This is a genomic window from Agrobacterium sp. lyk4-40-TYG-31 (assembly GCF_030209855.1).
Lineage (GTDB): Bacteria > Pseudomonadota > Alphaproteobacteria > Rhizobiales > Rhizobiaceae > Agrobacterium > Agrobacterium vaccinii.
Genome location: NZ_JARVRE010000019.1, coordinates 57,672 through 173,014, shown reverse-complemented (window position 1 = coordinate 173,014; position 115,343 = coordinate 57,672). Strand labels below are relative to the sequence as shown.

Sequence of the window (115,343 nt, the reverse complement as noted above, 5' to 3'; positions counted from 1 at the left end):
CGCGACCGTTGACGACGTTATCCTGAGCAAGCCGTGGGGCGTGCGCGAGGGCTGGGCCCGGTCCGGCCTGGTATCCACATTTCATAATGACGTCACCGGCGGTGACCGGTTCTTCGATATTCTTGACCATTTCCACCAATCTCCCGGCACCAACAAAGACCTGTTGCTGCTGATCTATCTTTGCCTGTCACTGGCTTTCGAAGGGCGAACACGGGTTTCCGCCAAGGGCGCTCTGGAGCTGTCGCGCATTCGCGACAGTCTCTATAAGACACTGATCGGCCAGTACGGCGTTTTCGAACGTGAATTGTCACCCCACTGGCAGGGCGTGGAGGCGCGTCACACTCCGCTTCGCACCATGGCAGCCTTGTGGACGCTGCTGTCTCTGATCGCGCTTGCCTTCGCCTTCGGCTATCTGTTTTTCACGCTGACATTGAACAGCGCGTCGGATGCAACATTCGAAAAGCTGGCCTCGCTGCCTCCTACGGACACACCCAGTGTCTTGATCGCAGCAGCACCGGAGCCACCCCAGGAAGTCGTGACGAAACCGGAAGAGCCCGTGATCCCCGAGCAGCCGCCAAAAATTGTCGAGATGAAACCGACAAGGCTGGATAACCTCATGGCGTTTCTGCAGCCAGAGGTGCAGCGCAATCTGGTCACGCTCGCCAACGTCAACGGGCGCCTGCGCGTGCGTATCAACAACTCCGGTCTCTTCAATGTCGGAAGCGCGGATGTCAGCCCGCAATTCCGCGATCTGATCCAGCGCATCGGCGGTGCGCTTGCGGCGGACAAGTTCCGTGCCGTGGTCATCGGCTATACCGATAATGTGCCGATCAAGACCGTCCAGTTTCCGTCCAACTGGCACCTGTCCGAGGCCCGCGCAAAAGCCGTTGGCGATCTCCTGTCCAACTATACCGGCCCGGATGCAATCCTAACCGAGGGACGTGCGGACAGCGACCCCATTGCCGACAACAATACGGCAGAGGGCCGCGAGAAGAACCGTAGAACCGAGATCATGGTGCTGACCAATCCTGGCGAAAAACTCAGCGAGGCGGGCATTCTCTCGCCAGCCGTCACAACGACAAACGGACAGCAACCAGGAGAGACCCAGCAATGAACCCGCTGAGTTATTTTTATACGATCCGGTCCTATGTCGATAGCTACGCGTCGATCATCGGCAGGCGCTTCATCTCGCTGTTGTGGGCCGTGGCACTGTGCGTCGTCATCTGGTTTTACGGCTATCTCGTCAGCTTCGGCGCGTTCAAACCCTTCGATACGACACAGGAACGTCTGATCGCGATTGGCATCATCCTGCTGATCTGGGTGATCTACATTGCCGTTACCCTATTTCGCGCCCGTAAGCAGGACAAGGAACTGGTCGATAGCATCGAACAGGAGGCGCTGGGCAACCGGCAGGCCGAAGTCGGGGAAATCCAGACCCGGCTTAAGGAAGCGCTGGCGCTGCTGCGGCGTATCACCAAGAAGCGGTTCGGTTATATTTACGACCTGCCCTGGTACGTCATCTTCGGCGCTCCCGGTTCGGGCAAAACCACGGCACTGACGAATTCCGGGCTGCAATTTCCGCTCGGCGATGCACTCGGTGAAACTGCCGTGAAAGGCATCGGCGGCACGCGCAACTGCAATTGGTGGTTCACGGATGAGGCGATCCTCATCGACACTGCTGGCCGATACACCACGCAGGACGATCTCGACGGCTCGTCAAAAGCTGGTTGGGAAGGCTTTCTCAATCTGCTGCGCCGTTATCGCCGGTCCCAACCCATCAACGGCGCGCTGGTCACGCTATCCATCCCCGATCTTCTCAGCCGCGACCCTGAAGAGCAGCGGCAGGAACTGCGCTCCGTGCGCCAGCGCATGGCGGAGCTGGACGAATATCTCCACGCTCGCGTTCCAGTCTACGTGGTGCTGACCAAGGCCGATCTTCTGGATGGATTCGTCGAATTCTTCGATGGCTTCAACAAGACCGATCGCCATCAGGTCTGGGGAACGACGTTCAAACTGGATGAGAGCTATGCGGCGAAGGACCTGCCGCAGCGCTTTCTCGAAGAGTTCGAGCTGTTGCAGCAGCGTGTCGATGCGATGCTGATCGAGCGGCTTCAACAGGAGCAGAATGCGGAAATCCGTGGCCGCATCTTCCGTTTCCCCGCGGAACTGGCAAAGCTGAAGAACCGGCTGCACGAGGCTTTAAGCGAACTGTGCGCCAGCTCGCCGCTCATCGAGGCACCACTTTTGCGCGGTGTCTACCTTGCATCGGGAACGCAACCGGAGGCCGGAACAGCCGCACCTCGCGCCCGCCGCAGCTATTTCCTCGCACGCCTGTTCAAGGAGGTCATCTTTCCAGAAGCGGCGCTGGTCATGCGTGACAAGCGCCTTTCCGGCAGGCAGCTTCTGGTCCGACGCATTGCATATGGTCTATCCGCAGCCGTCGTCACTATCGTCTTCACCGGCTGGATTCTGACCTATTTCGCCAACACCCAGGCACTGGCCGAAGCCGACCGCAAGCTGAACGCCTATCAACAACTGGTGCAAGGCATCAATGTACGCGACGTGTCTGACGCAGACTTCCTGCGCATTCTCCCCGCACTCGACAACCTGCGCGACGTCAATGCGGGCTTCGATACGGACCGCGTGTGGAAGGTCGGATTCGGGCTTGATCAGGAAGAGAAGATCGCGGGACGCCAGCGTGATGCCTATCAACGCGCACTCAACGCGCTGCTTTTACCCCGCATGATCGTGCAATTGCAAAAACAGTTGCAAGACCAAAACGATGTTACGCGCACGTTCAACTCCCTCAAGCTTTACGGAATGCTGGGTGGGCTGGGAACGCTTGATCGTGATTTCCTGAAAGTGCAATCGCAGGATATGTTCGCCTCACTTTATCCCGGTGATGGCAGAGCAGCGGCAAGAGACGCCCTGAACCGGCACGCACAGGCGCTGTCCGACGGCTTGCTGGCACCGATCGAGCTCGATGCACGTCTGATTTCCAAGGCCCGTGATACCATCAAACAGCAGGCAGTCGGGGCCCGCGCCTATGACATTCTGGCGGGCTTGCCGCAAGCACGTGCACTGCCTGAATGGAGCCCCTCGGGTGCCTTCGGCCCCCTGGGCGAGCGGGCGGTGGAGCGTGAAAGCAAGGCGCCGATGGTGGACGGTATAGAAGGTCTGTTCACGGCCAACGGTTACCGCGCAGTCGTCATTCCGCAGGTTGCTTATGCGTCCCGTGTCGCGCTTTCGGAGGCGTGGGTGCGCGGGTCAGATGATGCTATTCGTGGCGCAACGGTCGAAAATGTGGCCCAGGCCGCCCTGCAAATCTACTTTGACCGCTTTGAAAAACGGTGGAACGAGGTTTTGACGGACGTCCGCATCAAGCCATCCCAAAGCCTTGGGGATGCGGTGGAAACGACACGTATTCTGGCCAATGACCGGAATCTCGTCATCGAAGCTGCAAAATCCATTGCCGATGCCACCGATCTTCGCCCGAATGCGGGCGACAGCCTGACGACGCTTGCCTCCACGGCAGATGGCGATAGCACTGCCGCGATCCTCTCGGCCACGGTCGATGCCGCCGATCCCTATGCCCGCCTGCGGGAAATGCTGGCAGCCAAGGGCCCGGGCTCTGGGCAACCGACAGAGAGTGCTTCGGGCAATGGTAGCAAGCAGGCGGGTTCGCCATCAGAGCAGTTGCTGGCAAACATCAAGGCTCTGCATGAACAACTGGCGCGCTCATCCACCACTTCGGACGAGGTCGCGCGCGTCTTCGATGTCGATAGCCAACTGACCAAGGCCAACCAAGATCTGCTGCAACAGGCCCGTCAGCTTCCGGCACCGCTTGACGTCTGGGTGGCCGGGCTTGCTGCAGATGTCGGTTCGCTTGCGGTCAAATCGGCGCGCGGCCGCATTGCCGATCTCTGGGCCGCGGAAGGGGCATCACTCTGCTCATCCATCGTTGCGGGCCGTTATCCTTTCGACCGCACCTCGACGCGTGATGTCGCCATGGCGGATTTCACGCGCCTGTTCGGGCCAACCGGAACATTCCAGACGTTTTTCAAACAGCGCATGGAGCCATTCGTCGATAAGACGGCAACGCCATGGGGCTGGAAGGGAACATTTGGGGCGACGGGAATGCCAAGCGACGCAATCGCCCAGTTTGAGAATGCTGACAAGATTTTCAGGGCTTTCTTCCCGAATGGCAGCGAGGTCCCTGCGGTCTCCATCAACGTCAAACCGGTCTCGCTCACCAACGAGTCGAGCGCCGTCATGCTCGAAATCGAAGGCGAACGCGTGGTTTACTACCACGGTCCGGTACAGGCAAAATCGATTACCTGGCCTTCGGAAAGCAACTCGGCGAACCTGTCACGCATCGCGTTTCAGCCCGGTGGCTGGCAACAGGCAAAAACCGAAAACGGTGATTGGTCGCCATTCCGCCTGTTCGACGATGCGAAAATCGAAAATCAGGCAGGAGATTTGTTGAGGGCGAGGTTCGAAAATAGCGGTCAGGTCGCTGAGTTCGACATCCAGTTCGGGTCAGTTCTCAACCCGTTCAAACTGGACGCCATCGCAAACTTCGCATGCCCGGCGCAGTTCTGAATTATGCGCTGGTTCAAAAAGAATACAGGAGGAGATCATGACCAAGCTGCAACCTCTCTACAACGCCGCCGTATCTGACTGATGGCCACGCCGGTTACCAAGCCCGTAAAAGCCGCAGTCGAAACCGACAGGATCGGCTTTTACGGGAAAATTCCAAGCCACGGAGATTTCATTTCCGAGGGTATGGACCGCGAACTCATCGCCTCGCTCGATGCGTGGATCCGTTCCGGCATGCACGCCTGCGCAGATGTTTTCGCGGGCCGCTGGGATTCCATCTTCACGACGTGCCCGCCCATGCGTTTCATCATCGAACGCGGGATCTGGGGGCGCAGCGCCTATGTCGGTGTTCTCCTGCCCAGCAAGGACCGCGTCGGGCGCAAATATCCACTCGTCATTCTGGCGCAGATGGTCGATTTCAGACAGCACCCCAGAACACTCTATCTTGATGATACATGGTTCATGGCAGCGGAAGCATTGGCCGAGACATCGATGACCCTCGATTTCGACATGGCCCGCTTCACCACATCCATCAAGCGCCTGCGCATGCCAAAGCCACGCGACGATGACGAGGATACAGGCTTCTCTAAACCATCGGCGCAACCAACGAGCCTTTGGTGGTACATCGATGCCACCAGCCGTCGCCCTCGTGGTTTCAAGTTCGAAGGCAAACCGGCGGCGGCGGACTTCGTGCGGTTATTCAAGGAAAAGACCAACGGCGAAGACGAAGCATCCGCCTCCCCGCAGCCCAAACCTGTCCCGAAACCGGTTGCCGCCGAACCCAAACCCGTCATCGCACCCGTTCGCGATTTGGCGCCCGAGCCAATAGCGAGCGCCCCAGCGTCTGTCATCTACAGCTACGCCACTCACCCCGGCACGCGGTTGACCGTCAACGCGGATGCGTTGTTTGTGTCTAAGGAGCCCGCACTTTTTGCCATAGCCGACGGCTTGGGGGACGCCGGAGCCGCCGTCGAGGCAGCGCGATTGACGACCAATGCGTTGAAAGACATGGACAATAGCGACCACGTCGACTTCCTGACGCAGGACATCAAGGGCAAACTCGGCACCGTCAACAGTCTGCTGCTATCTCGGCAGATACAAGAGGGAGCCATGAGGCCGATGGCGAGTGTCGTGGTCGCCTCCATCATCGGCACGACGCTGACGGTTTTGTGGTCAGGCGACGCGCGCGCCTGTCTGCTTCGCGATGGCACGATGCATCTTTTGTCTCGCGATCATGTCATCGTTGGCATGAAGAAACAGCTTTCGCAATGTGTCGGCCATTCGCAGCAATTCCGCCCAAGCGTGACGACGCAGGAGTGGGGCAAAGACGATCGCCTGCTGCTGTGCAGTTACCCACTGATGCAGGCACTCAAGGAACGGGTGATATCGGAAATTGTGCATGACACGCCCATTCCCGACTGCGCCAATGCCCTGATGCAGGAAGCATTGATCGAAAATGTTCGCGAAAACATCAGCGCCGTCGTGATCGGAAACCGCCTTGAACGGTGACGATGTCGAAAGCGAGGTCGCCCAGCGTTTCAGCGATCTCTGGCTTGCGATCCATAATTCGGAACGTCCGCAGGACCTGATCGACCGCATCCGTGACGCGCTCGACCGGAAAGCCGACACGCTGGCACGGCAGCAGCCGACGTTCATCGAGGGCAGCTTTACCGTCGTGAGCGTCGCCCACCAGACTGAAACCACCTTGATCCTCAAGGTTCGCCACCGCGATCTTGGCACGAGCTTTGCGATCAAGACAATGCCCGAAGACCAGCGAGGCGACGCGTCGCTCGAGCAACGCCTGCGCAGAGAGGCGGAAATCGGCATGGAGCTTCGCCACCCTTGTCTTCAAGAAGTCTCTGCTCTTCTGCGGTTGACGGACGGACGGCCCGGCTTGCTCCAGCCGTGGGCACCCATATCACTGGCATCGCGCCTCTCGGCAGAACCTCCATCTGCGGCTGATATCAAGCATCTGCTCAGACGCATGGTGCATGCCATTGCCGCTGTCCATGCCGCTGGCTATGTCCACTGCGATATCAGCCCAGCGAATATTTTGTTGTCGGCAGATACAATGAACTCGGCTCGGTTGAGTGACTTCGGCATTGCGTTGAGGATCGGCGAGCGGCATCAAGACATAGGTATGGAGGTGGCCGGCTCGCCGGATTATGCGGCACCAGAGCAGCTTTCGGATATGCCCGCCCATCAGTGCCACGATATCTACGCCCTGGGCAGGCTGACGCAACGTCTGATGGACGCTGGCGGTATCGATGATGACGAGACATTGACGCGATTTTCCAAGACTTGCGCAGATGAAGACGCTGCAAAGCGCCCGCAATCCGCCGGTGAAGCACTGCGCATTCTGCTGTAGGTCGTGGCAGGCACTTAACACCTGCCACATGCTCACCTGATTAGTTGGCGCTGCCCGGCTGAGGTGCAGCCGCAGTCGGTACGCTCTTCTGGAACACGGTCAACAGCTTGGCAGAATCCACCAGCGGCGCGTTGCTGGCATAGAGCACGTCGCCCTTCTGCATCTGGAACAACTGCATCAATGCGATGCTCGACGCATCGCGCATGTTGACGTGATAGATAACCGGCCGCATAGTCGTCGTCACAGCAACCGGGTCCTTGGTGATGGCCGTGGACTTCGAGGTTACCTGTACGACTTCGTTGCGGAAGACGTAGACATTGCGCGCATCGGCACGGTCGTCAAGCAACCCGCCCGCGCGGCCAACCGCCTGTGCCAGCGTCATATTGCCGGTTTCGAATTGGAATTCGCCCGCACTCTTGAAAGCGCCAAGAGCCGTAAAGCTTGAGGCATCGCCATCGATCATGATCTGGTCGTCGGGCGAAAGGCGAATGTTCTGGCGATCTTCGCGCATGATCCGGTCGAGCGAGGCCGAAGCGCGCTGCTGACCGCGAACCACGGTCACGCTTGCAGCACCCGGCGCAACCGTTGGACCGCCAGCCTGATTGATGGCGTCTAGCACACGCTCCTGCCGCGCCGTCAGGGCAATCTTGCCCGGCGTCTTGACAGCACCGCTCATCATTACCGCACTCGTCGGCTTGTCGACAACGGTCACGACCGCCTGCGGATTGACCGCAGAGCCCTTGAGGCCGGTCACTACTTGCGACTGCAAACCCTCTGGCGTGGAGTCGATAACCCGCTTCTTGCCAATGAAAGGAAGATTGACGCTGCCGCCCTGATCAACCGTGAAGCGTCCGAGATTGAGTGTCTTGCTTTGTGTGGACGAAAACAGGCCATCCTCGCCCGTATCCAGCACGGTAATGTCGATGACGTCGCCACGCCGCAGACGCTGCGAGTTATAACCCGTGTTGCGAAGCGCCGTCAGGCCAGGCCCAGTGGCACTGTCCATGATGGATGGGGAGGCGGAAGTGGTCGGAGCATTGGCCAGTTCGACCACGCGAATTTTCTCGTTAGTATTGGGAAGAGTGGCAGACCTGATATTGCCCGCAGTCGGCCCATCCGAAGGCTTTGCGCATCCACTCAACAAAGCCAACAGGAGAACCGTAACAGCCTTTTTCATTCCCATTCCCCAAGCAAGAATCACCTACACGCAGGAATAGCACCAAGACGTTAAGCTGCAATAACTTTGAAGCTGAAAATTGAAAAAGATGGCGAAGTTATGCCAACCAATGTGGCCGTTTGGCAACCAGTCACGTTACGTTATGAGGCCTAGCTGGAGGGTTCGCTACCGCAACAGCCCGTCGCCAACGAAGTCGTCCCAGCCGCGCAGCTTCGTTGCGCCCTGATCAGCACCCGCATCGGATGAAGACTTTGTCTTATCTCGCTTTTTGAGAGAGCGCGTCAACTTCGCTTTCATGGCGGATTTCCGCCTGTTTTCCGCGGCCATGGCAACATCGTCTTCCCGCCATTCATCGACGAGGCCACGGTCCAGAATGTCAGCAACCTTCGCCGGATCGAAAACATGAAAGGTTATCGCCCGTGCTCGCCCTCTAAGCTTCACCGTGCGAGTTCCAGCAGACGGCAGACGACCGTCCTCCAGCCAGCGACGGCGTTCCGTCGTCGTAATTGTGAGTATGTCTTCGATCTCACGCGGTATAATGGGAAGCCTTACAATGTCGGCGAGAATATCCGTGACGGTAACAGATGCAGCGCGAAAGACCGCTCTGGATTTACCGGGCATCGCCAGGGTGAGGACATTCGCTTCCTGTTCGAGCGATTTTCGAACTGCTAACGGAAGACGAGCCCTCACCTCTTGCACTATGCCCTTTATGCGCACGACGGAACCAAAGGTTGCGGACGTGTCCAGCGACCACGTTTTGATCAGTTCTAGGCTATCGGCGTTAGTCTTGTTTGCCATGACGATATAAATGGATATCCCATCTCAAAGCGTCAACGGCTGAGATCACTTTGCAGCCTACACGTCATACAGCGCCCTTATTAACGGCACTTGTGCTCGATACGTCGAGACGACCATTGTCTTCGCCATCCCAATATTCAATCGTGCGTGCCGAGACTTTGATCAGGATGATGCCGGGGGTGTCTATACCATCCGGGAACCAGCGATCCAAATCCTTCACCCAGTGCTTTTCGAATTGCGCTTTGTCGCGAATAAGATGCGCTTCACCATCGACGGCGATGAAAATGCCTGGTTTACCGAGAAGGCTTGGCGGTGCGGTAAACGTCAGGGCTACCCCGCTGTCGCGCTCGATATCCTCGATTTTCTTTGTCGCTTCATAAGAAAAGAACCAGGAGTCGCCATCATATTCGACATCGCCATTGTTGCTCATCGGGCGGGTATTGATACGCCCCGAACCCAAAGTGTTGAGCATGCAAAAATCGATCTTGGCCAGCTTTCCTGAAAGCTCTTCCATTGTCATCGTCGTCATCGGGCTCTCCTCATTTGATATAGAAGAGAACCGTCCGCGACGGCCAATGTTCCGATGCGGATGTTAGGACATAAAACTCGTGATGACACGATCGGGCCCAACTGGTTTTGCTGGATTGATTCTTCCATTTGCTGGCTGATCAGGGTCACTTCGCGGTATTTGAATTGGGCACTTCGCTCTCGGTTCTGTCAGACCGGCAAAGGCAAATGGAATCCCGCTACGGCGATGCCGTAACCGCGAACGGTTTCGATGGATAGGTTTGTCCGTATGCTGCTTGATCGGGTCAAGCTGCAGCATCTGACCTAAGCATAGTTGCCTTGAGGTGCCTCTTGCGCGATCTGATTAGTGGTTCGTGAGCCTGATCATAGCGCGACAACCCCGGCATTCGCCAAACCTTCTCGATGCCTCCATTGCCGACGTCGCCGACAATCGCTTCCCGCCGACAATTTTTCACCGGACTGGATATCATCGCGAATTTCGATAGTGTCTTGCTATCAGAGTTTGTGATTCACGGCTGTGTTCGCGCAGTTTTCAGACGGGGGACTTGGTGGCGGATCAGGAAACGGCGCAAGTAAGGCAATTCCAGTTTATTCGCCATGGCGACCAGTCGAGCACGACGCTGGACTGGGAGAGTGGGCCCGGCATCGTCCAGAAGGCCCTCGGGCAAGCCCTTAACGCGCGCAACGTCGCATTTCTCCTCGGTGCGGGTTGCTCTTCGCTGGAAATTGACGGTGAGCAGCGCGGTATCCCGACAATGGCCCCGTTGGCTGCTGAGTTCTGCAAACACCCACTGCCCCCTGAGGTAGATGACGATTTGAGCTTCATCAACCCACCCAAATGGGGCCTCACCTCGGAAGAGGTCGAGTTTCTTAATGCCAACGGCGCATCCCTCAGCGAAACTGAGTACACGTGGAACCTTGAGAGGCTAATGGAACTGCTGTTCAGCTTGGCGTTCATTTTTAGACGCAGCGACAAAACAAGCCACAGCGTTTCGCTAAAAACCGTCGAGGGCATCATCAACAAGGTGAAGATGTTTCTCTGGGAGCGGTGTACTGAAGGGGTGTTCGCCTTCGGTGACAATTCACTATTGGGTGTCTATGAAAGCTTCTACCGTCGCCTAGTGTTGCGGGACCGGTCTCTGCCACGTCCGTGGATTTTCACTACCAATTATGACCTTTTCAATGAGCGCGCGATGGATCGCCTGGGATTACCGTATACCAACGGCTTTTCAGGAGTTGTCGAGCGTCGGTTCAATCCCGCCACGTTTCGCTACGCTCTCGCCGAACAGCTCGACGTTACGAGTCGGAAATGGTCCGCCGTCGACGGATTTGTGTATCTCTGCAAACTGCACGGCTCGTTAAGCTGGACAGAGGACGACCACGGACTGTTTCCAATCCGCGAGGTCTGGCCACAGGAGGCCGCTTCCAAGGTCATGATCTACCCCACACCAGCGAAACAGAATTCAAGTCTTGGTTCGCCCTACTCAGACCTTTTCCGCGAATTCCAGAGCCGCGTCGTACGAGAGCAGAGCGTCTTGATTACGGCCGGATTTGCCTTCGGAGACGAGCATCTTAACAACATCATCTATCAGGCGCTGACCATCCCGTCATTTAGGCTGATCGTATTCGCAAATCCTGAGTCTTCAGGAGAGATTGCCAAGCTACGCGCCCTAAGCGACGAACGCATTTGGATTATCGGCGGCGATGGTCCCGACGAGAAAAACCCCGCTCACTATTTCAATGTGATCGTCGAGCATTTCATGCCACAGCGTCAGAGCGATAGGATCGATGACGCAGTCAGGTTAGTCATTGAGACTATGGGAGCGACGAAGGATACCACAGATGGGCACTGATGACCGCAAGCGCGCCATCGGAAAGGTGATATCCGTCTCTGCCGATCGGTTTGTGGTCGAGGTTCACGCTGGCACTGACAATTTCACCGTGGTCGGATTTGACGACATTCACTACGTCGCGCGCCTTGGATCATTTCTTATGATCCCCACACCTCCCGAGTATGTCGTCGCGGAGGTCGTGGGCTTACGGGAAAGGGAGGGCCAATCCCGTGGAGGCGGCGAAATGGAAAATGCCGGTGGAGCCAAATTTCTTGATCTCGTCCCAGTCGGGATGCTCCCTATGGCGAGCGACGGCAAGTTTCGTTTCGGCGTCTCAGTTTTTCCATCGCTTTTCGCCGACGCCTTGTATTCCTTGGACATCGAACTAGATCGCATATTTGACACTGAAAAAGGGACGGAACCCTCGAGAAACAAGGACGGTCGAGCGCCCACGCCACCCGAAGCGACCCGTTACCGCAACCTCGCGATTGGCAAATCTGTCATTTTCGAAGATTACCACGTCAAAGTCAGGATCGACGATTTTTTCGGCGGTCACATCGCGGTTCTCGGCAATACTGGAAGCGGTAAATCGTGCACCGTCGCGTCGGTACTGCAGTCACTCTTTGAAAAGACGGATGAACATCGGGCCCGGGGCGCAACCTTCGTTGTCATGGACGTAAACGGCGAATACCATAAGCATTCAAGAGACTTGGAAGCGAGTCCCAGATCGGCATAAAACGACTTTTCATCGACGGCACCTCCGCCTCCCATGCCTTTCGGCTCCCACATTGGTTTCTCGATCTTTCCGAATGGGAGCTTCTGCTCCAGGCAAGCGAACGTACACAACTTCCTATCCTAAGAATGGCTTTAGGCTTGGTCACCTTGTTCGGTCAGGCCTCAAAAACACAACTCACCAAGATCAAAAACCACATCCTCGCGACTTGCATCACACAAATACTAGGTGATGAGACGCCTCCAGGAGCGAAAGAGACACGGATTCGCGGAATTCTTCAGCGGTTTCGCACGACCGAGATCAATGCAAACGTCCTTGGCTCCCATATCACTGTTGACTTCGGCAAGATGCCTGGCTTGGAAAGCGCATACAAGCTATTGGCCGGTTCCAATGGTGCCGGCGGATACATAGACCCCACCATTAAGTTCCCTGACTACGAGAATATCCCTTTCGATTTCACAGCGCTTGGAGACGCGATCGATCTAGCTTTGCTTTACGAGGAATCTCACGGCAACCGCCAAATTCGAGATTATTGCTCGCAAATGGTCACACGCTTCAAGGCGCTGGAAAAACGGGGCGACTACGAGTTTCTTCGGCATGTATCCACCAACCAGGTGTCGCAGTCCGAATTTCTTGCGGGATTGCTGGGGCTGACCGTCGGGCATGGGGGCGGACACTTTAAATACGCCCAGATCGTCATTCTCGACATGAACCTGGTAGAGGACGAGGTAGTGGAACTTGTCAGCGCTGTGCTCGCGCGAATGGTGTTCCGACTCCTTCGGCGCGCCGAACCACGCAATCGTTTCCCCGTGCATTTATTGCTTGAGGAGGCTCACCGTTACGTGGCCTCGACGCCATCACGATATGCTATGGATGCCGGAAGAGTTTTTGAGCGCATCGCCAAGGAAGGGCGGAAATATGGCTTATTCCTTCTTGTTGCCTCACAGCGCCCAAGCGAACTGTCCAAGACGGTCCTCTCCCAATGCTCCAATTTCGTCGTCCACCGGATTCAAAACCCTGACGACTTGTCCCAGATCAGGCAAATGACGCCCTTCATTTCCGACAGCGTGTTGAAACGGCTCCCGTCCCTTCCGAAGCAGCACGCGCTCGTCTTTGGCAATTCCGTCAATCTTCCCACGACGTTCAAAGTTCGTCGTGCTGACCCGTTGCCCGCGAGCACTGACACACAGATAGTCGAACTATGGTTTCAGGAAGAAGGACGGAAAGCCCTTTTGACGCTGGGTTCGAGTTCGGACGCCGAGCAATAAGCAAATCTGCACGGTCCGCTCGGATGGTGCGGACCGGCACGCAGCTCAATCTGAGGTCGTTACAATACGACTGCTCTACATCCTGCAGCTCAATTAGCAATTCGGCTGACCTTGATATCGGTCACGTCGCTTTCATCCACGGAGCCTCACCTCCTCAACCCTTGTTGTTCCCGAACCAAATATCTAAGAAGCCCTTTACCTTACGCTTGCCATAGAAAAGCTCTCCAAGTTGGCGGGCTCGATCTCTCATATCAACGGGTTCCGAGAAAGCAGTCATAGCCCCGTCAAGCTTTTCACGTGTACTTTCCTGGGAAGAGGCAATCATCTCTTTGACCTTCGTGGTCCCCAAGGCCTCAAAATCTTTCAAAACACGATCGATCGCCCCCTCAAGGGCAGAGCAAAGAAAAAATCGGACTAGGTTGTCTTTTTCGGGTTTACGCAACTGGTCCCATGATCGGATTACGTGGCTAACAGTGTCTGGGAAATGTCGCACAGCCACTAATAGAGTCATCGGTGTGACGTCCTTAGCAGCTTCGCGAATCCGACGGTACATGTCCCCGTGGAAGCTGGGGTCAATCGCGGATAATAGTGGATCGAGGTGAAGTGTGCTGAGTGGTGCGAAACCACCAGCTAAGGTATCAAGCACAATTTGAACGACAACGTCGCGGAAGGTAGGATCGCTTACTCTGAAGCCTGCTCTCTCTATCATTTCGATGAAGACCTCGGAGAGCTTATCACCTTCTGATAAAAGTACGGGCCAGTCAGTGACTGGAACAGCTTGCAACAGGTCTGCGACATGCTCGCGAAGCCTTATCCAGCCGGTGGCTTGGATATCCATGGTGTCGCGAATGAGCGCGAGCGAGCATTCAGAGAGCTCAAGATTTCCTACGTCGTCCTTGGTAATTCTTTCTGCAAAACGCACAAGAACTCCCGCCATCGCTGATCCGAGTGCGTGCACCAAAAATTCATAGTGACTGTTCAAGGTCTGCAAGCTGATCCTTGGTAGATCGCCATTCTCTAGACCGTGCGCTATAGCCTCATTGGTTAATCGGTTCTCGGTGTGACGAGCGCCCTCGTTTATGAGGGTTGTGAACACTCTGGCCGCTTTATGAAGATCGGCGATCCTTTCGACTTGTTCCGGAGAAACGCCTTCACCATTTACCAACGCGTTAGAGAAAAATGTATAATGCTCGGTTTCATCGGGCATCAACACGCCATGGCGGCCCGGCTTAGTGGGCACCGAGAGCAACATTTGTCCAGGAGCTTGCATAGCTAAGAAGAGTGCTGAACCCAGCACGGCATCACTTTCGGAATTCATTGATTTGGCCAGATGTTCGAAAAACTGTGATGGCGCAAATATCTTTTCTGCATTGAGGTCGTCCCGCATGGAGCTCGGGATCGCTGAATAAACCTCAGCAACAAGCTCTAATTGCTCTCTGAAATTGTCAATATCGCTGACCTCGGGTATCTCGAGTTGCTCCACGAGATATTCGAAGATCGACACCTTTAGGTCGTCATTGATCAAGTTAAGAGACAATAATTGGGGGAAAGCGGAACGCAACTCCGCAGGTCGCTCAGCGGCATATGTTGGATATAGAGAATTCTCGCCACCAAAATCTATTTCTGCTTGGCTCATCCAACTCAAACGAACACCTTCCTTCTCCGCGTGAGCTGCAACCCCAAACAAAAATCGGGGATCGCTCGATATACCAAACTTGCCCAGTGCAGTCGGCAAGAGGCTGTTCGAGCCTTCTGAGGTGAGCTTCCGATGCAAGTTACCAAGGAACGATACCCAACGATTTCCATCTTCAATCTGCAGATTTTTTTTGTCGGTCACAGCGCCGTGGCTCGTGACTATCAGCGATCCCACCAATTCGGATAGTTGATCGAGAGTTGCAATTTCAATTACTGACAGCAGATTGCGATAGTCCTGCGAATTGAAGCTGAAACGCCGCATTCGCAGTACAGATGAGACCAAACTCCTTTGAAAATGAGGTTTGGCATCTCCGTCGTATACCTGGGAGAGACTAGAAAAATTCGCAATGGCGTTCGGAAGATCGCCGCTCTCTTCCCACTCATTGGCGTTCTCTTGGACAACTTGGTCAACCCGAACGTCAAAACCTGCCGAATGCGAAATTTCAATAAGTTTTTCAGCGCTGTGAACCGCGGCGTCTTTTATCCGCTGATCAAGCAGCAACTGCAGCGCTAGTTCCGGGTCGACGTTAAATATTATCGCTGAAAGATTCTGCTCGAGTGCATCGTCGTTGGCTATTTGACGAACTCGCGGCTCTATTGAATCTGGATTGTTCAGAAGCGCTGGATTTTCTTCCAAGGCATCCTGATATGCGATGTAAACTGCAACGGTTGGAAGCTTGAATCTCCCGTCGTGCAATACGTACATTCCCGCGAGCTCGTTGATAAACCCGATGATCTGCCTCGGCGTCGCGCTACCACTCCGATGCCGGATAATTCGATCGAATATTAGATAAACACGAAACAGTTCGTCGCGATCCAAGGCATCGGGCAGAGCCTCCCTCATTTTTTCAATGAAAAACTCTCGAGAATTCGACATGACGGGAGGCGAAACCTGAAGAATTTCATCGAAGGTCTTCGTGAAAATTTCGCGCGTCCCTAGAGGGGAAAGGGTCAACCGTTCCTTTTTTTCGGAACCGGCGACCTCTTGTTCCTCGATCAGGTGACGGTGGTAGGGTACTATAACGGTCACGGACTGCGATGGGTTATTTTTCTGAACCGACGAACTGCCTGAAAAGACGGCGCGCACTTGCGCCCAGTAGTCGTTCAGTTCTTTTTTTGGCAGACGGTCTATATTATCCAGGACAACGACCACTCTGACTTTTTCGGATTGTACAATCGACAGGATTTCCCTGAGCGTCGTCTGAAATTCGAAATCGTTTGGGTCGATTTCCCGTATGTATTGGGTTACCCTTTGATCTTCAAACTGCTTCGAGCCGATCAGCAATGTTTGTGAGAGCGCAGTACGATATTTTTCCAACAGACCTTTAACGCTTCCGCCCGACTTTCTCCACTCGCAGAAGGTCTTTCGGAGCGCCCATAGGAAAGTTCCGGCGACGAACAACGCTAGCAGCTTGAAGGAACCAGACCAGAAGAAGTCAGCCTTCACCGCAGATTTATCGAACTGATGTTTTGCCCAGAAATAATACAGAGGAAGGAATGGGAGGGCTGCGATAACCAACACGCCCCACCAATCCAAAATCGACTGGTTCGTTGAACGAACCTCTCGGACTTTTCCTTTTACTTTTCGTTCGACCTCCTGCAGCTCTGATCGATGCTTTGGGAAGGTTGCAATCGTCCAGTCTAGGAAGTGTTCCAAGAGCGATCTCCGGAACGACGACCCCTGCGATTGCCAGATATCGAACGTGAAAAAGTGATATGCCCTGTTCTGCTTGGTATTGCGTTGGTCGAGGATTTTTCGAGCGATCTCCACGACTGTGGATTTACCACTGCCCCAAGGTCCGTCGAGCCCTATCGCTCGGTCATTTCCCGAGAAGTTCGCAATCGCCTTGGAGAGTGCAACCGCGGTTCGCTCGTGACCTTTTCCATTAAAATGGTCCTTGTTCGATGGCGCATCTATTAGAATCGACCTTCGTATAACACCCATAGCTACTTCGGACCCCCGCCCATAAACAACTGATAGGTGCATGAGTACCTCTCCGCAGGAGGGGCGACAACAGATGCAATGAGCAGAACTTGGATGATCAACAAGTTTAACCGCAGATGTCGCGTCCATCTAGGAGAAGAGCGGTGCATGCGGGAACGGAAATTCGAGGAACTTATCGTGGATGGTCGTAGCACCACCTTGTAGCCAAAATGAATGATTTGGATGAGGCGCGTCTGTGGCGGATGGCGGACGCCCACAAGATCGTCACGTGGGGTCAAGCGTCGAGATCATTTTAGGTTCTACGTTTAGTATCTCATCAAAGCTGGAAATCGTGAATTCAAGCTCGCCATCAGGCTGAATGTGGACCGCCGTCAAATGATCCGTTTCGTAGGCCCCTGAATCTATGGCAACCCTGTCTTCGAAGATTTCGGGCTTCCGAGATGCGGTAACGGTATGCCCATGGACAATCCTCTTCCGTTTTCGTCCAAGGCTGCCAGCAATCTCAGCCGATCGCCAAGCGCCAATGTCGAACCGCCGTATCGCAAGAGGTCCTTGGCATTCTGTAGACGCGCTCCGTCGTAGATTTCCTCGGGTGAAAGACGCCGATACCGGATGCCATGGGTCTCGGCGGTGGCTTCGATCTTCATCGAGTCCACAGACATAATCCTGTCGGATGCATCGACTAGGAGCCGTCCACCGTCCTCGTTGAGGACGCCGAAATCCGGGACATGGACACCTCCGCCGTAGTCAAGCGACATCGGCATGCAGTGCCATGACGAAATGGATGGGTTGACGTCAAACAGACATGCTACGTCGCGCGCCGTCTGTGATCGGAATACGGAAGGGCCATCACATTTCACGGTCGCAGTTGGATGAAATGTGCGGATGGATGCTGACTGACGGCTTGCGCGAAGCGACTTCGCTTGCTGTGCGATACCCATTAGGGAACCTCAATGGAAACATGCTTGATCGACGCCGCGGTCGTGGGCGGCAGTTGGGGGGATCAACCTATTCGTATGAAGCGGGGCTCGTAATGCATATTCGAACAATTAGTGAACAAACATGGGGTCGTCAATACCGAACCCTCAAATTAAGCGGTCCTATTGGAAAAGCTGCAACATCATTGAAGGGGTCGAGTTGGCGATCTGTAACGAATTGGTCGCTAACTGTCTCTGCGTTTCCAACGCCTTGAGCCGCGCGGACGTCTCCTCCATGTCCGCGTCCACCAATCGGCTGTCCATCGCCTTCATGTCCAGGGTCTGGACCTTTCCGTCCACGAAACCAGTCACGAAGTTGAATTCCTGTTCGCTGGCCTTCACCTCGCCGTTCTTGGGGTGGTAGAGCAGATTGACGCCCGCGAACGACGACGAAAGGATGGAGTTCCTCGCCTGGTCCAACAGCTCCTGAACACTCAGCTCCATCTCGTGGACATCCGACTTGACGAACTCCGGGTCCGGGTAGAATGCAGGTATGATCGCTTTCGACGTAGGCGCGGGCTGCATGCTGCTGGCGGTTATCGCTATATTGCGTATCTCGACGAAAGCATCCCTGACGTTTTGCAATCCCGCATAAGCGGTATCCACGACGCCCTTTGCTAGGCCGACGCTTTCGGTAGCAGCCTCCATGGCCTTCGTATCCGAGCGCATCTTCGTGGAAATAGACCAATAGGCAACGTCGTCCGACGCTTTTGCTACCCGTAGACCCGACGACATGTTCTCGGACGTGGCCCCCAATTGCTCACCGATCGAGCGTAGCGTCGTCAACGCCGCCATCGCCGAAGTGTTCGTCAAAATACTGGTCATCGGATACCCGGGTCTGCAATCGCTGGGCGCGAATTCTTGAATTCGCTTCAACGAAAGATTTCGGATATTCGCGTTAACAACCATCGCAAAATGGCAGGGTAGAAATACCCTCCGTATTCAATTCAAAACCTGTTTTTGTCCCAAGCAACTGCGGCGAACCATGATCTCGTAGCTCGTGTCCGGTTTTGTCCCAAGGCCGACGTCCGCAAGTGGCTCAAAGAAGCCAAAGAAAACGCTACACCCGTCTAAATACCCTTTTCTGAGGAGCTCAAATGTGGTGCTATCGCCCTCTTTTGGGAGGAAAAGTTGCCGAAGAATCAACCTTACGATCTACCGGAATCGTTCTACGACTTCGCAATGATGCCGAAGTTCAACGACGACATAGAGGCACTATCGAACCTCGCCGAAAATATAGACTGGGAGTACCGGTTCACCACCTCGCCTCACGCCAAGCCGATACTTCGCAACTACGTCTTCCATACCTACAAGCGGATTTCCGAAGAGAAGAAGGTGTCTATCAGTGCGGATGAAACTTTTTGCTGCTGGAACACCGGACTGATTACTCCGACGCAGGAGCCGATCTCCATGTTGCTTGCCAAAAACAAGCTCGACAACGTTGATACCTATTGGCACTTCTCAAAATGGGTCCGTCGTGGCGAGTGGGACCTTAATCGTTTCGCCTCCTTGCCCGACATGGCGCACTATTTTGAGGACCCCTCTGTTCTCGTGCTTGATACGCGGAAAGAGTTGCGTATGAATGTTGAGCATGTTGTCGCTGATAATGTTGAGCGCTTCCCGGAGGCCTTACAGACAATGAACCCATTTGGGTTGCAAAATTTAGTAAGCGGCGCGAGGGACGCCGCTTGGCAGCGCGTTCGAAGGAACTATAAAACTGCTATTCCTTAATATTATCAAGGACAGGTCCAATTATTAGTTCCTCTCGCACTAACCGACCCCGGTCGCGCGGATTTGGCGCTGGTCGTCGAGCGCTACTCTGACTTTTATCGCGCAGCCACCGGCCTTACGCTAGATATGGCCTACAATAACGCACGTCAGTTGGCACGACCTGACAGAGACTGTTTGGTGCCGTGAGGTGAGAAAATTTTGTCTCGACAATAATCTTCGTCGAGGGCCTCGCAACGGCATGAAGGTCAGAGCGACATTCATGCCGCAAGATGGAAACGGTGGAGTTTTTTTAATTAAAAGCGTATCAACGAACGGCACATGGCCATCATCAAAATCCATACAATTACTTCCCTCGAACAGGTTATGTCGTCTAGGCGGCAGACGGTAATTGTAGCTAAGACTAAGGAAGATTTTGCTATCGTTGAGGCAGCGGTTAAAGCGCTTTCGCGACCAATTTCGCCACGTGTTCTCACTCTCCCAGAGGAACGTCCGGCTGAGGCGCACCAAGCAAGGAAATGGTTCGACAATCTGCTGGCGGGTGCCGAGCAGGACAACGATAGGCGACTATTGATTTTTCCACCGCTCGAGGATGTAGCAAGTGCAACACTGCTCATGGCGGCATCGGAAGGAGGCATTCGTCTGGTTACTTCAATCGTTGCCGCAGATGTCGAAACCGCGCTGCGGTCTCTTCAAGCTTACGGATTTCGCCACGACGTGCTTTCCTCACTACAGCTTTACGACTTAACGACCAATCGGCATCGCAATTTTTGCCGGGTCGCGGCGGAGCCTCTGCGGGCCGCGCGTGCTCCGGTGGCACGGCTTGCTTCCCCGACAAAGCTTTCTCTTACTGATTACATTCAGAGGACAAGAGAAACCTTTACCAAGCGCTGGCAGACAATACTTGATTTGCCGTTCGCGGGGATTAAGGAGATCGGAGACATCAACCATCTCTTCCGCCATCGGAAAGCCGACTATAAAAGCATACCTGGTGTGAAGCCCGAAAAGGCGTTTGGAATAGTTACCGATCTTGGGTTGCTGGAGGTTTGGGTTCATGTTTCCTTGGGCTTCAAAGAGTATATCCCGATTTTCCAAGCAGCTGCGAGAGATGTGCATGGCTTTCACTACTACGGTGGCGGAAAATTCCACCTCGATCATGCATTCAGCCGGCACGCCGCGAAGGAAGACCGCGCTAGCTTCGTTCGGCTTTTTCCGATCGAAGCGCAGGTAAACACCTCTTGGAATCATGTGGAAAAGTTCCTCCCGCACGGCACAGCAGGACGTCGTTCGAAACACATATTGGACTGGTTCATTATGTCAAAGCTGCTTGGCATATGTGCTCCAACCCTGAGGCATGATGGTACGATTGACCGTGGACTCAACCGGATAGTGGAAGAATTGGTTCAGGCAAACGCAATCAGCGATCATGAACGAGAACAGGCGTACGAGGGGCTAAGTGACCTCTATCAAAGCGTATTGAGAGGGATTTCGATCCGCTCTAATCGGCGTCGTTAAAGGGCTAACGATCGTGATCGAAGCTGGCTTCAATAAATGCGCCGGCGTTTGCCGCGGGCGAGTTTTCATTCGCGAGCCGGACGAAGCGTTACTCGGGATTGACGGTAACCGGTCTTGCGCTCCCACATTGTCTTCGCCGCCCTGATCTGTGATCGGCTATCTATAGACGAGCAACGGAAGTTTCTTCATGGAGAGTACATTGGAGGTTCTCATGACTAGGAAGCCTGGGCGTAAGGTTCACCGAAGGCGTTGATTTCGACCGGTCAACACTCGCCGACTGGGTCGGTCGGGCTGCTTTCGAACTGCGCCCGGTCGTAGCCGACGTCTGCAATTGGCCCTAAGCAGACATACGGCTTAGCTAGTGAACTATCTGATCCAGAAAATGTTCAACTACTAGGCCCCATGTACTTGCACCATCGTCCCTCAGGAAGAGATCGTGATCATTATGATCAGTCGACGGCAGAATCTCCAAGCGTTGAAAGGCGTGCGCTCCTTTGCCGTACGCCTTAAAGAGCCGCTGTGCGATCTCGGGTGAGAAGTAGCCGTCATTCTCTGTATAAATCCATAATGCCGGAATGCTGTCGCCTGCGCCGAAATCTTCGAAGGCCTTTTCTAGGAGGTCTAGCCTGCAAATCAGACCAGGGCGAACTCTTCCTGCGCCGGGGGCAAAGGCTACGACACCGAGGACACCCTCCGGATGCCTACCGGCTGCAACGAGAGAGCCTGCACCGCCCAACGAATGCCCCACCAGAATAACCTGATCAGCGTCGATAAACGGCTGCTGTCGGAAATAGTCAACAACTGCGAGGATGTCCTGAGCGACCGTGTTCCCACCGATCAGGTAGTCAGGCGCGTCACAGTCCCCGAGAACCACTCGTTTTCCTTCTGACAGGCCATAGCCACGTCGAACAGGGACAGCTACTGCATAACCTCTTGATACGAACCAGCGGATCGCTGCATCCGGCCTGTAGTCCCAAGGACCATCGGTCGGAGCGTCGAGCGCTGCACCGTGGTTGATCACGACTAATGGGAATGGACCGGAGCCGGTGGGTCGGTAGGTATCGACATCGAGCAGTAATCGGTCGCCTTGTCGATCAGCCGGAACCCCGACACGCCAACTCTGTGCTCTCAAGTCGCCAACTTCTCCAGTCACTGGACCTTCTGGCTGCGTAGTCGACCGGCCGGATGCAGGTTCCGAGGAGAAAAGACACAATGCGAGAGCTATGGATGTTACGGCTCCAAGAGGACTCGCCAATTTGGTCTTGTGCGTCATCCTATCCCCCGTTTGAAATGACATGTTGGATAGCTTACCAAAAGGAGATGCCGACATGACATCTAATGGCCCTAAGCGATCAAATCGATCTTAACTGCTTCCCAAAACGGCCCCTATGTCGGCGGCGCAAGCAACCATAACGGCCGTCGATGCGATCACCCCACCAGGAAGTTCGGTCCGCTCTGTTTCGGCCTCAACGAAACCATGCTTCTTGTAGAAGGAGATTGCGGAAGTGCTGGTCAAAAGAACGCGAACCTCGATATCGGTTTCTTCTGGCAATCCATCGCTCGACGCTGCCAGCAATTTACTACCAAGGCCGCGTCGCTGATGCCTTGGTTCAATATACAGCCCCCATAGATAAGCTTTCGAGCCTCTTGCGGCTACGATTACACTGCCGACTATCTCGTCGCCATCGACCAAGCAAATGCCTCGTTCACCATTGCCGGGCAGCATTCCACTCGTTTTTTTAAGCGCGAGTTCTCCCAGCATATGAGCCAAAGAATCATTCCCAAGGGATGGGCCGTAGGTGGCAGTCCAGGTCGTATTCCATAAGGCGATGAGTTGGTCGGCGTCGCCCTCAACGATGGTTCGGATTTGGTGCTTGTTCATAGGTCGCGAGAATAACCAGAACTATAACGAGCGCAATGACCGCTTCTGGCGCATCTGCGGCGCGAAAAGACAATGTTCCAACCCCGTCGTCAGGCGTCACATGGACATGGCTGCCAGTCGATGTCGGATCGAGGCAGGTTCCGCTTCGATCCGAACGCATGACAACGCGAGCTTCAATGCAGGACTGAACGGCTGAAAGGCTTGCAACTCATCCAGCAGCCGGTCCGACATCATGTCTTCCAGTGGGCCAGCCCCCAATTGGCCGAGCGCCTTTTGATGAACCGCTACGTCTGCCCTGTCGATTATGGCCAGCGCTCTCGTCAGGACCATGTCTTCCGGTTCAGTCGAAAGGCTGGTCGTCCACCACCAGTTGCCTGGGTCATCCAGGTAGGCACATATATACTCATCGACCGTCACAACAGCCTCGCCAGACGCTGAAGTGTCTGGCAACCAGATTGGTTGGTTTTGTATCATACGGACCTACAAGTTGTTTGATCGCAGGCGGATAATAGGTCGATTGCGATCTGAATGCGAACGACTTTTGAAAATTGCCGGTAATCGTAGCCTTACATGTCGGTCTTTTGCCATGACCGCTTGTGGCGCATACGAGACAAAGTCTCTGCGGCATTGCCATTGGTTTTCAACTCAACCTGTCTAGCCCTCGTCGAACCGTTCGGGGATGGACATGGTAATTTCGGGCAACGTCGCTTATCGACGCACCAGAATTCAGCGTGAGCTGGATTTCCTTGCATTGTACGTCTGTCAGCGCGGGACGTCTCCCAAAAATACTGCCACGTTCTTTGGCCGCGGCAATGCCCGCAATGGTCCTCTCCCGTATGAGCGATTTCTCGAATTCGGCAAGTGCTGCCAGTATGTGGAATATTAATTGGCCACCCGCCGACGAAGTGTCGATATTCTCCGTTAGCGAGATGAAGCCAATTCCACGTCGTTTCAGAGTTTCGACCATGGAGATCAGATGGGCAATCGACCGGCCCAAGCGATCGAGCCGCCACACGATCAAGATATCCCCACGCCGAAGGGCTTTTAGCATCGAAGATAACCCGACACGATGTTCATGACTTCCAGACACGCCGTGGTCTTCGAATATGCGAGTGCAGCCCGCCAGACGCAGAGCGTTCTTCTGCAAATCGAGGTGCTGATCGATGGTCGAAACCCGTGCGTAGTGTCACTGACAAAATACTGATCAACGGGTTGAGGCCCACAATTCGGTAACATGGTGCCAGATGAATAAAGCCGGCCATCTTTGTGGATGGTCAGATAGAAATAGTAGTTGCCGTATGGATCATGTGCGACGGGGCCGCCCCAGTCTTTGTTGTAGACCGCATCAACCGACCACTTACATGCCTCGCCTTTCCCCTCGATGGAAAAGGTAATCTCTATGGCCTTTCGTGATTTCGTATCGTCGATCTCAAGGTGACACGTCTGACCATTGCCGCAGTAGCGGGACCAGCTGCCGCGGAACTCTTCACGACTTGCGATGCGGTCCGCCGTGGCCGTTGAGACGCTGGTCGACAGCAGAATGATGGATGTGATGATGGTTGATTTCATAATGCGGCCCCTTTGATACTTCCAACGATGGACGCCAGCACAACGGTGTCCATCGTTCTCAACCGTGCGTGTTTTTGGCACCTTGTTCACGCGCGCCCTCACACTTCTATGTGTTGCCCCGATCAAAGCTTGGGAGCAGGTGCGGCGCTGCTGAGGTTCTTCGCGCGCGCGGCGTCAATCCTCTGTCGTGCATCCTGGTTGTCGGTGTCGAAATCAGGGACAAGATCGAGGTGGTTCATCATGCCCATATCGAGCTCGTTCGCGAGACCGGTTTGGCTGCCTTGGACGGTGAACTCGATGTAGAGCCCACAGAAATCCGCAGTCGTTTTCGCTTTCGTCGCGGTATGGTCGTCGAGGGCGACAGGGAAATCCGACGTCCCGACACAGCCTAGCGGTGATTCCAGCTTCTCGGCCCGTGCGTCCTGTGCTTTGAATTTCCACGCCGCCGAAATGCTCGTCTCGCTTTTGTTGAGATAGGACGGTTCGCCGTATTTCTGCACGGCGGCCGCATAGACCGCTTCCGTCGATGGCCGCGCGGAAGGTCGAAACCTGAGTTCACGGCGTACTGCGAAGAGTTTGTTACCGCTCCCGAGCCCTGTGAACGCGAACTGCATACGCTCGTGTTCCATATCGTCTGGACGGCTTAGGTCGTTGTAGAGCGTTCGACCGTTGGCGACCCACTCAGAATTCTCGGTAAGTTTCCATTGCGAGAAGCTGGTCTGTCCATTGGGACGGAGTTCTTCATACCGCGCGATGACCTGTTCGGCATTCATGCCCAGCGCCATCCCGTTGATATCGAATTCCGCGGCGTGCGACGCCGCAGCCGCCGTGCTTGAAAGTACGATGGATAAAATGATGTTTTTCACTTGAAGCTCCGGAAATCAGATGGAAGGTTATCGGCGACCAGGGCGGACTTGCCATAGGCTGCCAAGTACCAGCAGCCCGAGAGCGATGCTGCCGCTTCCCAACGATACGGCACTGGACAACGAAAACTGACGCGTGGCGGCTGACCCTAGCATCTACGACATCTGTCTGTTCGCGGCGTTCATTTCGCTCAGGCCGTTCAGGAGCGTGACGACGACGTAAAGGGCCGTACCTGCGGCGACGGCGAGAGCCGCGATCTCGATCATCCGCCGATACGGGCGTGCCTGTGGCGCAAATCGGCTGCCGATGGAAATCAGGAATGCAAGAGGAAGAAGGTATGCCGTACCGCCCAGGAGATGCGGCGATGGAAGAGCAATGCCGCCGCTGAACCCCATGGTTTTCATGGTGATGATCGGAAGCGAAATCGCCGCTACGGAAAGTGCGGCAAGCAGCGCCGGCATTACGAGTTCTTTTCCGTTCGCGGACGAAAGCGTATGTTCATTTGTATGTGTCAAGGCCAGCCCCTGTTTAGCTAAAGTAGCAGAGAGGCAGACGTTGCCCCCCAAGTGGACAATCAGGCAGCTGTCTTACCTATGGGGAAATTTCCGAGGGGGAATATACCCTGGCTTGCAATCTGGAGACTTCGTTTCTCCATCCATTGTCAACAGCGTGCTGATAGCACAGGGTAAAAATACCCTGTGCTACGTCGGGGAATTCACTCGCTGGCGGACATCAATTTGTGGATTCAAAATTTTCAACGATGGCAAAAGACACACCGTTCAGCGCGGTTAGACGTGTTCTGTGGAAGATGCGAACGTGATAAGTCCTGATCCATTTCAATGTCGCGTCGATCACCACTTCGATGTCCGTTGCCTCCTCGATGGCGTCTAAGGCTTCTTCCTTGTACTTGAAGTCCTGTGTCCTTAGCTTGGCTTTGGTGCCCAATGACACCAAATCACCGTGCGCGACGTCGAGGTAGGACATCCAATAGTCATTGTCGAAATCAGTGATCAGCGGCATGCAGCCCCCTATTTGAGTAACTGGTTCGATAATTTAAAAGAGAAGATGTCAAACGGGAGAGAGACCCCAGCTACGTTCCCGCCCGACCCTTTTTACATCTCACGCCTGCATCTGGGCTAGAAATGGCTGGAGGCGGGATTGAATTTCGGAGAAGTACGATTCCTTTAGGACCGACAGCTTTTCGTCAAACTCGATAACCATTCCGTCCTCTATCTCGACCTCGTGGAGGGACACGGTCCCGAGAATTGTTTGGCCATCCTCAGGACGTTCCGAAAAGATCAGCTTGATCATCTTCGCGACGTTGACGTCATCTTGGTCCTGTTGATTTGGACTGTCGAATATGGCCGGAGCGGTAAAGGCTTTCGAGTACTTATGGACTGTTTGAAGAAAAGCTAGATCGTAGGCTAGGACTGCTCGAGGGAGGTCGCTCCCCGATTCCTTGGCACGCCCGTCGATTTTCGAAGCCACTGCGTGATCGATTTTCTTGACGTCGAGTTCCTCCAAGTATTTCAACATCAATTCAGCAAAAAAACCTTCAATGTCATCCTTCTGGGCAAGTTTCTTGAGTTCCTTCATCTCAATGTCGATAGCCGAGATTTCCGCTACAAGCCTTCCAACCTGCTCATCTAGTTCACGAATCTGCTCATCAAGCATGCTGCGGGCTGTTCGTTTTCCTTCTGATTGGATGATTTCGCCGATCGAAACGTCACTCTTGCGCTCCGCAAGCAGCGTCTGCAGTTGATCAAGAAAAGCGTCTACGTCGTGTACGCTGCGAGCGGCAACGGTCGCCACTTCAGCGAGCTTCAGGAGCTTTTCCCTACTCGATGTCAGAAACTCAAAACAAGCTTCCCGATCATCGAGAATGCCGAAGCGGTTTGCGAAACCGTTTTCATGCGAGGTCCCGCACGTCGGACAAAGAACTTCTTCGGCGTCGAGCGCCGCTGCATATGTCGCGTCTTTTTCGAGCTCAGAAATCGCCTGACGTGCGATTTTAACTTGGCTTTCCAGCGACTGTCGTTGGTCGAGGACATCAGCCAGTTCCGCTGCGCGCCTCTGGCGGACGGCCCTGATCTTCATCATGTGGGCAAGTATCTGCTCGACCGATTGCTCATGCTCAGGCGCATTCAACTCAAGCCCGGTGAATGTGACCTCGATCCCGAGTTTTTCGATCGCCTTTGCAACCGCCTTGCGGTCGCGGGAAATCTCGTCTTGGTCGAGCGCGAGCTTCCGTTTTTCCGCAGCCAGCTCGTAATAGTCGTTTCCGAGTATACCGGAGTGGTACTCGATTATCGATTGCCTGAAGTCCGGATATTGCCCGAGATAGTCGAACGAATTGAATGCACGCTCCCAACCACCCTCCTGGTTAACGTAGAATGGCAGGAAAGCGTACGCCGGAGGCGGCATCTCAGGCTGTCCGCTACGCCCATTGAGGACTAGCCGGAAGTCAATCAGGTCTGCGATAAACGGGGCCAAGTCCTTTGTCACGCTTGCCGTGGATAGAAGAAGCTTCCCGTCTCCGTCAAATATCCCGAACGTATCCCGACTGCGGAGGATCGAGTACGGGGTGCCATCGATATTGAATGACACCATGGCTTTGACATTGGCGTCTCGCCACGCTTTGTGGATCGATTTCGGCTCGGCACCGAAAGCCCAATACAGGGACTTGATGACCGAAGATTTGCCGACGTCATTTGCTCCCTTGATGACTGTTATTCTGGGGTGAAACTTGATCGCTCGGGCTTTGTTCTCGACGAGAGACAGTAATTCCAGCTTTTCGAAGCGCAAGCTTTTCATCGTTCTTTTTTCTCAGATTTCGGATTAGAAGTTGGAATTTTTCGGAGCTGATCATCGCATGAACTCGTATAGTATGATGGCGTGCACAAAGGCTGGCCGCGGCGGTCCGAATTGGATTTCAACCAACGGGCCGACAGCGGAAGCCGCCTGAATGACCCCCTCCATCAAAGTATTGGCCGCATTGACGATGGGTTCAACGATATTTTTCACTTCGTCGCCGAAACGAAGCATGGAGACGTGAATACGCTCGCGTCTCGCCATTTCGTAGTTTCTCCATTCCCGTTCAAGTTCCATCTCCTCCCGCCAGCCGAGGTGGAGGTGAGGCTGCGCCGCGCTGAAATTTGGACGCCGTTCTCGCCTGTGTCTGAAAGACTCGATCTTTGCCTCGAAGCCTGCTCTAGTCACGAATTTTGACGTGAGCAGTTCTTCTAGCCCGTCGAGATCGGACAGTCGGCGGGATTTGCGTCGGCACTCGTCTGACATCATCAGATAGAATGTGCGGGCATCTTCCCCGCTGCCAACTGCGCCTTCGAGAAAGTGCGTAAACTCCCCAACAAGGGTCGCGTCGAAATTCGAGATATTGAGCGTACTTTGCAGGAATCTGAATAGCGGAAGGTGATTCTGGGCGGTAAAATTCGCCTGCTCTTGTGCAAGCGCAGCTACGAATTTTTCGAGTTTTTGTGGTTTTGCTGAACCGAAGGATATTTCTTCATTGCCGTGATGGGCGTCAGTCAGAGCTTGGTTGGTGACGAAAACGACTTTTTCAACACCATCCCCGAACTTGACGACAGTGTCGAACATTCGGCCCGCATAGGACGATCTGCCCACCGCACCCCCGCGCAGCTGACTAATTTTCGCAAGTGACCACGTCGCTTTCTCGGAGGTCTTGACCTGGTAAAATCGAAGATTGGTGGGGGCAATCGCGCTATCGAGTTCAGCGATGTCATCATGAAACTCAAAAGCAAGGGCGTAGTCGTCGGCCGTGGCGTGCAACTTCAGAAGGCGGATAATATCCCCCACGCTGTCTGATAATCAAAGGCGTTGTAGGCTTTGCTGCCGGCATTCTCTCGTTCCGGCGTTTTCATCAAGTCTTCGATTATCGTCACGGCTACTCCCTCGAATCACCGTCTTAAAAGCGGTTGTACCGTATCGGCTATTTCGCGCGAAGGATAGCGCAGCGCTCGGACATCACAAGAAGCACGACGATGATGGAACTTTTACTGCTCACGCACCGCGGACCTGCTTCTTCAACAGGGCACCCGGATGGCGAAGGCCAGCTAGAGGTGATGTGAAATTAATCTGACAACAGAGTAATTTTCTTTGCCTCCACCATAATTCTTTGGTCTTTTCGTTCTTGTTTGCGGAACTAACTATTGGGCCATATACCACTAAGTCATATTCCAGGTCGTGCCGCGATACCCTCAACGGTATGTACATATGGGAAGAATATCTCGACTCGACCATTGCACTCGAAGATTGACACGATAGCATACGTCTCGCGAGGGATCAGGGGGCTGTGATCGTGTATAAACGTCTATTGTTTTTTGCGATTGCTGCATCGACTGCGCTTTGGTGTAGAGCCGCCTATGCGGATGTCACCATCGAGCGTGTGCCGATAGAGAGTTCGTCTCCGATTCTCCTGCTCAAAGGCGAATTCACCCCGACTGACAACCCTGACTTACTTGCCAACGAAGTTGCGACGAGTGGGGCCAAGTTAATCACCTTCAATAGCGACGGTGGCAACGTCGTTAAGGCGATGGCCTACGGGCGGATGATCAGATCGCTTGGACTGTCCACCTTACAGTTGAGATCGTCCCAATGCGCATCCGCCTGTGCATTGGCATTCGTGGGAGGTGCAATCCGACAGGCTGAGCCAGGAGCGATCGGCGTGCACCAGTCGTCGTTCTCCCCAGACACAGAGATTGAAGGCCGGACAGCGGTGGCGGCGGTTCAAGCGCTTACAGCCCAGATTATGACGTATCTGTTGGAAATGGATGTTGACCCTAAATTGCTCCAGTTGAGCCTATCCGTTCCTAGTGACGACATGCGTTATCTCACCGCCAGCGAAATGCAGAATTTCGGGGTAACCAAAGGTACTCTCACAGGGATGACCGAGCGGGTGCCGACTGTCGCTGAGCAATCAAATGTAGCGGTGACGACCCCTGAAAAAGACGACACACCTTCGCCGACCGTTGAACAGAGAGCCATTGCATTCGTAAACGACTATCACGACGCGTGGTCACGCGGAAACAGAGACGCACTTGCTTTCATGGAAAAGGCATATGCCGAGACCGTGGAATTTTATGGCAAGGCGACATCACGAGCCACCGTCATGGGTGAGAAACTTGACTTTGCCTCGCGGTGGCCGATCCGGGCCTACAGCGTGAAGTCGGGTTCAACAAAAGTGACTTGCCACGACACCTGTAAGGTCGAGGGGGTGGTTGACTGGTTTGCGAAACGCGACGTCGGAGACCGAGTGTCTTCAGGGACGGCGGAATTTACTGTTGTGTGGGACCAGGTCACTGGGACGATCCGTTCCGAGACCGGAAAGGTCATCCAGTCCGACAAGGGTGTTTCAGGACCGGTCCGTTTGATATCCCAATGGCAAGATGAAAACGGATCGTGCCGTGGTGGTAGCGGAGACTCGCCACAGACCATGGCGGCCTGCGAACGACGCGAAGCCATTGGAACCAAGTTACAGACCGTCGGCTGGTGTTATGGTCGCGACGGCGAATACGGGTATCAAATGCAATGGCATGCCTGCGGGATGACCTCGAACCGTCCAGAGGGAGCGGTGGCCGCTGCAAAATCGAGCATCTCCAGGCCAAACCCGGCGAGCTTTCCGGTTCCCGCTCGGTTTGCGGGAAAGACCGTGATGCCGGATTTCAGAGGCCGTGATCGCGAATTTAACAGCTTCAGAACACGTATTCGCGACGGAATGCGTGAAGGTCCGAATTTCGCAGGCCGTTATACCCTGATCCAGATCGGCTGCGGTGCCGGCTGCTCGTTTGTCATTCTCGCAGACAACCAGACAGGTCGTCCTGCTTCGTTTCCCCGTGGAGGGGAAGAGCATATGTATCTGAGCCTGGACTATCGTCGCGATAGCCGCCTGGTCGCTACCCAGTGGCTGAACAACGAGACCAGAACATGCGTCGTTGAATTCTTCGATTTCGATAAGGACGCCTTTAAGCCAATCAGCAAAACCGAGATTGGTAACGAGGAAGCCTGCAATAGAACGGCAGCTGAAAACCTGCGTTAAGACCAAGTCGCAGGAGGACGTCTCGCTGGCGACGGCGCAGGCATTCGGCCAGCCCTCGCAAATCAAAAGCTCCGCGGAGCATCCCTTGATTTTAGGCTGGCTTCGCACCTGTCCATCCCGCCAACGCACATCCGATCGCAGGCACCTACGACGACCCGGCGGACGCGAGATATCGGTGCCGATGCCTTGAAGCGCCGAACCGTCCTCTCTCGATCGAGTTCGGTATGCTGACCTGCATGTCGAAGGCGTTCGCCTTGATCAAAGAACACAAGAACGACACGATCGAACTCGCGAACATCAAGCAGGAAGACAACGCAACCTACGCCATGATCCGAAAGGCCGACACGCTGGGGACCTTCCAAGTGGAGTCGCGAGCCCAGATGTCCATGTTGCCGAGGCTCAAGCCCGGAACCTTTTATGACCTTGTCATCCAGGTTGCGATCGTGAGACCCGGCCCTATCCAGGGCGACATGGTCCATCCCTACTTGCGTCGCCGCGAAGGGAGGGAGGCCGTTGATTACCCGACCCCGGAGCTGGAGGCGGTTCTGGGGAAGACCCTTGGCGTTCCGCTTTTCCAGGAAAGCGCTATGAGGGTGGCAATGGTATGCGCCGGGTTTACCGCTGGCGAGGCCGACCAGCTTCGCAAATCCATGGCCACCTTTAAATTCACCGGCGGCGTGTCGCGCTTCAAGACAAAGCTTGTCGACGGCATGGTCCGCAACGGCTACACGGCCGACTTCGCCGAGAAAACGTTTTTCCAGTTGGAAGGATTTGGCTCCTATGGGTTTCCCGAATCCCACGCCGCCTCGTTCGCACTTATCTCCTACGCCTCATGCTATATCAAATGCCATTTCCCCGACGTGTTCTGCGCCGCGCTCTTAAACTCGCAACCGATGGGTTTCTACGCGCCTGCGCAGATCGTGGCGGATGCGCGCGCGCACGGTGTTGAAGTACGTCCTGTCTGTCTGAATGCAAGCCGTTGGGACTGTACGATGGAAGCCATCCCCGGCACCGAGCGCCACGCCGTTCGTCTCGGGATGCGAATGGTGAAGAGTCTGGCCATGCGCGACGCGGCCCGCATCGCTGTCGCCCGCGCCGACCAGCCATTCGTCTCCGCCGACGATGTCTGGCGGCGGCAGGGAGTGCCGACCGAAGCCTTGGTCCAGCTTGCAGAAGCGGATGCCTTCAGGCCGTCGATGAAGCTCGAGCGCCGTGATGCCCTGTGGGCGCTCAAGGCACTGCGCAACGATCCGCTACCTCTGTTCGCGGCAGCCGCCCAGCGCGAAGCCGAGACGATCCCGGAAATGGTCGAACCCGAAGTTTCGCTGGTCCCCATGGTTGAGGGCCGACAGGTCGTAGAGGATTACGGACACACGGGACTGACGCTGCGGGATCACCCCATGAGCTTCCTACGAGAGGACTTGAGGCGAAAGAACATCGTCACCTGCGCAGAGGCGGCAGTCCAGCACGACGGCAAATGGCTTTGGACTGCGGGCATCGTCCTAGTCCGTCAGAAACCGGGAAGCGCCAAGGGGGTGATGTTCGCGACGATCGAGGACGAGACGGGCGTCGTGAACGTCGTCATCTGGCCATCGCTATTTGAACGCCAAAGGCGGGTCGTCCTGTCGGCTTCGATGCTGGGCGTGAACGGGAAGATACAACGGGAGGGCGACGTGGTTCACCTGGTCGCCCAGCGTCTATTCGATTTCTCCAGTAACCTCAGCAGCCTCGGCGAACGCGACACGGCGTTCCCATTGCAACACGGGCGCGGCGACGAGTTCTCGCGAGGGGGTGGTGGTCCCGATCCCAGAGACAACCCGAAGCCTGCCGTTCCAGCAAGGGACATCTTCATACCGGACCTGCACATTGACACGCTGAAGGTGAAGGCGCGGAATTTTCAGTGAGGAAGGCCGGATATCGTCGACGCCAATTTCGGCATGGTGCTTCCTGACGAGCTCCGCACCGATGATTTCCTTGGGCGGTTATGCTGGGCTAATAGCGGCTGCTTCGGTGAGATCATCGCGGCGATTAAAGGGGCATGCTCCCTGGCTAAAAGCAGGAGCAAGGACACGGTCGATCTGCGCGCCTTTGCCTTCAACTACTCTCGGAACAGCGGGTGCCTGCCGAGCGACAACAGCCGACAACCGCAGCTCGACCGATATCTTCGTGACCGGCTGATCAGAAGTGGCGGAGACGGCTTTCTTGACCAACTCGACGTCCATGTTGCCGCCGAGTTATCCCGCTATATTGGAGAATTTGTAGCGCTTCACGGCGTGGCGGAGTGGATGCGCGAAGAGAGTGACCATGCGGAATGGGGCTATACCTTGTCCATGCGCGGAGAGGAGGAAATCCGCCGTGTCCTTGCAGAGGTGATTGACTGCAAGCGACCCATGGTGAAGCACGGCACAACGGTACTTGGACCCATGCACAGGTGGTTGGGCCGTAACAAGGAAAAGGACGCATACGAGAATGTCGTAAACCTGGTACAGGATGTCATCGAGCGCAATATGCCGTTTGGCGATGGGCAGACGATCTTTAGACCCGTTCGAAAGCGATACCTTCATTGTTTGATCTCCGCTCAGGACGAGTACGGTCTTACCCCCGATCGGATCAGGGCTCTGGTAAAGGCAAACGATCCCCAATTCCGTGATGGTCTCTCAGATTCCTGCAGCTACTTCGATGCAGCTGCGTTGCATCCCGTATTACAAGCCGCATGCGAAACACTGACGAGTAAGGAGGTATCTGAGGTGTTGGGAATCCGTGAGAACCGTGTGTCCGACCTTCTGGAAGCCGGAGTTCTAAAGCAAGTGGAGACACGTGCGGACGGCGAACGTAACTTCACGCGCATTCCAAAATCAGCGGTGGTCGAGTTGATCCATCACCTTGAGACAAAGCTTGCGGTGACCGATGGAAACGATGACGGTATTTCACTGTCTGAGGCTGCCAGATTATGGGGGCGTCCGTTTAGGATGATTGTCGGCATGCTAATCGAAGGGAAGCTAAAGGCCTGCGCCATCCCAGGGAGCGAGCCCATTCTTCAACGGGCGAGAGTAAAGGCCGATGCGCTCAGAGTTGAGGTCGGTCCAACAGCGGGAAGCGACGACGAACTGATGAGGCTCAAGGAAGTGATGTCTCAACTCGGTACGACGACCGGCACAGTCACGGAACTTATCAAGCGGTGCTATCTCCGACCACGGCTCCTGCGCCGTGACACAGTACGGAAAGTAACGTTCATCGAGAGGCGATCGGTGCTTGAATTTCAAGAGAGCTATGTTTCACTGACGCAGATCGCGAAATCTCGCCAAAGCTACAGGGCCGCGATCAAAGCAGAACTCGACCAAGCCGGAATCTCACCGATCTTCGAACCCGAATGGTCAATCGCCCGCTTCTACAAAAGATCAGACATTGTGCATTTCATGTAGAGCCGCACTCCACATCGGCTAGATAGCCATCTTCTGAAACCCGCTCCGGCGGGTTTCTTTTTGACTTGCTTCCAGACGTGCCCTATTCAAATGCAACCGAATGCCCGCTTTGGTTTGGAAGTCATAGAAAATATGCAATGAATTCAATGGTGAGATGCGCGAAAAAGGAAGAACCAAAGCAGCGTGATCACCAACCGCCTCCATCAGGAGCGCCGTCAGCATTAGGAATGGCGTCCACGAGAGGATTCGAACCTCCGACCCCAGGATTCATACCACTTCGACTTTCGCCGCCGCTTCCGCGTTCGTGGTCTGGACTGTCCCTTCACCGTGGGCCGAGGCCTTTAGGTGTTGCCCATCCAGTCTCTACACCTTCAACGGATTTCTCCGAAGCTTGGCTCGGGATTGGCATGCTGAGAGTTCAGCGAAGCGTTCCCCGACTTTGAGCAAATCGACTGCACCCTTTCGGTGCGCAGCCCCCAATTTACAACCAGGAATCCTGTGCTCTATCCTACTGAGCTACGTGGACATTTCAGTTGTTTCACGGCGCTTGGATACCCCATTGGAGCGAATTCGGCAACGCCCTTTTCGAATATTGCCCGTGCTTCATTCGCCACGGGGAAAACGCTGGTTTTCTTCGAGGACGTTGAGGTCCATGTGATTTCGCATGTAGCGTTCGGACGCTTTCTGCAATGGCTGGTAATCCCACGGATAATAGGCGCCGTTGCGCAGTGCCTTGTAGACGACCCAGCGGCGGGCCTGACTCTCGCGGACGGACCTGTCGAATGCGGGCAAGTCCCAGCGGTTGCGGACTTGCTCCAACAGAGAAGCAAGTGTGGCCTCGTAATCTGGTTGGACGGCCAGATTGTTCAGTTCGTGCGGATCGGCCTCGATGTCGAACAGCAGCGGTGGGTCCTGTTCGCAGATGGTGAGCTTGTAACGGCCATCGCGGATGGCAACGAGCGGCGCTCTTGAGCCTTCGGCGGCATATTCCATCGGCACCGGGCCACGGGTGGCAAAGGTGGAAAGGTCCTCGCCGTCGGTCCATTGTTTCAGGACGGACATATCCAGCCCTGCCAATGCGCACAGTGTCGGCGTGACATCGAGGGTGGACACAGGCGTGTCTATCCGTCCTGCGTCCATGGAGGGTGCCGCGATCATCAAGGGAACACGGGAAGAGCCTTCGAAGAAATTCATCTTGAACCACAGGCCACGCTCGCCCAGCATGTCGCCGTGATCGGACAGAAACAGGATGGTGGTGTTGTCCTCCATCCGCGTGCGTTTCAGCACATCAAGAAGCTCGCCGATTTTCTCGTCGATGTAGGAAATATTCGCAAAATACCCTTGCCGCGCTCGCCTCACCTGCTCGCGACTGATATCGAACGCACGGTGATCGCAGGCTTCCAGCAGCCGCTGCGAATGTTGATCCTGCTGCGCAAAGGGCAGCGCATCGACCTTCGGGTCCAGCGCCGGGCAATCGTCGTAAAGGTCCCAGAACCTCTTGCGTGCGACGTAGGGATCATGCGGATGCGTGAAGCTGACGGTCAGGCACCAGGGGCGTTCGTCCAGCCCGCGCGAGAGATCGTAGAGTTTGCGGGTCGCGTGGTAAGCGACCTCGTCATCATATTCCATCTGATTGGTGATCTCAGCGACACCGGCGCCGGTAACGGAGCCGAGATTGTGGTACCACCAGTCGATCCGCTCGCCCGGCTTGGTGTAGTCAGGCGTCCAGCCGAAATCCGCAGGATAGATGTCCGTCGTCAAACGCTCCTCGAAACCATGCATCTGGTCGGGACCGACGAAATGCATCTTTCCTGAGAGGCCGGTGTAGTACCCGGCGGAGCGCAGATGGTGAGCATAGGTCGGAATGTCGGAGGCGAATTCGGCGGCATTGTCATAGACGCGGGTTCGGCTGGGCAATTGCCCGGACATGAAAGACGCGCGCGCGGGTGCGCATAGAGGACTTGCCGTATAGGTGTTAGCGAAGCGCGTGGAGCGCTCCGCCAAGGCTTTGAGATGTGGCGCATGAAGAAAATCCGCCGGTCCATCAGGAAAGAACGTGCCGTTCAACTGATCGACCATGAGGATGAGGAAATTCTGACGCGCCATGCAATATTATCCTGAAATCAAAGACCGACAGCAGCCTTTACCGCGTCGCTGCCCGGTTTGCCATCGAGTGTCGTAACACCCGATAGCCACGTGTCGAGAACCTGCGGGTTGGCTTTCAACCAAGCGGATGCGGCATCGGGTGCCGTCTGGCCGTCCAGAATCTCACCCATCAGCTTGTTTTCCATGCCGACATCGAACTTCAGATTCTTGAACAGGGTGGCAGCGTTGGGGCACTGCGCGGTCCAGCCGGTGCGGGCAAGGGTGTAAACCTGGGCGCCGCCGTAGTTCGGGCCGAAATAATCGTCACCGCCGGAAAGATATTCGATTGAGAATTTCTCGTTCATCGGGTGCGGTGCCCAGGCAAGGAACACGACGCCCTTCTTGGATTTTCCAGCGCGCTCAACCTGCGAAAGCATGGCTTGCTCGCCGGATTCGACCAGCTCCCAGCCCTTCAGGCCGAATTTCTCGTCGGCGATAATCTTCTGGATATTCTGGTTTGCAGGCGCACCCGGCTCAATGCCGTAGATCTTGTGGTCGAATTCATCGCCATGTTTTGCTAGATCGGCGAACGTTTTGATGCCCTTTTCCGCCATGTAAGAGGGCACGGCGAGGGTGAATTTGGCACCTTCAAGGTTCTGGCCGATCACGTCCACAGCCTTTGCCGCCGTTAGATCATCGATGAAGGATTTCTGTGCTGGCATCCAGTTACCGAGGAACACATCGATTTCGCGGTTTTTCATCGCCTGATAGCCAATCGGCACCGAAAGCGTCTTCACATCGGGCGTATAGCCGAGTGCAGTCAGGACAACGGATGCCACACCATTGGTGGCGGTGATATCCGTCCAGCCGGGATCGCTGAGGCGGATCGTCTTGCAGCTCGCGTCGTCTGCGGCCTGCGCGTTGCCAGCAAAACAGGCAGCCATGAGAAGGAGGCCTGACGCTATCTGCCCAATACGAGAGTTCCTGATCATTGCTGTTCTCCGGTTATTCGAGAATTTTAGTGAACAACGGATTGATCTCTGTCGTGAAGCAGATCATTTTCGATATCTGATAAAAGGATTTTTTATGGCAGACAGGCCGGTCGATCTGGGATGGATGAGGGTGCTGATGGAAATCGGCAAGCGTGGCAGCCTGACTGCGGCTGCGCAGGAGCTGGGCCTGACCCAGCCAGCGGTCAGTTACCAGATGCGACGACTGGAAGAGCAATTGGCCACCCGCTTGCTCACGCGTCAGCATCGCGGCGTGGAACTGACCCCGGAGGGGCGTCGCCTGTGCGATCTCGTCAGCCAGCAGGTCAGCGAGATCGACCGTTTAACCGACGACTTCAAGGCCCATGAAAGGCCGACAGTTCGGCTACACACCGACTACGCATTTTCGTCGCTGTGGCTCATTCCGCGCATGCAGGATTTTCGCGCGCGCCATCCTGATATCAACATCCAGATTGCCGCGTCGCAAAACCCGCGCCGTCAGACTGCGGGTGACAATGATGTGCTGGTCATCTTCAGCACGCAGCTCGAAGCGGGAAGTGATGCGACGCTGATTCTGCCGGAAAAAGTCCGCCCCGTCTGCGCGCCGGGGTTTCTGGACAACCTGGCCGAAAAGGATGTGCCGCAGCAGCTTTCCGCCAGCAAGCTCATCCATCTGGAAAGCTCCTGGGCCTCCACATGGCATGATTGGCCGAGTTATTTCGCAGGCATCGGCGTCAAGAGACAATTCGGTGAAGAAAAAGGCGACATCAGTTTCAACACCTATTCCCTCGTGGTCCAGTCAGCCATCACCCATCAGGGCGTGGCGCTGGGCTGGGCCGGACTGGTGGATGACTTGGTGCAAAGCGGCGCCCTGGTCGGCGTCGGCCCTACGCTGGAAGCGCCCGATCGCGGCTATTGGCTGGTGGGCTCCAAGGGTAGGAAAGCCGCTGCGGGCAAGCTGATCGATTGGCTTTTGCAACAGGCCTGATAGGTCCCTCACATCGCCACACCGGGTCGCGAACGCTTCAAGCCCGATGATTTGAGATAAGCGCTGGGTGAACTGCCCAACATACGCCGGAACATGGTGGTGAAGGCGGAGACATTTTCGTAACCGGCATCCAGCGCCACATTCGTCACGGTTTCGCCGCTCGCCAGCCGCGGCAGGGAGGCGAAAATGCAGGCCTGCTGCCGCCACGTCACGAAACTGACACCGGTTTCCGCGCGAAACAGGCGCGTGAAGCTTCTACGGCTCATGCCCAATGTCTGCGCCCAGTCATCGATGCTGGCATTGGCGGCGGGCGCGTTCAAAAAGCGACGACACAGCCCGGCAATGCTGGCATGGGCGGGAAAAGGAAGTCCCAGCGGCTGTTCAGGAAGGACGCTGATTTCATCCACCAGAAGCTCCATCACCAGTTCGCGGCGTCTGGTATTTTGTCGTCTGGAATCATCGCGAACGAGTTCTTCGATGAGATTGCCCGCAAGAACGGTCACCTCCACCACGCGCGGTCGCTCCGTAGCGATGACGTCTGGGTGGACATATACGGAATGCATCTCCACCTGGCTGATCATTTCGCTGGAATGCTCCAGTCCGGCTGGAATGATCAGGCCATGGCCAGGCGGTATCATCCAACGTCCTTTCGCTGTGCCAACGATGACCACACCACTGCGGGCAAACCACAGCTGTGTCTTGCGGTGCGAGTGAACAGGGCTCTGAAAACCTTCGGGATAAAGACGACGAAGCGCCAGCACCGATTCATTGTTCCCATCGATGAAGCTCAGCATTTCCTCATGCTGGTCACCGCTCAGAAAGCCGAGTTCTTCGAAATCATAGCGCGGCATTTTGGCCCACTCGCGTAAAAACTAGACCACAGCACAAAAGCAGGCCGCAAACAATGCGCCTATAAGGCCCGCTTAGTATTCCATAACAAAATACCGTCTGACGACGACGATCTGGAGAGAAACCCATGGCGAGTGTGACCAGCACGAGCTTTTCCGCTGAAAAAACGACGTTTTCGATCATCGCTGCTGCAAGCTTCTGCCACATGCTCAACGATATCATGCAGTCGCTGCTGACATCGCTTTATCCGCTTCTCAAGGCAAATTACGCACTGGATTTCGTCCAGATCGGCTTTTTGACCTTTGCTTTTCAGGTCACGGCGTCGCTGTTGCAACCAGCCGTCGGCATTGCCACGGACAAATGGCCCATGCCGTTCTCGCTGCCGGTCGCCATGCTATCCACCTGCGCCGGTTTGATCACGCTTGCCTATGCACATAGCTTTCCGGTTCTGGTGATTGGCGCATGCCTGATCGGTATCGGCTCGGCCATCTTCCATCCGGAAGCGTCGCGTGTCGCCCGTGTTGCATCGGGCGGTCGCCATGGTCTGGCACAATCCTTCTTTCAGGTCGGCGGCAACACGGGAACGGCGATTGGGCCGCTTCTCGCTGCGTTCGTCGTTTTGCCGATGGGTCAGCAGAGTCTTAGCTGGTTTTCGCTGATCGCCCTTGCCGGATTTGCCGTGCTCTCCTGGGTCAGCGTCTGGTACAGCCGTCACCGCCGCAGCAATGCGGGTCGCCCACCCGTCAGCCGCGCGCTGCCGATGGCAAAAAACAAGGTGTTGATGACACTTGTCGTTCTGCTCATCCTGACCGCGACCAAGAACGCCTATCTGGCAAGTCTGTCCAGCTATTTCACCTTCTACACGATTGAGAAATTCGGTCTTGAGGTCCAAAGCGCACAATTGCTTCTCTTCCTGTTCCTCGGCGCGTCCGCTGCCGGTGTGTTCTTCGGTGGCCCCATCGGTGACAAATTCGGCTCGCGCGTCGTCATCTGGTTCTCGATTCTTGGCGTCATACCGTTCGCGCTGCTTCTGCCTTACGCAAACCTCACATGGACTGCCATTCTTGTAGTGCTGATCGGCTTCGTCTTCTCCTCGGCGTTTTCGGCCATCGTCGTCTTTGCGCAGGAGTTGGTGCCTGGACGCGTGGGCTTGATCGCAGGCATGTTCTTCGGCTTTGCCTTCGGCTTCGGCGGCATCGGCGCCGCTGTCCTCGGCGTGTTCGCAGACCGCGAAGGCATCGAGTTCGTCTACCGCATCTGCTCCTACATGCCGCTTCTGGGCCTGCTCACGGTGTTCCTGCCGCAACTGCCGAGCCGCAGAAAAGCAGCCTGACCGCAAACACAAAAAAGCCGCCCGGATAACAATCCGGGCGGTTTTTCATTTGAAGAGACGTGATCAGGCGGCGCGCAGGCTGGCAGCTAGGGGGATTTCGACGTCGATTTCCAGCAGCGAGACATGCTCGTCGCTGTCCATCTTGACGTGAACCTTGTCGCTATCGATCTGCACGTGCTTGGCGATCACGGCGAGAATTTCTTCCCGCAACAGAGCGACAAGCTCATTGCCCACGCCGTTGCGTTCATGCGCCAGCAGAACCTGCAACCGCTCACGCGCAAGAGGCGCCGATTTTTGTTTGCGGAAAAGGTTGAAGATACTCATGCGGCCCTCCCGAAGAACTTGGCGAAGATGCCACGCTTTTCGCCGGGGATCATCATCGGAACGTCTTCGCCACGCAGACGACGTGCCGCATCGAAATAAGCCATGGCAGGTGGGGACTTAGCGTCTGCCAATGTGACTGGTGCGCCAACGTTGGAGGCGCGCAGAACGTCCATGCTCTCAGGAATGATGCCGATCAGCGGGATCGACAGAATTTCCAGCACGTCTTCGACCTTCAGCATGTCGCCACGCTCTGCACGAACTGAGTCGTAGCGGGTCAGGAGCAGGTGCTTTTCCATCCGCTCGCCGCGTTCGGCCTTTAGCGTCTTGGAATCCAAGAGGCCGATGATGCGATCGGAGTCGCGGACCGACGATACTTCCGGGTTGGTCACCACAACAGCAACATCCGCATGGCGCATGGCCAGCGTCGCGCCACGTTCGATACCGGCAGGGCTATCGCAGATGACCCAGTCGAAATGCTTCTTCAGTTCGCCGATAACCCACTCGACACCCTCGGGCGTCAGATTGTCCTTATCGCGTGTTTGCGAGGCAGGCAGCAGAAACAGCGTGTCGAGACGCTTGTCGCGGATCAGCGCCTGCGGCAGCTTTGCATCGCCCTGGATAACGTTGACCAGATCGTAAACGACGCGGCGTTCCGCACCCATGACGAGATCGAGGTTACGGAGACCGACGTCGAAATCCACGACGACGACCTTTTCCTTGTTCTGTGCCAGCGCCGCACCGAGCGCGGCAGTCGACGTGGTTTTGCCTACGCCTCCCTTGCCGGAAGTAACGACAACTACCTTCCCCATCCTGCTCTCCTGTTTTCTGCCGCTTACGGCTTAATTGAGTTTTTCGGCTTTGATCGTATCGTTTTCCAGCCAGAGCTGAACGGCCTGGCCGCGCAGCTTCGGATCGATATCTTCAGCCACCTTGTAGACACCATCGATGGCCAGCAGCTCGGCTTCCAGCTTCTTGCAGAAAATCCGCGCCGAAGCATTTCCAAGCGAACCCGCCATGGCACGACCACGCAGCGCGCCATAAATGTGGATCGACCCGCCCGCGATGATCTCCGCACCGGACGCAACGGAACCGACAACGGTCACATCACCCTCGGGAAAGATCACCGACTGACCGGAGCGAACCGGCTCGCTGATCATCAGCGACTGCACCGTGCTGCGAATCTCCGTCACCGGAACCCGTACTGGCTCTTCCTCCACCTCGGCTGTGGCAAGAGAGACAGGCTCCACCTCGATATCAGAAGCAGCTTTTCCACCTTTCAGGGCCGGTGGCATGCCCGCCTCGATCATGGACGGGCGTGCGCCTTCGATACCCATGATGGCAACGTTGCGCGAAACGAGTTCGGCTATCAGCCCCTTGAGACCTGCCTTATCGAGTTTCATATCCGCAACATCGAGCACGACGGCACGCGACAGGAAGAAACCGGCAGACCGCGCTGCCAGATCATCGAGCCGCTCCAGCCACTGGTCCAGAGGCTGCTCAGGCGACAGCACGACCGCGAGAAACGATCGGCCTTTTATACGAATTGAGCGTGAGGTGTCTGTTAGCACTTTGGTCATCTTGGTAAACAAATCATTGATAATGAGGTACCGCAAATGTGGTTAATAAATGGTTAACGCGCCCCGTGTCGACCGCTAGAAATTAACCTCAAGGTCACCTTGACAGCGCAAATTCTCGAGAGGCCATATCGCTGATTTTTAAAGTGATTCTGAGCTGCGAGTGAGCACCTGACCCGTTTTTGGAGAGTGCTTATCGGACACTCAACCAAGCGATCCGGGCGAAGCGCTGAGGAAGAGAAAAATATTCTCCCAAGCTGCATCTTTTTGCGTCTTTTTGCCGTTTAAACGGGCAGGATTTATGGGATGAGACGTTATTAGAAATTCCTGAAAGGAACACCGATGAGCTGGCTCAAGACAATCGCAACCGCCGCCGCAGTCAACGCTGCCATTTTCGCACCTTCCTTCGCCGGCGAAAATCTTGACCAGATCAAATCTGCTGGTGTGATCAAGATCGGCACCGAAGGCACCTACGCACCATTTACGTTCCACGATGCCAGCAACAAGCTCGTTGGCTTCGACGTGGAAATTGGCGAAGCCGTCGCCAAGAAGCTGGGCGTGAAGGCCGAATTCGTTGAGGGCAAGTGGGATGGCCTGATTGCCGGTCTCGATTCAAAGCGTTATGACGCCGTCATCAACCAGGTAGGCATCACAGAAGCGCGCAAGCAGAAATATGCTTTCTCCGAGCCCTACATCGCATCGAAGGCCGTTCTGATCGTTAGTGACAAGAATGACGACATCAAGGGTTTCGAAGGCCTGAAGGGCAAGAAGTCCGCACAGTCTCTCACCAGCAACTTTGGCAAGCTGGCCACAGAAGCAGGCGCTGAACTGGTCGGTACGGATGGTTTCGACCAGTCGATCCAGCTTGTTTTGACGGGCCGCGCCGACGCGACGATCAACGACAGCCTTTCCTTCTATGATTTCAAAAAGAAGCAGCCTAACGCTCCGGTCAAGATCGTGGCTGAAAAGGCCGATGCCGACTACTCGGGCATCATCGTGCGCAAGGGCGACGACGATCTGGTGGCGTCCATCAACAAGGCGCTTGCCGACATCAAGACAGACGGCACCTACAAGACAATCTCTGACAAGTATTTCGGTCAGGACGTCTCCAAGTAAGGCGTCGTTACGGGCCTGTTCTCGCTTGCGGAAATAGGCCATGATCAGAACAAGACCAGACAGTCCGGCGTTCGCGCCGGACTTCGTTTTTTTATTGAGGGGCTCGCCGTGCCGCATTGGCTGCAATTGATGATGGACTCTTTGCCGACCCTGCTCTGGGCTGGTGTGAAGTTCACGATACCACTGACATTGCTTTCGTTTTTTTTCGGATTGATCCTCGGACTGGCGACCGCCGTCACGCGGCTGTTCGGACCAACGCCGTTGCGATTGCTGGCGCGTTTCTATGTCTGGGTCATCAGAGGCACGCCGCTGCTGGTCCAGCTTTTCGTGATCTTCTACGGCCTGCCAAGTATCGGCATTTTGCTGGATGCGTTTCCGGCAGCGCTCATCGGCTTTACGCTAAACGTCGGCGCCTACACATCCGAGATCATCCGCGCAGCCATTTCATCCGTTCCCAAGGGCCAATGGGAAGCCGCGTTTTCGACCGGCATGAGCTGGCGCCAAGCCATGCAGCGCACCATCCTGCCACAGGCGGGGCGCGTTGCCGTGCCGCCGCTATCCAACACCTTCATCTCGCTGGTCAAGGACACATCCCTTGCCGCTGCCATCACCGTGCCCGAGCTGTTTCAGTCCGCTCAGCGTATCGTCGCCACCACCTATGAGCCGCTCATCCTCTACATCGAGGCAGCGATCATCTATCTCGCGCTGAGTTCCGTGCTGTCCACCTTGCAGGCGCGACTGGAAGTGCGCTTCGCCCGTTACGGCGGCATGATGGAGAACAGCCGATGATCGAGCTTTCCAACATCGAGAAGCGTTTCGGGGATGCGGTTATCCTGAAAGACATTTCGCTGAGCTTTCCCGAAGGCAGCGTTACCGCACTCGTCGGCCCCTCCGGCGGTGGCAAGAGCACGCTGCTGCGCTGTATCAACCTGCTGGAACTGCCCACCGAGGGAACCGTGCGCATCGGCGACGCCACGACGTCCTTTACCGCGGGCCAGAAAACCCCATGGCAGTCCATCCAGAAAATTCGCCGCCAGACGGGCATGGTGTTTCAAAACTTCCAGCTGTTTCCGCATCGCACCGCCATCGAGAACGTCATGGAAGGCCTGTTGATCGTTCAGAAGTGGTCGCGCGAAAAAGCGAGAGATCGCGCAATGGAACTGCTGACGAAGGTCGGCATGGCGCACAAGGCGGATGCGTGGCCCGCCAACCTCTCCGGTGGCCAACAGCAACGCGTGGCCATTGCCCGTGCGCTCGGGCCTTCCCCGCAAGTGCTGTTGTGTGACGAACCCACCTCTGCCCTCGACCCGGAACTTTCGGAAGAGGTCGTTGACGTGCTGGGCAAGCTTGCGCGTGAAGGAACGACCATGGTCATGGCAACGCATGACCTGCGCCTGGCGTCTCGCATTGCCAATAACGTCGTGTTTCTGGAAGCGGGCAAGGTGGTGGAAACCGGCACGGCAGACGCCATATTCCGCGCACCGACGCAGGAGCGCACCCGGCGCTTCGTGTCGTCCATCAATGCGGCGCAATCTCTCTGAACAAGTCCGAAATCAGCACATATGGCCGTAATAGACTGTTTTCAATTCGAGAATTCACGTCTAAGCCTATGTGATGACATTCGTATCAGGGAGGAGCCATGCCGACGGTTCTCGAAGAATTGGAAGCACGCCGTGCCCAGGCAAGGCTCGGAGGCGGACAAAAGCGCATCGATGCCCAGCATGCCAAGGGCAAGCTGACGGCGCGCGAACGGCTGGACGTTCTGCTCGATGAGGGCTCCTTCGAAGAATACGACATGTATGTCACCCACCGCGCGGTGGATTTCGGCATGGCCGAACAGAAGGTCGCTGGCGATGGCGTCGTGACCGGTTGGGGAACCATCAACGGTAGACAGGTATACGTCTTCAGCCAGGACTTTACCGTGCTGGGCGGTTCGCTCTCCGAAACCCATGCGCAGAAGATTTGCAAAATCATGGACATGGCAGCCCGCGTCGGCGCCCCTGTCATCGGTCTCAACGATAGTGGCGGCGCGCGCATTCAGGAAGGCGTCGCTTCGCTTGCCGGTTACGCGGAAGTTTTCCGTCGCAACGCCGAAGTGTCCGGCGTCGTGCCACAAATCTCCGTCATCATGGGCCCTTGCGCGGGAGGTGCTGTCTATTCTCCTGCTATGACGGACTTCATCTTCATGGTGCGCGATACGTCCTACATGTTCGTCACAGGACCGGATGTCGTCAAGACCGTGACGAACGAGATCGTCACGGCGGAAGAACTGGGCGGTGCCTCCACCCACACCCGAAAATCATCGGTCGCCGATGGTGCCTGCGAAAACGACATCGAGGCACTGGAGGCCGTGCGGGCGCTGTTCGATTTTCTGCCCCTCAACAACCGCGAAAAAGCCCCTGCCCGCCCGTTTCATGATGACCCGGCCCGTCTGGAGCAGCGCCTCGATACGCTTATTCCCGACAGTTCCAACAAGCCCTATGACATGAAGGAACTGATCCACGCGCTGGCCGATGAGGGAGATTTCTTTGAGATACAGGAAGCATTCGCCAAGAACATCATTACCGGCTTCATTCGGCTCGAAGGCCAGACGGTCGGCGTGGTCGCCAACCAGCCCATGGTGCTGGCCGGTTGTCTGGATATCGATAGCTCACGCAAGGCCGCCCGCTTCGTCCGTTTCTGTGACGCCTTCAACATTCCCATCCTGACTCTGGTCGATGTACCCGGCTTTCTGCCCGGCGTTGCACAGGAATATGGCGGTGTCATCAAGCATGGCGCGAAATTGCTGTTTGCCTATTCGGAAGCGACAGTGCCGCTGGTGACGCTGATCACCCGCAAAGCCTATGGCGGCGCATACGATGTCATGGCCTCAAAACACATTGGTGCCGATGTCAATTACGCCTGGCCGACGGCGGAAATCGCCGTAATGGGCGCGAAGGGCGCTGCGGAAATCCTGTACCGCTCAGAGTTGTCAGATCCTGACAAGATCGCCGCACGGACCAAAGAATACGAAGAACGCTTCGCCAACCCCTTCGTGGCCGCAGAGCGCGGCTTTATCGACGAGGTCATCATGCCGCATTCTTCCCGCCGCCGCATCGCCCGTGCTTTCGCTTCACTGCGCAACAAACAGGTGACGACGCATTGGAAGAAACACGACACCATTCCGCTTTGAGGCTGCACCCATGATCTCCAAAATCCTCATCGCCAACCGTGGTGAAATCGCCTGCCGCGTCATTCGCACGGCCAAAGCCATGGGCATCAAGACCGTTGCGGTCTATTCCGATGCCGATGCCAATGCCCTGCATGTGCGCGAGGCCGACGAGGCGGTGCATATCGGCCCTGCCCCATCCAATCAGTCCTATATCGTTATCGAAAAGATACTCGACGCCATTAAGCAGACCGGGGCAGACGCCGTGCATCCCGGCTATGGTTTTCTGTCGGAGAACGCCACTTTTGCTGCGGCTCTGGAAACGGCAGGCGTCATTTTCATCGGCCCACCCGTCAAGGCCATCGAGGCGATGGGCGACAAGATCACATCCAAGAAGCTGGCCGCAGCGGCTGGCGTCTCCACCGTGCCGGGCCATATGGGTTTGATCGAGGATGCAGAGGAGGCGGTGAAGATCGCCGCAACGGTCGGCTATCCCGTCATGATCAAGGCGTCAGCGGGCGGCGGCGGCAAGGGCATGCGCATCGCATGGAACGATGCAGAGGCCCGCGAAGGCTTCCAGTCCTCCAGAAACGAAGCGAAATCGTCGTTCGGTGACGATCGCATCTTCATCGAAAAATTCGTCACGCAGCCACGCCATATCGAAATTCAGGTGCTGGGCGATCAGCATGGCAAGGTGCTTTATCTGGGTGAACGCGAATGCTCCATTCAACGCCGCAACCAGAAAGTCATCGAAGAGGCGCCTTCGCCATTTCTCGATGAAGCGACCCGCAAGGCCATGGGCGAGCAGGCGGTGGCTCTGGCGCAGGCGGTTGGCTACCACTCGGCGGGCACCGTCGAATTCATCGTGGATGGCGACCGAAACTTCTACTTTTTGGAAATGAACACCCGCCTTCAGGTGGAGCATCCAGTTACCGAACTCGTGACCGGCATCGATCTGGTCGAGCAGATGATCCGCGTTGCATCCGGTGAGCCCCTGGCGTTTTCACAGGAGGATGTGCGGCTCGATGGCTGGGCCATCGAAAGTCGGCTTTACGCGGAAGACCCCTACCGCAACTTCCTGCCCTCCATCGGTCGGTTGACCCGCTACCGTCCGCCGCAGGAAGGCAAGCAAACCGATGGAAGCATTTTGCGCAACGACACCGGCGTCTTCGAAGGCGGCGAAATTTCCATGTATTACGATCCGATGATCGCCAAGCTCTGCACATGGGCACCGGACCGGCACCGCGCCGTCGCGGCCATGGGAGAAACGCTAGACCGTTTCGAAGTCGAGGGTATCGGTCACAATCTGCCTTTCCTCTCGGCGGTCATGCAAAACCAGCGCTTCAAGGATGGCAGGCTGACAACCGGCTTCATCGCCGAGGAGTTTCCCGATGGCTTCACCGGTGTCGAGCCCGATGAGGATTCGGCAAGAAAACTTGCAGTCATAGCCGCCGTTATCCAGCATCGTATCCAGACCCGTGCCACGCAAATCTCCGGCACCATCGGCAACCACCGCCGTGTCGTCGGCGACGATTGGGTGGTCGCGTTCGGAAAGACCCACAACGCCGTTCATTTTCAGACCGCCGAGAGTCGGATATCAGCGGTTTTGGAAGGTGACATATCGCTATCTATTGAAACAGACTGGCTGCCTGGCAAGACACTGGGCATCTTCACCGTCGGCGGCACGAAGATGGCCGTCAAAGTCGATCTCACGCCCTCGACCATCCGTCTGCGCTGGCGCGGCGTCGATCTGGTCACGCGCGTGCGCAGTCCCCGGATTGCCGAACTGGCGCGGCTGATGCCTGAAAAACTGCCGCCCGACACATCCAAACTGCTGCTCTGCCCCATGCCGGGCGTCATTACCACCATAGCGGTGTCGGAGGGAGAAACCGTGGAAGCGGGACAGGCACTGGCAACGGTGGAAGCGATGAAGATGGAAAACATTCTTCGCGCCGAACGGCGGGCGAAGGTTGCCAGAATTGCAGTCGGCCCCGGCGATAGCCTTGCGGTCGATGAGATCATTATGGAATTCGAATAGCGGTTTGCGAGAAGAAGCGACATTGTTTTGCACTGCCGTTTTGCCACAAATCACGCTAATGCTTGGCCATATGTCAGACCATGAGTCTCGGCCAAACGCCGAGTGTAGAAGGACTTACCATGCCCAGCGCAACCGACCGCATCGTCTATCTCAACGGCGAGTTCCTCCCCGAATCAGAAGCCAAGCTTTCTATCTTTGATCGCGGCTTTCTCTTCGGCGACGGCATTTACGAGGTGACATCCATCATTGATGGCAAGCTGATCGATAGCGATCTGCACATGGCCCGGCTGCAACGCAGCGCCGGTGAAATCGACATCACGCTGCCGGTCACGACGCAGCAGATTGTGGAGGCTGAACGGCGCCTGATTAGGGATAACAATCTGACGGAAGGTCTGATCTATCTTCAACTGACGCGCGGTGCCGAAGACCGCAACTTCCTGTTCTCCGACGATCTCGCCCCGACCCTCGTGATGTTCCCGCAGGTAAAGAAGCTGGTCGGCACGCCGCAGGAAGCAACTGGACTGTCGGTGAAATCCGTGCCGGACCAGCGCTGGGCCCGCCGCGACATCAAGTCCGTCTGCCTGCTGCCGCAGGTCATGGCCAAGCGCATCGCCAAGGCCGAAGGCTGCGATGAGGCATGGATGATCGAAGACGGCTTCGTCACCGAAGGCGCGTCGTCGACCGCCTATATCATCACCGCTGACAAGAAACTCGTGACGCGCGGCAACAGCAACAAGACGCTGCCCGGCTGCACTCGTCAGGCGGTTCTGCAACTGATTGAAGAATCAGGGCTGACGCTGGAAGAGCGCGCGTTCACGCTTGAGGAAGCGCTGACTTCTCAGGAAGCGGCACTCACTAGCGCCGGTAACTTCGTGATGTCCGTCACCAAAATCGACGGCAAAGCCGTCGGCGATGGCAAGCCCGGCCCGCTCGTAACGCGTTTGCGTGAATTGTATCTCGAGCATGCGCTGAAGACGGCGATCTAACCCCTATCGACGCTCGGTCTTTTCAGGTCGAGCGTCGATATTCGATCATCCGCGCGCGGCTGGACACCAGTTCGATACGGTCTTTGTCCAGCACGTGCAGGCACACTCTCTTGGTCCAAGGACCGTCCACGAGGGTAAAAAGATAGCGTCCGTTGCCGAGTGCCTTCAGCGGCGTGGTAGTGCGCACCGGGCCAATTCCCATCGTGAAAGCGCCATCGGCAATCTCGAATTCCGACCCTTCCGGCGACCGCCAACGCCCTGAAAGAGCGGGATCGACCTCCTGTTTGCCGACCGGGAGAAATCGGCGAGGTGCGTGCCCGGCTTCACCGACCAATGCCTTGCCATCCAGCCGCAGCCGCATGGGAGACGAGGCGGACCGCGACGACGCCCAGCCGTCACCATCGTCATAGAGCGTATCGTCGGCATCGATGAAGGTGCAGGTGCTACCCTTGATCTCCAGCCACCATGGACCCGTTTCCGTGATATAGAGGCCTTCGGGCAACCCCGTCATCGGTCGCGGTAACGGCCGTTTGGTCAGTGCCGCCATAGTCTCCAGAGCGATCTTGAAACCGTTGGTGTCCTCACGGTTGGAGACGACAACGACGCCTGTCCTGTGGTCCGGGTCCAACAGGAAATATGTCTTGTAACCGGGGTGTGAGCCGCCATGGCCCACAAAACGCCGCTCGCCCAGATGCGACCAGCGCACGCCAAGCCCGTATTCGCTTAGTGCTCCGTTGGCGAGAGGACGCTCAGCCGAAAGCGCCTGCAACGTACCGGCAAAGCCCTGCTCACCGTTCAACAGTGCCTGGAGCCAGCGCGCCAATGCTTCCGCGCTGCCAGTCAGACTGCCGGATGCCGATAGATGCAGGCCCGCCGCCGAAAGCTGCCAACTATGATCATTTCGCCAGTAACCCGGCACAAGACCATCGACCGGATCGTTCCAGACATCCGGTGCCTTGAGAAAAATGCCGAGCGGGCCTGCGATGTTCTCCTGCACGAAATCATCGAACCGTCGCCCTTTGCGCTCCAGCGCAGCCTCGACCAGACGATATCCGGTGTTGGAATAGGACACCTCATGCCCGGCCTCGAAATTGAGGCGGGTGAGGCGTGAGAGATAGTCCAGCAGCGACCCTGCCTTCGTCTCCGTGTAGACCGAGAGTCCAAGAAGAGAGAGGCATTCGCGGACATCCGGCAAGCCACCGCTCATATCCAAAGCCTGCCCAACCGTCACATCGGCAAGCAGGGATTGCAGCTCTGAAAGATGTTTTCCAAGGGGATCGTCAAGCGCCATGAGATCGCTGTTTGCCAGCACCATGGCGGAAAACACATGCTTGGTAACTGAGGCGTAGCGCACGATGCTGCGGGCGGTGAAAGGAGCCATCGTCGCCATGCTCTCAACGCCACCAGCCTTTGAAAACCGGATGCCGCTGATGTCGAAACCAATAACCGCGCCGCCCGGCTCGTCGTTTTTCCACTGACCTGCAAATTGCTCCGCAACCGCCGATGCGGCGCTCCAGTCATTGTCATCCAGCATGTATTTTCCGTTCAAATGCTTCCCGCTTTGCGGGTTCAGGCCTGTTGCGGCATTGCATTTGCACCTATCTGACGCATACAGCAATGCCAGTGATACACTTTCCGAAAGCGAACGCCCATGACCAGCCCCACCGCCGTATCCGTCTTCGATGGCCATAATGATACCCTGCTGCGGCTCAAACTGTCCGATTATCCGGCACCGGAAGAACAGTTTCTGAATGGCGACGCGGCGGGGCACATCGATTTGCCGCGGGCGCGGAAGGGTGGTTTGGCCGGTGGTCTCTGCGCGATCTACGTCCCCTCCCCGCGCGGTTTCGATGCCAATGGCGATTTCATCGCGCCCGCGCAGCCGGATGCGCTTGCGACCACGCTCGGCATGGCCAGCCTGTTGTTTCGCATCGAAGCGGCCTCGCACGGCGCGGTCAAGGTCTGCCGCAGTGCTTCGGATATTCGCGGCGCGATGGACCGTGGCGCGTTCGCCTCGGTTCTGCACATCGAAGGTGTCGAAGCCTTCGATGCCGAACTGGATGCGCTTCACGTTTTGCATCAGGCAGGTTTGCGCACGCTGGGCCCGGTGTGGAGCCGTCCCAATATATTCGCCCACGGCGTTCCCTTCCGCTTCCCTTCCACGCCGGATATCGGCCCCGGCCTCACCGAAGCGGGCGCACGACTGGTGAAGACCTGCAACGCCTTGAAGGTCCTCGTCGATCTCTCCCACATGAACGAGCAGGGCTTCTGGGATATCGCCAAAATCTCCGATGCGCCTCTCGTCGCATCCCATTCCAACGCGCATGCGCTGTGCAATCACAGCCGCAACCTCACCGACCGGCAGTTGGATGCCATCAGGGACACGGGCGGGCTCGCCGGTGTTAATTTCGGCGTGCTGTTCATGCGCCAGGACGGTGTGAAAAATGCCGATACGGACCTTGGCGAACTGGTGCGGCACGTCGATTACATGGTGGAGCGCATGGGTATCGACCACGTCGCATTCGGTTCGGATTTCGATGGCACCACCATTCCCGCTGCAATGAGAGATGTCGCCGATCTCCAGCTTCTCGTGGATGCCCTGCGAGATGCCGGTTACGATCAGGCTTCGCTGGAAAAAATTTGCCACGGCAACTGGGTCCGGGTGCTCGAAGCGACCTGGGGGGCATGACCGGTTAAAAATATACCGTCGCACAGCCGCCGGTATATTGCTTTCATGTCCATGCAGGATCAAACCGACGCAACTTGACCGGTTGCTGCGTCGCCGCGCCGATCATTCAACGAATTTATGAAATAAAAATCAAATCTTCGTATTTGTGAAAACACAACGAACTAGCGTCAAAATGTTGTGGTTCGCAAAAAGCAATCTGATCCTGTGGAAAAGCCTATGACAGAGAAGACAGACGTAGCGCAGATCGAAGAGGCCGAAGCCGGTCTTGAAGGCTTTTTCGAGCGGTACAGGCCGCATATCACATCCATTGCGGTGACGATCGTCTTCGTGATGATGACCTTCACCATCTACAAGCTGACATCGGAAGTGCGCTATGACGACATCGTCGATGCACTGGCTGATACCAGCTGGCGCGCGGTTGCACTGGCCATCCTGTTTACGGGGCTCAGCTTCGCAGCACTGATCTGTTACGACGCCAACGCCATCGAATATATCGGCAAAAAGGTCCCGACACCGTCGGTCATTGCCACCGCCTTCATCGCCTATGCCGTGGGCAACACGGCGGGCTTCGGGCCGCTCAGCGGCGGTGCCATCCGCTTCCGTGCCTATTCGCGCATGGGGCTGACGCCTTCGGATATTGCGCGCATCATCGCTTTCGTCACCCTGTCCTTCGGTCTCGGCTTGCTGGCCGTCAGCGCCCTGTCAACCCTTATCGTTGCGCCGCGCGTAGCCGCCATCATCGGCGTGGATGCCATCTGGTTGCGGGGTGCCGCACTGGTCGTCATCTGCATCATGGCCGCACTGATGTTTCTGGGCCGCAATGGACGCGTGCTTCAAATCAAGCGCCTGAAGCTTCGCCTTCCCGATAGCAGAACGTCATCCCGCCAGTTTCTGGTGTCCGCTCTCGATATCGCGGCGTCGGCCTCGGTGCTCTACGTGCTGCTGCCAGAGACGAATGTCGGCTGGCCAAGCTTTTTCGCGATCTATGCAACGGCGGTGGGCCTTGGCGTTCTCAGCCACGTTCCGGCGGGTCTCGGCGTGTTCGAAACGGTCATGGTCGCAGGCCTTGGCAATGCCATCAGCCTCGATCAGCTTCTCGGCGGCCTCGTGCTGTATCGCATGATCTACCACGTCCTACCGCTTCTCGTCGCCATCATGCTGATGCTGGCAACGGAGATGAAGCAGTTTGCCTCCAAGCCTGTCATGGCCGATATCGGCAATCTGGCCGGACGCCTTGCGCCCTCTCTGCTATCGGCCTACGCCCTCATTCTCGGCACCATGCTGATTTTCTCGAGCGTGACGCCAACACCAGACAGCAACCTGGACTTCCTGTCCGGCTTCGTTCCGCTGCCGATCATCGAGGCCGCGCACTTTCTGTCGAGTATCCTCGGTCTCGTGCTTGTGGTTGCCTCACGCGGGCTGAGCCAGCGTCTCGATGGCGCATGGTGGGTAGCACTCGTGGCGGCTGCCGGTGGTTTGTTCCTGTCCCTGATCAAGGCCATCGCGGTTTTCGAGGCGATTTTCCTCGGCATTTTCATCGTTGCGCTGTTCTTCAATATCCGAAGCTTCACACGTCACGCCTCGCTGTTGCGCCAGGCGCTCGGGCCCACATGGCTTGCCGCCATGGCCGTCATCGTCGCTGGTGCCGCCACCATTCTGTTCTTCGTCTACCGCGATACGGATTACAGCCAGACGCTCTGGTGGCAGTTCGAGTTTTCCGAGGAAGCACCACGAAGCCTGCGCGCGCTTCTGGGGCTGGTTCTTGCGTCGTCCACGGTTGCGATTTTCAGCCTGCTGCGCCCGGTCATCTACAAACCGGACGAAATCCACCCTGATGATGTCGAAAAAGCCACTGCTATCGTCCAGAAGCAGGATGTTGCCGACGCCAATCTCGTCCGCATGGGTGACAAGCACGTCATGCTGTCGGAAAGCGGCAACGCCTTCATCATGTACGGCATTCGTGGCCGCTCCTGGATTGCCCTTGCCGATCCCGTCGGCGACGAAAAGGACTTCGCCGATCTCGTCTGGCAGTTCGTGGAAACGGCACGCTCTTCCGGTGGCCGCGCGGTATTCTACCAGATTTCGCCTGCCATTCTGACCTATTGCGCCGATGCCGGTCTGCGCGCCTTCAAGCTTGGCGAACTGGCCATGGTTGATCTCACCAAGTTCGAACTGAAGGGCGGCAAGCTGGCCAATCTGCGACAGTCGCTCAGCCGTGGCGCCCGCGATGGTCTGACCTTCTCGGTCATCGACACGCCGCAGGTTCCAGAGGTCTACGAGGACCTCAAACGCGTCTCGGAATCATGGCTTGCGCACCACAATACCCGTGAAAAGACGTTCTCCCTGGGGTCTTTCGAGAAGGACTACATCCTGTCTCAGCCGGTTGCCGTCCTTTACAAGGATGGTCAGATCACGGCTTTCGCCAACCTTTTGATGACGGAGACGAAGCAGGAGGTCACCGTCGATCTCATGCGCTTCTCACCCGATGCACCGCGTGGGGCGATGGACTTTCTGTTCGTCAGCATTATTGAATATATGCGCGAACAGGGTTACTCCTATTTCAACCTTGGGATGGCCCCGCTTTCCGGCATGTCGAAGCGTGAAGCTGCGCCGGTCTGGGACCGGATAGGCGGAACTTTGTTTGAACACGGCGAACGTTTTTATAATTTCAAGGGATTAAGAGCGTTCAAGTCTAAGTTTCACCCGAAATGGGAACCACGCTATGTCGCGGTTTCCAACGGTACCAGCGCCGCATTGGCGCTTATGGACGCAACCGTTCTCATCAGCGGCGGCGTCAGAGGAGTGATTGGTAAATGACAGGCCTGACATATCTGAAAGCAGCGTTGATAGCAGCGACACTTTCCATTCCATTTTCAGTGTCGGCACAGGACGCCAACGGTTTTCAGACAGGCATGATACCGCCCGATCACATCATGCTGCCGGATGGCGATGTGGCCGCCAATATTTTTCTCATCTCCGGCCAGAGCGGCTGGGGTGAGCAGGAACAGACCGAGGCCGAAGCGCTGGTGGAAAAGGGTGCGGCAGTCGTCGGCATCGATTTTCCGAAATATATGGCGGCCCTTGAAGCCGACGATGACGACTGCGTTTATATGATCTCCGACATCGAGGAACTGGCGCAGGAAATTCAGCGCAAGGCCAATGTCTCCAACTACCGACCGCCGATTATCGCAGGTATGGGTGATGGCGCGACGCTTGCGCTTGCCATGATTGCGCAAAGCCCTGCGGCCACCATCGGCGAGGCCGTGGCAGTCGATCCTGTTGCGGGTATTCCGCTTGAAAAGATCCTCTGCACCCCCGCCACCAAGCAGAAAGACGGCAACCGCACGATTTACGGCCTGACCGACGGTGCCCTGCCCGCGCCCGTTAGCGTTGTCTTCACGCCCAAGGCCGATGCCAAAGGTCGCGCGTATGTCGAAGAACTGCTCAAATCCCATTCCGACATCGACATCAAGGACGTTACCGACGAGCCGCAGGCAGCGCTTGCGGAAGCCTTGCAGGATCGCATAGATGCCGCCGGAAATACGGACAACCCCCTTGGTTTGCCACTGACCGTGCTGGAAGCAAAGCCAACCATGGATACGATGGCGATCATATATTCCGGCGATGGTGGCTGGCGCGATCTGGACAAGGACGTCGGCAGTTTCCTGCAGCAGGACGGCGTGCCGACAATCGGCGTGGACTCGCTGCGTTACTTCTGGTCCGAGAAAAAGCCTCAGGACATCGCCGATGATCTGTCCCGCATCATCGATACATACCGCAAGGAGTGGAAGGTCAAGAACGTTGTGCTGATCGGTTATTCCTTCGGTGCCGACGTTATTCCCGTGACCTACAACCTGTTGCCGGAAAAAGATAAAAGCCGCGTCGTCCAAATGAGCCTGCTGTCCCTGTCCCATGAGGTCTCCTACGAGATTTCGGTGGGTGGCTGGCTTGGCGTCTCCGGCTCCGGCACGCAGGACCCCGTCACCGATCTGGAGAAGGTCGATCCGAAAATCGTTCAGTGTGTCTACGGCACAGATGATGAAGATGCTGCCTGCCCGGCATTGAAGGACAAAGGCGCCGAGATCATCGGCATCGACGGCGGCCACCACTTCGATGAGGACTACGAAGCGCTGACGAAACGGATCGTGGCCTCCCTGAAGAAGCGTCTGCAACCCTAAAACTCTTCGCTCAATATTCTGTCGACATATTGAATACAAGGCAGCATTTCTGTATTCCATCCCCGTGCGATGACAGAGAAAGAACGACGATGCTCCTGGGAATGAAGCCGGACCTGATTGGCGATGCGGAACGCAAGCAGCGGCTGGATCGCCTGCGCCGCCTGATGGAGGAGCAAGGCGTCAGCGCTCTGCTTCTGGGTTCGTCTGAAAGCCTGCGCTATTTCACCGGTCTCGTCTGGCATCAGAGCGAACGTCTGCTGGGCGCCGTCGTTACGCAGGATGCGCTGCATTATGTCGTGCCCGGTTTTGAAAAAAGCCGTGTAGATACCCTGCCCCATCTCGATGGCGAGGTTCATGTCTGGCAGGAAGAGGAGCGCCCCGCCGCACTGGTCGCCTCCTTGGTCGGCGCCACTGGCCGTGTCGCACTCGACGACGCGCTGCCGCTCTTCATCTATCATAGCCTTGCCAGAGAACTGGGTCAGGACCGGCTTTGCGATGGCGGGCCGATGATTGGCAGCCTGCGCGCTTGCAAATCATCGACTGAAATCGCCATCATCCAGTATGCCATGAACCTGACGCTCGACGTGCAGAAGCGGGCGCATGGCATCATGAAGCATGGCATCCGCGCATCCGAGGTCGTGCGCTTCATCGATGAGCAGCATCTGGCACTCGGCGGCGAAGGCGGCTCGTCTTTCTGCATCGTGTCCTTCGGTACCGCCACGTCCCTGCCGCATGGTGCGGATGGCGACCAGATTTTGCAGCCCGGAGACGCGATCCTTGTCGACACCGGCACGCGCATCGATGGCTACCATTCCGATCTGACGCGGACATACATGATCGACGAACCATCGCCGGATTTCGCAAAGGCCTGGGCCATCGAGCGCGAGGCGCAGCAGGCGGTTTTCGACGCCGCCAAGCTCGGCACGCCATGCGGTGCACTTGATGACGCCGCCCGCCGTATCATGGCCGGGCACGGTCTGGGCCCGGATTATCAGCTTCCGGGCCTGCCCCATCGCGCCGGTCACGGGCTTGGGCTGGAAATTCACGAGGCTCCCTATATCGTGCGCGGAAACACCACCCCGCTTGCGCAGGGCATGTGTTTTTCCAACGAACCCATGCTCGTGCATCCCGATCGTTTTGGCATTCGCCTTGAAGACCATATTTATATGGACAGCGATGGCGCGCACTGGTTCACGCAGCCCGCGAACTCGCCTACGGACCCATTCGCGTAAAAAACGCAGTCAACAATGCCCTTGAGTGATGTATATAAAATATACTTTTCTAAAAGCGAATCATATTGCTGGAGCTGACGATGTCCGTGGCCGAAAAAAGAAAAACAAAAACACCGGTGTTGGTCGAGCGTATCGCGGATTTCATCGAGAAGGTGAGGCTCACGCGCAAGCCGGATGGCACGTTCGATCCCAAGAAGATCAGCGCCCTATGGAATGAAGAAGTACGCTTCCATTTCGACAATGGCCGCACGGAAAAGACGCTCGAACTTTACATCGTAAAATATAGATACGCGCTCAAGGATGCCTTCGGGCCAAAGACGACACCGCTTGCCATCTGTAACATGAAAAAACTGCGGGAGCGGCTGGACACCTATATCCGAACGGTCGAATACCCGTTGCGTGGGGTTGCCAATTCCATTCAGGAGAAGCTGGAGCGTGCCGAAAGCAACATGGCAGGCCGCAAACCCCGGTTTCTGCTGCGCGTGTCGGACTTCATCGCCGCCACCAACGGGTTGACGACGAAACAGGAGATGCAGGCTCTGTGGGATGCCGAGATGGCATCCATGGGCGACAAGGCGCAGGCGACCGTCATTTCCTATATCACCAAATACCGCAATGCCGTTCGCGAAGCCTTCGGCGATGACCACCCCATGCTGCGCATCGCCGCTGGTACGCCTCAGCTTTACGACGAAGCCCGCAAGATAAAAATGGCGAAGATCGCCACCAAGCACGGATCGCTCATCACTTTTGAAAACTATGCCGAAGTCATGAGACGCTGTCGGCGTTATCTGCACTCATCGGACCCGATGACGATCGCCATCGGCCTGATGGGAACCACTGGGCGTCGTCCCTATGAAATCTTCACCCAGGCTGAACTGACGCCCGCGCCCTATGGTAAAGGCGTCTCCAAATGGAGTGTGCTGTTCAATGGGCAGGCCAAGACCAAGCAGGGCGAAGGCACGAAATTTGGCGTTACCTATGAAATCCCGGTGCTGGAACAGTCGAAAATCGTTCTGGATGCCTATGAGCGCTTGCGTAACAGCAGCGATGGCAAGCTATGGCTCGGCCTCAATGTCGATGATTTCACAGCCGAAGTGCGCCTGCCCCTGCGCGACGCCGTCATGGCCAAATTCGAGGACATCTGGCCGAAGGAAGAGCCCCCGAAGCCCTACGGCCTGCGCCATCTCTATGCGGAAATCGCCTATCGCAATTTTGCGCAATCGAGCGTGACGAAAAACAGCTACTTTGCAGCCATCCTCGGTCACAACAACAACGACCTCGAAACATCCCTGTCCTACATGACCTATACGTTCCCCGAAGATGTGGAGCAGTCCAAGGCCCGTGCTGAACGCGTCGCGGACCGGACTATCCGGCAGATGATCGAGGTCAACCGCATTCCCGGCATGCCTGAAAACTGACTTTAAACGGCACTTGCCCACACCGCCTGAACCCTTGCATCCACGTAGATATATGCGGTCGGAAATTTCCGCCCTGTACGCCACTGCAGGACCGCTCGTCGGTGGCTTGACACAAATGAAATGGCGCACTAGCAAGATGGAACATATATTCCAAATGGGTCCGTGGTGCACGTTGCCGTTCCACGCGAGACGGCAGATGTAACCGGACCCTAGCATTCACATCGGGAGGAAAACGATGGTTACGAGATTGGCTTTGCTGGGTGCGGGTCGCATCGGAAAAGTGCACGCCAAGGCGATTGCCGCCGATAAACGCGCCAAACTGGTTGCCGTTGTCGATGACTTTCAGGACGCAGCGCAGGCGATTGCCGATGAGACCGGCTGCAAGATCAGCACCATCGATGCCGTGCTGGCGGATAAAGAGATCAATGCCGTCATCATCTGCACACCGACCAACACGCATGCCGATCTGATCGAACAGTTCGCGCGCGCTGGCAAGGCGATCTTCTGTGAGAAGCCTATCGATCTGGATGTCGCCCGCGCCGCTGCCTGCATCGAGGTAGTCAAGGAAACAGACGCGAAGATCATGCTCGGCTTCAACCGCCGTTTCGATCCGCATTTCCGCGCCGTTCGCAAGGCCATCGATGATGGCCAGATCGGCAAGGTCGAGATGGTGACGATCACCAGCCGCGATCCCGGCGCACCGCCACCCGAATACATCAAGGTATCAGGCGGCATTTTCCGCGACATGACCATCCATGATTTCGATATTGCCCGCTTCCTGCTGGGCGAAGACATCGTCAGTGTGTTCGCGACAGGGTCCGTGCTGGTCGATCCGAAGATCGGTGAACTCGGCGACTACGACAGCGCCAGCATCATTCTGACCACTGCCAGCGGACGCCAGGCGATCATTTCCAACTCGCGCCGCGCGACCTATGGTTACGATCAGCGTATCGAAGTACACGGTTCGCTGGGCTCCGTCGCCGCCGAAAACCAGCGCCCGGTTTCCATCGAAATCGCCACCAAGGACGGCTACACGCGCCCGCCACTGCACGATTTCTTCATGACACGCTACACGGAAGCCTATGCCGCAGAAATCAGGGCTTTCATCGATGCCATCGAAAACAACGTGGTGCCGTCACCATCGGCCCATGACGGCTTGATCGCGTTGAAACTAGCCGATGCGGCGCTGAAGTCTGCACGCGAAAAAGTCGTCGTCCAGATCGTCTGAACCCGATATCGACGGGCGGAAACAACGTTTTCGCCCCTGTTGCGCCCATTGACAGCGGGTGCAAAACACGACACCTTCCAGACATTCCGAGGGGAGCATCTGACGATGCTGAGATGGCGCTGAGCCGGACCCTTGAACCTGATCCGGGTCATGCCGGCGTAGGAACGGAACAGTCGCCCCCTTGGCCATGCTTTTCTTTTCTTCGTCACAACCGGGTCTCCGCGATGTCATATCTGGAGTGCGATACTCATGGCGAAATTTCCGACGGCGCAAGAGGTGGCGGGCGTTCTGTCGCGGGTGCGCGAACAAAGGCCACGGGTTCACTGCCTGATGAACACCGTCGTGCAGAAGTTTACCGCAGACGGCATCACCGCCGTGGGCGCGGTTCCCTCCATGACGTCATCGCAGGAAGAAATCGAGAGCTTCGTGGCCAAGGTTGGTGCTCTCACCATCAATCTGGGGACACTGGACGCTGCCCGCCGCGACGTTATTCGGATGGCGGTCAAGGTGGCGAATGCCGCGAGCAAGCCATGGATCATCGACCCCGTACACTGCGATTACTCGCCCTCCCGGCTGGATTTCGCGCGTGAACTCATAGCACTCAAGCCCACGATCGTGCGTGGAAACGCTGCGGAAATGGATGTCATCGGCGATGTCGGCAGTGCCCTTCGCATTCAGACAGGTCCGCAAGACCTGCTTGCCGAGACTACACGCGTGGTAACGATCAGGAACGGCCACCCGTGGATGGCAAAGGTTACGGGCACCGGATGCCTGTCTGGCGGGGTGATTGCCGCCTTCATGGCCGTTGAGCCCGATGCGATGCTGGCGGCAACGGCGGCGCTGACAGTCACCGGCGTATCGGCCCAACTGGCAGCCGAACACGCGCACGGACCCGGCACCTTCGAGGCCGCCTTTCTCGATGCACTCAACGCCATCGACACCGCAGACATTATTGCCCATGCAAGGATTGAACATGATGACCGTTGACTACCGGCTGAACGCCCTGGTGGATGCTTCGTTGACCGACATCGCGCCGCTGGCGGATCTCGCGGGTACAGCGGCCCGCAATGGGGCAACCATTATCCAGTACCGCGACAAACAGGCCACAACCCGTGCTATGATAGAGCAGGCCAAACGCATCCTAGATGCCTTGAAGCCGACAGGCGTTCCGCTCGTCATCAATGATCGCGTCGATGTGGCGCAGGCGTCGCGGGCGGATGGCGTTCATCTGGGTGCTGATGATATGGATGCCGAAACGGCAAGGCGCTTGCTCGGGCCGGATTCGATTATCGGACTGACGGTGAAGAGCCTCTCGGATGCCGAACGTGCGGCGCGGGCACCCGCCGATTACGCATGCGTAGGCGGTGTTTTCGAAACGATCTCCAAAGTGAACCCGGATGCACCCGTTGGGCTGGATGGTCTCAGGCAGTTGCGCAGCTATCTCAGAGAGGCACGTCCAGAAATGCCGGTCGGTGCCATCGCGGGTATCACGCTAGAACGGGTGCGGCCCGTCATCGCCGCTGGGGCAGATGGCGTCGCGGTAATTTCGGCGCTGTTCCGCACCCCCGATATTGCAATGACTACAAAGTCTTTTCGTGACGAAATCGATGCCGCACTGGAGTTGCGCCGATGACATCCATTGCTTTGACGATTGCCGGTTCGGATAGCGGCGGCGGTGCGGGCATTCAAGCCGACCTCAAGACATTTTCGGCCCTCGGGGTCTACGGCGCCAGCGTGCTGACCGCGATCACCGCGCAAAACACCAAAGGCGTGACCGCTGTCGAAGACATCTCGGCGGGTATGATCACCGCGCAGATGAAGGCCGTGTTTTCCGATCTCGATATCAATGCCGTCAAGATTGGCATGGTCTCGCGCATCGAAACCATCGAGACCATCGCCATCAATCTCGCAAACCAGCACATGCCCATCGTGCTGGACACGGTGATGGTCGCCACATCGGGCGACCGGCTGTTGCAAGAAGACGCGATTGAAACCCTGCGCTTGCGCCTGCTTCCTCTCGCGCTGCTGGCAACACCCAATCTGCCGGAAGCGGCACTACTGAGCGCAAGTCCGGTCGCAACGGACAGGCAGGAGATAATCCGTCAGGCGGAAGCCATTCTTCGCACCGGAGTGCGGGCGGTGCTGATCAAGGGCGGTCACGGCAGCGGGGCTGAAAGCACGGATATCCTGCTGGATGGCGAGACTGTCCACACATTCTCCATGCCGCGCATCGAGACGAGCAATGATCACGGCACCGGTTGCACGCTAGCCTCCGCCATCACAGCCCATCTGGCGCTCGGCGTCTCGCTGGCAGATTCTATCGGTTTGGCGAAGGAGTATTTGCAAGGTGCGCTGGCCGGTGGCCGGGATTTGCGCGTCGGCCACGGGCACGGGCCCGTCCATCATTTTTATCGGTGGTGGAGCGCTTGATCACTCACCCCCGTGGCTTGGGGCTTGCCAGCGCATTGCGGATGGCAAAGCTGGAATGGATGCGCGAAACACCGGGCAATTTTGATAATACGTCCTTATGGACACGCTCGAAATCGCCTGCGGTTTCCACCTCCACCCGCAGGAAATAATCCGAACCGCCAGTCATCAGATAGCACTCGCGAATTTCCGGGTAGCGACGCACGGCGCTCTCGAAGCGGTTGAGAAAATCCTCGGTCTGCCGGTCGAGCGTGATCTGCACGATGACGGAAATCATCTCACCGCCCGCCATGCTTCCGGTCAGCGCCGTATAGCCCCTGATAACGCCTTCCCGCTCCAGAATGTCGACCCGCCGCAGGCATGCGGAAGGCGACAGGCCCACCTCTGCCGCAAGCTTCGCATTGCTGATGCGGGCATTGAGGCGAAGCACACGAATGATGTGCCGATCGGTAGCATCTAATGCCGACATAAAATCATTCCGTTTTGTCGTAGAAAATTGCGTGAAATCGAAACTTCTGAAACATTCGATGGTCTAAACTGCGAAAATTCGATGATCGTTGCAATAGTCTTGTTGGAAAATAACAAGGGAACGACGATGGACATGACGATCAATCGCCAAAAGGCGAGCGGCGGTGCCAGCGGTTATCTGACCATTGACCTCGGTGCTCTGCGAGACAATTACCTCAGCCTCAAAGCTAGGGCGCCCGGAGCCGTGACCAGTGCGGTGGTCAAAGCCAACGCCTATGGCCTTGGCGCGGATGTCGTCGCCCCGGTGCTCTACGATGCAGGGTGCCGCCATTTCTTCGTCGCGCATATCGATGAAGCCCTTGCACTGCGGTTGCGGATTCCGGGCGATGCCGCCCTCTTCGTGCTGAACGGTTTGCAGCCGGGCAATGAAACGTCCTGCGCGGCCATGAACATCACACCGGTCATCAACTCGCTTGAGCAGCTCGCGCAGTGGGCGAGCCATGCGGCAGCCCTGGGCAAGCCCCTGCCCGCAGCCCTTCAGATCGACACCGGCATGTCGCGCCTTGGCATGGCGCCGCAAGAACTCGAAACGCTGAAAACATCGCCGCACCTGCTGGATGGCATCGACATCACCTTCGTCATGAGCCATCTGGCCTGTGCGGATGAGCCTGAACACGCAGCCAATGCGGACCAGTTGAGCGTGATGCGCAGGGCCATTCAGATGTTTCCCGATGCACCCGTTTGTTTCGCCAATTCAGGCGGTATCTTTCTGAGCGCGGATTACCACAACGCAGTCATGCGTCCGGGCATCGCGCTCTATGGCGGCGCGCCTTCCTCGGTACGACCAAACCCGATGAAGCCGGTGGTGCGGCTGGATGTTGCCGTTGTGCAGACGCGTACGGTACCTGCCGGGACACTGGTGGGGTACGGCGGCTCGCTGCGCACGACGGGTGAAACCCGGCTGGCGACATTGGCCGCCGGTTATGCCGATGGCCTGCCACGCTCGTTGAGCAACAGCGGTGCCGCCTATTTCAATGGGGTGCGCCTGCCGATTGCAGGTCGCGTGTCCATGGACAGTATGAGCATCGACATTTCCGCGCTGCCGGAGGGAACTTTAACCCATGGCAGCCTCGTTCAATTGATCGGCCCGGATCAGTCACTGGAAGACATTGCCGAAGATGCGGGTACAATCGCCTATGAAATCCTGACGGGCCTCGGCCACCGCTATCGACGTACCTACATTCAGCAAGATATGCCCGCCGCAACTGGCAACGCAACAAACGCAGACGAGTGAGACGCAGATGAATATCGTAATTCTCGGAGCCGGTGTCGTCGGCGTAACGTCCGCCTGGTATCTGGCAAAAGCCGGTCATTCCGTAACCGTGATCGATCGCCAGCCTGCGGCAGCGCTCGAAACGAGCTTTGCAAATGCCGGTGAAGTATCGCCCGGTTATTCCTCACCATGGGCGGCCCCCGGCATTCCGATGAAGGCCGTGAAATGGCTGTTCATGGAGCACTCACCGCTGATCATTCGCCCGACGCTGGACCCGGCTGCCTTGAAATGGATCGGCCAGATGCTGCGCAATTGCACCTCATCGCGCTACGCCATCAACAAGAGCCGCATGGTGCGGGTTGCCGAATACAGCCGTGACTGCCTGATGGCGCTGCGCGAGGAAACCGGCATCCAGTACGATCAGCGCACACAGGGAACACTGGAAGTCTTCCGCACCCAGAAACAGTTCGATGGGATCGGCAAGGATGTGGCCGTGCTGAAGGCTGGCGGCGTGCCCTACGAAATTCTGGACAGAGATGGCTGTGTGGCCATCGAGCCCGGCCTTTCGGGATCGCGAGACAAGATCGTCGGCGGCCTTCGCTTGCCCGGCGATGAAACCGGCGATTGCTTTATGTTCACCACCGAGCTTTCGAAGCTGGCTGAGCAGGCCGGCGTCACGTTCATGTACGATACTGCCATCACCCGCCCCATCACCGAAGGCAGTCGCGTCAAGGCCGTGGAAACGACGAAGGGCACCATCGAGGCGGATGTTTTCATCGGCGCGATGGGCAGCTATACGCCGCAATTCCTCAAGCGCCTCGGTATCGATCTGCCGGTCTACCCGGTCAAGGGCTATTCGATTACCGTTCCCATCATGGATGCCGCACGTGCGCCTGTTTCGACCGTCATGGACGAGGCGCACAAGATTGCCATGACGCGTCTGGGCGACCGTATTCGCGTTGGCGGCATGGCCGAAATCGCCGGTTTCAGTAAGGATTTGCCCGCAAAACGCCAAGCAACGCTGACGCACTCCATCGAGGACCTTTTCGGTGGTGCAGGTGACCAGTCTCAGGCGAAATTCTGGAGCGGTCTGCGCCCGATGACGCCGGATGGAACGCCTGTCATCGGCGCGACCCGCTACAGCAACCTGTATCTCAATACTGGTCACGGCACGCTTGGCTGGACCATGGCCTGCGGCTCGGCGAGGGTTCTGGCCGATCTCATCAGCGGCAACATGCCGGAAATCGAGACGGCAGATCTGGCAATCAGCCGGTACGCTGCATAAGGATGTAATCAGTCGCACATGCTGCGGCTGATGTTTCATCGAACCAAGATATATTAAAGAGAGAGGGCATCCTTGAGGGCAAGGCCCTCCTTGTTACGCAGATCGAGATCAGCTTCGATGTGGTCGATGTGGTGCAGCATCAACGTTCTCGCCTTCTCGACATCGCCCGCCTCCAAAGCGTCGAGTATGGAGGCGTGGTCACCATGTCCGCAGCTTGAAACACCCGAGCGACCATAGAGCGCGATGACGAGCGAAGAGCGGGCGACAAGTTCCGCCATGAATTTTTCCAGAATGGCGTTGCCTGCGACCGATGCCAACATCAGGTGAAAATCTCCCGACGCCTTGATTTCCGCCCGTCTGGCGCTAGGGCCGCGCGCGTGCTGGTGGCGGGTTTCCTCTTCCAGATGCGCGCGGATGTCAGCAATAATAGCAGGCGTCAGGCGCTCGATGGCGGCATTGACGATCCCCGGTTCTATCAGCCTGCGCGACGAAAAGACCTGCCGCGCCTCTTCCGGCGTCGGGTTGGACACGAAAGCGCCGCGGTTGCGCTCTGTCTTGACCAGTCCTTCGAAGGCCAACATCTGCAAGGCGGCGCGCACGACGGTACGGCTGACATCGAACAACGTGCCGACTTCCGCCTCCGACAGCTTCGTGCCGGGAACCAGCCGCCTGTCCACGATTGCGTCCCGCAACGTATCGCGAATAGCCTGGGCACGGTCTTCCTGCGAGGCATCCAGTTCGGGCGTGATATGGGCAATGGTCATGGCAGCATCCGTATTCCCCTCGTCTTTTACATCGAAGCAGCAAAACTGAAAACAAAAAACGTCTGCACGGCGGGTATCAGATTGAATACAATCCTTATGCAACATCGAAAACAATCGCATATTTTTTGGGCATAACAGACAGTCATCACCTTCTTCTTTTTTCCAGACAGACAAAATATCCTTTAATTTGATGATCTTATCGGGCGCTCATCGAACTGGCACGGCTTATGCAGAGGAATATGCGGACAGTCAGGGGAACCCGCATGAGCAAAGCCGCCGAAATCGACATCGCTTCCGTTTCGAAAGTCTACGGCACGACGACGGCTGTGCATGCGATCAGCCTGAAAATTCCTGCGGGTAGCTATTGCTGCCTGCTCGGCCCCTCCGGCTGCGGCAAGACCTCGACTTTGCGCATGATTGCTGGGCATGAGACCATCTCGAGCGGAGATGTCAGACTGGGCAATACGGTGGTCACGGATTTTCCACCCGCCAAACGCGGCACGGCGATGATGTTCCAGTCCTATGCGCTGTTCCCCCATCTCGACCTCATCGACAACGTCGCTTTCAGCCTCAAGATGAAGGGGGTCGACAAAGACGCACGGCGCGCAAAGGCGATGGAAATGCTGCAACTGATGCAGCTCGACCCCTATGCCAATCGCAAACCGGCCCAGCTTTCCGGTGGCCAGCAGCAGCGTGTGGCGTTGGCACGGGCGCTGATCACCGATCCTGAGGCGCTACTCCTCGATGAGCCGCTCTCGGCACTCGATCCATTTCTCAAAATTCGCATGCGGGCGGAGCTCAAGAAGCTGCAAACATCGCTCGGTATCACCTTCGTCCACGTCACGCACAGCCAGGAAGAGGCGATGGCGCTGGCCGATATCATCGTCATCATGAATGACGGTCGCATCGAGCAGGCAGCAACCCCGCGCGAGGTATTTGAGCGCCCAGCGACCGGCTTCGTTGCACGCTTCATGGGCAATCACAACGTCATCTCCGGGCGTGTCAGAGAGACTGTGGGCGATACCCTGACGATGGATGTCACAGGTGGCGGATCGTTCATAGCCACAGGCAATGCCCCGGATAGCGGCCCGGTCGATATCGCGATCAGAACGGACCGCGTCCGTGTTGGCGAAACGGATGTGTCTGGTCTTGGCTTCACCGGCATCGTCTCCAACGTCGAATACCACGGCGCCAGCGTGAAGATCGTCGTGGCGGGAGCCGGTTTCGAGGACTTCAACGTGATTTTGAGCGATGTCGCCTTCTTCGAGAACCCCGTCAAGGTCGGGGAGGCCATACCGCTTTCATGGAATGCGGCCGATGCCATCGTGCTCGGACGGATAGAAAAATAACCACAAAAACCAACCAGAGGAGAATTTTCATGACCACTCGATCCAGCATTAAAAAAGGTCTGTCCCGTCGTGGCCTTCTCAAGGCAGGCGCAGCAGCAACCGGCGCCGCCATCGGCTCCGGCCTCATCACCGGCTTCCCGACCATCTGGGCGCAGAACCCGATTACGCTTCGCCAGTTCGGCACCGGCGTATCGAACCTCAATGCCATCGCTGAAAAGTGCAAGGCGGACCTCGGCATCACGCTGGAAATGACGGCAACGGATTCGGATGCCGCCGCACAGCGCGCCGTAACCCAGCCGAACTCCTACGACATCGCCGACATCGAATACTGGATTCTCAAGAAGGTCTATCCGGCAGGCGTGATCCAGCCGATGGAAATCAAGAAGCTGAAATATTACGACAAGATCGTACCGCTGTTCAAAAACGGCAAGCTGACGCCTGACAGCGTCATTGCCCAGGGCACGGCGCCGCACACCGTTGGTTTCGTGGAAAAGCCGGGCGACAAGAAGTTCGCCAAGGGCGAAACGGACTATTTCACCATGGTCCCGACCATCTACAATGCCGATACGCTCGGCATTCGCCCTGACCTCGTCGGACGTGAGATCACCAGCTGGGCCGATATCATGGACCCCGCGTTCAAGGGTAAGGCATCGATCCTCAACATTCCGTCCATCGGCATCATGGATGCAGCGATGATCATGGAAGCCATGGGCAACGTCAAATATGCCGACAAGGGCAACATGACCAAGGAAGAGATCGACAAGACGATCGACTTCCTGATCAAGGCCAAGAAGGACGGCCAGTTCCGCGCCTTCTGGAAAAGCTTCGATGAAAGCGTCAACCTCATGGCATCCGGCGAAGTCGTCATCCAGTCCATGTGGTCGCCTGCCGTTGCCGCCGTGCGTTCCAAGGGCATCGCCTGCAAATACCAGCCGCTGAAGGAAGGTTACCGTTCTTGGGGCGGCGGCCTCGGTCTTGCCAAGCACCTGTCCGGCGCGAAGCTGGATGCTGCCTATGAATACATCAACTGGTACACCTCCGGCTGGGTCGGCGCGTACCTCAACCGTCAGGGTTACTACTCCGCCGCCATGGATACGGCCAAGGAACACATGACCGCAGACGAGTGGGGCTACTGGGTCGAGGGCAAGGCCGCGCAGGGCGACATCATCGCTCCCGATGGCAAGATCATGGAAAAAGCCGGTGCGGTACGCGATGGCGGCTCCTTCCAGGAGCGCATGGGCAAGGTCGCCTGCTGGAACTCCGTGATGGACGAAGACCGCTACATGGTCCGCCGCTGGAACGAGTTCATCGCAGCCTGATCACCTCAAGACGACAACGGGATGCGCGGATTTATCTCCGCGCATCCTTTCCCAGTAAAGCGAGGAGACGGGCCATGGTCACGGTGAGATTGATCGGCGTCAGTGACAAGACGGACAAGAAAAGCCGCAGCTTTGCGCTTGCCCCGAAACTCGTCGCCTATCTGCAGGCAGCGCCGCTCGCCCTGATCCTCGGTTTCTTTCTGGCCCTGCCGATCCTGATGATCGCCATCGTCAGTTTCTGGGATTACGACTTTGCCCAGATGTATCCTGGCTTCGTGACCTTCAACTACGGGGAAACGCTGGGATCATGGGTGACATGGCAGACCTATGCCAACACGCTGAAGTTCGCAGCCATCGTCTGGGCCATCACGCTGTTTTGCGGCTTCTGGGTTGCTTATTTCCTGGCGTTCCACATTCGCACCACCACCATGCAAATGGTGCTGTTCCTCATCTGCACCGTGCCGTTTCTGACCTCCAACATCATCCGCATGATTTCATGGATACCGGTGCTCGGTCGAAACGGGTTGGTGAACAGCGCGCTGGTCAATATGGGCATCGTACCGGCCCCGGTGGAGTGGCTGCTCTATTCCGATTTCGCCGTGGTGCTGGCCATGGTGCATCTCTATACGCTGTTCATGGTCACGCCGATTTTCAACACGCTGATGCGTATCGATAAATCGCTGGTAGAGGCCGCACGGGACGCAGGCGCAACGAGCTGGCAGATACTCTGGAACGTCATCATTCCGCTCGCCAAACCGGGAATTGCCATCGGCACCATCTTCGTCGTCACCCTTGTCATGGCGGACTTCTCGACGGTTCAGGTCATGTCCGGCGGGCAAAGCGCGTCGGTCGCGCTGATGATGAAGAACCAGATGTCGTTGCTGCAATATCCTGCTGCCGCTGCCAATGCCGTGATCCTGCTGGCACTCGTGCTGCTGATGGTCGCTGGCATATTACGCGTCGTCGATATCAGGAAGGAGCTTTGACATGCACTCTGAAAAACGCGGTCGCGAGTTCTATATTCTGGCGTTCTTCTTCGCGCTGTTCGTGCTGTTTCTTTACGGCCCGCTCTCGGCCATTCTCATCCTCGCCTTTCAGGGGCCGAATGGCGGCCTGACCTTTCCGCTGAACGGCGTGTCGCTGCACTGGTTCGGCAATTTGTTTGAGCAGCAGGCGGTCGGAGATTTCGGTGGCTCGTTCCGCCGCTCTTTTGCTCTGGGCATCATGGTTATGCTCTCGACCGTGCTGGTCTCTCTTCTGGCCGGCTTGGCGTTTCGCCGCAAATTCGTTGGCGCGACACCGCTGTTTTATCTCTCCGTCGCAAGCCTTGTGGTGCCATCGATCATCATCTCTCTGGGCATCGGCGTTTTGTTTCAGCAACTCGGTCTGGAGCCCTCGTGGTACTCCTCCGCCTTCGGGGCACATCTGACATGGACCCTGCCCTTCGGCGTGCTGATCATGCTTGCCGTCTTCAACCGCTTTTCGCCGTCCTATGAAGAGGCCGCGCGTGATCTGGGTGCCACGTCATGGCAGACATTTCGTGAGGTCGTCCTGCCGATGATAGCGCCCAGCCTGATCGGCATCGGCCTGTTCGGCTTTACGCTGTCCTATGACGAGTTTGCCCGCACGCTGATGACGGCTGGCACCTACAATACGCTGCCACTGGAAATCTACGGCATGACGACCAATGTCACCACGCCGGTTCTCTACGCGCTGGGTGCGGTCACCACATTCTTCTCGCTGCTGGTCATTGCGGCGACCCTCGGTCTCATCGTGTATCTGAACAGACGCCAGTTGAAAGCCTGAACAAGCCATCATGCGCATTCTCATCGTCAATCCCAATACCACCGCATCCATGACAGCAACCGTGGCCATGGCAGCAAGAAGCGTTGCGGCCCATGGCACTGACATCATCGCCACCACATCGCAAATGGGCCCGGTTTCCATCGAAGGCTATTACGATGAGGTCTTCGCCGTCCCCGGCCTGCTGGCCGAAATCGCCAAGGGCGAGCGGGAGGGTGCGCAGGCGGCCATCATCGCCTGTTTCGATGATACGGGGCTGGATGCCGCACGGGCGCTTGCGCATATCCCGGTGATCGGCATCTGCGAGGCGGCTGTGGCGACGGCGTCTTTCATCGCGCAGAAATTCACCGTCGTGACCACCATGGAACGGTCCCGTCTGCCACTGGAGCATCTCGTCCATCGCTACGGCATGGGCCACCGAGCCGAGGTCCGGGCTGCGGATATTCCGGTGCTTTCGCTGGAAGACCCCCATTCGGATGCGCTGGAACGGCTGCGCTTCGAAATAGACGCTGCCATCCGCGACGACAGAGCAGACGCAATCGTGCTGGGCTGTGCTGGTATGGCAGACCTTGCTGCCAAGCTCTCCGAAGAATTTGGCGTGCCCGTGGTAGACGGCGTTTCTGCGGCAGTAAAGCATGCTGAAGGGTTGGTGACACTGGGGCTCAAGACGGCAAAGCGCGGCGCCTATGCATCGCCGGTCCACAAACCCTATCTCGGCATGATGGCGCCCTTTGCACCTGAAACGATCACAGCTGGCTGACGGGCGCTCTGCCCTTTTCATGCCGTCACGGTGATGCCTTAATTCATTCAGCCCGCATTCAGCCAGCCAGAGCTAATTCTTAACCATCAGATAACAACTGGCAGCCCGCCGCCTTCTGGATGGAAAAAGAAAATGGCTTCCTTCGCAGCAAAAACACTTCTGGCTCTTGCAGTCTCCGCAACAGTCCTTGCCCCTCTCAATTCGGCATCTGCCGACGAGTGGCGCCGCCATGACCGCGACGCAGCGCTTCTGGGTGGCGTCCTTGGCCTTGCTGCCGGTGTGGCGGTTGGTTCGGCACTTTCACAGCCGCGCTATTCGGACGAGCGCGTGTATGACGAGCCGCCTGTGCGTCAGTACCAGACCTATCAGCCGAGCTACACATACAGCGAGCCCGACGACAACTATTACTACCGTCAGGCACCTCGCCCGGTCTATCGTGCGCAGCCTGTCTACCGCGCCCAGCCGGTTTACGACACCCGCCCGACCTACCAGCCACGCTCGACATATCGCACCATCGAGCCATGGACGAATGCCTGGTACGACTATTGCTCGCAGCGTTACGGCAGCTTCAATTCGCGCACCGGAACCTACATGGGTTACGATGGCCAGAACCACTTCTGCGTGGCAGGCTGATCGCGCAACGGCATCGCCTCCTCATCGCCTGACAGGCGTTGAGGAGGCATTATTCTACGCACCTTTCTGAACATAGTCTGTGCGGCTGATGTTGTGGCGTTGAAGCTTGTCGTAGAACGTCTTGCGGGCGATGCCCAACGCTGCAATCGTGCCGGAAACATCGCCTTCGAACTTTTCCAAGACCTCCCGAATGATGTTTTCTTCTTCGCGATCCATTCTCTCGGCCAGCGTGCCCGAGACATCGCGCGGCGCGACTGGCGCGACAGCCGGTTCTGAGGTCGCTTCCAGTCCAAGCACAACCCTTTCGGCAAAATGCCCAAGCTCTCGGACATTGCCCGGCCAGTCGTGATCATTCAGGTAGCGCGACACGGTGGAGGTAATCGACGGCACCGGCATGCCGAAGCGGGTGGAAGCCTTCTTGACGAAGTGGGAGAACAACAGCGGAATATCCGCCCGTCGCTCCCGCAACGGCGGAATGGATAAAGTCACGACGTTCAGCCGGTAATAGAGGTCATCGCGAAAATCACCGCGCTGCTGTGGATCACCGAGGTCCACCTTCGCGGCAGCCACCACGCGAATGTCGACGGGCCGCTCCTCATTCGAGCCGACAGGGGACACCTGCCGCATCTCAAGAACCCGCAGCATTCGCACCTGCACTGCGGGCGGCATGCTTTCAATTTCATCGAGAAACAGCGTTCCGCCGCTGGAATGTTCGATGCGACCAATGCGTTTCTTCTGCGCGCCGGTAAAAGCACCGGCTTCATGGCCAAAGAGCTCGCTTTCGATCACCGTCTCCGGCAGGGCGCCGCAATTCAGCGCGACGAAATTGCCCTTGGCGCGGCGTTTGCTCCAATTGTGAAGAGCCGTTGCCACCACTTCCTTGCCGCTGCCGGTCTCGCCAGCCACCAGCACATCGACATCCGTATCGGCAATATGGCGTAGCGTGTTGCGCAGGCGCTCCATCGCGGGTGTCTGGCCGATCAGCGGAAGGTCGTCCTCCGCTTGCACCGCCGCCAGTTTCAGGGCACGGTTTTCCATGACGAGGCGACGTTTTTCCAGCGCACGGCGCGCGCTTTCCACCATGCGTTCGGCAGGAAAGGGTTTGGAAATGAAATCATAGGCGCCGTCATGGAGCGCGGCCACCGCCATCGGCACATCGCCGTGGCCGGTGATGAGAATGACCGGCAGATCGGGATCGATCTGGCGCAGTCGTTCGAAAAACTGAAGTCCATCCATGCCGGGCATACGCACATCCGAGATCACGACTCCGTCGAAGTCTTTGGACAAAGCTTCCAGAGCCAGTTCCGCCTTCGGAAACGGCGTGACATGGATGCCATGCAGTTCCAGTGTCTGGCGCATGGCCTTGCGCAGTTGCGAGTCATCATCGACCAGATAGACCGTTCCGCTCATCGTCATCTCAAGCCCGTTTCAAATAAACAGAAAAACACGTGCCGCCGTCACCCGTCTCGACGCCGATACGGCCACCATAGTCCGAGGCGATATCGCGCGATATGACGAGACCCAGCCCCAGCCCGCCCTCCTTGGAGGTGTTGAAGGGGGAAAACAGCTGTTCATGGATATCCTGCGCAATGCCGGGCCCGTTGTCGGAAATGGTCAACACCACCTCATCGCCCACCACCTGCGTCTGTACCTCGACGCGCCCCTGCTCAACGTCCTCCACCGCCTCGAGCGCGTTTTGCAGAAGGTTGATGACGATCTGCTCCAGCCGAATGCGGCTGCCCGACACCAGAACAGCCTCTTCCGGCAGCCTGATATCCAGCGCATCCATTCGCCCTGCAAACCGGCTGCGCAACAGCACCACGGCACCCTCTATGACGAGGCGCATGCTGACGGGCTCGGCGGCAGTGCGGCCCTTGCGCGCCAGTATCTTCAAATCGCTGGTGATGACACCGATCCGCTCCGTCAGCGATGCAATGCTCTCGAGGTTCTCATCGGCATCCTGTTTGCGATCCCGCTTGAGAAACACACGGGCATTATCGGCAAAGGCGCGAATTGTGGCCACCGGCTGGTTGATCTCATGCGCCACGCCCGCCGCGACTTGCCCCAGAATTGACAGCCGGTTGGCCTTGACCAGCTCGTGCTGAACGCTTTGCAGTTCCTCGGCGGTCTGCTCATGCCGCACAATTTCCGCCTGAAGCCGGTCGCGAGCCATGGTCAGATCGATGGTTCTTTCCTGAACGCGACGTTCCAGCTCGGCTCTGTCCTGCTCGGCAGCGGCGCGTGCCTCCGCTGCCTTTTGCCTTCGCCGCAGCCAGATCGCAGAAATTGCCAGAAGCGGCATCAGGCTGGCGGCGGCAATGATGCGGCTTTCGCGGACCGCAGCATTGACCGTCGGGTCCACCGGCTGAAGATAATGCAGTTTCCATTCGGTTGTCGGCACCGGCAGTTCAAGCCGCAGATACTCACCCCGTAAAGACCGTGGCGCATCGACATTGACCATCGCCACCTGCGGTCCCGGCGACGACAACGTCGTGACCGGCATCAGCGACAACTGCTCGTCGCCGAATTGCAGGCTTTCCGCAATCGACTTGCGGCGCGCCTCTGCAATCGGCGCCACCGTCTTGAACCGCCATTCGGGTATGCTGGTCATCAGCACCACGCCGTTATTATCGACGATGTAGACGGGGCGACCACCAATGTTCCAGTCGGCTTCCAAGCGGCTGAACTCCACCTTGGCGATGACGACACCCAGCGCCTTGCCATCGGGTCCGTCCACACGGCGCGAAATGTAAAGCCCAGGCTTTCGGCTGACATTGCCCAACGCATAATGCTCCGCCCGGCCTGTATCCAGCGCGCGTTTGAAGTAATCACGAAAAGCATAGTTGGAGCCGACGAAGCTTTCCGGGGTTCGCCAGTTGCTGGAGGCGATGGTAACGCCATCGAGATTGGTGAGGTAGATGACCGACGCCTGCGTCCCCTCGATCAGATCTTCCAGCTTGCGGTCCAACTGCTCGATCGTCGCGCCACCATTCTCCAGCGCCTCGATCATATCCCTGTCGCGGGATAGCACCAGCGGCAGAACACGCGGACGCTCCAAGGCGACATTCAGAAGCGCCGTTTTCAGCTCCCCATCCGTGCTGGCGGTGGCAAGCAGCGTCTTCGTCGCCTGAATGCGCCCGAACTTATCCGCAGCCACGAACGCGCCGAAGGCGATGATGAGCCACATCGCGCCGAACGCAATCCAACGAAACCGCGAATTTTCAAAACCAGCATTCATATATGTTCTCTATATCTTGTCCTTACTGTGTGGATTTCCGCACAGAATGCAAGATATCACGCGCGGAAATCCGCACAGGTCTGAATTGTATTGTCGCCAGTGCATTTAAAATCATTTTTTTTCAACACTTTAGAATTTCAATCACGTTTTTGGCACGGTCTTTGCAAGATGTCTCAACGAACGGTCATTGGCCGTGAACCACGAACGGCAGACCCGGGAGGCCAGCAGGCAGGGTTATGACCGAGGAGGAACAAAAATGATTGATAGCACCGCCGTGGCATCAAGCCACGTCAAATTGCCATTTTACCGCCACCTGTATTTTCAGGTCATCGTTGCGATTATCGCCGGTATTGCGCTCGGCCATTTCAACCCGCAGCTCGGCGAACAGCTGAAGCCTCTAGGCGATGGCTTTATCCGCCTGGTGAAGATGATCATAGCACCCGTCATCTTCCTGACTGTCGCAACCGGCATCGCCGGCATGAACGACATGAAGAAGGTGGGTCGCGTTGCCGGTAAGGCAATGATCTACTTCCTGACATTCTCGACACTGGCCCTTATCATCGGCCTCATCGTTGCCAATGTCGTGCAGCCGGGCGCTGGTATGAACATCGATCCGGCCACGCTGGATGGTTCTGCCGTCGCGACCTACGCGGCAAAGGCCCATGAGCAGTCCATTACCGGCTTCCTGATGAACATCATCCCGACGACGATTGTCGGCGCATTTGCGGATGGTGACATTCTTCAGGTCCTGTTCTTCTCGGTCCTGTTCGGTATTTCGCTCGGCATCGTGGGTGATCGCGGCAAGCCTGTCGTCGATTTCATGCACGCGCTGATGTATCCGATCTTCAAGCTCGTCGCGATCCTGATGAAGGCTGCACCCATCGGCGCGTTTGGTGCCATGGCGTTCACCATCGGTAAATACGGCATCTCGTCCGTCACCAACCTTGCGATGCTGATCGGCACGTTCTACTTCACGTCGATCCTGTTCGTCGTCGTCGTGCTCGGTGCAGTCTGCCGCTACAACGGCTTCTCCATCTTCGCGCTGATTCGCTATATCAAGGAAGAGCTTCTTCTGGTTCTCGGCACATCGTCGTCCGAAGCAGCCCTTCCTGGCCTGATGAGCAAGATGGAAAAGGCGGGCTGCAAACGCTCCGTCGTCGGTCTCGTCATTCCGACCGGCTATTCCTTCAACCTCGATGGCACCAACATCTACATGACGCTGGCGGCTCTCTTCATCGCGCAGGCAACGGGTATCCACCTGTCCTTCGGTGAGCAGATCCTTCTGCTTCTCGTGGCGATGTTGAGCTCCAAGGGTGCGGCAGGCATCACGGGTGCAGGCTTCATTACCCTTGCTGCGACGCTCTCGGTCGTACCATCGGTCCCGGTTGCAGGCATGGCGCTGATCCTCGGCATCGACCGCTTCATGTCGGAATGCCGCGCTCTGACGAACTTCGTCGGCAATGCGGTTGCGACCATCGTCGTTGCCCGTTGGGAAGGCGAACTCGACGAGGCGCAGCTTGCCCGCGTACTCAGTGGCGAAGAAGTGCCGGTTATCGGTGAAGTCGCACCGACAACCACACCGCAGCCAGCAGAGTAAATCTTCAATCCACATCCTGACGACAGGCCTGCCCGGTGATCCCGGCGCAGGCCTGTTGCGTTTTTGCGAGCCCCATAGCCCGAATTGATGCCCCACCCTCACCCGAACGGCATATTTGATGCCTGACATTTCCGAATAGAATGAAGCCTCCCAAGCTTAGGTACATCGTCGTTGGGAGGGGACCATGCGCATTGACGTCATCGATACCGGGGGCAGATTCGACGCCCTTCGGCAGAACTGGGATGCGGTCTATGGAGCCGACCCCCATGCCACGCATTTTCAGTCCTGGATATGGCTGAGGGCCTATCTCAAGCGGCGCGGTCGATGGTTCGTTCTGGCACTGCGGGAAAAGCGGGAGGGTGCGCCCTACGTGGCGTTCTTTCCGCTGCGTGTCGTAACCTTGCAGGACAAGAAGACCGGCCGGTTTTTCGATGACATCATCATGGCCGGAAACTCCGCCGCCGACTACACCGGTTTCATCACCCTGCCCGAATACCAAGACCATGCCATCGCTGGCTTTTGCGCTTTCCTTAAAGAACAGCGCTGGACCCATTTGAAACTGGACAATCTGTGCGGCCCACCTGCGCGCCGTGAAGCGATGATACGCGCGTTGCAAGGCCCCCTCGTGATGTTTCGCGACAGCGCACCTGCGATTGTGAACAACATCAACAATAGCGTCTGTCCGGCCCTGACTTTGCCGTCCAGTTTTGACGAGTATCTGAACACATCGATGCGCAGCCAAAGCCGGGAAATGGTGAAGTCTCTGCGGAAAGTCGAAAATGATCCCCGCTATCGCATCACCGTGTCTACACCTGAGACCATAGAACGGGACCTGACGGCGCTGTTCGATCTATGGCGCATAAAATGGGCTCCATCCAAAGGCGCGGAGCGAGCAGAGACACTGATTTCCGCCACACGCGAAATGCTGATGGACTGTTTCAACGACGGAACGCTGGAGGTGCCGGTGTTATGGCATGAGGAGCGGCCTCTGGGAGCATTCGCCCACATCATCGACCGCCAGAAAGGCGCGATCCTATTTTACATTACGGGCCGTGATGAAAGCTGGGCCCGTCCCGCGCCCGGCGTTGTCCTGCATGGCTATTGCATTCGCCGCGCGATCGCACTGGGTTTCAAGACCTATGACTTCCTGCGCGGGGACGAGCCCTATAAATACGTGCTGGGCGGCCAAGACCAACCGATTACCTCCACAATGTTCAAGACCCGATCTGGAGACAATCTTCAGGGCAAGCTTCATCCATTATCGATCCGCTTTGTCTATCAGCAGGCTCTGCAACTCTATAAAAAGGGCGCCAAAGGGCAGGCTGAAGTGGCTTTCCGCCAGGTATTGGATGCAGCACCCGACCACAGCGGTGCGGAATTCGGCCTCGCCAATCTGATGTTCGAAAAGGGTAATCTGGAAGATGCGGCACAGGCCTATCTCACCATCAGCGGAAAGGTCGCCAACCCGTTACCCGCCCTGCTGCGACTAGGTGACACGCGACTTGCGCAACGTGACTATGTGAGTGCTGTCAGCATATTCGAGGATGTCATCCAGCGCGCGCCTTTCCACCACGAAGCCCTCTACAAATGCGGGGTCGCCATGACGGCGGCAGGAAGGCGGCTAGACGCGGCGGGCATTTTCGAAACTTTGCAAAACTATCATTCGGACGATATGGCAAACATGCAATATGCCGAAAAGGCACGATCCGCCCTGCTTCGCCTCCAACTTTCATTCGTACCTGCCGAGGCTTCGCATGGCTCGATGATGTTCGCGATGACTGAGCCGGAGCAGAATGATCTAGGCATGCCGCCAAAGCGTCTGCACTGATAACCGATCAGAGATGCGCGTCAAACGGTCGCAGACCACAACAGATTTCTACAAAATCACTAAACAATAAAATCCTTTCGCTCCCTGCCCTCCATCCCCGCTGATATCGTTCAGAGACTGGGGATAGGAGCTTTGGAGAGAACAGGATGACGGCAACGGTGACATACCTTCACGATGAACGTGAACGAGCGGCATTCGATTCCAATGAGTTGAAGTCCGCCATGCGCAGCCTTGCAGGCGGCGTCTCGGTCATTACGGCAGGCACGGGTTCAAACCGCACGGGCGCGACGGTCACCTCTGCCACGGCTCTTTCCATGGATCCCGCAACGATGATCGTCAACATCAACAAATCGTCGTCCACATGGCCGATCATCGCGCGCTACAACCACTTCTGCGTCAATATACTGTCCGCAGAGCAACAGGATGTGGCGTCGCGTTTTGCAGGCGTTGGGGGCTTGAAGGGTGCAGATCGTTACGCCGATGCTGAGTGGTTTACGCTGGAAAGCGGCGCGCTCGCGCTCAAAGGTGCTCTGGCGTCAATCGACTGTGCCGTCGAAGACGTGATCGAGCGCCACACGCACGCTGTCATCATCGGCAGAGTGCTGGCCGTCGAGCAAAGCAATGGTTCGCCGCTAGTCTATCACAGTGGTCGCTACGCCGGTGTAGCCAGCGACTGATGCGGAGAACTCCGCCCTCAGGCCGTGCGTTCAGAAGGCTGGTCAGCCTTGTTGGAGGCGAATTGCTCCAGTGTCATGGTGTCGAGCACGGATGCCATGGCGTCGCGCACATCGGTCATGGACCGGCGCACCTGACAGGTCTGCGGATCGGAACAGTCCTCGCAGGCTTCGAAAGCCGTGCGGCTTGCGCAACGAATAGGTGCAAGCGGACCGTCAAGGGCGCGGATGACCTGACCGATATAAATGTCAGAAGCGGATTTCGACAGGGCGTATCCACCACCTGGACCCTTCTTCGAGCGAAGCATGCCTTCATTGCGAAGTTCCAGCAGGATGGCGTCGAGAAACTTTTTAGGGATGTTGTTTCGAGCGGCGATCTCGCTGACAAACGCGGTCTCTCCCTGGGCCAGTCCCGCGAGATCGATCAAGGCTTTCAGCCCGTATTTGCCCTTTTTCGTCAGCATCGTCGTCTTTCAGATAGGATTATCGGAAACGACATATAGTCCGGCACATGAACTTTCAATGAATTCCATGAAAACTGTCTAAAAATACCCGGGAGAGCATTCTCAGCCCCCGCTCGGACCCTTGCTCGGACGTGCATCACGCGCTGCTGCCAGCCCGCGAACGGCATCCCTCTGGCCCGTGGACGCCGGACCCTCGAACACCTGAATAGCTTCGCCGTACCGCTTCAGGTTGAGATACGCATAACCCCTGATCACCATCAGGTCGTTTCGCTCCGTTGCAAAGCGGGCGCGCTGATCAAGCAGAATAAGCGCTTTCTCGTACTGACCATTGTTGTAAGCGGCCAGCGCTCGGTCGGTTAAAATGGCGATCTGGAGTTCCGTTGCCTTTGTCCGGTCCATGCCGGATTTGGTGGCGGAAACGGCGGCATTGTCCGTCAGGCCCATGCGAAGATAGGCGAGGCTCTGGCCATAGGCCGCATCGCTGCGAATATTTTCCGGTCCGCTTTTCAACGCTGCGCCAAAAGCTTTCAACGCCTCTGCCGGACGGTTGGCATCCATCAGGCACCAGCCCTGCTGCAAGGCCTGCGGAGCGGGCAGAGCATCGGGGTTGTATGTCGTGCCGCAGCGGCTGGATTTGCGCGACGATTGCGTCTGCGTCACCACACGGTTCTGGCGCGGTACGACTACCGGTGCGACCTGCCGATAAACGACCTCCGTCGGCTCCAACGAACCAGGCTGCGCACGAACGGCGCTGCGAACCGGCTGACTGCTTGCCACGCTTTGCGAACCATCGCGCGCAGGGCGCCCGATATCGAGGATGCGTGGCGACTGCGCACCCCATTGCTGCTGAAGTCGCCGGACCTCAGCGACATTGTTCATGTCCTGATAGGTCAACGCCAGCCCGTAGGCAGATGGCTCGTCATCCGCTTTCCAGCCCAGTGCCGTAGTAAACCATTGCACGGCCAGTTGCGGCTGCTGGAACGCACGCGAATACCAGCCGAATTCCTGCGCCGTCGCCGCATCCTTCTGCGCCACGGCTTCTTCTGCAACGCGCTTCAAAACGTCAGGCTCCAGCGCAACAGGCGGGTCGAGCGCCAGCAAATTGGCGGTGGCGGCGAGATAGGTCTTGCTGGCATCCTCAGACGAGTCGCGCCACTTGTACATTACCTCTTCGGCTTCCTGCGGATCGCCACGGGCTACAAGCGCTAGCGCAAGCCCCTGCGACGCGGATGCGGAATCCTCGGCATCCCTCGCGCGGCGAAACCACTTTTCTGCATCTGCGTTGTTTTCACGGCGGATATTGTACCAGCCAAGAAGCAGCGCATCGCTGGCCAGCTTGTCGCTTTCAGCCAAGCGCTCCAGCCTCATCAGATAGGCTGGCGGCACGGTGACGTCCTTCTTCTCGCCCGCATTGGCACCGAACTGACGGGCGAGATCATTCTTGACCGGGTCGAACTCCATTTGTCCATCAGGACCTGGCTTTTCCTTTGCAAGCAGATCATCCATCATATCCACGGGCAGCAGCGCAGAGGCTTTCTGAACGGTGGCGAGCCGGTCGCTCGCGCCATCGCAGTTACTGAGAACATAGTTATACGCGTCGCGGGCGCGTTCTGGCTTATCGGTTCGGGCAAAGGCCTCAGCCAAACGCCACAGCACATCCACCTCGCTGCATGTCAGCAGTTCCGGGTTGGACGCTGCGGTCTCCACCACCGCATTATATTGTTTGAGATCGGACGAATTGACCAGACGCTGGCGCGCTTCAGCCAGCTTCAGCATATCGGTCAGGTTTGAGGGGGGCTGCCAGCTTGCATCTGCCACCTGCCGGTCTGCAATCGCCTTGCGCACCTCGGCGTAACGCCCATTGGCATAGAGTTGCCACATGGTTTCCAACTGCGGATCGCCCTGCTCCGGCACCGCAAGCGGGTCTGCCGGTGGCGTCCAGTTCGGGTAGAGCACTTTCAGACGCGCGATTTCTGCCTGAAGACGGGCGGTATCGCCCTGCGACGCGAAATAGCGGAGCGCACTTTCGTCGACCACGACAGGCTGCGATGCGGCGGGGGCGACCTGAGGTGGCGCTGACGGTGCTGGGCGGGAGACCTGCGCAAGTGTCTGATCAGGTACGGTGACAGGCGGAGCAAAGCCGATGTCGTTTTGCGCCACGTGCGTGTTCGTCGCAGGCATTTTAACCGCGAGAACGCGGTTGTCGGAAGCGCCGGTTCTAATAGAGCCTGTGGTGTGAACCGCAGCAACCCTGCCCAGAAGCTCATCGCGCCACTGGTAGGCCGTGACCCCGCCAACGGCCAATATCGCGGCGGCTATAAAAATCGGTTTACCGATCATAAGCAATCCTGACGCGTCTGAGTCGCGAATGACAATGCCAAGAGATGCAACGTAGATGGATAATAAAGTGTTGACGTGAAGCGTTTCAGGTCGTCTGGAAGGGGTGTTTTGTTGCCAATACAGGCAATTAGCGCCGGGATGATGCGATATCCCGCGTCCGACAGCACGTCTTTGGATTTCCCGCTGCGCAAATCGAACGTCGCCATGTTGCCGCCGTCAACAGTGATTCCCGAGCGCAAACGCTCGTTCAAAGCCGCATCGCCAAGACCCGCGCGGGCAAGATAGAGCGGAATTCTGACAGCGTTATAGCCGAATTCCTGCGGAAAACCGTCCGCCGGGCGCGGTTTGGTTTTGAGCGAGACCCAGTCTGCCGGAAGCTGGCGCGGACCGAATGCGAAGGCGTTGATCTGAGCGACGCCATCCTTGCTCAAGGCCGCCCAGAGAGGCGATGGCGCCAATTCGTTCAAAACCGGAAACGCCTCGAAAATCAGATAGGACGGGTTGACGACAGGACCATCGGGCCTGTCACTTTCAGAAAATCCTGCCGTGCCCGGCAACAGCAAAGTGCGCCCTGCCCTGACGACAACAGCCTTGGTGAGAATAGTCTTCGCCATTGAACCGGCGGCCTCGGCATAATCGGGCCTGTTCCACTGCTTGGCCGCAAGCGCCAGAGCGTAGGCGATCAAAATGTCGCCATCGGTGGCGTTATTGATGTCTGAAATATGGGGTTGCGTCTGCGGGTCCCACTTCCACGCCGCAAGGCCATCGTCCCGCACCAGAAGCTCGGTCTTCGTAAATGACCAGATAAGCTCGAAATCCGATGGAGCATCCGCCAGCACGGCCAGCCACATGCCGTAGCCCTGACCTTCGCTATGGCTGATATTGTTGTTGCCGGTATCCACGATGCGACCGGCTGGATCGAGAAACGCGGCCTTGTAAGCACCCCAGTCAGCCGATGTAATCGAGGCGGCTTTGGCGGTAAGAGGAACGAGCATGATTGCCAGCACCATCAGGAGTTTGAGAGGGAAGCTGGCCATCTGTCTCATTTGTCCCGCCCCATGCCGCGCAGCATCAGGAATGTGACGCATCCCAGAAGCGTTAGAAACCCGATGAAGACGAGAGAGTAGGACAAGGTGTTGGTCGACAGCCAGTTCGCCGCAATCAGACGCCAGTTCCAGAAGCTGAAATCGCGGGTCACGATAAAGCTTGGCTGTTCTGCGGCAATGGTTTCGACCTTATCGGCGGTCGCATCATAGGTGGCAACGCGTCCGGTAAGCATACTCCAACGCTTCTGCTCGGCCATGGCGGCCATGCCGGTGCGCAAGTCAGCAGCGGTGGGTGCCGTTGCCATGGTCCAGACGCCTTCGCCACCCGGGCTCATGCCCTGCGCCAACATGAATGTGACATTGGCCGGCGGCGAGTAGATTTCTTCGGCGCCGGGCAGGAAGCGCAGCGTATCCGAACTGATGTCGAAGTTGCGCTTCATCCACTCTTCTAGCGAAGAAACCTGCCCCTGCCAGAGACCACCATCCACCCGTTGTCGCCAGTCATCGAAAAGCTGGTCCGTCTGGGCCGGACGCCCGGCACTATCCGTTTCCTTCCACGCAACCTGACTGGCGGGTGCAAGATCAAGCTGGCTGACCAGCGCCTGCGGCATCTGGCCAAGCGTACCGAAGAACAGCGCGTTTCTCTCGCCGACCGATGCGGGCGTTGCAACCAGTTCGACTGCGACCGGGTGACCGCCCGCAAGCGCCAGACGGCTGAGCAAGGTTGCGGCGGCAGACATGGTGTCGGCATCCACCCGCTCCAGCCAGACGGCGACGGGCTCGGCGCTGGCACGGTAAGGCTGCCCCACACCATTCGTTGCCGCCAGATCGGGAGCGCGACCGATCATCGCGAAATTCGGAATGTGCACTTCCGTCGTATCGAACAGCGCAAAGCGCGGTGTCTGCGCCGCCGGTGCACCCGGAAGGCACGCCGCATCCGCATCGGTGACCAGAATAGCCTCGATGGAGATGGTGTTTACGCCGGGCACGAAGTGGCGCATCGTGACCTTGATGGGCAAATGTCGGAAAATGCCGCCACCCCGGTTCGAGATCGGCACGGTAGAGGCAATGTTGCCATTGACATAGACGTCGATATGGCTGCCGGGCAGAACCTCGTTGGAATAGGCAGCATCGAGAAGCAACTGTGCCTCTCCATAGGCAGAGGCATAGAAATCGGCAGGCGTGCCGATGGTGAAGTCGGTTCTGAACCGCCTGCCGGAAAACTCGCTGCTTTTTACGCCCAGAGTGGATAGCGCAAGGCGTCGGTCGGACATGACCAACGGCGCATCCGGCGTGTGCCAGGCTCTGGTGGAAAGCGACGCGCGCGACGAACCGGACGGACGCTCGACGGAGGTCGAGAGCGTATCGATGGCAAGTTGCAGGGCCTGCGGCGTCGGGCCGCTGACGATCAATGCCGACACGCCTTTGACGATGTCGTTCTCGAACCCGGCATAGGGACCGGCAAGCGCCTCCGGCGGAACGGACTGGGTGGTGGCGGCGATCTCACGCGAGGTGCCGACCAGAACCGCGAGAGTGCCGGGCTTGCGCTCGGTCGGTAGCTTCGTGTCGAAAGTGATCTGCTGGTTGGGCATCTGCGTGCGCAGGGCAAGCGCCTGTGCCAGCTTCAGCAACGGCTGTGCCGCAACCGGGTTGGCAAGGCCGGGCGCCACGATGTTGATCGTCGTCAAACCCGCCGCATCGGCACCCGTGGCCTGAATGTCATCGATGGAATCAAAACGGTTGGCGACATCTGCATCGAAGGCGAGATAGGTGCTGGCGGGACTAACATCGGTCCAAAGATCATAGGTCGATTGCACCGTGCAGTCGGTGCGGTGCCGTTGCTGGACGCCGAGCGAAATCGTGTTGGCACCAGCCTGAAGCGCACCCGCTGGTATAGCCATCGAAACAGCGCCGTCCGCATCAGGGGAGGAGATGCTCTTTCGGTCCAGCGCGACGTTGTTGACGGAGACTTCAAGGTCCGAACTTTCAGGCGCTACGACAATGGCGTTCTGATAGCCGATATTGACGGCCGTCGCAGACTTCGCCTGCTCCGGTGTCAGATAGAGCGTCCACTGGCGCTGGTCGATTTCGCCTGACAGACCCATTTCGGCGAAGGGCAGAATATAGCGACGACGGTCGTCTTGATTGTTTGCGACAGGCAATGCGGCGGGCTTCGCGGGCGCAACTGTAGGCACAGTGATGCCCGTGGCAGGCCGTGGGGCAGCAGCGGGCGCTTGAGGGACAGGCGCTGTGAGCGGCGGCGCTTGGGGCGCAACCGGTGCCGGGCGGACGGCAGGCGGTGGCGAATCCGGTTTTTCCGGCGACATATCGAAGGGTGTGGTCTGCGCCAGGGCAATGCTTGAGATGGAGGTCAGAAGCACCGCGACGAAAAGCGAGGGCTCCATCATGATTTCGCCCTTCCCAGCACCGGCTTGACCTTCCGTTGCGGCTTTAAGGAACGGAAGAAGTAAAAGAGACCGCGCTGCGTCTGGTACACGGCAATAGCAAGGAACGTCGCAGTGCCCTTGATAAGGCCGGGATTTTTGCGGCGGCTGCGCTGCAATTCGCTCCACTGGTCCGAATTGGCGAAAATCAGATCCGCGATCAGGCGGTGATCGACCGCCTTTTGCGGCGAGAACGTGCTCCCCACGGAGGTGAACCCATCCTGGCGAACGGAGCGAACGATGTTGATCGGCATGGTCTCCGGCACACCTTCGCTGTGCGGCTTGACGCGAATGGTCGCCTTCGTTCCCTGCTCGACAGGTGACAGGCCCTGTTCGAAAATATGGATCAGCATGCCGTTGACCGAAACGTTCTCGACGGTGGCGGGCAGCCAGCGATCACTATCGCCGATCTGCAATTCGCACCGACGCTTGACGGTAACGCGGCGGGACGCAGACTTCTCTCCGCGCTCGGAGACCACACCCAGAGCACAACCCGCAAAGATGATGTTGAGCAAGTTCCAGCCGCCCACCACAAGCGTGACGTCGGCTTTGTAGGGCTCTGCATAGATGCGGTAGACGGCGAAAATCATGGCGATGATCAGCACGGCGAAGATGACGAAGAAAGGCCTGCTGATTTCGGACAGCCGCGCCTCGCTGATCGACTCGTCCTTGGCCGTGACCTTGAACGTCGGCTTCGACGGATTGAAGATGACCGAGACGACGGCGGGCAAAAGATGGACCGTCTGCACATATTCGTACAGCTCCGAAATCCACGGCCAGCGGAAACTGCCATAGAGAAAGTTCTGCATCATGAGGTTCACCAGCATGTATGCAGCGGTGTAGGCCAGAAACTCGCCGCCGGAGGCGACGAAAATCTGGAGGTCGAAAAACAGATAGAACAGCGGCGCAAACAGAAAGATCGTGCGCGGAAAAGGAAACAACCAGAATAGCGTCGATGACATGTAGCAAAGGCGCTGCGTGAACGACAATCCGCGACGAAACAGCGGTTGGCGGAAGATCAAAATCTGCATCATGCCCTGCGCCCAGCGACTGCGCTGACCGATAAAGCTGGTGAAGGTTGCGGGCTGCAACCCGGCAATCAGCGGCTTGTCGACATAGAGACTGTTCCAGCCGCGCGAATGCAGCGCCAGCGCCGTTTCACAATCTTCGGTAATGCTAACACCGCTGAAACCCTCGGTCTCCTTCAGCGCTTCACGCCGCAAAACAGCCGCGGAGCCACAGAAAAACGCACCGTTCCATTTGTCGAGGCCGCGCTGGATGATGCCGTAGAACATCTCGTTTTCGCTCGGCATCGTCTCGAACGTGCGCAGGTTACGCTCAATGGGGTCGGGATTGAGGAAGAAGTGCGGGGTCTGGACAAGGAACAGCCGCTCGTCCTCTTCGAAATAGCCGACGGTTTCCAGAAGAAAATCGCGCGCGGGCGCGTGGTCGGCATCGAACACCACGACCAGCTCACCGGTGGAGTGCTCTAGACCGTTGTTGAGGTTACCGGCCTTGGCGTGAACATTGCGCTCGCGTGTGAGGTAGTTGACGCCGAGGTCGTCGCACAGCGTTTTCAGTTCTTCATGACGGCGCGCAGCGGCCTGCGAATCTGGAACACTGGGACCGTTTCGCTTCTGTACGGTCCCGCCATCATCCAGCAGCCAGACGGTGAATTTGTCGGCGGGATAATCGATGTTTTTTGCCGCCGCCAACGTGTTGGCCAGCAGAATAGCGTCTTCATTATAGGTCGGAACGAAGATATCGACCGTGGGCACATAGCCCGGCGAACCGGGCCGGGTCTTGCGGGACGGCAACGGCATGGACACGATGACAAGGCTGAGCGCCAGCATCAGCACGCTGTACATCTCCGCCAGATACAACAGAAAACCAGGAATGAAGTTTTCCGGCTGGTTGATGGGAGGAAGTGTGCTTGTGGTTCGCCAGTAGACATAGCGCAGCACGATGGCCGTGCCGAAGCCAAGGCCGATCAAACGCCACGCGCCCTTGCCGTTGAGGGATTTGATTGTGGCGAGCAGGACCAGCGAGATTGCCGTGGCGATGAGGTGGGTCTGCAAACTGACCGGCAGCGTTATGATGACCAGAACGCAAATCGACACGATCATCCAGATGATGACGGAGATGGCCTTGCTCATCTGCAAACCCTTGTTTCGCTCTGAGGCTACATGCCTCGATTCCCGACTCACCGCCTTGCGACGATGCCACGGGATGATGCCTTATACCCAAGACAATACTAAATTGGTTAATTGCATCTTTGCGAACCTTCTCCAGACGACACGCAGTCGGGAGAAGGAATGACAACACGTCTCGTTTCCGCACGATTGGCCGGTGGGGGCACATCTGCGGGGCGAGTGGACGCAGGCGCTGCCCCCGTTGGCGACGGGATCACCACCCGCGCTGGTGCAGGCGAGACGATGGGCTGCAGTTGCGGCTGAGGTGCGGGCTGAACGACGACGCGGCGCACGACTGATGGAGCGGCCTGTGCGGGCGGACGGCTTGGTGTCTGCGAGCCCGGCTGCATCGGGACTTCCGTTGCAGTGACCGGATAGATCGGATTGCCGGAGCGCCCCATGCCTTCCGGCGGTTTCTGCGCCGTGCCGTAGGGGTTCCACCCTTCGGAATCGTAGCTGCCGGTAATCGTGTAATTGTACATCACCGCCAGCAGGTCGCGTGTCGTTACACCCGACTGGCAAAGCCTGAGCGTGACGTTGATACGCCCGAGATTTTTAAAGCCCTGTCGCATATCTTCCGGCGAGCGGATGCGCTGCCAGGCGTAAATGCAGGAATCGTCACCCGCGCCGTGACCGGAGGCGTAGGAAAAGGCACCATATGCGTTTTGCAGATATTCCGCTGATGTTGCCAGTTGCGCACCGGGAAAGGCCGAGCGTATCTCACGCGAGATGGAAGAGGCGCGCAGGCTGCTGCTCGCCAGACCATCCTCGCCGGTATCTTCCGCACGCTGCGGGCCGAACAGTTCGATCTTGAAATAGTTCTGTCCCGGCGTTCTCGCGTCCGAGCGCAGGATGACCTCTTGCTGCACGGCATTGGAGAAGGTGCGGCTGATGACGTTGATAATCTCCGGCCCACCGGGAGGCGGAAAAATCAGTGCTTCTTCCGGTGGCAGCATTTTAGGCGCGCCGGATGCGCGGATGCCGCCGGGATTGTTGCAGCCGGTCAGCGCCAGTGCAATACTAGGCAATAGAACATAGGCAGCGGGCTTTCCCACCGCCGCGCCCGCCGCATTTAGCATGCCGGCAAGGTCGCGCGCACAACGAATCAGAGATGACCAAACCATGTTCATGAAATACGTGAGCACCACGATTTAGCAATATGAAAACTTGGTCGTATGTTGTGGTTCCGGCAGCGCGATGCGTGCCGTGCCAATGGAACTTTGCGGCAAGACAGGAATTGGGGGTTGTGGGAGGCAAGCGAAGCCGCTTTAAAACGCATGTCGAAATGGAATGGAAATGGCAGATCAAGTGATGAGCGTAACCAGCCAACTTTCAGACGAAGCCAAGAGACTAAGGCGCTGGCTCGATGAGGACGCCCTGCCCATGTGGTGGAAAGTGGGAGCCGGAAAGCCCGATGGCGGATTTTACGAGCGCATCGACCAGAACGGAAAGCCGATGCTCGGCGATAATCGCCGTTCGCGCGTTCAGCCGCGACAGGCCTATTGCTACGCTGCTGCCGGACAAAAGGGCTGGAACGGCGAATGGAAAAAGGCCGTCGATCATGGTCTGCACTGGTTCGACAAAGTGTTCCGGCTGGAAAACGGCCTCTACGGCAACCTCGCAGACTCCTCCGGTAAATTGATCGACCCGACATTCGATTTCTATAATCAGGCCTTCGCGCTGTTTGCAGCCGCCGAGACCGCCAGGGTCTTTCCAGAGCGCAAAGCCGAAATGCTGGAAAGGGCGCATGGCATTCTCGACGTCTTGCAGCGGGACTACGCGCACCCTGTTACAGGCTTCGAGGAAGCCAATCCGCCGGTTGAGCCGCTGTGCTCCAATCCGCATATGCATTTCTTCGAGGCGATGCTGGCATGGGAAAAGGTGGACCCCGAGGGACCTTGGCGTGGGCTGGCAGATGACGTCGCGCACCTAGCCATGGACAAATTCATCGATGCGCAATCCGGCGGTTTGCGGGAGTTCTTCGACCGGGACTGGAATCCGATGCCGGGCGAAAAAGGCCGTATCATGGAGCCGGGTCACCAGTTCGAATGGGCTTGGCTGCTGACGCGCTGGGGAAGCTTGCGCGGCGATAGCTCTGCCTTGTCGAAAGCCAAACGCATGTTCGATATCGGCGAAAAATACGGCATCTGCCCGCGTCGCAAGGTGGCGATGATGAGCCTCTACGACGACTTTACCGTCCATGACGCGCTCGCCCGTCTGTGGCCACAAACCGAATGGCTGAAGGCCGCTGTTAGACTGGCAGCCGCCACGCACGGTGAAGAGCGCCATCGTTATCTGTCCTCGGCATTGCGGGCGGTGGGTGCGTTGCAGCCATTTCTGCACACCCCGGTCTCAGGCCTCTGGTTCGACAAATGGCCGCATGACGCGCCGATGATCGATGAACCGGCACCGGCCAGCACCTTCTACCACATTGTCTGCGCGATCTATGAGCTGGACGAGGTTTTGAAGCAGGATTTGATGTAACTTTTGGTAAAAAATTCAAAGGCTTGCGCCATACTCCGTGCAAGCCGTAAAATCCTTACGAAAATTTAACTGTTGCTCACGGGGGAAAGATGGGTATTTTCCGTTTTGCGCTGCAGCATAGCCTCTCCTTACGCAGCGCTGTCGCATTAAATGCCGGTAGCTCCATGGACCCCGGTTCCATTCAATGTCCATTCTAGGGAGATTATAATGACAATATCTGTTTCCGAGCCTTATTCCAGCAATGAAACCCATGCGCCATTTGCGTCGAAAATCGCGGAGGCCAGAAGCAGCTGTGGCTATACTGTCGATCAGCTGGCCATCACCTGCGGTCTGACCGCGCAGGAAATCAGCGCACTCGAGGATGGGTCCGATATCAATCCGTCCCATATCCAGCGCGTTGCTGCTGCTCTGCAAATCCCGCTTTCGACCGTCGTCTAAGCGGCTTTTTTCGCTCTCCCATCGGAGGGTCATGCCTCGCCCGTCGCGCCGGAGTTTTATTGCTCCGTGTAGAGCGGGCGAGAAATCCACCAAATCGTTCGGCGATTTCATCACGCCTCTTATAATCCGCATTTCCCCATACCACATGCAGGGCGCATTCATTTTCGAGACCTGACTGTGAGATCCCCATGGCAGAAGCACATTCCGCTGACCTGTCCACCACCCCCGATTCGAAAAATCTTTGGCCATCCCGGCGCCATGACATCCTGAACTGGCTGCTGCTGGAAACCAGCGACCAGCGGTTCATCGACAATATCTTCGTAGAGTTGTGTGAGCGGCTGAATGATGCGGGCATCTCCGTTGCGCGGGGCTCCATAAGCTTCATGGTCGAGCACCCGCAGTGGCGCGGCGCGCGTATGTTGTGGTCTCGTGGCCTCAGCGAAGCTGAATTCAGAACTTATGCCTATGGCATGGAAAACACCACCGAGTATCGCAACAGCCCGATTTACGAAATCCACGCCGGGGCAGCGGAAATCCGTTACCGACTGGATGTGCCGCCGCAGCCGGGCGAATCCAGCATCTACTCCGATCTGCGCGCCGAAGGACTGACCGAATATTGCGCCTGGCCACTGCAACACACTCTCGGCAAGCGCCATGTCCTGACCTTTTCCAGCGACAGACCCGGCGGATTTACCGATTCAGAGATCGAGCTTTTGCGGACGCTGGTTCCAGCAATTTCGCTGGTTTCGGAAATTCGGCTCAAGAACCGGATCGCCCGCACGCTTCTCGAAACCTATGTCGGTCCGCATGCCAGCCAGGCCATTCTGGATGGCGCAACCACGCGCGGCAGCGGCACGACAGTCGGCGCCGCCATTCTCATTTGCGACCTGCGGGATTTCACCCACATCTCGGATCTATGGCCGCGCGACGACGTGATCGAACTGCTGAACGCCTATTTCGACGCCATGTCCGACCCCATCGAAAAGTTCGGCGGCGAAATTCTGAAATTCATGGGAGACGGTCTGCTGGCGATTTTCCCGCTCAGCGATCCCGACGCATGTTCGAACCTGATTACCGCCATCGAAGAGGCGCAGGTGCATCTGGAGGCGTTGAATACTGCCAATATCGCCAGGGGTCACGAGCCTCTGGGCTACGGCATTGGCGTTCACGTCGGTGATGTCATGTACGGCAATATCGGCTCGAAAAGTCGTCTCGATTTTACCGTCATCGGCCCTGCCGTCAACATTGCCTCGCGGCTGGAAAGCCTGACCAAGACCATCAAGCGGCCTGTCTTGATGTCGGAAACCTTCGTGGAAATGGCTGGCAATATCCGAAATTTCGAGAGCATCGGCGCGCAAACGCTTCGCGGTCTCGATACGCCGGTCAACGTATTCGCGCTGCCGCAACCGGTCTCCCCTTAACACTTCGTCGTTTGAACTTTAACGCATCGCCTGTTTTGCGTTAGACATAATCTGACGAAACGAAGACGCATGGAGATCGAGTGCTGGTGACGGAAGACATGGAAGCACCATCGACGGTGCCGACAGCCAGAATGCTGACATGGGTTCGCAACTCCACCATCTACCGGCTGGAGCGGCGCATGATGACCGAGCGGCAGCTTTTCGACGCCATCACGCGCAAGGCCAAGCAGAAGTTCGAGGGTATCAGCCCCGAGCAGATCGAGGCCCTAGCCCATGCTGCAGTGAAGTTCGCCTACAATATCAAGGCGCTGGACGACGTGGCTTACGCCGAAATCGCCACGCGTTCTGCTATTCGGGGCGGCAAATCCCGAAGGGCGATTGCGCAGAAGCTGACGATCAAGGGCGTGGCCAAAGAGATTACCGAACAGGCGCTGAGCGAGAAGGACGATCTCTACTCCGCCGTGATCATGGCGCGCAAACGCCGTTTCGGCCCGTTTCGCCGGGAAGAGGCAGACCAGAAGCGTATGAACAAGGAAATTTCGGCCTTCGCACGCAATGGATATAGCTTCGAAATCGCCAGCCGTGTTTATAGGATGGGAACCGACGAGGCCGAGGACATCCTCTCAAACGGCGTTCTATAGTCCTATTGCGGCGCCTGCACCGTCTTGAGGTAGGCGATCAGATCGTTGATCTCGCTTTCGCTCCACAGGCCGAAAAAACGCATGGAGGTGCCGGGTACCTTCTTCTTGGGACTTGAGAGAAATTCTCGAAGATTATCCTCCGTCCACGCCATGCCGCCCGCTCCCGCGTCTGTCATGGCCTGCGAATATTTGTAATCGGCAACGGAGCCAGCGGGGCGTCCGACAACGCCCATAAGATGCGGCCCCATGCGGGTGCGTGGGTTTTCGATGCTATGGCAGGCGGAACACTTGCTGAATGCGCGCTCCCCATTGGCCACATCACCATCGGCAAACGCGGACGAAACACCAAGCAGTAGGAACGTAGCTGATATCCATATCCGCATGATCGTCATCCCGAATCCGTCTGTTTCGCGAAATGCAAAACGCCCTTCCCGTCTATAGGACGAAAAGGGCGTGTCGTTGAATGCGTCAGATTGACTGAGGCAAGTATCAGCCGTTGATTGGGTTCAACGTAACCGAGGTGCCTGTCGCAGCAAGGTTGAGGCCGACCTGACCGGTAACGCTCACCGTCTGAAGCTGGATTGAACCGGCGGTACCACCGACCAGAACGTTTGCGCCGACGCCTAGACCAACTGTCGCTTCAGCCGTTGCACCCTGATACAGGCCGCCGAGCGAACCCTTGTGGTAACCGGCTGTCGGTGCGAGCACGGCCCAAACGAGTTTACCCTGCGTGGTGAAGCCGAGGTCTACGCCCATCTTGCGGATTGCGCCGCTGTAATGATCGGTGCGACGTGCGCCAACTGTGGACTGGAATGTGCAATCGAGTTCCTTGGCGGAACCGATGACATAACCCACGCCACCGCCTACTTCGCAGGTCAGGTAGCCGATCTTGACGCCGTTACGGTCGTCCTGGTCCTGATACGTGGCTTCTGGATATGCCAAGTCTGCGGCAATTGCGCTGGCAGTGCCACCGAGGCCCATTGTCATTGCGGCGAAGGTTACGGCTAGAGCCTTTTTCATGTTGTATTTTCTCCTGTTGAATTTTTTTATTTAACCCGCAGCAGCCCGCTTACCCTTTTCGGATATTGAATGGCGCAGTGTTAACGTTTGTTCCGAAAAATCGATCCACTTCATTTGTGACTGATCGATTCTTTCGAAACAGCCGAGAATGACGAACGGCTAAAAGCCCTTTAGGGCGCGGTTAGGGCAGCTGGTGTTGGGGCTGGTTATTTCAAAAATCCGGTTGGGCATCGCCGACACGCGGTCAGCGACGCCTACGCTCGGGTCAAGCGCGCTTGTAATCGTCCTGCAAACGGTTGATGTCGTCATCGCCGAAATACGAGCCCGTCTGTACCTCGATGATCTCGAGCGGAATTTTCCCGTCATTGGCCAAACGGTGCGGCTTACCCAATGGAATATAAACGGACTCGTTTTCCGTCAGCAATCGCGTGTCGCCGTCGATTGTCACCGTCGCTGTACCCCTGACGATGATCCAGTGCTCGGAGCGGTGATGGTGCTGCTGAAGCGAGATTTTGTGGCCCGGTTCGACCTTCAGATGGTTGACACGGAAACGGGCCCCGGAATCTGTCTGCTCGATATGGCCCCAAGGGCGATAGGCGCGCTTGTGGATTTCCGTTTTGCGGGCGTGGTCGCTTTCCTTCAGCGCCTCCACCAGTCCCTTCACGCTCTGCACCCTGTCCTTGGGTGTCACCAGAACCGCGTCCTTGGTCGCCACCACCACCAGATCCTTGGCTCCGACCACCGTCGTCAAAAGGCTGTTCGAGTGGATGAGGCAACCTTCCGAATCCACGAAAATGCCCTGCCCCTCGACAGCGTTGCCGTTCTCTACCTTGTCGGCGATCTCCCAGATTGCATCCCAGCTGCCGATATCCGACCAGCGAAAATGCCCGCGCACGACAGCCATCCGTTTGGTGTTTTCAATTACAGCATAATCGATGGAATTCTTTGGCGACGCTTCGAAGCTCTCCTTGTGCAGGCGCACGAAACCGAGATCGCTCTCGAAATTCTCCACCGATTGGGTAACGGCTTCAAGAATTTCAGGAGCATGGGCCGCAAGTTCGGCAATCATCACATCTGAGCGAAACAGGAAGTTACCGGAATTCCAGAGATAGCCTTTTTCCACGTAGGAAATGGCGGTCTCTTCATCGGGTTTTTCAACGAAAGCTTCGACGACACACAGGTCTTCGTTTCCATCGATTGGCTGGCCGGGGTTGATGTATCCGTAGGACGTGCGTGGCTCGGTGGGCGTCAGGCCGAAAACGACGATATTGCCCTGTTCTGCGGCTTCAGCACCGAGTTTGACGGCATTGGTGAAATGGTCATTGTCCAGAACGACGTGGTCGGCGGCCAGCGCCAGAACGAGAGAACCCGGCTCACGTTTTTCTGCCAGAACGGCAGCGGCGGCCATGGCGGCGGCGCTGTCGCGGCGGGCGGGTTCGAGAACGACGGTCGCTGTCACATCGACCTCTTCTGCCTGACGGCGGGCGAAGAAACGGAAATCCTCGTTGGTAATTACCAGCGGCTCATCGTAGAGCGCCGCGTCGCTGACGCGTTTCAGCGTTTGCTGATAAGTTGAGAACGAACCGACCAGCGGCTGGAACTGTTTCGGCAGTTGATCCCGCGACACCGGCCACAATCTCGATCCCGCCCCGCCTGCCAGAAGTACGGGGATAATTCTTCGATTTTGTGTGTTCACGGTATGCCCTTTCAAATTCCAATTCGTCCACTTTGTAACGCCAGCCAGCAAAACATGTGCTGATACAATTGCCAAGGTCGTATTTCCCAAGGACAATACAACCCTGTCCTGTACCACAAACAGAGGTGATGGCTCAGGCGGCAGACAGCCAACGGGTATTTTCGGCTCTAGTTCCCGAAAAACCGGAGACGGCTAATCGATTGAAGCGTTCGCCAACCCCCTGTATCTTCTGTTTTCTCCACTTAAAACGCCTTCGAGGCTTGGCGTGCGGCCAGAAAGTACAATAGTTACGTCCAACATTTTACGAAGCATGAGAAAAGGTGGGGGACATGTCCGACAAAACGAAATCCACGACTGGCAAAACATCTGTCACGGACCAGGAAGCGCTTGATTTCCACTCGCAGGGCAGGCCCGGCAAGCTGGAAATTACCCCCACAAAGCCGATGGCGACGCAGCGCGATTTGTCGCTCGCCTATTCTCCCGGCGTTGCCGTACCCGTCAAGGCAATCGCCGAAAACCCTGATACCGCCTATGATTATACGACACGCGGTAACATGGTCGCCGTCATCTCCAACGGCACCGCCATTCTAGGCCTCGGCAATCTGGGTGCGCTGGCGTCCAAGCCGGTTATGGAAGGCAAATCCGTTCTCTTCAAGCGTTTCGCGGATGTCGATTCCATCGATCTGGAAGTCGATACCGAGGACGCGGATGAATTCATCAACTGCGTCCGCTATCTCGGCCCTTCCTTCGGCGGCATCAACCTCGAAGACATCAAGGCGCCGGAATGTTTCATCATCGAAAGCCGTCTGCGCGAACTCATGGACATTCCCGTTTTCCATGATGATCAGCACGGCACGGCCATCATCGCCGCAGCCGGTCTCATCAACGCCATTGCGCTGACGGGCCGCGATTTCAAGACGACGAAACTGGTGTGCAACGGCGCCGGTGCTGCCGCCATCGCCTGTATGGACCTCATCAAGGCCATGGGTTTCAACCCGGCCAACATTACCCTGTGTGACACCAAGGGCGTGATTTATCAGGGCCGCAGCGAAGGTATGAACCAGTGGAAATCCGCACACGCCGTCAAGACCGATAACCGCACGCTTGCGGAAGCCATGAAGGGCGCAGATGTCGTTTTCGGTCTTTCGCAAAAGGGCGCTTTTACGGAAGACATGATCCGGTCCATGGCGCCACGGCCGATCATCTTCGCTATGGCCAACCCAGACCCGGAAATCACGCCGGAAGAGGTCGCCCACATCCGTGATGACGCAATCATGGCGACGGGTCGCTCCGATTACCCCAATCAGGTCAATAACGTCCTCGGCTTCCCCTATATTTTCCGCGGTGCGCTGGATGTGCGTGCAAGCCAGATCAACGACGCGATGAAGATAGCGGCGGCCAAGGCGCTGGCCGATCTCGCTCGTGAAGATGTTCCAGACGACGTGGCTGCCGCCTATCAGGGGGTGCGTCCGCGCTTTGGGCCGCAATATATCATTCCCGTACCCTTCGATCCGCGCCTCATCTCGGCCATTCCGGTCGCCGTTGCCCGCGCCGCCATCGAAACGGGTGTCGCGCGTCGGGAGCTGGGTGATCTGGAAGCCTACGCCCGCGAACTGTCTGCCCGTCGCGACCCGATGGCGTCGACAACGCAGCGCCTTTACGAGCGTGTTCGCCGCTCGCCAAAGCGCGTCGTCTTTGCAGAGGCGGAAGAAGAACAGGTCATGCGCGCGGCGATTTCGTTCACCGCGCAGGGCCTCGGCACCGCCATCCTGCTAGGCCGTGACGATATCATCCGGGCGAATGCCGAACGTGCGGGCATCGATCTGGACCGCCCGAACATCAAGATCACCAATGCGCGTCTTTCGGAGCGTGTCGATACCTATATCGATTATCTCTACGCGCGCCTGCAACGGCAGGGCTTCCTGCTGCGCGACGTGCAGCGTCTGGTGCACAACGACCGCAACCATTTCGCCGCATGCATGGTGGCAATGGGTGATGCCGACGCTATGGTTACAGGCACGACTCGCAATTATGCGACGGCGCTCGAGGATGTTCGCCGCTGCATCAACACCAAGCCGGGCCATCGCGTCATCGGCGTTTCCCTGGTCGTGTCGCGCAACCGCACGGTCTTCGTTGCAGATACCGCCGTTCACGACATGCCCTCCGCCGAAGATCTGGCCGATATTGCCGTGGAAGCCGCAGGTCTGGCTCGTAAGTTTGGCTACGAGCCACGGGTTGCGATGCTCGCCTACTCCACCTTCGGACATCCGCTGGGCGAACGGTCCGAAAAGGTTCGCGAGGCGGTGCGCATCTTGGACAAGCGCAACGTGAATTTCGAGATCGACGGTGAAATGGCGGCGGATGTTGCGCTCAATCATCACAAGATGCAGAGCCAGTATCCGTTTGCGCGTCTTTCCGGCGCAGCCAACGTGCTGGTCATGCCTGCGATCCATTCTGCATCCATCTCCACCAAGATGTTGCAGGAACTGGGTGGCGCCACCGTCATCGGCCCGCTGCTGGTCGGTTTGGACAAATCCGTGCAGATCACGGCCATGGGCGCAAAGGACAGCGACATCGTCAACATGGCCGCGATTGCTGCTTACAACGCCGGTCATTGATCCCAGACGATCCGCTTGCGCAGGCGCAGCAAATTGCGCCTGCCGAATGCATTTAAGGCACAGCCCTCCACAGAATTGCCAAAAAGCCGGTGGGTAACCGTTCTCATCCACGGTTCGGCCACATAGTTCAGTTTTGTCACTCAACGAAAATGGGCGGCAAAGGATTCTGCCGCTGGCAATGAGACGGACGGGCATGGACATGTACGAAAAATCGGCGGGGGCGCCGGTGAAGATCGAGACCGAGAGCACGCTGAAAAGGTTTGCGTTTTGCCTTACGAGCAATCCGAATGCCGTTATTGCGCTTTTCGGAGCCTATTTCCTGTTGCAAATCATCGTCCGTCAGCTGGTTCCTCCGGCACTGCGCGTCGATGAGGCCCAACAAGTCCTGTTCGCGCAATGGCTTGCGCTCGGTTACGACGCGCAGCCGCCCTTGTACAATTGGTATCAACAGGCCGTTTTCGCGGTTTTCGGCACGTCGATGGCGACCATCGCCCTTGCCAAGAACTTCATCCTGTTCCTGACATTCGCCGCCTTTGTAAAAACCGCAGAATTGGTGCTGGAAAACAAGCGCTTCGTGGTCGTCGCCGCGCTGGCGCTGTTCGTCATCCCGCAGGTTTTCTGGCAGGCGCAGCGTGACCTGACCCACACCGCTATGCTGATGCTGACCTTCACAATGCTGCTTTACGGCAGCATCCGGCTCATCCAGCGCCCTTCATTGATGGGCTATGTGCTGGTTGGCGTGGTCGCAGGCCTCGGCATGCTGTCGAAATACAATTTCGCCCTGGCACTTCCAGCATTGCTGGTCGCCGTGTGGTTCCATCCGCAGGGCCGCGCCAGACTACTTGACCGGCGCTTTTTGCTGACCGTCCTCGTCAGTGTCGTGGTGTTTCTGCCCCATCTCTTCTGGCTCGTCGATAACATCGTCTTCGCCTCCGAAGTGACACTGAAGCGCATGGCTGAAGATGCGCCAGACAACCGCTTTCTACAGGTCGGTCGCGGCCTTGCCCGTTTCGTTGCCGGGTCGCTGATTATCGTCGCGGTTCCCGCACTCCTGCTTTGGCTAACCGCCCTTCGGGAGCAGAAGCTGCCCCGCAGAACCCAAAGTGCGTGGTTCAGGTTTTTCCTCCACTATTTCGTCGCCATTGCAACATTGATGGCGCTCGTCATCTTCATGACGACCATGACAGAGTTGCGCGACCGCTGGCTGCTGCCATTGCTTCTGCCAGCACCCATTCTGGCTGCGCTCTATCTGGAGCGCTACGTGGCCGATGCGGACCGCTTCGTCGTCCGCTTCCTGCCCATTCCGCTCATCATGTTGGCACTGGTACCGGTCGCGCTGTTGATTTCGTATCCGCTGATGGCTTCGCTGGGCAGAACATCCAGCTCGAATTACGATTGGCAGGCCTTCAAACACCAGATCGTCGAGACGGAGAAACTGTCGCCCTCTGTTATCGTCACGCTGAACTGGCCAACGGGCGGCAACTTGCGCTTCCTGTTCAATGACGTCCCCGTCGCCACCGCCATCTACGACGATTACGATCCGCCGTTCACGATCACCGATGAGCATCCGGCGCTGATGGCCTGGATCGGTGATGACGATCAGTCGCCCGAACTGTCTAAATGGATCGAAGGCCAGTTGAACGTGAAGGTGAAGGATGTGAAAACATCAACGCTGAGCGTACCCATGTATTACCCAATCAAGGGTAAAATGCTGCGGCTGAACTATGCGGTCGTCAGACCGGCCAACATCGTCAGGGACTAGACTTAAATCCTGTCGACAGTTTGCATTTAACCGTGATATCTGGAGGCATCAATTGGCGGGATGCTCCATGAATTCATCAGAAAAATGCGAAGTGCTGGTTATCGGCACCGGCATCATCGGCGTGATGTCTGCTCTGTATCTTCAAAATGCCGGCAAGTCTGTGACCTTTCTGGAACGGGGCGAAATCGCGCGCGGGGCCAGCGCCGGTAATGCCGGTATTCTCGCATTTCCCGAAATCATCCCCATTCCGGCACCTGGTATCATCAAGAAAGCGCCGAAATGGCTGATCGATCCGCTCGGGCCACTCAGCGTGCCGCCTGCCTATGCCCTGAAGATTGCACCATGGCTGTGGCGCTTCTGGAAAGCCAGCTCTCCCGACAGATTTCGCCACGGCCTTAATGTCCAGATCGCAATGATGACACTGGCAGCACGCGAGATGCAGGCCATTGCCGATATGCCGGAGCTTTCCCGCTTCATCACCAACACCGGCACCCTCGACCTCTACGATACCAGAACGAGCTTCGATGCCGCGCAAAAAGACTGGAAAGAGAAGGAGCGCGCAGGCTTCGATTTCTCCCGGATCGGACGTGAGGAGATCGAGCGACTACAGCCCGGTCTTGCACCGCAGTTCCAGAACGCGGTGTTCACGCCCGGCGGCTTGCAGGTCGCAGACCCCTACGAATTCACCAAGGCGATCGCCGATCTGGTAATGGCCCGTGGTGCGACGCTTCGCCAAGGCGAAGCCGTCAGCGTCGATACTGTCGGCGAAAGCACCATCGTGACACTTTCCAGTGGAGAGAAAATCGGAGCCGACAAGGTGGTGATTGCCTGTGGCGCATGGTCGAAGCCGCTTGCGGCATCGCTGGGCAACATGGTCCCGCTGGAGACTGAGCGCGGCTATAACACCACGTTGCCAGCAGGCTCTTTCGATCTCAGCCGCCAGCTTTACTTCAACGACCATGCCTTCGTGGTCACGCCGCTCTCCTCGGGCGTTCGCGTGGGCGGCGCGGTGGAACTCGGCGGGCTCGATCTGCCTGCGAATTTCAAGCGGTCGGAAGCCTTGCTGAAGAAGGCCAGTCAATTCCTGCCGGGCCTGAAAACTGAAGGTGGCAAACAATGGATGGGTTTCCGCCCATCCATGCCAGATTGCCTGCCCGTCATCGGCCCGTCGCGCAACAACCATTCAGTCATATACGCCTTCGGCCATGGACATCTCGGGCTCACCCAATCTGCTGCCACCGCACGGCTTGTTACGCAATTGGTCAAGGACGAGGAAACCGCCATTTCGGTCGATCCTTTCAGACCCGGACGCTTCGCCTGAACAACGAAAGGCCCGCTCTTTCGAACGGGCCTCATTATCGATTTCAGCGTATTAGAACGGTGAGTCTGGGAAATAAAAGCTCTCGGCGTTGTCCTTGGTCACCAGTGTGGCGTCAAGGATGTAGGTGCCGCGAACAGGGACCTGATCGTAGAAGTTGGCGGCGGTCAGTTGCATAGCCGTTGCCACCATGGCCGGTGGATAGAGCACATCGACCGGGATCATCTTGTCACCATCCATGACCTTCTTGATCATGTCCTTGGAGCCTGCACCGGCAACGACATACTTGATGTCGGTTCGCTTGGCCTGTTCGATGGCCTGGAGAACGCCAACGGCCATGTCATCATCCTGGCACCAGACCACATCGATCTTCGGGTACTTCGTCAGATAGTCCTGCATGACCTTGAAGGCATCGTCGCGGTTCCAGTTGCCGAACTGACGGTCGAGGATTTTCACCTTCGAACCGGCGATACCCTTGTCGAACCCATCCTGACGCTGCTGGTCGATGGGAATGGGCAGACCACGGATAACTACGACCTGCGCATCCGGCGTGGTATCGGCGATATATTTCCCCGCCACTTCACCCAGAGCAGGGTTGTTACCAGCAACATAGAGATCGCGAACGGTGTCGTCATTGACGCTCGGCGCACGGTCGACGAGAGCAACGAACTTGCCGTTGTCCTTGACCTGCTTGATGGCGTTGACCAGTGGATCGGGATCAGATGGCAGGATGACGAGCGCATCGATGCCCTGTGTTTCCAGATCCTGCACGGCATTTGCCTGCGTGGCCGCATCTGGCGATGTCTTGACGATGACATTGAGGCCCGGATGTTCCTGCATCAGCAGCTTCGCCACACGTTCCGCATGATAGACCACGCCCGCTGTCCAGCCATGGTCAGCCGCAGGAATGGAAACGCCAATCGTCACCTTTTTGTCCTGTGCCTGCACTGCCCCGCTCAGCGCTACCAGCGCCACAGCCACTCCCAACAGTCTCTTTCGCATGTGTTGTTCCTCCCACACAAACAAAGGTCTCGATTTTCTAAACCGGGCGACCCGTTGACCCGGTAACCTTACGAACGCCTCATCAGCGACCGCTGAACCAGCATGGCGATGATGATGATGGCGCCCTGAATTGCCCCGATCAGATACTCGCTGATGAAGTTGGACAGCAGCATGATGTTGCCGACGAGTTCCAGAATGAATGCACCACAGATGGTGCCCCAGACCCGGCCTGCCCCGCCCTTGAGCGCCGTTCCACCCACGACGACTGCCGTGATGGCCTGCAACTCCCACATCATGCCCGTTGTGGCAGACGTCGAGCCAAGGCGCGGAACGTAGAGAAGAACAGCGATGGCAACGCAAAGGCCCTGAATGACGAAGGCGATGGTGCGCACACGGTTGACCGCAACGCCAGAATATTTGGCGACATCACGATTGGACCCGACCGCGGTCACATGCCGTCCGTAGCGGGTGCGGTACAGAATAAAGGCTGCAATACCGGTCACGATGAGAATGACGAGAATGGGAATCGGAATACCGATGAATGATCCGAAGTAGACGGGACGGTACAAGGTCTGCAACTGCGGTTCACGCAACGTGATCGCTCCACCCTGCGAAAGCCACGTGGTCAAGCCACGAAACACACCCATGGTGCCAAGCGTCGCGATGAAAGGTTCGATCTTGCCGACCGTGGTGATCAATCCGTTGGCAAGACCGCACAATGCCCCCGCCACCAGAGTGAACACGACCGCCAGCACCAGCATCTGCGCCGGGTCAGCCACCGCACCTGAGTTCATCAGCAGGATCATCAAACTGGCGACGAAGGCCACCATCGAGCCCACCGACAGGTCTAGATCGCCCGCCGAGATGACGAAGGTCGCGCCGACAGCGATGATCGCGATGAAGGCGCTGCGTGTCGCCACATTGGCGAGGTTGTTGATGCTGATGAAATTCGGATTGACCATCGCCCCGACAATCAACAGCAGAAACAGTGCGATGAAAGGCGCAACTGCCCGCAAATCTATATCGCGAAGCGACCGTGCTGCCCTTTTTTCCTTGCTGTCTTCGCTTACACTCATACCCAAAACAGACCTCCCGCCCTGTCACATCGGCTTTTCAGCCGCCGCTATGCCGCCGCCTTTGTTTTCAGACCCGCCGCATAGCGCATGATTTCCCGCTCGTTGATTTCGTCGCCTTCCAGCATGCCCACCACGCGACCTTCGCGCATGACCGCGACACGGGTGCAAAGGCCGATGACCTCCTGCATTTCCGAGGACACCACGACGACCGAGTGGCCATCGCGCGCAAGCGCCGAAATGAAATGATAGATCTGCTGCTTGGTCCCCACATCGATACCGCGCGTGGGCTCGTCGATGATGATGATCTTTGGTTCCGTCTCCATGACCTTGGCCAGCAACAGTTTCTGCTGGTTTCCGCCGGACATGCGCCCCACCACCACGCTGCCATCACGCACGCGAATGTCGAAGCGACGGCGCGCGCGCTCCAGAGATGTCGCCTCGCTGGATGAGCTGAGGTAACCGAATTTTCCGTGACGCTCCAACGATTGCAGCGTCAGGTTCAGCGCCATACCAGAATTCAAAAGCAGACCCTTGGATTTGCGGTCCTTGGTCATATAGGCGAGCCCGGCGTCGATGGTCGCATGGAGATCATGCGGAGGCAATATCTTGCCGTTGACCTCGACCTCCCCCGACAGACGTGACCGCAGCCCGACGATGGCCTCCGCCAACTCGGTGCGGCCAGAGCCGATTAGACCCGAAAAGCCGATGATTTCGCCTCGTCTGAGATCAAAACTGGCATCCTGCACATATTTGGTGGAAACGTTGCGAACGCTGAGGACGATCTTCTCGTCCACATCAGGCTCGCGTTTGGCAGGGTAGAGGCTCGACAACTCACGCCCGACCATCAACTGGGCAATCGCCTCGCCATCCAGCAGCGCAGTTGGCGCGGTTTTTACCCAGTGTCCGTCGCGCAGCACCGTCACCCGGTCAGTCAGCTCCATGACTTCATCCAGCTTGTGCGAGACGAAGACGAAGCTCGTGCCCTTGTCGCGCAGCTTGCGGACCTGCTGGAATAGATAGTTGGTCTCCTCACGCGACAAAACAGCTGTCGGCTCATCCATGAAGACGATGCGCGCATCGCGGCTGATCGCCTTGGCAATTTCCACCATCTGCTTTTCAGCAACAGACAGCGTGCCGATCATCGCGTTCTCATCGACATGGCAGCCCAGAAGATCGAGCACGCGGCGCGTCTCAGCGCGCATTGCCTTGCGATCCAGCACGCCGAAATGCGTCAGTTCCCGGCCCAGAAACAGGCTCTCGGTCACTGTCAGATGTTCGGCCAGATTGAATTCCTGATGGATGATGACGATACCCAGCGCTTCAGCCAGCCCATTAGGCGGCAGCTTCACGGGTTTGCCGTCCAGCAGTATCTCGCCGGTACTTGGCTGTTCGAAACCTGAGAGAACCTTGACGAGAGTAGACTTGCCCGCGCCGTTCTCACCCATCAACGCATGGATTTCCCCAGCCTTCAGATCGAAATTGATGCTGAAGAGGACCTGCACCCCATTGAAAGATTTGGAAATACGACGCGCAGACAGCAACGTACCGCCGACGTCAGCAATCTCATTTTCCATGATTTCCTCCAGACGTCTCCCTACGTCTGAAATCCATGTAAACCTTTACACTGGCGATGTAAAGGTTTACATAAGCGCTTAAGAACAGATTTGCGTGATCGTATTTGACGGAGCGCAAAGTCTGTGTAGTGTCCGGTCGCGCATACATCCGAGGCCCTCATTGTCCATTCCCGCATCAGCCACAATTGAAGACGTCGCCCGGATCGCGGAGGTTTCCATCGCGACCGTGTCGCGCGCCATCCACACGCCTGAAAAGGTAGCGAATTCGACGCGACTGAAGGTCAATCAGGCCATTGCCGTCACCGGCTACACGACGAATGCCATGGCCCGCAGCCTGCGCCTAGGCCGCTCCAATATGATCCTGGTTGTCGCGCCTGACATCGGCGACCCCAACTTTTCGAACATTCTCGTCGGCCTGGAAAACGAAGCGCGCTCGCATGGCTACGGCATATTGATCGGCCATACGCAGAACGATGCGCAGCGCGGGCTCGAATATCTGAAATTCCTGAATTCCAACCAGGCTGCGGGGCTCATCCTGTTTACGGGTATCCTGCCATTTGGCCATCAGGCCATGACGGCGCGACTACCGCCCAGCGTCGGCGTTTTCGAACCCATCTATAATGGTGGCATTCCATATGTCGGCGTCGATGACACCAAGGGTGCCCGCAAGATCATCGATATGCTGATTGCCGAAGGGCATGAGCGGATCGCGTTCATCGGCGATTCCCGCGTCCGGCTCGCCTATAGCCGCAGACGGAAGGGCTATGACGAGGGTTTGCAGGCGGCGGGGCTGATACCGGCGCCTGCCTTGATTATCGAGGGAGATGGAACGCTGGAGAGTGGGCGGCTGGCCATCGAGCAACTGTTCATGCGCGATACGCTGCCGACAGCGTTCATGTGCGTTAACGACCAAACGGCAATCGGCGTTATGGTCGGGCTAACTGCGCGCGGCTACGATATTCCACGCGATTTTTCGGTAACGGGCTTTGACGATATTCCGCAGGCGGTCTTCATGTCCCCTGCCCTGACGACCATTCGTCAGCCCAGGACGGCCATCGGCAAACACGCCATGGCGCTGCTGCTTGATCTTTTAGGCGGTGGGCAGGCGAACGAGCCGGAAATCCTGCTCACACCTGACCTTATCGTTCGCAATTCCGTGGGCGCGCCAGCATGGCGGCTGACCCACAGATAATGCAAGCGGTGACTTGTCTTAGTAAGCGTCGCGGCGTGCAGGTTCTTCCTGCTGGCAGCGGCCCCAAAGCTCGGTTTGCACCGCACCTTGAAACTCCATGACTTCCTGGCGCATGGCCGTATCGTCATAACCCAGATTGACGAGACGCGCGGCAAGGGCCTGGCACTCATCCCGCCAGAAGCGGTTTGCTTCTTCGCCGTGAAGCGATTCTAGCATCTGAACGCAGCGCTTTATGTCAGCGACGCGGTTTTTGGCTGGAAACGCAATTACTTCTGAACGCTCTGTCACACGCACACCTTACTGCTTCGGGAATCAACCACCTATCTTTACCGGTGACATAGTTAACGAAGTCTGCAGCCCGGGCGCATTGCGCCCAGCGTCAGCGCAGAATCGCGTTATGGAATGCTACTGTCAGGCCGCAAGTGCTGCTCTGCAATCGCGCAGTATTCACGTTTCATAAACCTTGCGAGAACAGTGCGCAGATCAAAACGGTAGACATCCGTCCAAATCTCAAAAATTTGGGCAAATTTTACCAATAAAGATTACTGAAATTTCATGCTGCACGCTCTAAGAGAAGTATAACTGTGTTGAAACGATAAGCGTTTCGTAATACAATTCTCTAGAAAAGAAAGCCAAGAACATGCATTTCTCCACCGAGGGACAATGCTTAGCGGAGGAGAAAGATATGTACGCCCCGCGCGTTTTCATCAGTATGATCTGCGCGTTGCTGGTGTTCGCTGTCGCGACATATCTTATCCATGGCTCTTTCTTGACCACTTTCGTCCAGACGCTGATCTGTCTTGTCATTATACAAGTTGGTTACTTTATAGGCGTGCTTGTTCTTGTAGCAAAAGAGAAGCGACAGATGCGCGCCACGCTGAACTTCCAGAAGGAAGCGACGCCTTTGCCGGAGAAATCAGTGACGGAGGCCATTACCGTCGCTTCCCCGAAACTCAGCGATTTCTAAACCGCCTGCCCGCCGCCGACCTCAAACTTCTCGCAGGTGCGAAATAATCGTGCGGCGTCCTTATCCCTGACATTTTCTGCGCCGAAAAAACGGCAACGTAACGAAGCAGGAGTTGGCATGACTGGGGATTTGCGATCCATTTGCGTGATTATCGCTGCTAAAAATGCGTCCGACACCATCGCGACGGCGATCAAATCCGCGCTAACCGAGCCAGAAGTGTCTGAGGTCGTCGTGATTGACGATGGTTCGACGGACGCGACAGCCGCTATCGCGTCGGCCTGCGATGATGGCACCGGACGCCTTAAGGTAGAGCGTTTCGACGTCAACCGTGGCCCCTCCGCTGCCCGCAATCACGCCATCGCCATTTCGTCTGCCCCCCTCATCAGCATTCTTGATGCGGACGATTTCTTTTTCCGGGGCCGCTTCGCTGCCATGCTGGAAAGCGACGATTGGGATCTGGTCGCGGACAATATTGCCTTCATCCAGCAGTCAGTATCGGGCGCATCCTCCATGCAGCCCGCACGTTTTGCGCCCGAAGAGCATTTCCTGACACTGTCCGAATTCGTTCAGGGCAACATTTCCAAGCGCGGTATAGAGCGTGGGGAGACGGGCTTTCTGAAACCGGTGATACGCCGCGCGTTTCTTGAAAAAAATGGCCTGCGTTACGATGAAGCCCTGCGGCTGGGTGAAGACTACGAGCTATACGTTCGGGCACTGGCCTGCGGTGCGCGCTACAAGGTCATCCGCAACTGCGGTTATGGCGCCATCGTTCGTGGCGATTCCTTGAGTGGCAGCCACCGCACGGATGACTTGCGCCAACTCTATGAAGCGGACCGGAAAATCCTTGCGCAATATTCGCTGAAGCCGCCTGAAAAGGCGCTTCTTGAAGAACACGAGCTGCATATTCGCGAGAAGTTCGAGCTGCGGGATTTTCTCGATGCGAAGGCCAAGGGCGGCATGGGTGGCGCGCTGTCCCACGCCTTGAAGCGCTTGCCTGCCGTCCCGGCTATCGCACAAGGTATCTTTCGCGATAAAACCGCCCGCTATCGCCCAGCGCCAAAACAAGTGGCGGATATTCGCTATCTGTTGAACGCCACGCCGCTCAATCCTTAAGAAATCGAGCGGCGTCAGCCGACATCAGAAATAGTCTCTTTTGATCGTTTCCAGCACGGCCTGGAAACGTTCCTTGCGCTCTTCCAACCGGCCATCGGGGCTGAGCCGCGGCTCTGCCCGGCTTGCCTGCCATAGGGCAAGCGTCGAAGGTGCTGCGAGAACCTGCTTTGCCAGCTTACGCAGGGAGCGCTGCTCCTGATGCGGACGCACCAGCAGCTCACCATCATGCGACGCCTCGGCTGGCCGCTCCACGACGGGTGCTGGCGGCGGCGGCGGGAAGCTCATGCCCCAGAATTTGGAGCCCTTCTTCGCAGCCTCGGCACGCGTGGAAACCGGCACATAACGCGGCTCGTACTTCACACCCACGGTGCCCGCCCAGTCGCTCCACTTGAAGCTGTTGATGGACGTTGAGGTGCTGACGGCGACCCAAGGCACGCGGAAGGCATCTGCCAGAATAGCACCATGCATGGACTCGGCCACGATGAATTCAGACTGGGCAATGTGCTTGATAACAGCCTTCGCCTCGCCGCGCGGATCGAGATAGGTCAGGCCCGCAGGCTCGCAAACCGTTTCCCACATGCCGAATTCCGCAGATTCCCAATGGGGCACGAAGGTCTTCTTATGAAGCTTCGGCAGGTTGCGGAATTCCGGCATCTCCGTCACCATCACCGCCGGGTCGACGATACCCATCTCTGCGGGGAGACCGAGTTTGCCAGCCGTCATCTCACCGCGCACGCAGCGAATATCCCACAATTCCTTATTGGAGATATCCGGTACGGCACCGTAGCCATAACCACTGCCGATGATCAGCTTGCGCTGCTGCGGCGGAAACAGAACGTCGTTCAGGACCGTGCCGACACCCACCAGCAGCACATCCGGGTGGACATCCCGCAGGCCGGGCAGCAGAAAATCCCAAAGCCAGAGATTGAGGTCATCGCCGAAATTACCGTGGTGTGATTCCCAGTGATATGGTTTCATGGACTACTCCTGAAATAAGAATGTGGTTGCGTCAGGGTCACTTCGGGCGGGCGAATTTGCCAGTCCCAAGCTCCAGTGCTGCACGCAAAATGGCAGGATCACGCATCATCCATTTGAACAGCAGGCCCAGTTCCGGTGCCTTGCGTTGCTTCAACTTGCCCGCCTGGCTCCACAGCGCCTGCTTGCGCGCGGTGTTTTTATAGGAAGCAATGGAGGCGACATCGGCTGGCCGCTTGGCAAACCGGCCCTGCAACGTGTCGAGCGCGACCCAGGTGTTGAATTGCTGGCGCAGAAACTCCGGCGAGCTGTTGTCGATGCTGTGAAAGATGTTGACACCCATGCCGCGCATGGCGCCTGCATCGTCGCACAAGAGCGAGCGTTTCGACGCAAGAATGCAATCACAGAAGAACAGCACGTCTTCCGCCGCCAGCCGCAAAACGGGATCGAAACGGATCTTTTCAAACAGCGGCCTGCCGATGACCATGCAGGACAAATGCAGGAAGCTCCAATTGCGCAGCATCACGCTGGCCAGATCCGGCAGCTCGATTACCTTGGGCGATTCGTTCAGCCGCGTCGCACCCTCGTTGTTTTCCAGTTCGGAAATCGCGAAGTGATAATAGAACTCGTCGCTCGCCTGCATCGATGCCCAATAGCATTCACCACCAAAGGTTTCGAGGCTGTAGGCGGCGTTCTTAAGGTGATCCGGCGTCCACATGTCGTCCGAATCAAGGAAGGCGACGTAAGCAGTTTCCGCTGGTACGTTGTCGAGCCCGGTGTTGCGCGCACCGCCCGGGCCACCATTGGCCTGCTTGACGACCTTGATGCGGTTTCGCTGCGCTTCAGTCAGCTCTTCTAGTTCTTTTTCAATGGGATAAGGCGATTCATCATCGACGATGACGAGGTCGAAATCCTGAAGAGACTGGGAAAAAACCGATGCCAATGCACGACCAAGTACGCCATGCTGTTTTTGATAATAAGGAATAACGACTGTAAATTTCGCCATTGTTTCGCCCCTTGTGTTGATCAAGAAGTGTCGGGCCCGATAAAAGAGCGGCCCCGATGAGTGGCAAATCTCCCGCCAGCCCACTACCCTGCTGGCCTCCAAACCATATAGGATGCACGAATGCCCCCAGCTCCGAGCGTCAAGACGATTACCGCAAATGTCGGCTGGAGCGTTTTATCAAAAACAGGCACATTCGGGCTTAAGTTTGTCACGGTTCCGATTCTCGCCCGATTGCTGACACCCGAAGAGTTCGGTGTCGTCGCTGTCGGTCTCACGGTCGTGCAGTTCCTGACCATGATTGCAGGCGCTGGCCTGACATCCGCGCTGATTGTGGAAAAGGAAGAGGATATGGACACGATCCATACCGTCTTCTGGGCCAATCTGGCGATTTCCTGCACCATGGCCGCGATGTTGTATTTCGGGGCTGAGTTCTTCGGCGAATTGCTGGGCGCGGTCGAAAGCGCCTATCTGCTGCGCATCATGGCGTTTCTCATTCCGCTGCAATTGGCGGGCGATGTCGCCTACTCGCTGCTGGCCCGACGCATGAATTTCAGCAAGGACGCCATCTGGAGCATGACGTCTGAAAGTGCCGCCGCCATCCTCGCCGTTGGTCTTGCCCTTGCTGGATACGGCGTCTGGGCGCTGATCATCCAGCTTTTCTCCGCAGCGCTCATTCGCCTTGTCGGTCTTTATGCCGTGTCGCGCTACAAGCCTGCTTTCGTGATGAAGCCGAAGCGGTTGATTCCGCTGCTGGGCTTCAGCTCCGGTTTGATGGGCTCCGAGATCGCCAACTTCGTGACCTTCCAGTCACCCATGGTCATCATCGCGCGTTATCTCGGCCTTGCAGATGCGGGTGCCTACTCCGCGTCCAACCGCTTCGCCAGCATTCCCAACCAGGTCGTCCTGTCTGCCGTCATGGGCGTGCTGTTTCCGGCTTTTAGCCGCATGATGGACGACAAGCAGCGCCGCCGCGATGCGCTGATGTTCTCCACACAGGTGCTGACCGTATTGCTGGCACCAATGATGTTCGGCCTGTGGGCGATTGCAGAACCCGCCATGCTGGTGATCTTCGGGCCAAACTGGGCCTATGCCTGGCCTGTGCTTGGCCTTCTGGCACTCTCAAAGGCAATATTGACGCCGTGCAGCACCTTTATTCCGTATTTGAAAGGTGCCGGTTACGGCCGTGTTCTGTTCTGGTCGGCAACGATCCGTGCCGTTGTCACAACAGCCGCCGTCTGGCTCGCCGCGATCTATGGCACACTGATCGATGCGATGGTGTGGCTCTGCATCGTCAATGCTGTCACGCTGTTCGCTTATTCCTGGGCCGTGTTCAAGGCCAGCGAAATGCCGCTGCTGAAAGGCCTCTATATCAGCAGCCGTCCCATGATTGCGTCCTTCGTCATGGCGCTTGCGGTCCGCTATATCCTCTATGTCTTCGCCGACAGCCTGCCCCACGCCTATATGCAGGTAGCCGTCGGATCGGTCGCTGGTGGCGTGATCTATGCCGTACTGATTCTGCTGACCGAACGTGCACTGCTGCGTAAAATCATCGGCATGGTGCGAGACAGGAAAGCCAAGCAGGCCGTGGCGTAATATCTGCAACCTTTACAAGCCTTATTTCGCCACAAATCCGCCAGCTTTGGAACACCCTTCCTCACGCGTTCGTGAGCAAATCTCCAATTTCATTTTGCAGCGCAGCATAAAACACGATTATCAACAGCGGGCTGTCGTCATCAAACCGGTTAACAGTTGAAATAAAAACGATTTAAAATCATCGACTTGAGTTTCATTACGTTACGAAAGTCGTGCCGCGCCAGAGATTTACCCCTCATATTTCAAATTGTCTTTTTCCCGCATCGCCACATTTTACCCCAAAGTGGAAACCAGACTCTGGATCGGGCTTACGTTCGCTCTGGTTGTAACGCGGTGAAGGGAGACGCCGCCCAATAAGGGGAACTGATGTGACTTTTGATCAGAACCTATCTTCCCGCATCAACTTGATGCGTATTATTTTGATATCCGGCATCGTCTTCGTTCACGTGCCGCATAATCCTGAAACCAGCCCTTTTCTCGGGGTGTACGGTTTCTTTGATTGGATACGCGTATTTCTCGGCGACGCCCTGTTTCGCATCGGCGTTCCCTGCCTGAGCGCGATTTCCGGCTATTTGCTGTTTCGTCGTGGCATGCAGGCGTTCGACTATTTGGCGACGGTGAAGTCCAAGGCCAAGACCGTTTTGCTGCCGTTCATCCTATGGAATGGCGCGCTGTTTCTTGCCGTGCTGCTGCTCCAGCGTTTCGAAGTCGGCTTGGGTTACTTCCCTGATCTCTGGAACGCGACGACGCGTGAAATCATCAGCCATGGCGCAGCCCTGGAAGAGCTTCCGGTCAATGTTCCCCTGTACTTCTTACGGGACCTGTTCGTCTGCATTCTGCTGTCACCTATTCTGGCATTCTTCGTCAAACGCTTCGCCTTGGTGACGCTGGCAGTGCTGCTGATCATCACCGCATGGCCGGATTTGACACTGTTTATTGTGCAGAAGAAATCGATCCTGTTCAGCTTTGCCCTCGGCATCGCACTTGCGCTGCATAAGGTGGATCTGAAGACACTTGATCCCTATGCCGGCCGTATCACGCTCGCGGTGCTCGTGGCCGCCGCTTCGCTGGCGACGGGTCTTTATTTCACAGGGCCGGAATTCACATTCGAGCTGAACCTTCTGCGCAACCTGCTCGCCGTATTTGGCGCAATGGGTCTGTGGGCATCGTCCTCGCTGCTCATCCAGAGCCGCACCGGGCGTCGCCTGTCTGAAACGGGCAGTCTCAGCTTCTGGATTTTCTGCGCCCACTATCCGCTTCTCGTGATCATGTGGATGGTCTGGAACAGGGGTGGCCCGGATTTCTATCCTGCATTCTATATCGGTGCAGTTCTGCTGTCCTTCGCCATTCTCATCGTCAGCAATGCGCAGGTCCGGGCGCGGCTGCCGACGCTTTACGGCGTGCTGACGGGCAGCAGAAGCAAGAAGCAGAAACCACTCGCTCCGAATTCAACGTCCGTGAAAGCCGCGCCAGCGCAGCCCGTACCGGATACAGCCTATCAAAGACAGAGGTGAACTCATGACTGCATATCTCGGCGTTCCATCGCGCATGATTGCATCCACTCTTCTGGCCCTCAGCCTCGGCGCACCCGCCGCGCTGGCGCAGGAAGACAATGGGAAATCCTTCGTCGAAAATTTCGACAGCATGGACCGGTCCTTCTGGTACGTGTCGGATGGCTGGAACAATGGCCCGCACCAGAACTGCACCTGGTCGAAAAAGCTGGTGAAGTTCGAAGAGGGCAAGCTCCAGCTAGGCTATCAGGAAGGTAAAGCGGGCGACCGCAATTTTTCCTGCGGCGAAATCCAGACCAAGGGCCGCTATCGCTATGGCACCTATGAAGCGCGCATCAAAACCGCGACCGGATCGGGCCTGAATTCGGCTTTCTTCACCTACATCGGTCCAACCGACAAGAAGCCGCATGACGAGATCGACATGGAGGTACTGGGCAAGAACACGTCTCAGGTCCAGCTCAACCAGTATGTCTCCGCAAAGGGCGGCAATGAAAAGCTGGTGGATGTCGCAGGCGGTGCCGACAAAGCCTACAATGACTATGCCTTCGTCTGGGAGCCGCAGCGCCTGCGCTACTATGTCAACGGCAAGATGGTTCACGAAGTGACGGACGCTTCGAAGATTCCGCAAAACCCGCAGAAGATTTTCTTTAGCCTCTGGGGAACGGACACCCTGAAAAGCTGGATGGGCAAGTTCGCCTATAGCGGCCCGACCATCATGAGTGTCGACCGCATGGCGTTTACCGCGATTGGCGACAAGTGCCAGTTTCCTGAGTCCGTTGCATGCGTGACGAACTGACGACACGACGAACTTCGATCGCCCTTTTCAGCCCAGCACCCAGGACATCTGTATGACGCACGTTCTTTACCTCGCTCACGACCTTGCC

The 115,343-nt window shown here is 57.1% G+C and carries 95 protein-coding genes, 2 pseudogenes and 1 riboswitch (2 of these 98 cut by a window edge); of the genes and pseudogenes, 54 read left to right on the top strand and 43 right to left on the bottom strand.

Features of this window, described 5'->3' with window-relative positions; genetic code table 11:
- The 4 genes from tssL to QRN55_RS23270 form a co-directional block, all read left to right on the top strand.
- Window positions 1-1,114 carry the 3' portion of a type VI secretion system protein TssL, long form gene (gene tssL, locus QRN55_RS23285; RefSeq protein ID WP_284778467.1) on the top strand. The gene continues 401 nt to the left of window position 1, outside the view, so 1,114 of the gene's 1,515 nt are visible here — the last part of the coding sequence; its start codon lies off the left edge, out of view; it ends in the stop codon at window positions 1,112-1,114.
- The gene (gene tssM / locus QRN55_RS23280; protein WP_284778466.1) at window positions 1,111-4,602 is read left to right on the top strand and encodes a type VI secretion system membrane subunit TssM; all 3,492 of its coding nucleotides are present in this window, start codon (window positions 1,111-1,113) and stop codon (window positions 4,600-4,602) included. Before tssL ends, tssM begins: the two co-directional genes overlap by 4 nt.
- Window positions 4,603-4,683: 81 nt before the next feature.
- Window positions 4,684-6,108, top strand: a complete 1,425-nt coding sequence (gene tagF / locus QRN55_RS23275; protein ID WP_284778465.1) for a type VI secretion system-associated protein TagF — start codon at window positions 4,684-4,686, stop codon at window positions 6,106-6,108.
- Window positions 6,098-6,967: a protein kinase domain-containing protein gene (locus QRN55_RS23270; RefSeq protein WP_284778464.1), complete on the top strand. Its 870-nt coding sequence runs from the start codon at window positions 6,098-6,100 to the stop codon at window positions 6,965-6,967. Before tagF ends, QRN55_RS23270 begins: the two co-directional genes overlap by 11 nt.
- Window positions 6,968-7,007: 40 nt before the next feature.
- Here QRN55_RS23270 and QRN55_RS23265 read toward each other — a convergent pair whose 3' ends face one another.
- The 3 genes from QRN55_RS23265 to QRN55_RS23255 all read right to left on the bottom strand — a co-directional run bounded on the left by QRN55_RS23265 (window position 7,008) and on the right by QRN55_RS23255 (window position 9,471).
- Window positions 7,008-8,144 (bottom strand): polysaccharide biosynthesis/export family protein, encoded by a 1,137-nt coding sequence (locus QRN55_RS23265; RefSeq protein ID WP_284778463.1) that lies wholly within the window; start codon window positions 8,142-8,144, stop codon window positions 7,008-7,010.
- A 165-nt stretch (window positions 8,145-8,309) separates the two neighbouring features.
- Window positions 8,310-8,942: a hypothetical protein gene (locus tag QRN55_RS23260; RefSeq protein ID WP_284778462.1), complete on the bottom strand. Its 633-nt coding sequence runs from the start codon at window positions 8,940-8,942 to the stop codon at window positions 8,310-8,312.
- Between the two features lie 64 nt (window positions 8,943-9,006).
- The gene (locus QRN55_RS23255; protein WP_284778461.1) at window positions 9,007-9,471 is read right to left on the bottom strand and encodes a pyridoxamine 5'-phosphate oxidase family protein; all 465 of its coding nucleotides are present in this window, start codon (window positions 9,469-9,471) and stop codon (window positions 9,007-9,009) included.
- A gap of 547 nt (window positions 9,472-10,018) precedes the next feature.
- On the opposite strand from QRN55_RS23255, the gene QRN55_RS23250 reads away from it, so the two are divergent.
- From QRN55_RS23250 to QRN55_RS23240, 3 genes are all read left to right on the top strand, one after another.
- Complete coding sequence (locus QRN55_RS23250; RefSeq protein WP_284778460.1) at window positions 10,019-11,323, top strand: SIR2 family protein; 1,305 nt, start codon at window positions 10,019-10,021, stop codon at window positions 11,321-11,323.
- Window positions 11,313-12,038, top strand: a complete 726-nt coding sequence (locus tag QRN55_RS23245) for a helicase HerA domain-containing protein (protein ID WP_284778459.1) — start codon at window positions 11,313-11,315, stop codon at window positions 12,036-12,038. The genes QRN55_RS23250 and QRN55_RS23245 overlap by 11 nt, the downstream gene beginning before the upstream one ends.
- A gap of 137 nt (window positions 12,039-12,175) precedes the next feature.
- On the top strand, window positions 12,176-13,303 hold the full coding sequence (locus tag QRN55_RS23240; RefSeq protein WP_284778458.1) for an ATP-binding protein: 1,128 nt from the start codon (window positions 12,176-12,178) through the stop codon (window positions 13,301-13,303).
- A gap of 154 nt (window positions 13,304-13,457) precedes the next feature.
- On the opposite strand, the gene QRN55_RS23235 is transcribed toward QRN55_RS23240, so the two are convergent.
- From QRN55_RS23235 to QRN55_RS23225, 3 genes are all read right to left on the bottom strand, one after another.
- Window positions 13,458-16,985 carry a P-loop NTPase fold protein gene (locus QRN55_RS23235; RefSeq protein ID WP_284778457.1) on the bottom strand — a complete coding sequence of 1,176 codons (3,528 nt, stop codon included), beginning with the start codon at window positions 16,983-16,985 and terminating at the stop codon, window positions 13,458-13,460.
- Window positions 16,986-17,344: 359 nt separating this feature from the next.
- Entirely contained in the window at window positions 17,345-17,707 is a 363-nt protein-coding gene (locus tag QRN55_RS23230) for a hypothetical protein (RefSeq protein ID WP_284778456.1), read from the bottom strand.
- Window positions 17,708-18,043: 336 nt separating this feature from the next.
- Window positions 18,044-18,745: a flagellin gene (locus QRN55_RS23225; RefSeq protein WP_284778455.1), complete on the bottom strand. Its 702-nt coding sequence runs from the start codon at window positions 18,743-18,745 to the stop codon at window positions 18,044-18,046.
- 357 nt (window positions 18,746-19,102) lie between these two features.
- Between QRN55_RS23225 and QRN55_RS23220 the strand changes: the two are divergent.
- Both QRN55_RS23220 and QRN55_RS23215 read left to right on the top strand, forming a co-directional pair.
- Window positions 19,103-19,837: pseudogene (locus QRN55_RS23220) on the top strand (DUF3825 domain-containing protein).
- A gap of 132 nt (window positions 19,838-19,969) precedes the next feature.
- Window positions 19,970-21,163, top strand: coding sequence for a hypothetical protein (locus tag QRN55_RS23215; protein WP_284778454.1), 1,194 nt, complete (start codon window positions 19,970-19,972; stop codon window positions 21,161-21,163).
- 358 nt (window positions 21,164-21,521) lie between these two features.
- Here the strand turns inward: QRN55_RS23215 and QRN55_RS23210 are convergent, their stop codons facing one another.
- The 10 genes from QRN55_RS23210 to QRN55_RS23165 all read right to left on the bottom strand — a co-directional run bounded on the left by QRN55_RS23210 (window position 21,522) and on the right by QRN55_RS23165 (window position 29,312).
- On the bottom strand, window positions 21,522-22,436 hold the full coding sequence (locus QRN55_RS23210) for an alpha/beta hydrolase family protein (RefSeq protein ID WP_284778453.1): 915 nt from the start codon (window positions 22,434-22,436) through the stop codon (window positions 21,522-21,524).
- A gap of 90 nt (window positions 22,437-22,526) precedes the next feature.
- Window positions 22,527-23,045: a GNAT family N-acetyltransferase gene (locus tag QRN55_RS23205; protein WP_284778452.1), complete on the bottom strand. Its 519-nt coding sequence runs from the start codon at window positions 23,043-23,045 to the stop codon at window positions 22,527-22,529.
- A gap of 96 nt (window positions 23,046-23,141) precedes the next feature.
- A complete protein-coding gene (locus QRN55_RS23200) occupies window positions 23,142-23,462 on the bottom strand; it encodes a hypothetical protein (RefSeq protein WP_284778451.1) in 321 nt (106 codons plus the stop codon).
- Between the two features lie 223 nt (window positions 23,463-23,685).
- A complete protein-coding gene (locus tag QRN55_RS23195) occupies window positions 23,686-24,192 on the bottom strand; it encodes a recombinase family protein (protein WP_284778450.1) in 507 nt (168 codons plus the stop codon).
- Complete coding sequence (locus QRN55_RS23190) at window positions 24,090-24,614, bottom strand: hypothetical protein (RefSeq protein WP_284778499.1); 525 nt, start codon at window positions 24,612-24,614, stop codon at window positions 24,090-24,092. The genes QRN55_RS23195 and QRN55_RS23190 overlap by 103 nt, the downstream gene beginning before the upstream one ends.
- A 122-nt stretch (window positions 24,615-24,736) precedes the next feature.
- Complete coding sequence (locus QRN55_RS23185) at window positions 24,737-25,480, bottom strand: hypothetical protein (RefSeq protein ID WP_284778449.1); 744 nt, start codon at window positions 25,478-25,480, stop codon at window positions 24,737-24,739.
- 153 nt (window positions 25,481-25,633) lie between these two features.
- Complete coding sequence (locus QRN55_RS23180; protein WP_284778448.1) at window positions 25,634-25,939, bottom strand: hypothetical protein; 306 nt, start codon at window positions 25,937-25,939, stop codon at window positions 25,634-25,636.
- Between the two features lie 271 nt (window positions 25,940-26,210).
- Entirely contained in the window at window positions 26,211-26,498 is a 288-nt protein-coding gene (locus tag QRN55_RS23175; RefSeq protein ID WP_284778447.1) for a hypothetical protein, read from the bottom strand.
- A 99-nt stretch (window positions 26,499-26,597) separates the two neighbouring features.
- The gene (locus QRN55_RS23170; RefSeq protein ID WP_284778446.1) at window positions 26,598-28,292 is read right to left on the bottom strand and encodes a coiled-coil domain-containing protein; all 1,695 of its coding nucleotides are present in this window, start codon (window positions 28,290-28,292) and stop codon (window positions 26,598-26,600) included.
- A gap of 51 nt (window positions 28,293-28,343) precedes the next feature.
- Window positions 28,344-29,312 (bottom strand): dsDNA nuclease domain-containing protein, encoded by a 969-nt coding sequence (locus tag QRN55_RS23165; RefSeq protein WP_284778445.1) that lies wholly within the window; start codon window positions 29,310-29,312, stop codon window positions 28,344-28,346.
- A gap of 502 nt (window positions 29,313-29,814) precedes the next feature.
- Here QRN55_RS23165 and QRN55_RS23160 point away from each other — a divergent pair.
- The 3 genes and pseudogenes from QRN55_RS23160 to QRN55_RS23150 all read left to right on the top strand — a co-directional run bounded on the left by QRN55_RS23160 (window position 29,815) and on the right by QRN55_RS23150 (window position 34,973).
- Window positions 29,815-31,551, top strand: a complete 1,737-nt coding sequence (locus QRN55_RS23160) for a COG3904 family protein (protein ID WP_284778444.1) — start codon at window positions 29,815-29,817, stop codon at window positions 31,549-31,551.
- A 212-nt stretch (window positions 31,552-31,763) separates the two neighbouring features.
- A pseudogene (locus QRN55_RS23155) lies at window positions 31,764-33,455 on the top strand (helix-hairpin-helix domain-containing protein); the annotation flags it as partial.
- 33 nt (window positions 33,456-33,488) lie between these two features.
- Complete coding sequence (locus QRN55_RS23150; RefSeq protein ID WP_284778443.1) at window positions 33,489-34,973, top strand: hypothetical protein; 1,485 nt, start codon at window positions 33,489-33,491, stop codon at window positions 34,971-34,973.
- An 18-nt stretch (window positions 34,974-34,991) separates the two neighbouring features.
- Here the strand turns inward: QRN55_RS23150 and QRN55_RS23145 are convergent, their stop codons facing one another.
- The 3 genes from QRN55_RS23145 to QRN55_RS23135 form a co-directional block, all read right to left on the bottom strand.
- On the bottom strand, window positions 34,992-35,195 hold the full coding sequence (locus QRN55_RS23145) for a hypothetical protein (protein ID WP_284778442.1): 204 nt from the start codon (window positions 35,193-35,195) through the stop codon (window positions 34,992-34,994).
- A gap of 381 nt (window positions 35,196-35,576) precedes the next feature.
- The gene (gene betC / locus QRN55_RS23140; protein WP_284778441.1) at window positions 35,577-37,079 is read right to left on the bottom strand and encodes a choline-sulfatase; all 1,503 of its coding nucleotides are present in this window, start codon (window positions 37,077-37,079) and stop codon (window positions 35,577-35,579) included.
- A gap of 17 nt (window positions 37,080-37,096) precedes the next feature.
- Window positions 37,097-38,050, bottom strand: a complete 954-nt coding sequence (locus QRN55_RS23135; RefSeq protein ID WP_284778440.1) for a choline ABC transporter substrate-binding protein — start codon at window positions 38,048-38,050, stop codon at window positions 37,097-37,099.
- 94 nt (window positions 38,051-38,144) lie between these two features.
- Between QRN55_RS23135 and QRN55_RS23130 the strand changes: the two genes are divergently transcribed.
- The gene (locus QRN55_RS23130) at window positions 38,145-39,035 is read left to right on the top strand and encodes a choline sulfate utilization transcriptional regulator (protein ID WP_284778439.1); all 891 of its coding nucleotides are present in this window, start codon (window positions 38,145-38,147) and stop codon (window positions 39,033-39,035) included.
- 8 nt (window positions 39,036-39,043) lie between these two features.
- Here the strand turns inward: QRN55_RS23130 and QRN55_RS23125 are convergent, their stop codons facing one another.
- Window positions 39,044-39,886 carry an AraC family transcriptional regulator gene (locus QRN55_RS23125; RefSeq protein ID WP_284778438.1) on the bottom strand — a complete coding sequence of 281 codons (843 nt, stop codon included), beginning with the start codon at window positions 39,884-39,886 and terminating at the stop codon, window positions 39,044-39,046.
- A gap of 125 nt (window positions 39,887-40,011) precedes the next feature.
- On the opposite strand from QRN55_RS23125, the gene QRN55_RS23120 reads away from it, so the two are divergent.
- Window positions 40,012-41,217 (top strand): MFS transporter, encoded by a 1,206-nt coding sequence (locus tag QRN55_RS23120; protein ID WP_233137642.1) that lies wholly within the window; start codon window positions 40,012-40,014, stop codon window positions 41,215-41,217.
- Window positions 41,218-41,280: 63 nt separating this feature from the next.
- On the opposite strand, the gene minE is transcribed toward QRN55_RS23120, so the two are convergent.
- From minE to minC, 3 genes are read right to left on the bottom strand one after another with little or no spacing between them, the layout of a single operon-like run.
- The gene (minE, locus tag QRN55_RS23115) at window positions 41,281-41,541 is read right to left on the bottom strand and encodes a cell division topological specificity factor MinE (RefSeq protein WP_045229302.1); all 261 of its coding nucleotides are present in this window, start codon (window positions 41,539-41,541) and stop codon (window positions 41,281-41,283) included.
- Complete coding sequence (gene minD, locus QRN55_RS23110) at window positions 41,538-42,350, bottom strand: septum site-determining protein MinD (protein WP_045229301.1); 813 nt, start codon at window positions 42,348-42,350, stop codon at window positions 41,538-41,540. Before minD ends, minE begins: the two co-directional genes overlap by 4 nt.
- 30 nt (window positions 42,351-42,380) lie before the next feature.
- Entirely contained in the window at window positions 42,381-43,118 is a 738-nt protein-coding gene (gene minC / locus QRN55_RS23105; protein WP_284778437.1) for a septum site-determining protein MinC, read from the bottom strand.
- 339 nt (window positions 43,119-43,457) lie between these two features.
- On the opposite strand from minC, the gene QRN55_RS23100 reads away from it, so the two are divergent.
- The 6 genes from QRN55_RS23100 (at window position 43,458) to QRN55_RS23075 (ending at window position 50,403) form a co-directional block, all read left to right on the top strand.
- On the top strand, window positions 43,458-44,231 hold the full coding sequence (locus QRN55_RS23100; protein ID WP_284778436.1) for an amino acid ABC transporter substrate-binding protein: 774 nt from the start codon (window positions 43,458-43,460) through the stop codon (window positions 44,229-44,231).
- A gap of 108 nt (window positions 44,232-44,339) precedes the next feature.
- The gene (locus tag QRN55_RS23095) at window positions 44,340-45,020 is read left to right on the top strand and encodes an amino acid ABC transporter permease (protein WP_284778435.1); all 681 of its coding nucleotides are present in this window, start codon (window positions 44,340-44,342) and stop codon (window positions 45,018-45,020) included.
- Window positions 45,017-45,772 carry an amino acid ABC transporter ATP-binding protein gene (locus QRN55_RS23090; RefSeq protein WP_233124808.1) on the top strand — a complete coding sequence of 252 codons (756 nt, stop codon included), beginning with the start codon at window positions 45,017-45,019 and terminating at the stop codon, window positions 45,770-45,772. The genes QRN55_RS23095 and QRN55_RS23090 overlap by 4 nt, the downstream gene beginning before the upstream one ends.
- 98 nt (window positions 45,773-45,870) lie before the next feature.
- A complete protein-coding gene (locus QRN55_RS23085) occupies window positions 45,871-47,403 on the top strand; it encodes an acyl-CoA carboxylase subunit beta (protein WP_284778434.1) in 1,533 nt (510 codons plus the stop codon).
- Window positions 47,404-47,413: 10 nt separating this feature from the next.
- Window positions 47,414-49,417 carry an acetyl-CoA carboxylase biotin carboxylase subunit gene (locus tag QRN55_RS23080; RefSeq protein ID WP_284778433.1) on the top strand — a complete coding sequence of 668 codons (2,004 nt, stop codon included), beginning with the start codon at window positions 47,414-47,416 and terminating at the stop codon, window positions 49,415-49,417.
- A 119-nt stretch (window positions 49,418-49,536) separates the two neighbouring features.
- Complete coding sequence (locus QRN55_RS23075) at window positions 49,537-50,403, top strand: D-amino-acid transaminase (protein ID WP_284778432.1); 867 nt, start codon at window positions 49,537-49,539, stop codon at window positions 50,401-50,403.
- Between the two features lie 22 nt (window positions 50,404-50,425).
- Here QRN55_RS23075 and QRN55_RS23070 read toward each other — a convergent pair whose 3' ends face one another.
- Complete coding sequence (locus QRN55_RS23070) at window positions 50,426-51,937, bottom strand: serine hydrolase domain-containing protein (protein ID WP_284778431.1); 1,512 nt, start codon at window positions 51,935-51,937, stop codon at window positions 50,426-50,428.
- 117 nt (window positions 51,938-52,054) lie between these two features.
- Between QRN55_RS23070 and QRN55_RS23065 the strand changes: the two genes are divergently transcribed.
- From QRN55_RS23065 to thiD, 9 genes are all read left to right on the top strand, one after another.
- On the top strand, window positions 52,055-53,092 hold the full coding sequence (locus tag QRN55_RS23065; protein WP_284778430.1) for a dipeptidase: 1,038 nt from the start codon (window positions 52,055-52,057) through the stop codon (window positions 53,090-53,092).
- A 216-nt stretch (window positions 53,093-53,308) separates the two neighbouring features.
- Window positions 53,309-55,909 carry a bifunctional lysylphosphatidylglycerol flippase/synthetase MprF gene (gene mprF / locus QRN55_RS23060; RefSeq protein ID WP_111841491.1) on the top strand — a complete coding sequence of 867 codons (2,601 nt, stop codon included), beginning with the start codon at window positions 53,309-53,311 and terminating at the stop codon, window positions 55,907-55,909.
- A complete protein-coding gene (locus QRN55_RS23055) occupies window positions 55,906-57,270 on the top strand; it encodes an AcvB/VirJ family lysyl-phosphatidylglycerol hydrolase (protein WP_284778429.1) in 1,365 nt (454 codons plus the stop codon). The genes mprF and QRN55_RS23055 overlap by 4 nt, the downstream gene beginning before the upstream one ends.
- An 89-nt stretch (window positions 57,271-57,359) precedes the next feature.
- A complete protein-coding gene (locus QRN55_RS23050; protein WP_284778428.1) occupies window positions 57,360-58,502 on the top strand; it encodes a M24 family metallopeptidase in 1,143 nt (380 codons plus the stop codon).
- 80 nt (window positions 58,503-58,582) lie between these two features.
- The gene (telA, locus tag QRN55_RS23045) at window positions 58,583-59,920 is read left to right on the top strand and encodes a telomere resolvase TelA (RefSeq protein ID WP_284778427.1); all 1,338 of its coding nucleotides are present in this window, start codon (window positions 58,583-58,585) and stop codon (window positions 59,918-59,920) included.
- A 235-nt stretch (window positions 59,921-60,155) separates the two neighbouring features.
- Window positions 60,156-61,148: an inositol 2-dehydrogenase gene (iolG, locus tag QRN55_RS23040; RefSeq protein ID WP_284778426.1), complete on the top strand. Its 993-nt coding sequence runs from the start codon at window positions 60,156-60,158 to the stop codon at window positions 61,146-61,148.
- 79 nt (window positions 61,149-61,227) lie between these two features.
- Window positions 61,228-61,330, top strand: a riboswitch (TPP riboswitch).
- Window positions 61,331-61,397: 67 nt separating this feature from the next.
- The gene (locus QRN55_RS23035) at window positions 61,398-62,135 is read left to right on the top strand and encodes a hydroxyethylthiazole kinase (RefSeq protein ID WP_284778425.1); all 738 of its coding nucleotides are present in this window, start codon (window positions 61,398-61,400) and stop codon (window positions 62,133-62,135) included.
- Complete coding sequence (gene thiE, locus QRN55_RS23030; protein ID WP_284778424.1) at window positions 62,122-62,781, top strand: thiamine phosphate synthase; 660 nt, start codon at window positions 62,122-62,124, stop codon at window positions 62,779-62,781. Before QRN55_RS23035 ends, thiE begins: the two co-directional genes overlap by 14 nt.
- Window positions 62,778-63,578, top strand: a complete 801-nt coding sequence (gene thiD / locus QRN55_RS23025) for a bifunctional hydroxymethylpyrimidine kinase/phosphomethylpyrimidine kinase (RefSeq protein WP_284778423.1) — start codon at window positions 62,778-62,780, stop codon at window positions 63,576-63,578. Before thiE ends, thiD begins: the two co-directional genes overlap by 4 nt.
- 4 nt (window positions 63,579-63,582) lie before the next feature.
- Here the strand turns inward: thiD and QRN55_RS23020 are convergent, their stop codons facing one another.
- Window positions 63,583-64,044, bottom strand: a complete 462-nt coding sequence (locus QRN55_RS23020; protein ID WP_284778421.1) for an Lrp/AsnC family transcriptional regulator — start codon at window positions 64,042-64,044, stop codon at window positions 63,583-63,585.
- Between the two features lie 126 nt (window positions 64,045-64,170).
- Here QRN55_RS23020 and alr point away from each other — a divergent pair, with 126 nt between their 5' ends.
- Window positions 64,171-65,337 (top strand): alanine racemase, encoded by a 1,167-nt coding sequence (gene alr / locus QRN55_RS23015; RefSeq protein ID WP_284778497.1) that lies wholly within the window; start codon window positions 64,171-64,173, stop codon window positions 65,335-65,337.
- Window positions 65,338-65,344: 7 nt separating this feature from the next.
- On the top strand, window positions 65,345-66,601 hold the full coding sequence (locus tag QRN55_RS23010) for a D-amino acid dehydrogenase (protein ID WP_284778420.1): 1,257 nt from the start codon (window positions 65,345-65,347) through the stop codon (window positions 66,599-66,601).
- Window positions 66,602-66,654: 53 nt separating this feature from the next.
- On the opposite strand, the gene QRN55_RS23005 is transcribed toward QRN55_RS23010, so the two are convergent.
- Entirely contained in the window at window positions 66,655-67,365 is a 711-nt protein-coding gene (locus tag QRN55_RS23005) for a GntR family transcriptional regulator (protein ID WP_284778419.1), read from the bottom strand.
- A gap of 263 nt (window positions 67,366-67,628) precedes the next feature.
- On the opposite strand from QRN55_RS23005, the gene QRN55_RS23000 reads away from it, so the two are divergent.
- The 6 genes from QRN55_RS23000 to QRN55_RS22975 all read left to right on the top strand — a co-directional run bounded on the left by QRN55_RS23000 (window position 67,629) and on the right by QRN55_RS22975 (window position 73,229).
- A complete protein-coding gene (locus QRN55_RS23000) occupies window positions 67,629-68,714 on the top strand; it encodes an ABC transporter ATP-binding protein (protein WP_284778418.1) in 1,086 nt (361 codons plus the stop codon).
- A 29-nt stretch (window positions 68,715-68,743) separates the two neighbouring features.
- Entirely contained in the window at window positions 68,744-70,033 is a 1,290-nt protein-coding gene (locus tag QRN55_RS22995) for an ABC transporter substrate-binding protein (protein ID WP_233124789.1), read from the top strand.
- A gap of 74 nt (window positions 70,034-70,107) precedes the next feature.
- Window positions 70,108-71,019 carry an ABC transporter permease gene (locus QRN55_RS22990; protein WP_284778417.1) on the top strand — a complete coding sequence of 304 codons (912 nt, stop codon included), beginning with the start codon at window positions 70,108-70,110 and terminating at the stop codon, window positions 71,017-71,019.
- 1 nt (window position 71,020) lies between these two features.
- Window positions 71,021-71,839: an ABC transporter permease gene (locus tag QRN55_RS22985; protein ID WP_111841874.1), complete on the top strand. Its 819-nt coding sequence runs from the start codon at window positions 71,021-71,023 to the stop codon at window positions 71,837-71,839.
- A 10-nt stretch (window positions 71,840-71,849) separates the two neighbouring features.
- Window positions 71,850-72,596, top strand: coding sequence for an aspartate/glutamate racemase family protein (locus QRN55_RS22980; protein WP_284778416.1), 747 nt, complete (start codon window positions 71,850-71,852; stop codon window positions 72,594-72,596).
- A 132-nt stretch (window positions 72,597-72,728) separates the two neighbouring features.
- Complete coding sequence (locus QRN55_RS22975; RefSeq protein ID WP_284778415.1) at window positions 72,729-73,229, top strand: BA14K family protein; 501 nt, start codon at window positions 72,729-72,731, stop codon at window positions 73,227-73,229.
- 54 nt (window positions 73,230-73,283) lie between these two features.
- Here QRN55_RS22975 and QRN55_RS22970 read toward each other — a convergent pair whose 3' ends face one another.
- Both QRN55_RS22970 and QRN55_RS22965 read right to left on the bottom strand, forming a co-directional pair.
- Window positions 73,284-74,645 carry a sigma-54-dependent transcriptional regulator gene (locus QRN55_RS22970; protein ID WP_284778414.1) on the bottom strand — a complete coding sequence of 454 codons (1,362 nt, stop codon included), beginning with the start codon at window positions 74,643-74,645 and terminating at the stop codon, window positions 73,284-73,286.
- A 1-nt stretch (window position 74,646) separates the two neighbouring features.
- The gene (locus QRN55_RS22965; RefSeq protein ID WP_284778412.1) at window positions 74,647-76,467 is read right to left on the bottom strand and encodes a sensor histidine kinase; all 1,821 of its coding nucleotides are present in this window, start codon (window positions 76,465-76,467) and stop codon (window positions 74,647-74,649) included.
- 256 nt (window positions 76,468-76,723) lie between these two features.
- On the opposite strand from QRN55_RS22965, the gene QRN55_RS22960 reads away from it, so the two are divergent.
- The 3 genes from QRN55_RS22960 to QRN55_RS22950 all read left to right on the top strand — a co-directional run bounded on the left by QRN55_RS22960 (window position 76,724) and on the right by QRN55_RS22950 (window position 80,569).
- Complete coding sequence (locus QRN55_RS22960; RefSeq protein WP_111841768.1) at window positions 76,724-78,064, top strand: dicarboxylate/amino acid:cation symporter; 1,341 nt, start codon at window positions 76,724-76,726, stop codon at window positions 78,062-78,064.
- A gap of 184 nt (window positions 78,065-78,248) precedes the next feature.
- Window positions 78,249-79,892 (top strand): GNAT family N-acetyltransferase, encoded by a 1,644-nt coding sequence (locus QRN55_RS22955; RefSeq protein WP_284778411.1) that lies wholly within the window; start codon window positions 78,249-78,251, stop codon window positions 79,890-79,892.
- A gap of 146 nt (window positions 79,893-80,038) precedes the next feature.
- Window positions 80,039-80,569 carry a flavin reductase family protein gene (locus tag QRN55_RS22950; RefSeq protein ID WP_284778410.1) on the top strand — a complete coding sequence of 177 codons (531 nt, stop codon included), beginning with the start codon at window positions 80,039-80,041 and terminating at the stop codon, window positions 80,567-80,569.
- A gap of 17 nt (window positions 80,570-80,586) precedes the next feature.
- Here the strand turns inward: QRN55_RS22950 and QRN55_RS22945 are convergent, their stop codons facing one another.
- From QRN55_RS22945 to bcsN, 6 genes are all read right to left on the bottom strand, one after another.
- Window positions 80,587-81,030 (bottom strand): RrF2 family transcriptional regulator, encoded by a 444-nt coding sequence (locus QRN55_RS22945; protein ID WP_111841765.1) that lies wholly within the window; start codon window positions 81,028-81,030, stop codon window positions 80,587-80,589.
- Window positions 81,031-81,132: 102 nt separating this feature from the next.
- Window positions 81,133-83,370 (bottom strand): tetratricopeptide repeat protein, encoded by a 2,238-nt coding sequence (locus QRN55_RS22940; RefSeq protein WP_284778409.1) that lies wholly within the window; start codon window positions 83,368-83,370, stop codon window positions 81,133-81,135.
- Window positions 83,367-84,416: a family 8 glycosyl hydrolase gene (locus tag QRN55_RS22935; RefSeq protein WP_502871367.1), complete on the bottom strand. Its 1,050-nt coding sequence runs from the start codon at window positions 84,414-84,416 to the stop codon at window positions 83,367-83,369. Before QRN55_RS22935 ends, QRN55_RS22940 begins: the two co-directional genes overlap by 4 nt.
- Window positions 84,413-86,824, bottom strand: a complete 2,412-nt coding sequence (locus tag QRN55_RS22930) for a cellulose biosynthesis cyclic di-GMP-binding regulatory protein BcsB (RefSeq protein ID WP_284778408.1) — start codon at window positions 86,822-86,824, stop codon at window positions 84,413-84,415. Before QRN55_RS22930 ends, QRN55_RS22935 begins: the two co-directional genes overlap by 4 nt.
- Window positions 86,821-89,016 carry a UDP-forming cellulose synthase catalytic subunit gene (gene bcsA / locus QRN55_RS22925; RefSeq protein ID WP_112499254.1) on the bottom strand — a complete coding sequence of 732 codons (2,196 nt, stop codon included), beginning with the start codon at window positions 89,014-89,016 and terminating at the stop codon, window positions 86,821-86,823. The genes QRN55_RS22930 and bcsA overlap by 4 nt, the downstream gene beginning before the upstream one ends.
- 107 nt (window positions 89,017-89,123) lie before the next feature.
- Complete coding sequence (bcsN, locus tag QRN55_RS22920) at window positions 89,124-90,131, bottom strand: cellulose biosynthesis protein BcsN (protein ID WP_502871366.1); 1,008 nt, start codon at window positions 90,129-90,131, stop codon at window positions 89,124-89,126.
- A gap of 217 nt (window positions 90,132-90,348) precedes the next feature.
- Here bcsN and QRN55_RS22915 point away from each other — a divergent pair, with 217 nt between their 5' ends.
- The 4 genes from QRN55_RS22915 (at window position 90,349) to recX (ending at window position 94,036) form a co-directional block, all read left to right on the top strand.
- The gene (locus QRN55_RS22915; protein WP_284778407.1) at window positions 90,349-91,536 is read left to right on the top strand and encodes an AGE family epimerase/isomerase; all 1,188 of its coding nucleotides are present in this window, start codon (window positions 90,349-90,351) and stop codon (window positions 91,534-91,536) included.
- A 207-nt stretch (window positions 91,537-91,743) separates the two neighbouring features.
- Window positions 91,744-91,974 carry a helix-turn-helix domain-containing protein gene (locus QRN55_RS22910; RefSeq protein WP_111841760.1) on the top strand — a complete coding sequence of 77 codons (231 nt, stop codon included), beginning with the start codon at window positions 91,744-91,746 and terminating at the stop codon, window positions 91,972-91,974.
- A 188-nt stretch (window positions 91,975-92,162) separates the two neighbouring features.
- Window positions 92,163-93,395 (top strand): adenylate/guanylate cyclase domain-containing protein, encoded by a 1,233-nt coding sequence (locus QRN55_RS22905; RefSeq protein WP_284778406.1) that lies wholly within the window; start codon window positions 92,163-92,165, stop codon window positions 93,393-93,395.
- Between the two features lie 98 nt (window positions 93,396-93,493).
- Complete coding sequence (recX, locus tag QRN55_RS22900) at window positions 93,494-94,036, top strand: recombination regulator RecX (protein WP_284778494.1); 543 nt, start codon at window positions 93,494-93,496, stop codon at window positions 94,034-94,036.
- A gap of 2 nt (window positions 94,037-94,038) precedes the next feature.
- Here recX and QRN55_RS22895 read toward each other — a convergent pair whose 3' ends face one another.
- The 3 genes from QRN55_RS22895 to QRN55_RS22885 all read right to left on the bottom strand — a co-directional run bounded on the left by QRN55_RS22895 (window position 94,039) and on the right by QRN55_RS22885 (window position 96,752).
- Window positions 94,039-94,419 carry a c-type cytochrome gene (locus QRN55_RS22895; protein WP_284778405.1) on the bottom strand — a complete coding sequence of 127 codons (381 nt, stop codon included), beginning with the start codon at window positions 94,417-94,419 and terminating at the stop codon, window positions 94,039-94,041.
- Between the two features lie 106 nt (window positions 94,420-94,525).
- A complete protein-coding gene (locus tag QRN55_RS22890; RefSeq protein WP_284778404.1) occupies window positions 94,526-95,056 on the bottom strand; it encodes a DUF992 domain-containing protein in 531 nt (176 codons plus the stop codon).
- A 265-nt stretch (window positions 95,057-95,321) separates the two neighbouring features.
- The gene (locus tag QRN55_RS22885; protein WP_284778403.1) at window positions 95,322-96,752 is read right to left on the bottom strand and encodes a mannose-1-phosphate guanylyltransferase/mannose-6-phosphate isomerase; all 1,431 of its coding nucleotides are present in this window, start codon (window positions 96,750-96,752) and stop codon (window positions 95,322-95,324) included.
- A 329-nt stretch (window positions 96,753-97,081) separates the two neighbouring features.
- Between QRN55_RS22885 and QRN55_RS22880 the strand changes: the two genes are divergently transcribed.
- From QRN55_RS22880 to QRN55_RS22870, 3 genes are all read left to right on the top strand, one after another.
- The gene (locus QRN55_RS22880; protein WP_284778402.1) at window positions 97,082-99,370 is read left to right on the top strand and encodes an NADP-dependent malic enzyme; all 2,289 of its coding nucleotides are present in this window, start codon (window positions 97,082-97,084) and stop codon (window positions 99,368-99,370) included.
- Between the two features lie 199 nt (window positions 99,371-99,569).
- Window positions 99,570-101,132 carry a glycosyltransferase family 39 protein gene (locus QRN55_RS22875; RefSeq protein ID WP_284778401.1) on the top strand — a complete coding sequence of 521 codons (1,563 nt, stop codon included), beginning with the start codon at window positions 99,570-99,572 and terminating at the stop codon, window positions 101,130-101,132.
- A gap of 67 nt (window positions 101,133-101,199) precedes the next feature.
- Window positions 101,200-102,453: an NAD(P)/FAD-dependent oxidoreductase gene (locus QRN55_RS22870; RefSeq protein ID WP_284778400.1), complete on the top strand. Its 1,254-nt coding sequence runs from the start codon at window positions 101,200-101,202 to the stop codon at window positions 102,451-102,453.
- Window positions 102,454-102,504: 51 nt separating this feature from the next.
- Here QRN55_RS22870 and QRN55_RS22865 read toward each other — a convergent pair whose 3' ends face one another.
- The 3 genes from QRN55_RS22865 to QRN55_RS22855 form a co-directional block, all read right to left on the bottom strand.
- Window positions 102,505-103,452, bottom strand: coding sequence for a substrate-binding domain-containing protein (locus QRN55_RS22865; RefSeq protein WP_112499263.1), 948 nt, complete (start codon window positions 103,450-103,452; stop codon window positions 102,505-102,507).
- A 68-nt stretch (window positions 103,453-103,520) separates the two neighbouring features.
- Window positions 103,521-104,528 (bottom strand): ABC transporter permease, encoded by a 1,008-nt coding sequence (locus QRN55_RS22860; RefSeq protein WP_284778399.1) that lies wholly within the window; start codon window positions 104,526-104,528, stop codon window positions 103,521-103,523.
- A gap of 47 nt (window positions 104,529-104,575) precedes the next feature.
- Window positions 104,576-106,102 (bottom strand): sugar ABC transporter ATP-binding protein, encoded by a 1,527-nt coding sequence (locus QRN55_RS22855; protein ID WP_284778398.1) that lies wholly within the window; start codon window positions 106,100-106,102, stop codon window positions 104,576-104,578.
- Between the two features lie 160 nt (window positions 106,103-106,262).
- On the opposite strand from QRN55_RS22855, the gene QRN55_RS22850 reads away from it, so the two are divergent.
- The gene (locus tag QRN55_RS22850; protein WP_284778397.1) at window positions 106,263-107,294 is read left to right on the top strand and encodes a LacI family DNA-binding transcriptional regulator; all 1,032 of its coding nucleotides are present in this window, start codon (window positions 106,263-106,265) and stop codon (window positions 107,292-107,294) included.
- An 18-nt stretch (window positions 107,295-107,312) separates the two neighbouring features.
- Here QRN55_RS22850 and QRN55_RS22845 read toward each other — a convergent pair whose 3' ends face one another.
- On the bottom strand, window positions 107,313-107,582 hold the full coding sequence (locus tag QRN55_RS22845) for a DUF6074 family protein (RefSeq protein ID WP_284778396.1): 270 nt from the start codon (window positions 107,580-107,582) through the stop codon (window positions 107,313-107,315).
- Between the two features lie 397 nt (window positions 107,583-107,979).
- Between QRN55_RS22845 and QRN55_RS22840 the strand changes: the two genes are divergently transcribed.
- Window positions 107,980-108,261 (top strand): exopolysaccharide production repressor protein, encoded by a 282-nt coding sequence (locus QRN55_RS22840; RefSeq protein ID WP_111841749.1) that lies wholly within the window; start codon window positions 107,980-107,982, stop codon window positions 108,259-108,261.
- Between the two features lie 117 nt (window positions 108,262-108,378).
- Complete coding sequence (locus tag QRN55_RS22835; RefSeq protein ID WP_284778395.1) at window positions 108,379-109,374, top strand: glycosyltransferase family 2 protein; 996 nt, start codon at window positions 108,379-108,381, stop codon at window positions 109,372-109,374.
- A 24-nt stretch (window positions 109,375-109,398) separates the two neighbouring features.
- Here the strand turns inward: QRN55_RS22835 and QRN55_RS22830 are convergent, their stop codons facing one another.
- Together QRN55_RS22830 and QRN55_RS22825 are read right to left on the bottom strand one after the other, a co-directional pair.
- Window positions 109,399-110,352: a polysaccharide pyruvyl transferase family protein gene (locus QRN55_RS22830; protein WP_284778394.1), complete on the bottom strand. Its 954-nt coding sequence runs from the start codon at window positions 110,350-110,352 to the stop codon at window positions 109,399-109,401.
- Window positions 110,353-110,389: 37 nt separating this feature from the next.
- Window positions 110,390-111,355 (bottom strand): glycosyltransferase family A protein, encoded by a 966-nt coding sequence (locus QRN55_RS22825; RefSeq protein WP_284778393.1) that lies wholly within the window; start codon window positions 111,353-111,355, stop codon window positions 110,390-110,392.
- Window positions 111,356-111,475: 120 nt separating this feature from the next.
- Here QRN55_RS22825 and QRN55_RS22820 point away from each other — a divergent pair, with 120 nt between their 5' ends.
- From QRN55_RS22820 to QRN55_RS22805, 4 genes are all read left to right on the top strand, one after another.
- Window positions 111,476-112,948, top strand: coding sequence for a lipopolysaccharide biosynthesis protein (locus tag QRN55_RS22820; RefSeq protein WP_284778392.1), 1,473 nt, complete (start codon window positions 111,476-111,478; stop codon window positions 112,946-112,948).
- A gap of 368 nt (window positions 112,949-113,316) precedes the next feature.
- On the top strand, window positions 113,317-114,462 hold the full coding sequence (locus QRN55_RS22815; protein WP_284778391.1) for an acyltransferase family protein: 1,146 nt from the start codon (window positions 113,317-113,319) through the stop codon (window positions 114,460-114,462).
- A gap of 34 nt (window positions 114,463-114,496) precedes the next feature.
- On the top strand, window positions 114,497-115,255 hold the full coding sequence (gene exoK, locus QRN55_RS22810) for an endo-1,3-1,4-beta-glycanase ExoK (RefSeq protein ID WP_422387373.1): 759 nt from the start codon (window positions 114,497-114,499) through the stop codon (window positions 115,253-115,255).
- A gap of 52 nt (window positions 115,256-115,307) precedes the next feature.
- Window positions 115,308-115,343, top strand: partial view of a glycosyltransferase gene (locus tag QRN55_RS22805; RefSeq protein WP_284778390.1) — the start only. 1,146 nt of this gene lie beyond the right edge of the window; the window shows 36 of its 1,182 coding nt (coding positions 1-36); it begins with the start codon at window positions 115,308-115,310; its stop codon lies off the right edge, out of view.

What these genes read in the sequence shown, in the direction of transcription:
- bcsN (WP_502871366.1), bottom strand. Translation starts at nt 90,131, where the DNA reads ATGCTAAATGCGGCGGGCGCGGCGGTGGGAAAGCCCGCTGCCTATGTT.
- minD (WP_045229301.1), bottom strand. Translation starts at nt 42,350, where the DNA reads ATGGGGAAGGTAGTTGTCGTTACTTCCGGCAAGGGAGGCGTAGGCAAA.
- QRN55_RS23050 (WP_284778428.1), top strand. Translation starts at nt 57,360, where the DNA reads ATGCTCCTGGGAATGAAGCCGGACCTGATTGGCGATGCGGAACGCAAG.
- thiD (WP_284778423.1), top strand. Translation starts at nt 62,778, where the DNA reads ATGACATCCATTGCTTTGACGATTGCCGGTTCGGATAGCGGCGGCGGT.
- QRN55_RS22910 (WP_111841760.1), top strand. Translation starts at nt 91,744, where the DNA reads ATGACAATATCTGTTTCCGAGCCTTATTCCAGCAATGAAACCCATGCG.
- QRN55_RS23150 (WP_284778443.1), top strand. Translation starts at nt 33,489, where the DNA reads ATGGTGCTTCCTGACGAGCTCCGCACCGATGATTTCCTTGGGCGGTTA.
- QRN55_RS22905 (WP_284778406.1), top strand. Translation starts at nt 92,163, where the DNA reads ATGGCAGAAGCACATTCCGCTGACCTGTCCACCACCCCCGATTCGAAA.
- QRN55_RS22995 (WP_233124789.1), top strand. Translation starts at nt 68,744, where the DNA reads ATGACCACTCGATCCAGCATTAAAAAAGGTCTGTCCCGTCGTGGCCTT.
- QRN55_RS23080 (WP_284778433.1), top strand. Translation starts at nt 47,414, where the DNA reads ATGATCTCCAAAATCCTCATCGCCAACCGTGGTGAAATCGCCTGCCGC.
- QRN55_RS23055 (WP_284778429.1), top strand. Translation starts at nt 55,906, where the DNA reads ATGACAGGCCTGACATATCTGAAAGCAGCGTTGATAGCAGCGACACTT.
- bcsA (WP_112499254.1), bottom strand. Translation starts at nt 89,016, where the DNA reads ATGAGCAAGGCCATCTCCGTCATCATCTGGATGATCGTGTCGATTTGC.
- QRN55_RS23000 (WP_284778418.1), top strand. Translation starts at nt 67,629, where the DNA reads ATGAGCAAAGCCGCCGAAATCGACATCGCTTCCGTTTCGAAAGTCTAC.
- QRN55_RS22915 (WP_284778407.1), top strand. Translation starts at nt 90,349, where the DNA reads ATGGCAGATCAAGTGATGAGCGTAACCAGCCAACTTTCAGACGAAGCC.
- QRN55_RS23255 (WP_284778461.1), bottom strand. Translation starts at nt 9,471, where the DNA reads ATGACGACGATGACAATGGAAGAGCTTTCAGGAAAGCTGGCCAAGATC.
- QRN55_RS22945 (WP_111841765.1), bottom strand. Translation starts at nt 81,030, where the DNA reads ATGCTGACGAAAAAGGGCAAATACGGGCTGAAAGCCTTGATCGATCTC.
- alr (WP_284778497.1), top strand. Translation starts at nt 64,171, where the DNA reads ATGGACATGACGATCAATCGCCAAAAGGCGAGCGGCGGTGCCAGCGGT.
- QRN55_RS22935 (WP_502871367.1), bottom strand. Translation starts at nt 84,416, where the DNA reads ATGAGACAGATGGCCAGCTTCCCTCTCAAACTCCTGATGGTGCTGGCA.
- QRN55_RS23005 (WP_284778419.1), bottom strand. Translation starts at nt 67,365, where the DNA reads ATGACCATTGCCCATATCACGCCCGAACTGGATGCCTCGCAGGAAGAC.
- QRN55_RS22975 (WP_284778415.1), top strand. Translation starts at nt 72,729, where the DNA reads ATGGCTTCCTTCGCAGCAAAAACACTTCTGGCTCTTGCAGTCTCCGCA.
- QRN55_RS23245 (WP_284778459.1), top strand. Translation starts at nt 11,313, where the DNA reads ATGGGCACTGATGACCGCAAGCGCGCCATCGGAAAGGTGATATCCGTC.
- tagF (WP_284778465.1), top strand. Translation starts at nt 4,684, where the DNA reads ATGGCCACGCCGGTTACCAAGCCCGTAAAAGCCGCAGTCGAAACCGAC.
- QRN55_RS22940 (WP_284778409.1), bottom strand. Translation starts at nt 83,370, where the DNA reads ATGATCGGTAAACCGATTTTTATAGCCGCCGCGATATTGGCCGTTGGC.
- minE (WP_045229302.1), bottom strand. Translation starts at nt 41,541, where the DNA reads ATGAGTATCTTCAACCTTTTCCGCAAACAAAAATCGGCGCCTCTTGCG.
- QRN55_RS22895 (WP_284778405.1), bottom strand. Translation starts at nt 94,419, where the DNA reads ATGCGGATATGGATATCAGCTACGTTCCTACTGCTTGGTGTTTCGTCC.
- QRN55_RS23205 (WP_284778452.1), bottom strand. Translation starts at nt 23,045, where the DNA reads ATGAACAAGCACCAAATCCGAACCATCGTTGAGGGCGACGCCGACCAA.
- QRN55_RS22835 (WP_284778395.1), top strand. Translation starts at nt 108,379, where the DNA reads ATGACTGGGGATTTGCGATCCATTTGCGTGATTATCGCTGCTAAAAAT.
- exoK (WP_422387373.1), top strand. Translation starts at nt 114,497, where the DNA reads ATGATTGCATCCACTCTTCTGGCCCTCAGCCTCGGCGCACCCGCCGCG.
- QRN55_RS22970 (WP_284778414.1), bottom strand. Translation starts at nt 74,645, where the DNA reads ATGACGATGAGCGGAACGGTCTATCTGGTCGATGATGACTCGCAACTG.
- QRN55_RS22965 (WP_284778412.1), bottom strand. Translation starts at nt 76,467, where the DNA reads ATGAATGCTGGTTTTGAAAATTCGCGGTTTCGTTGGATTGCGTTCGGC.
- QRN55_RS23135 (WP_284778440.1), bottom strand. Translation starts at nt 38,050, where the DNA reads ATGATCAGGAACTCTCGTATTGGGCAGATAGCGTCAGGCCTCCTTCTC.
- QRN55_RS23210 (WP_284778453.1), bottom strand. Translation starts at nt 22,436, where the DNA reads ATGACGCACAAGACCAAATTGGCGAGTCCTCTTGGAGCCGTAACATCC.
- QRN55_RS23180 (WP_284778448.1), bottom strand. Translation starts at nt 25,939, where the DNA reads ATGCCGGCGCTGCTTGCCGCACTTTCCGTAGCGGCGATTTCGCTTCCG.
- QRN55_RS22990 (WP_284778417.1), top strand. Translation starts at nt 70,108, where the DNA reads ATGGTCACGGTGAGATTGATCGGCGTCAGTGACAAGACGGACAAGAAA.
- QRN55_RS23170 (WP_284778446.1), bottom strand. Translation starts at nt 28,292, where the DNA reads ATGAAAAGCTTGCGCTTCGAAAAGCTGGAATTACTGTCTCTCGTCGAG.
- QRN55_RS22950 (WP_284778410.1), top strand. Translation starts at nt 80,039, where the DNA reads ATGACGGCAACGGTGACATACCTTCACGATGAACGTGAACGAGCGGCA.
- tssM (WP_284778466.1), top strand. Translation starts at nt 1,111, where the DNA reads ATGAACCCGCTGAGTTATTTTTATACGATCCGGTCCTATGTCGATAGC.
- QRN55_RS22985 (WP_111841874.1), top strand. Translation starts at nt 71,021, where the DNA reads ATGCACTCTGAAAAACGCGGTCGCGAGTTCTATATTCTGGCGTTCTTC.
- QRN55_RS23010 (WP_284778420.1), top strand. Translation starts at nt 65,345, where the DNA reads ATGAATATCGTAATTCTCGGAGCCGGTGTCGTCGGCGTAACGTCCGCC.
- QRN55_RS22980 (WP_284778416.1), top strand. Translation starts at nt 71,850, where the DNA reads ATGCGCATTCTCATCGTCAATCCCAATACCACCGCATCCATGACAGCA.
- QRN55_RS23090 (WP_233124808.1), top strand. Translation starts at nt 45,017, where the DNA reads ATGATCGAGCTTTCCAACATCGAGAAGCGTTTCGGGGATGCGGTTATC.
- betC (WP_284778441.1), bottom strand. Translation starts at nt 37,079, where the DNA reads ATGGCGCGTCAGAATTTCCTCATCCTCATGGTCGATCAGTTGAACGGC.
- QRN55_RS23225 (WP_284778455.1), bottom strand. Translation starts at nt 18,745, where the DNA reads ATGACCAGTATTTTGACGAACACTTCGGCGATGGCGGCGTTGACGACG.
- thiE (WP_284778424.1), top strand. Translation starts at nt 62,122, where the DNA reads ATGATGACCGTTGACTACCGGCTGAACGCCCTGGTGGATGCTTCGTTG.
- QRN55_RS23190 (WP_284778499.1), bottom strand. Translation starts at nt 24,614, where the DNA reads ATGAAATCAACCATCATCACATCCATCATTCTGCTGTCGACCAGCGTC.
- telA (WP_284778427.1), top strand. Translation starts at nt 58,583, where the DNA reads ATGTCCGTGGCCGAAAAAAGAAAAACAAAAACACCGGTGTTGGTCGAG.
- QRN55_RS23215 (WP_284778454.1), top strand. Translation starts at nt 19,970, where the DNA reads ATGGCCATCATCAAAATCCATACAATTACTTCCCTCGAACAGGTTATG.
- QRN55_RS23125 (WP_284778438.1), bottom strand. Translation starts at nt 39,886, where the DNA reads ATGCCGCGCTATGATTTCGAAGAACTCGGCTTTCTGAGCGGTGACCAG.
- QRN55_RS23075 (WP_284778432.1), top strand. Translation starts at nt 49,537, where the DNA reads ATGCCCAGCGCAACCGACCGCATCGTCTATCTCAACGGCGAGTTCCTC.
- QRN55_RS22865 (WP_112499263.1), bottom strand. Translation starts at nt 103,452, where the DNA reads ATGCGAAAGAGACTGTTGGGAGTGGCTGTGGCGCTGGTAGCGCTGAGC.
- QRN55_RS23230 (WP_284778456.1), bottom strand. Translation starts at nt 17,707, where the DNA reads ATGCCGATGTCGCTTGACTACGGCGGAGGTGTCCATGTCCCGGATTTC.
- QRN55_RS23085 (WP_284778434.1), top strand. Translation starts at nt 45,871, where the DNA reads ATGCCGACGGTTCTCGAAGAATTGGAAGCACGCCGTGCCCAGGCAAGG.
- QRN55_RS22880 (WP_284778402.1), top strand. Translation starts at nt 97,082, where the DNA reads ATGTCCGACAAAACGAAATCCACGACTGGCAAAACATCTGTCACGGAC.
- QRN55_RS22960 (WP_111841768.1), top strand. Translation starts at nt 76,724, where the DNA reads ATGATTGATAGCACCGCCGTGGCATCAAGCCACGTCAAATTGCCATTT.
- QRN55_RS22840 (WP_111841749.1), top strand. Translation starts at nt 107,980, where the DNA reads ATGTACGCCCCGCGCGTTTTCATCAGTATGATCTGCGCGTTGCTGGTG.
- QRN55_RS22955 (WP_284778411.1), top strand. Translation starts at nt 78,249, where the DNA reads ATGCGCATTGACGTCATCGATACCGGGGGCAGATTCGACGCCCTTCGG.
- QRN55_RS23130 (WP_284778439.1), top strand. Translation starts at nt 38,145, where the DNA reads ATGGCAGACAGGCCGGTCGATCTGGGATGGATGAGGGTGCTGATGGAA.
- QRN55_RS22875 (WP_284778401.1), top strand. Translation starts at nt 99,570, where the DNA reads ATGTACGAAAAATCGGCGGGGGCGCCGGTGAAGATCGAGACCGAGAGC.
- QRN55_RS23020 (WP_284778421.1), bottom strand. Translation starts at nt 64,044, where the DNA reads ATGTCGGCATTAGATGCTACCGATCGGCACATCATTCGTGTGCTTCGC.
- QRN55_RS23120 (WP_233137642.1), top strand. Translation starts at nt 40,012, where the DNA reads ATGGCGAGTGTGACCAGCACGAGCTTTTCCGCTGAAAAAACGACGTTT.
- QRN55_RS22825 (WP_284778393.1), bottom strand. Translation starts at nt 111,355, where the DNA reads ATGGCGAAATTTACAGTCGTTATTCCTTATTATCAAAAACAGCATGGC.
- QRN55_RS23070 (WP_284778431.1), bottom strand. Translation starts at nt 51,937, where the DNA reads ATGCTGGATGACAATGACTGGAGCGCCGCATCGGCGGTTGCGGAGCAA.
- QRN55_RS22930 (WP_284778408.1), bottom strand. Translation starts at nt 86,824, where the DNA reads ATGATGGAGCCCTCGCTTTTCGTCGCGGTGCTTCTGACCTCCATCTCA.
- QRN55_RS23065 (WP_284778430.1), top strand. Translation starts at nt 52,055, where the DNA reads ATGACCAGCCCCACCGCCGTATCCGTCTTCGATGGCCATAATGATACC.
- QRN55_RS23100 (WP_284778436.1), top strand. Translation starts at nt 43,458, where the DNA reads ATGAGCTGGCTCAAGACAATCGCAACCGCCGCCGCAGTCAACGCTGCC.
- QRN55_RS22855 (WP_284778398.1), bottom strand. Translation starts at nt 106,102, where the DNA reads ATGGAAAATGAGATTGCTGACGTCGGCGGTACGTTGCTGTCTGCGCGT.
- QRN55_RS22870 (WP_284778400.1), top strand. Translation starts at nt 101,200, where the DNA reads ATGAATTCATCAGAAAAATGCGAAGTGCTGGTTATCGGCACCGGCATC.
- mprF (WP_111841491.1), top strand. Translation starts at nt 53,309, where the DNA reads ATGACAGAGAAGACAGACGTAGCGCAGATCGAAGAGGCCGAAGCCGGT.
- iolG (WP_284778426.1), top strand. Translation starts at nt 60,156, where the DNA reads ATGGTTACGAGATTGGCTTTGCTGGGTGCGGGTCGCATCGGAAAAGTG.
- QRN55_RS23260 (WP_284778462.1), bottom strand. Translation starts at nt 8,942, where the DNA reads ATGGCAAACAAGACTAACGCCGATAGCCTAGAACTGATCAAAACGTGG.
- QRN55_RS22820 (WP_284778392.1), top strand. Translation starts at nt 111,476, where the DNA reads ATGCCCCCAGCTCCGAGCGTCAAGACGATTACCGCAAATGTCGGCTGG.
- QRN55_RS23235 (WP_284778457.1), bottom strand. Translation starts at nt 16,985, where the DNA reads ATGCACCTATCAGTTGTTTATGGGCGGGGGTCCGAAGTAGCTATGGGT.
- QRN55_RS22890 (WP_284778404.1), bottom strand. Translation starts at nt 95,056, where the DNA reads ATGAAAAAGGCTCTAGCCGTAACCTTCGCCGCAATGACAATGGGCCTC.
- QRN55_RS23265 (WP_284778463.1), bottom strand. Translation starts at nt 8,144, where the DNA reads ATGAAAAAGGCTGTTACGGTTCTCCTGTTGGCTTTGTTGAGTGGATGC.
- recX (WP_284778494.1), top strand. Translation starts at nt 93,494, where the DNA reads ATGGAAGCACCATCGACGGTGCCGACAGCCAGAATGCTGACATGGGTT.
- QRN55_RS22830 (WP_284778394.1), bottom strand. Translation starts at nt 110,352, where the DNA reads ATGAAACCATATCACTGGGAATCACACCACGGTAATTTCGGCGATGAC.
- QRN55_RS23175 (WP_284778447.1), bottom strand. Translation starts at nt 26,498, where the DNA reads ATGCCGCTGATCACTGATTTCGACAATGACTATTGGATGTCCTACCTC.
- QRN55_RS23145 (WP_284778442.1), bottom strand. Translation starts at nt 35,195, where the DNA reads ATGCTGACGGCGCTCCTGATGGAGGCGGTTGGTGATCACGCTGCTTTG.
- QRN55_RS23035 (WP_284778425.1), top strand. Translation starts at nt 61,398, where the DNA reads ATGGCGAAATTTCCGACGGCGCAAGAGGTGGCGGGCGTTCTGTCGCGG.
- minC (WP_284778437.1), bottom strand. Translation starts at nt 43,118, where the DNA reads ATGACCAAAGTGCTAACAGACACCTCACGCTCAATTCGTATAAAAGGC.
- QRN55_RS22860 (WP_284778399.1), bottom strand. Translation starts at nt 104,528, where the DNA reads ATGAGTGTAAGCGAAGACAGCAAGGAAAAAAGGGCAGCACGGTCGCTT.